We start from the raw sequence: 93436 nt of genomic DNA on the forward strand, positions 1-93436 counted from the left end.
CCCCCCGAAACAACGAAATCGTTCTTCCACGACGCCAGCCACAAGCCTTGGCCCGGGTGTCAGCCCGGGCCGCGCCCGACCCTCCCCCCGGGAGGGCGCTTTTGGTGACTTCTCGTATCACACTGACAACATTGATATTTGTTAGGGAGGCGCTCCGAATGCGCGTCTCAATGCGCCCTCCCAGGCTCGGGCGCGGCCCTTCGTTCGAAAACGTAACGCAGAGCGCAGAAGAACGATTTACCTCCGGCGGCAGCCGCTTCCGGGTTTGTCAGCAATCTGAGGGCGCTCCTGCCAGAGCGCCCCTGAACCGCTTGTCAGGCCACGTCGAACTGCAGGGGCTTGATCTGTTTGAACATGCCCGTCGCGCGCAGTTTCTGAATGACCGGCTCGGGCACGACTTCATCCACATAGAGCAGCGCAATGGCTTCGCCCTTTGCGGCAGAACGTCCCAATGTGAAGTTGGCGATGTTCACATTGTTTTCGCCCATGGTCTGGCCCAGCGTCCCGATGATGCCAGGCACGTCCTCGTTCGTGGTATAAAGCATATGCTCGCCGATCTCGGCGTCGATGTTGATGCCCTTGATCTGGATAAAGCGCGGCTTGCCGTCGGAAAAGACAGTGCCCGCGATGGATCGCTCGCGTTTTTCAGTGACCACGGTGACCTTGACATAGCCGTCAAAGACCCCCGATTTGTCCTGATTGGTGGTGCTGATCTGGATGCCCTTTTCGCGTGCGACGACCGGGGCGGAAACCATGTTCACGTCCGGGTTGGCGCGTTTCATGATGCCGGCAACCACACCGCAGTTCAGCGCGTCGAGGTTCATCTTGCCGACCGAGCCGTCGTAAAGAATGTTGATCGCCTTGATCGGTTCATCTGTCATCTGACCGATGAAGGCCCCCAGATGTCCGGCCAGCTTGACCCATGGGCCCATGACCTTGGCTTCCTCGGCGGTGACCGATGGCATGTTCAGCGCGTTGCTGACGGCACCTGTCAGCAGGTAATCCGCCATCTGCTCGGCCACCTGCAGCGCGACGTTTTCCTGTGCCTCTGTCGTGGCGGCACCGAGGTGCGGGGTGCAGACCACGTTGGGCAGGTTGAACAGCGGGTTCTCGGTGGCCGGTTCGACCTTGAAGACGTCAAATGCCGCACCCGCCACATGGCCGGATTTCAGCATTTCGGCCAGCGCCTCTTCGTCCACCAGACCGCCACGGGCGCAATTGATGATGCGCACGCCTTTCTTGGTTTTCTCCAGGTTCTCGCGGCTGAGGATATTGGCGGTCTGATCGGTGTAAGGGACGTGCAGGGTGATGAAATCGGCACGTTTCAGCAGTTCGTCGAGGTCGACCTTTTCGACGCCCATCTTCTTGGCCTTCTCGTCGCCGAGGAAGGGATCGTAGGCGACGACTTTCATCTTGAGGCCGCGCGCACGGTCGCAGACGATGCCGCCGATATTGCCCGCGCCGATCACGCCCAGCGTCTTGCCGGTCAGTTCGACACCCATGAACTTCGACTTCTCCCATTTGCCGGCATGGGTGGAGGCCGAGGCTTCTGGGATCTGGCGGGCCACGGCGAACATCATCGCAATGGCGTGTTCGGCGGTGGTGATCATGTTGCCGAAGGGCGTGTTCATGACGATCACGCCTTTCTTGGAGGCTTCTTCCTTGTCGATGTTGTCGGTGCCAATCCCGGCGCGGCCGATGACCTTGAGGTTCGGCGCATTGGCGAGGATCTTTTCGGTGACCTTGGTCGCGGAGCGGATGGCAAGGCCATCATAATTGCCGATGATCTCGGCCAGCTTGTCCTTGTCCTTGCCCAGGTCGGGCTGAAAATCCACGTCGATGCCGCGGTCCTTGAAGATTTGAACGGCGGCGTCGCTGAGCTTGTCGGAGATGAGTACTTTGGGGGCCATTGCTGTGGTCCTTTGTGGGATGGGGGAAGGTGCGCAGTGAATGCGCACCCTACGGGTCATGCGTTGGGGGTGCCTTTATGGCGCACCGATCATGTGTTGATTTCGGCCTCGAAGGCCCAGGTGAGCCAGGGCAGCATCGCCTCGATGTCGGCGGTTTCGACGGTACCGCCACACCAGATGCGCAGACCGGCGGGGGCATCGCGGTAGGCGCCGATGTCCAGCGCCACGCCCTCGTCTGCCAGCCTCTTGGCGACAGCCTTGGCAAAGGCGGCACCGTCGGTGATGCGGTCATCGGTGAACTTCAGGCAGACCGATGTGTTGGAACGCGTGGCCGGGTCTTCGGCCAGGTTCGCGATCCAGTCGTTCGCCTCGCAGAAATCAAAGATCGCCTGCGCGTTGGCGTCGGCCCGCGCGATCAGGCCCTTCAGCCCGCCCACGGATTTGGCCCAGTCCAGCGCCAGCAGGTAATCCTCGACGCAGAGCATGGAGGGCGTGTTGATCGTCTCGCCCTTGAAGATGCCTTCGTTCAGCTTGCCGCCTTTTGTCAGGCGGAAAATCTTTGGCAGGGGCCAGGCGGGTGTGTAGCTTTCCAGCCGTTCCACCGCGCGGGGGCTGAGGATCAGCATGCCGTGGGCCGCTTCACCGCCCAGCACCTTCTGCCAGGAGAAGGTGGTCACATCCAGCTTGTCCCAGGGCAGGTCCTGCGCAAAGGCGGCCGAGGTCGCGTCGCAGAGCGTCAGGCCCGCACGATCCGCCGGGATCGCATCGCCGTTCGGCATCCGCACACCGGAGGTGGTGCCGTTCCAGGTAAAGCAGACATCGTTGTCGTAGTTGAGCGTTGCCATGTCGACGATCTGGCCATAGTCGGCCTCGTGTACCGTCGCTTCGATCTTGAGCTGTTTGACCACATCGGTGACCCAGCCCGCGCCGAAGGATTCCCAGGCGACCATTTCGGCAGGGCGTTCGCCCAGCAGGGACCACATGGCCATCTCGAAAGCCCCGGTGTCAGAGGCAGGTACGATGCCGATGCGGTAATCCGCCGGCACACCGAGGACCTCGCGGGTCGTCTCGATTGCCGCAAGCAGTTTGGCCTTGCCAGGAGCGGCACGGTGGCTGCGCCCCAGGGGAGCGGATGCCAGCTTGTTCAGATCGAATGTGGGGATTTTGGCACAGGGGCCGGAAGAAAAACGCGGATTAGCCGGCCGCGTTGCCGGTGCAGTAATAGCCATTGATGCTACCCTCTCAGATAAGCGCCCTTCGTTGGGGAAGGGTGTCCCAAGGCTGCGTTTAAGCGGTTGGTCAGGCTGGCGCAATCTGAAAAACGTGTCTAGAACGCCGCCTTGTCGCACATTTGCGACCTGAATGACGCGGATCGGAAACTTCGGATGTACACAGTTGTCTTGCTGACCTCACCCCAAGCGCGGACTCTTGAGCCCGCATTGGTCGAAAACCTGCGCAATGCCTGGGGCGGCGGCGAAGCAGTCTGGCTGGCGCCGGACGAGGTGGCGGAATTCGGGATCGCGCAGCAGCCTGACAATTTCGAGGCCGTCTGGGAGGAGTGTCAGAAGATGGGCGTCGATCTGGTTGTCGTGCCGACCGCGAATCGCCGCAAACGGATGTTGCTGGCCGATATGGACAGCACGATGATCCAGCAGGAATGTATCGACGAACTGGCCGATGAGGCCGGTGTGGGGGCAAGGGTCAAGGACATCACGGCGCGTGCGATGAATGGCGAGTTGGATTTTGACGGCGCATTGCGCGAGCGGGTCGGTCTGTTGAAAGGGTTACCGGAATCGGTGATCGGCAAGGTGCTGGCGGAACGGATTACCCTGATGCCGGGCGGTCCGGTGCTGCTGGCGACGATGAAGGCGCAGGGCGGCCATGCGGCTCTGGTCTCCGGCGGCTTTACGGCCTTTACGGCAAAGGTCGCCGCTCTGCTGGGATTTGACGAGCATCGGGCCAATACCCTGCTGGTCGACAAGGGTATGTTGAGCGGTGAGGTGGGGATGCCGATCCTGGGTAAACAGGCAAAGGTCGATGCGCTGGAGCAGATCACGGCGCGGCTGGGTATCGCCGAGGCGGATGTGATCGCTGTCGGGGACGGGGCGAATGATCTGGGCATGTTGAAGCGTGCGGGCCTTGGTGTGGCGCTGCACGCAAAGCCTGCCGTAGCCGCGCAATGTAATGTGCGGGTGAATTTCGGTGATTTGACCGCCTTGCTTTATGTGCAGGGCTATGCGCAATCGGATTTCGCCGCCTGACGGCGGCGATCCGGTGGGGGCGCTGCCCCCGTCCTTCGGACTCCCCCGGGAATATTTTTTGCCAAAAAGAATCAGAGGAGTTCGGCAGCAGGTTTCAGCACACCTGTCACGATCTCTCGTCTGTTGGTAATCGGGGCGTTCATGCGTTTCAGCGTGGCGGGATGGTTCGGATCAAGGGCGCCGAGTTTGACCAGAATCGCGGCGATGGCGCATTCTGCGGCACGCGTGGTGCCGCAGGCCGCCTTGAGGGCGATGCCCAGCTTCTGCTCGGGCAGGATGGCGATGAAGAAGCCTTCGGCGCCGGTTTTCAGGGCGACCTTGCCGTCCATCGCGCGCATCAGCTCGGTGCAGGCCCGACCCTCGCCCGCGACAAGCTCCGGGTGCAGGCGCATCGCCTGATGCAGGCGGGTTTCGGCGGCGCCATCGGGCGCGGCGGCGAAACGGGCCATGGCGCGTGCCATGCCGTGCAGCGTGCAGGCGTGGTTCGGGGCCGAGCAGCCATCAATGCCGTAGCCGGGTGAAGTCTCTTCTGTGACGTCTTCGAAGGCGTCCAGGCAGGCCTTTTGCACCGGATGCGCCGGATCGACATATTCCGAATTGCCGCCAAGATGCCTGTTCAGTGTCAGGAAACCCGCGTGTTTGCCCGAGCAGTTGTTGTGAACCTGGCAGGGGGCCTCATCTGCCCGGATCAGGTGGTTGCGGGCATCGCGGTCATCGGGTTCCTGCGGACCGCAGCGCAATGCGGCATCGTCCAGACCAAGGGTATCGAGCCATGAGTTGACCCTGTCGGTATGGATCGCGGCGCCGTTGTGCGAGGCGCAGGCCAGCGCAAGCTGTTCGGTGGAAAGCCTCATCCTGTCGGCGGCGCCGGAGGTGACCAGCGGCAGGGCCTGGATCATCTTGGACGACGAACGGGGGAGGATCACGGCACTCGGATCACCCCATGATTGCGCGATCTGGCCGGTGTCGTCGCAGACCACCGCATGGCCTGAATGGACGCTTTCCAGAATGGGACCACGCCAGATTTCGGCAAAGGGGCTTGGCTGGGTCATGAATTCCTCCGATTCGTGCGCGAAAACCTGCCAATCAGGGTTTCGTCTGTCGCCTGTTTCGCGTTATTATGCTTGTTGTCGAAAAGATAACAGGCACTTGCAGGAGAGCGGCCAAACAACGCCGCCATCAAGGCTTGCGATTGAGTTGAGGTCAAGGACAGCTGGAGGCTGGACAGATGCGAATTATTAAGAATTTAGGGGTTGTGGCAGGGTTGGCCGCTTTTGCGGCGTCAGGCGCTGCCGCACAGGATCAGAGCACGAACCGCGTCGCTGCCAAGACGGACTGGAGTGTCTTCGTCGAGGACAACCCGACCGAATGCTGGGGCGTGTCCACACCAAAGGAAACCGTGAATTCGCGCGATGGCCGGGTTGTCGCGGTGAACCGCGGTCAGACCTTGTTGATGGTGTTCTACCGGCCCTCTGCCGGCGCCAAGGGGCAGGTTGCCTTTACCGGTGGCTACCCCTTCAAGTCGGGATCGACCGTAAACATGGATATTTCCGGCAATACGTTTGAGCTGTTCACCGAGGGTGAATGGGCGTGGCCGGCAACCACCGAAGATGATGCCAAGATCATCACGGCGATGAAACGCGGTGCCGATGCGGTGCTCAGCGGTCAGTCAGGTCGGGGGACGAACACCAAGGACACGTTCTCCTTGCTGGGATTCACGGCAGCGGTGGAAGACGCGGCCAAGCGCTGCGGTGGCTGAACATTGGTGCGTGGTGCGTTCAGACGATGCGCACCATTAATACCATCGCCGCCAGAGCGCAGCCGATTCCGGCGAATTCCCTGAATTCCAGGGTTTCGCCGAACCGCAGCACACCCAGGGCGCAGAGCGCGATCAGCGTGATCATGGAAAACCCGACTCCGGCTTGCGAAAGTGTGATGTGCTGCAGGGCAAAGTACCAAAGCAGGGCCGAGCCCGCGTAAAGCGCGCAGCCGATGATGACCAGTGGCGATCCGGCTGACTGGCCTTCGACAACGGCGGTTTTGATCAGGTAGTCGCCGAAGATGACAATCAGGGCCGTACCGGATGTCAGGGCGAGGCCGTAGAATATCGACATACATCTATCCTTCAGAAAAAATGGTTCATGCCCCTGCAGGGTGGCTTGAAATGAAGCCAGGGGTGCGAAAGTCTGAATGGATTGAGGTTGGGCCGGATGCAAAGACCGCGCAAGTGGGGATAACCATACCCCGGAGCCTGCGGTTCAAGACCCTTTTGCAATTCGCGGCACATTCTATATAGAGACGCATCCACCCAAGGAGAGTCGCCCCATGACCGCCACCGCGCCAATTACCCAGGACGTCCATACCATTCCGCGCAAGATGCCGGAGGGTCCTGTGAACCTTGTCGGGATGACCCGCGACAAGATGCGGGAGGCTCTGATTGCCAACGGCACGCCGGAAAAGCAGGCTAAGATGCGGGTCGGCCAGATCTGGCAGTGGATCTACCAGTGGGGCGTGCGTGATTTCGATGCGATGACCAATCTGGCCAAGGCCTACCGGGCCGAGCTGGCTGAGAAATTCGTGATCGAGGTGCCGGAGGTCGTGACCAGGCAGGTCAGCAGCGACGGCACGCGCAAGTATCTTGTCCGCATTGCCGGCGGTCATGAGGTCGAGGTGGTTTATATCCCGGAAGAGGGGCGCGGCACGCTTTGCGTATCGTCACAGGTAGGGTGCACGCTGACCTGTTCGTTCTGCCACACAGGCACGCAAAAGCTGGTGCGCAACCTGACGGCGGCAGAGATCATCGGCCAGGTCATGGTGGCGCGGGACGATCTGGGCGAATGGCCGGTCCCGGGCGCGGTCAAGGATGAGACGCGGCTTTTGTCGAACATCGTGCTGATGGGCATGGGTGAACCGCTGTATAATTTCGAGAACGTGCGCGACGCGATGAAAATCGCGATGGACGCCGAAGGCATCCAGCTGTCGCGCCGTCGGATCACGCTGTCCACATCGGGCGTGGTGCCGGAGATCTGGCGCACCGCGCAGGAGATTGGCTGCCAGCTTGCCGTATCCTTCCATGCCACCACGGATGAGGTGCGTGACAAGCTGGTGCCGATCAACAAGCGCTGGAACATCGAGGAGTTGCTGGACGCCCTGCGCAGCTATCCCAAGGTCAGCAATTCAGAGCGGATCACCTTCGAATATGTCATGCTGCACGGCGTCAACGACAGCGACGAAGACGCGCGGCGGCTGGTCAAGCTGATTGACGGCATTCCGGCCAAGATCAACCTGATCCCGTTCAACGAATGGCCCGGTGCGCCATACAAGCGGTCCAGCAACAACCGCATCCGCGCCTTTGCCGATATCATCTACAAGGCCGGCTATGCCTCTCCGATCCGCACCCCGCGGGGCGAGGATATCATGGCGGCCTGCGGGCAGCTGAAATCGGCCACGGAACGCGCGCGCAAGTCGCGCAGGCAGATCGAGGCGGACGCGGGGATCAGTTGATCTGCCATCCGGCAAAGAGGTGCTGATGCTGCTCCCGAGGCAATGGAATCAGGCGATTTGAGATCAATTTTGGTCCGGGGGTCAGGCGGCCTCCGGGCTTTATGTATCTGAATTAAAGCAATAAATTACAGATTTATGACATCACGGGTCGTTCGGTGCGTCCTGAAATGACCTTTGTTCCGACGCATTCCCGAGCAATTGTTGCCATGGGCGGCGTCAAGATTGTTTCCTGTAGAAACCCAATCAGGAGACAGAAAATGTCTGTCATGATCAACAAGGACCCTTTTATCACCGCTCAGGTCATGGACCTCGTGCTGCGGGAACGCGCCGTGGCGCTTTCCAGTCGCGAATGGAAACACCGGCTGGCCGGATATGGCTATGCGATCAAGTCGACGGATCACGGTGAAATCGTGGAAACGCTGCCACATCATGTGGAAGTTGGTGTGCTGCCCGACCAGGCGCGCGCCTGACCGGACCGATTGCGCCGGCGGGCGAGGCGCACGGCTGTTGACGCCCGGACGATCAACCAGGCGCAGAACGATCAACAGCAGGTGCTTACCGGCCGGGAATTTCCTTGCGCGCAGGTGACACTTTCCAGTTTTCGATCAGGTCCATCGCTTCGGCCGCTGTTTCGACAAATCGGAACAGGTCCAGGTCCTCGACCGAGATGGTGCCGGCATCTGCCAGCGCGTCCCAGTTGATGATCTTTTCCCAGAATGCCTGCCCAAACAGCAGAAACGGAACCGGCTCCATCCGGCCCGTCTGGATCAGGGTCAGCGCCTCGAACATTTCGTCCATGGTGCCAAAGCCACCGGGAAAGACGCAGATCGCCTTGGCCCGCATCAGGAAGTGCATCTTGCGGATGGCGAAGTAGTGAAAATTAAAGCATAATTCCGGTGTGACATAGGCATTGGGTGCCTGCTCGAACGGCAACACGATGTTCAGCCCGACAGAGCGCCCGCCGGCGTCCATCGCGCCGCGGTTGCCAGCCTCCATCACGCCCGGCCCGCCGCCGGTGACGATCACACCCTCGCGTCCGTTGCTCTGCATGGATTTCAGGGTCATCAGGCGGGCAAATTCGCGGGTTTCATCGTAAAAGCGGGACAGATCCGCCAGGGTCTCGGTCCGGGCGGTGTGTTTTTCTGCCGGTTCCGGAATGCGTGCGCCGCCAAAAAGGACGATGGTGCTTTCCACCCCTTCGGCATCCAGCATCAACTGGGGTTTCAGCAGTTCCAGTTGCAGCCGCACGGGGCGAAGTTCGTCGCGACACATGAAATCATCGTCGGAAAACGCCAGACGATACGCCGGGGCCCGCGTCTGTGCCGTGTCGGGTGCGGATTCCGCCGCCCTGCGATCACTGGATGCATGGCGCAGGGGGTGGCGGCGGTCATCGTCTTTCATCAGTCTCTCCGGATTAGATGGCAGGTCAGGGTGGCGTGGTTGGGCCGAACTTGCAATGGGGTATCGGTCATGCAGGAACCGCCCTGCGGCCGACATCTTTACGGAAGTTGCGTGACATCCGGTCCGCAGGTATAGCGCGTCAAAGACTTTCTTCAGCAGGAGTGCGCCCAATGTCCAATTCCCAACTTGAAACCGCGATCGAAAAAGCGTGGGACACCCGTGATCAAATCAATTCATCGACCACTGGCGAAACCCGTGACGCGATCGAGGAGACGCTGAATGCATTGGATTCAGGCAAACTGCGGGTTGCGGAAAAGCAGGAAGACGGCAATTGGCACGTGAACCAATGGGCCAAGAAGGCCGTGCTGCTGGGCTTCCGGATCAAGGATATGGAATATCACGATGGCGGCCCGCAGGGTGCCGGGTGGTGGGACAAGGTCGACAGCAAGTTCAAGGGCTGGGGCGACGCGGAATGGAAAGAGGCCGGTTTCCGTGCCGTGCCCAACTGCGTGGTGCGCCGCTCTGCCTATATCGCGCCGGGCGCGGTGCTGATGCCGTCTTTTGTGAACATCGGTGCCTATGTGGACAGCGGCGCAATGGTGGACACATGGGTCACTGTCGGCTCCTGCGCGCAGATCGGCAAGAACGTGCATCTGTCCGGCGGCGTTGGCATCGGCGGCGTGTTGGAGCCGATGCAGGCGGGCCCGACCATCATCGAGGACAATTGCTTTATCGGGGCGCGTTCGGAAGTGGTCGAAGGCTGCATCGTGCGGGAAGGTTCCGTTCTGGGCATGGGCGTTTTCATCGGCCAGTCGACCAAGATCGTGGACCGCGAAACCGGCGAGATCATGTATGGCGAAGTGCCCGCGGGGTCGGTCGTTGTGGCGGGTACGATGCCGTCCAAGAACAATGTCAGCCTGTATTGCGCAGTCATCGTGAAACGCGTGGACGAACGGACGCGGTCGAAAACCTCGATCAACGAGCTTCTTCGTTCCTGACCGGGAACCATTTCCCGACCTGCGGGTTTCTGTCCGATATCTCAGGGAAGGACGGATACCATGACAGGTTTGGGCTGGATCGCGGCAATTATCGTTGGCGGCATCGCCGGATGGCTGGCGGAGAAATTCATGAAGGGTGATCACGGGCTGTTGCTCAACATCTTCATGGGAATCGTCGGGGCGATGCTGCTCAACGCGATTCTGTTGTTCATATTCGGTTTCACCCTTGGCGGATGGATCGGCCAGCTTGTTGTCGGCTTTATCGGTGCGTGCCTGTTGATCGCGGCCATCCGCGCAATGCGGGGGCGCAGCTGACCTGGACCTTGGCGCGTGGGGCATCCGCAGCGGCTTGACAAACCCCCTGCCGCGCCGCCAATTGCGCGCATGGCGAAAAAAGGTCCAAGCAGACAGCAAGTTTACACCCTTTTGGTCGAGATTGGCCGCAAGGAAGGCGACGGCCTGCCCGAAAAGGCGACTGGCGCCGCGCTGATGTGCTTTGCTTCCGGCATCGACGAGGCCGAAGCGGTGCGCGAAACTGTTGCGATTCTCAAGCAGGCGGATACCAATCCGCTTGATGTCACGGGCTACGGCACATTGGCCGAGCGTGAGGCCGAAGGCCACGAGATCGACGAGGAGGAGCGCGCGCTGATGGCCCGCGCGCTGGAAGAAAACGCGGTCATCGTCGCGCAGATGACGCCCTTCTTTGATTGACCCTCTGAGCGGCCATCGGGCCTGCGGGATGTCAGCTTTCTGACTTCAGGCCGCGCGCTGGCGGGCCAGGTGAATCGCATCATACCATTGCAAGACGTGATGCGCAGGCTTGCCGTGTTCCGGCAGGCTGTTGCGATCAAGCCCGTGCAGCAGGCTGCCGTGCAGATGTTGCCCGTTCCGGCGAATACGCCCGATATAGAGACTTTCGAGCGCTGTGCCGGCAGCAAGAAGCGTTTCGTGGCTGGGCAAGAGCAATTGGGTATAGCTGATGGTCGGGCCGCAGGGCTCTGCCATCGCGGCAAAGCCGTTGACCAGATGCCGCGCGGGCACCAGAACGGCCTCTTGGCCGAACAGGTATTCCACTTCCGGGCCGTCGATGATCAGCCGCTGGTCCGGTGACACGACGATATCCTGCTGCAATCCGAAATAGGGCGCGCGCAGGCGCACGGGATGATAGCTGCCCCGCGCGGGAACGGTCCGGCTGATGGTTTGCAGGACAGGGACCACCCCGGCATTGCGGGTCATCACGGTGTCGCCCCGCTGCAAGGTCTCGGCGGGCCTGTAGCCCCATGGCGTGGCCAGCGGTGTCCCCGGCAGAAGACTGGGCATCGGTCCGATCGGTTCGATCTGATCGGACAGGGCGGCAAAAATCATGTCCGGTGCAAAGGTGTGGTCGCCGCTGCCCAGCATCAGCTGACGCACGTCTTCCAGGGACAGGGGGTGCGGATTTTCGACATAGACGCTGGTCAGGGTCGTGACTTCGGGCTGTTCCAGCGTCATCCGGCCCCATTTGGCGCAGCTGTCCCAGGAATAGGTGATCCGGACCACATCTGTCCGGCCCGCATCCTTGCGCTGGATCGCGGCGTGGTTGATGGATTTGCCCTGGACCTGCACCATGGCGATGCCGCCGCCCGGTATCGCCTGAAACGTCAGGCTGCGCTGCCAGGGAAAGGTTGTCTTGTACCCGAACAGCAGTTGCGGACGCCCATCCGCGGAAAGCCGGGTTTCAAACATGATCGAACCACGCGTCAACAGTGTGCGCGGATCGTCCTCAACCTGTGGCTGGTCATTCTTGTCGCTGCCCAGGCCCCGGACAGAGAGCCGCCGCCCATCGTGATCGCAAAGCGCCAGCCAGGTCATGTCACGCCGCCTTCGCGGCGCGCAGCAGGCCCGCTTCAAACCGTTTCAGGGTGCGTCGTGCCGCGGGTGAATAGCCTGCACCGGTCTCCGGGTCGATTTCCGGGAACAGGGCGCAGATCTCATTCACGATCTCCTGCTCAAAACTTTGCTTGGTCTGGGGCCCGGGCAGGAAGCTTTCGGTTTCCAGCCCTTCGGAAAAGACGACCTGATGGCGGTCGAAGAGCAGATGAACATAGGTGACATCGCCACCCGTGCGTCGGGTGACAGACCTGTCATTCACAAGGTCGCGCGCCGCGATCAGCACTTCGGCCTCGCCGAACAGAAGCTCTGCCAGATTGTCCCGGATCAGCACCCGGTGCAGCGGCGACACCAGCAGATCACGGTGCTTGCCAAAGGTGTTCGCACGGATGTGGATCGGGGCGAACTCTCCGGTGGCGGGAACGGTGCGGGTGCCGCTCCAGCGCAGTGGCTGCGGTCCGTCATCCTGGGTCAGCACCATGTCGCCGGGTTGCAGGTGTTCGGCCGGCCGTTCCCCATCGGGGGTCGCGATCAGGGTGCCAGCGACGAAACAGGGCACGCCCGTCGCGTTGACGAAGCCGACGTCGGTGTTGATGCCGTTGTCGATCGTATAGGTGAAGTTGAAGTTCTCGACGTCACCGTCACCCGTGACCGTAAATGTCCCGTTTGCATTCAGGCGCACCGTCTGGCCGGTCGGCAGCGTAATCGTGTCGCCCGCATTGACCGCCACGCCGTTGATATGCGTGATGGTCAGCGTGCCGCCACCTTCGTTGATATCATTGCCAAGGACGTCGATTTCACGTTCGCCGTCCGGAAACAGATCCACGTTGTCGGACATCGCGATGAGGTCGGTCTGAACCGAGTTGCCGGCGATCAGCAAATTGGAATCGTAGTTGCTGTCCGAGACGTCCGCGATGGCGATGCGCAGCGAATTCACGACACCGGGGTTCACGAACATGGTCAGGGTCAATGTGATCGTGAACCCGTCCATCTCCGTGTTGAACTGGTCGTTCTGGTTGTTCACGTACATGTTGATGTTATTGGCGGTATTGACGTTGCCGGGGTCCACGTCGCCATTGCCCACGTCCATCGGCACAAGTGTGCCGTTGACCCAGACGCCGACAAAATCCTGATAGATCGAATTCTCGAACTCGGGATATTCCTCCGAGGAAAAGACGAACTGCATGGTCATCACGCTGCTGTCGGGAATGAAATCCACATCCAGCGTTGCCGCGTCATAGGTCCGCGCCCCTGCCACATCGTTGTAGGGGCGGTAGTTGTTCGTTCCCGATGTATTGGTGGAGGTATTGGTGCTTTGGTTCGACTGACCGTTGGAATTGGTGAAATCCTGCGCATTGCCCGTCGACAGGATCACGCCGGTATCGCCCGGGGTCACACCGGGGGCAGTTGCGTCGCCACCCGAATAGATGCCGGCGCTGTCGTTGTCGCCGTAATAGGTCGCGCCGACGACGGTTACGCCGTCGCCAAATATCGTTTCGGCCATATCCGTGGCGCTGGTGCCTTCTCGGACCGTTTCGATGGGAAGTTCTGATGCTGCTACCACGTCTCTGCCTCTTACCCTTGGTTCGAGGCGACATTGGTCAGCGGCGCACGGATCAAGCCCGTGCTTTTCACTTGCCGAAGTGCAAGGATGGCCCTGTTTTCAGGTGTCCGGTCTTGCGTTTACTGCTGATGCCCTGCCTCGGGTCATATTATTGCCACAACCTTAACACCATCCGGACAAAACTGTTAAGCATTTCGTGAAATCCCCCCCTTGGCACCGCGCTTTTTTGGTCACAAAAGGTCAATGCCGACCAATACACCTTAACCAAGGAGCCCGATATGCCCGCGATTGACCCTGTAGAGCTTACGGCAAGGCTGGTGCGCTGCGCCTCTGTCACCCCTGCAAACGAAGGGGCGCTGGAGATTGTCGAGGAGGTTCTGTCGCAGGCCGGTTTCAATTGTGTCCGGGTGGACCGGAGGGGCATCTGCAACCTTTTTGCCCGCTGGGGGGCCAGGGGCAACGGCAAGGCATTCGGCTTTAACGGGCATACGGATGTGGTGCCCGTGGGCAATCCCGATGACTGGTCGATGCCGCCCTTCGGCGCCGAGATCAAGGATGGGGTGATGTATGGCCGTGGCACCACGGATATGAAATCCGGCGTTGCGGCATTTGTCGCCGCTGCCGTCGATTTCGTGCGTGACACACCGCCGGATGGGTCTGTTGTCCTGACCATCACGGGGGACGAGGAGGGCGATGGCGTGGACGGCACGGCGGCGCTGCTGGACTACATGGCGGAAAATGGCGAACGTATGGATGCCTGCCTGGTGGGAGAGCCGACCTGCCCCGAGAAGATGGGCGATATGATCAAGATCGGCCGCCGCGGGTCGATGTCCGCTTGGTTCAAGGTGATCGGGACGCAGGGGCATTCGGCCTATCCACATCGCGCCAACAACCCGCTGCCTGCCATGGTGCGGCTGATGGACCGGCTTGCCAGTCATGAGCTGGACCGGGGGACGGATCACTTCGACCCCTCCACGCTGGCCGTGGTGACCGTGGACACCGGCAACCCCGCCAGCAACGTGATCCCGCGCAGCTGCTCGGCCGCTGTGAACATCCGGTTTAATGACACACATTCCGGCGCCAGCCTGACCGCATGGCTGGAGCAGGAAGTGGCACAGATCCGAGATGCCTTTGGTGTCGAGGTCGAGATGAGCATCAAGATCTCGGGCGAAAGTTTCATCACGCCGCCGGGCGCGCTTTCGGCGCTGGTGGCAACCTCGGTTGCTGCTGAAACGGGGGTGACGCCTGAACTCTCCACCACCGGTGGCACATCCGATGCCCGTTTCGTCAAGGCGCATTGCCCGGTTGTGGAATTCGGGCTGGTGGGCCAGTCCATGCACCAGGTGGACGAACATGTCGTGGTTGAGCAGATACATCAGCTCAAGGCGATTTATGGGCGCATTCTGCGCGACTATTTTGCATGACCGTGACGATTGAAACCACCGATGACCTGGCAAGCTGCCTGCGTCTGCGGCGGGTTGTCTTTATCGAGGAACAAGGCGTCAGCGAGGCGGATGAACTCGACGGGCTGGACAATTCCTGCCTGCATCTTCTGGCGCGGGACGGGGCCACACCGGTGGGGACCGCCCGGGTTCTGTTCGACGGTGAAGTCGCCAAGATTGGCAGGGTTTGCGTGCTGAGATCCCATCGGGGCACCGGGCTGGGCGCGGGTCTGATCCGTGCGGCGCTTGCGGCGGCAGAAGGGCGCGCGCGCAAGGCCAGGCTGGGCGCGCAGGTACATGCCCTGGGATTCTACGAGGCGCTTGGGTTCACGGCGGTCGGACCGGTCTTTGACGATGCGGGCATTCCCCATCGCGACATGGTGCGGGATCTTTGAACCGAACGCTGATCATCATGCTGAAAGAGCCGCATCCCGGACGGGTCAAAACCCGCCTTGGCCGCGACATCGGCATGACGGCAGCAGCATGGTGGTTCCGGCATCAGGCAGGTCGCCTGCTGCAAAGGCTGGACGATCCGCGCTGGCAGATCGTGCTGGCCGTTTCACCGGATGCCGAAGGGTTGCGCAGCCGCGTCTGGCCCGCCGGCCTGCCCCGGCTGGCGCAGGGACGCGGTGATTTGGGGGAGCGGATGGCGCGGATGCTGCGCCAGGTGCAGCACGGGCCCGCCTGCCTGATTGGCGCGGATATTCCAGCTGTGAACCGGGCGCATGTTGCCAGGGCATTCAGGCGGCTGGGCGATCATGATGCGGTCTTTGGCCCCGCCCCGGACGGGGGTTTCTGGCTGATCGGTCTGAAACACCCGCGCCGTCAGCCCCCCGGATTTTTTCGCAACGTGCGCTGGTCCACGTCCACGGCGCTGGCCGACAGCCGGGCAACGCTGCCGGACCACCGGATCGCGACATGCGATACCCTGAGCGACGTGGACAACGCTGACGATTTGAACATGACGTTGGCAGGGCCGCGTGCTAGCTGAGGGGGATGAGCAACATTCCGACCAAAGCCGAGATCCTTGACTGGATCGAACAGAACCCCACCCTGACCGCCAAGCGTGACATCGCCAAGGCGTTCGGAATCAAGGGGGCCGCGCGCATCGACCTCAAGCGTCAGCTCAAGGAGCTGGAGGCAGAAGGGCATCTGGAAAAGCGCAAGCGCAGCTATCAGGATCCTGACCGCCTGCCGCCGGTGTCGGTTCTGGTCATCAGCCACGCGGACAAGGATGGCGATCTGTTTGCCAAGCCGATGGAATGGCAGGGCGAGGGGGTGGAACCCGTTGTTCTGGTGATCCCACGCGCATCCGACCCCGCGCTGGGCGAAGGCGATCGCATCCTGGCACGGCTGACCGTCGTGAAGGAGGAAGGTCACAATTACGAAGCCCGCCTGATCCGGCGGATCGGCACCAATCCCAAACGGGTCATGGGCATTTTCCGCAAGCGCAGCGAAGGCGGACGGATCGTGCCGATCGACAAGGGGGCCGACCGCGAATGGGTGGTGGCCGAGGGAGCGACCCATGGTGCCAGGGACGGCGAGCTGGTCGAGGCGGAACAGGCCGGGCCAAAGGGCCGTATGGGTCTGCCCAGGGCGCGCATTGTCGAACGGCTGGGCGACCCTTCGGCACCCAGGGCGGTGTCGCTGATTGCCATCCATCAGCACGGCATTCCGGATCACTTTCCCGACGATGTGATTGCCGAAGCGGATGCAAAGAAACCTGCCGGGCTGAAAGGCCGCGAGGACCTGCGCGATCTGCCGCTGATCACCATCGACCCCTCAGACGCGCGCGACCATGACGATGCCTGCTATGCCCATGCCGACCAGGACCCGAAGAACGAAGGCGGTCATGTGCTTTGGGTCGCGATTGCCGATGTTGCCCATTACGTCACCCCCGGCTCTGCCCTGGATCGCGAGGCGCGCAAGCGGGGAAATTCCACCTATTTCCCGGATCGCGTCGTGCCGATGTTGCCTGACCGCCTGTCAGGCGATCTGTGTTCGCTGCACGAAGGCGTGCCGCGCGCCTGTATCGCAGTGCGCATGGTGCTGGATGCCAGGGGCAACAAGCTGAAGCATTCGTTTCATCGCGGGCTCATGCGCTCGCCGGCCTCATTGCATTACGAAGAAGTGCAGGACGCCATTGACGGCAATCCGAATGACAAGACCGGGCCGTTGCTGGATCCGGTGCTGAAACCGCTTTACGCGGCCTATGGCGCGCTGAAGCTGGCAAGAGCCGAGCGCCAGCCGCTTGACCTGGATTTGCCAGAGCGGCGGATCGAGCTGGCGGAGGACGGCAAGGTCAAGTCAGTGAACTTCAAGGACCGGCTGGATGCTCACCGGTTGATCGAGGAATTCATGGTGCTGGCGAATGTCGCTGCCGCCGAAACGCTGGCGGCAAAGAAGATACCGCTGCTTTACCGTATCCACGAGGAACCCTCGCAGGAGAAACTGGACGCCTTGCGCGAGACCGCAGCTGCTGCCGGGTACACGCTGGCCAAGGGGCAGGTGCTGCAGACCGCACATCTGAACCGGTTGCTGAACGATGCGGCGGGCTCCGATGATGCGGAACTGATCAATCTCAGCACCCTGCGTGCGATGACCCAGGCCTATTACGGGCCGGAACACATCGGGCATTTTGGCCTGGCGCTGCGATCCTATGCGCATTTCACCTCGCCGATCCGGCGCTATGCCGATCTGATCGTGCACCGCGCGCTGGTCACTGCGCATGGCTGGGGCAAGGACGGGCTGACGCCCGAGGATATGGAGATGCTGGATCAGACCGGCGCGCATATTTCCGATACGGAACGCAGATCCATGACGGCGGAGCGGGACACGACAGACCGCTATCTGGCGTCCTATCTGTCTGAACGTGTGGGCAGCGAATTTACCGGCCGGATCAGCGGCATCGCCCGGTTCGGGGCCTTTGTGAAGCTGGATGAGACCGGGGCGGATGGATTGCTGCCCATGCGTGCGCTGGGCCGCGAGTATTTCCACTATGACCGCGAGGCGCAGACCCTGATGGGGTCGGACACCGGCAGGTTGATCAGCATCGGTCAACGCGTCACCGTCCGCCTGGCAGAGGCTGTGCCGGTCACCGGCGGCATTGCGTTGGAACTGCTTGAAATCGACGATCAGAAAGTCCCGCAGGGGCGGCAATCCCCGGCAGGGCGCCATCCCCGCCGGAGCGCGACCAAGGCCAAGCGCAAGAAGAACAAGATCAAGCGCAAAGTGGCTCGGACACGGCGGTCGAAGTGACATCGTACACCTGCGGCATGTCCAGCATGTTCTGGCAAAGGTCGATGTAGCGGCAAAGCATCCGGTCCCCGGCAATGCGCATCTTTGCCAGCCCGTTGCCCGGCGTGGCCCGCAATCCGGCCAGCATCGGTGCCACCGAAGCATCGGCGGCAGTGGGCCTGTCGCCGAACAGGAAAGGCCCCTGCCAGAGCCGCGTCGTGATCGCCTGCAGGTCCGGTTCCAGCCTTTCGAGCCGCTCCTGCGCGGAGAGGCGGCCAAGCCCCTGGGTTTTCATCCCCGTCAACAGGTTCTTGCGCAACTTACCGGTGATGAAGCCGCGCAGGGGTTTGGGGATCTGGGCAAAATAAGTGTCCCGGATCACCGGCCAGACCTCATCGTCGCCCCACCGGGCCAGCACGTTGTGAAAATAGATATGCTCCTCGGCCATGCGGATGAAGGCGCGCGAGGCGGCCTTTTCCATCTCGGATAACCCACCGTCAAAATCCGCCCCACGCGATTCCAGAAAGGCGCGGATATTGTCGCTGTCCGCGATTACCTGCCCATCGACCCGAATGGCAGGGAGTTTCTGTTTGGGCATGTTGCGCGGATCGGTGCTGTCTTCCCGTTGCCAGTCCTCGCCGGACATGTTCAGCAGCCAGATTGCCTTGACGCAAAAGGGGCTGGCGGCAATCTGCCCGAATGACGGGGCAAAGGTGATGAGAGTGATCATGTCGTGCTCCTGTTTTCCTGCCTCGTGATAACGGGTATTGCTGTCAATTCCTGTCAGGATGGGGTATGCCCTGCACATGACCCGAACCCATCGCCTTTTCCAGATGATGACAACGCTGCGACGGCTGCCCGCGCCGGTCCGGGCGCAGCAGCTTGCGGATGAAATGGATGTGTCGCTGCGGACCGTCTATCGCGATATTGATGCGCTTCGTGGGCTGGGCGCGGTGATCGACGGGGAGGCCGGATTTGGCTACACCCTGATCGAAGATGCCGCCATGCCGCCGCTGGCCTTCGAAGACGACGAATTGGAGGCTCTTGTGCTGGGTCTGCGCAATGTGTCCGTAATTGGTGATCCGGCCCTTGCTGGCGCTGCCAGAACCGCGCTGGCCAAATTGACCGCACGAGTCCCGCCTCGACAGGCGCGCCGGTTGCAACATGCAATTCTGGATGCCCGCCGGTTTGATCCACCGGCCCCGCCGCGTATCGACGTGGCCGTGTTGCGCGCTGCCACATGGGATGAGGAAACCATCGCCTTTTCATACGTGGATGCCAAAGGGGCCGCATCTGTTCGTCAGGTCGATCCCTTGGGCATCGTATACATGCAGCAAACAAACATGCTGCTGGCCTGGTGCCACCTGCGGCGCGATTTCCGGGCGTTCCGGCTGGACCGGATGGATGACCTGGTCCGCACCGGCAAGAGCTTTCGACCCCGCCGCGTTCCGATGTTGCGCGACTATACCGCGCGCCTGCGTGAAGCGAACCGCGCACAGCCCGAAGGTCAGGATTGAACACCTGGCCACAAGCCCTTTTTCGCGGGGCCAAAGACGGGTAGGTTTGGCCAAAGTCCTTTTCAAAGAGACATGCAAATGCACAGGCGAGTTTTCGTTTTCTGCCTATTGATGGTTTTCGGCACGGCCAGCGGGGCACAGGCACCGGATGCATCCGCCCGCCCGCCGGAGCGTGTTGTCGAGGTTCAGGCGGCGCCGGAGGGCGGCTCCACAGCCGGGTTGCGGGCGTGGGTAGCGGCGTTTCGACCGCGCGCGCTGGAGCAGGGCATTGATGGTGCGGTTTATGACCGGGCGCTCAAGGATGTGACCTATGACCCGGAGGTTGTGCGCCGCGACCGCAACCAGGCGGAATTCACCAAGACGATATGGGATTATCTGGACACCGCAGTGTCCGACCTGCGCGTCGCCAACGGCAGGGCCGCTCTGGCGAAATGGGACAAGGCACTGACCCAGATCGAAGAAACCTATGATGTGGACAAGGAGATCATCGTCGCAATCTGGGGGTTGGAGAGCGCCTATGGCACGTTCCGGGGCGGCGATTCCGTGCTGAATTCCATGGCCACGCTTGCCTATGATGCACGGCGGGCCGAATTTTTTGAAGATCAGCTGCTGGCCGCCCTCAAGATCCTGCAAAGCGGCGATACCACAAAAGCGAAACTCAGCGGGTCATGGGCCGGTGCGATGGGGCATACGCAGTTCATGCCGACCTCGTTTCAGGACCATGCGGTCGACCACGATGCCGATGGCAAGCGGGACATCTGGGGCGATGATCCGGTGGACGCGCTGGCCTCGACGGCGGCCTACCTCAAGCATCACGGATGGACCCGGGGTCAGCCCTGGGGCGTCGAGGTCAAAATTCCCGAAGGATTCGATTATGAACTGGCGCGCCGGTCCCTGCGCAAGATGCCAAGCGAATGGGCAACACTGGGTGTGACCCTGCCCAGCGGGACGGCGGTAAAGGATTATGGTCTGGCGTCTGTCCTGCTGCCCGGCGGGGCGGAAGGCGCGGCTTTCCTGATCTTTGGCAATTTTGCCGCATTGGAAAATTACAATACCGCGGATGCCTATGTCGTCGCGGTTGGTCACCTCGCCGACCGGATCAAAGGTGGTCCGGCATTTGAACACGGCTGGCCCCGGCACCTGCGGGTTCTGACCTTTGACGAGAGAATCGAGTTGCAGAAAAGACTGACCAGCGCGGGCTACGACACGGAAAAGATAGATGCCAAGATGGGGCCTCTTACCGTGGATGCCATTCGCCGGTTTCAGGTGGATCGGGGAATTGTGCCCGACGGCTATCCATCGCTGAGCGTTCTGGACCGCTTGCGGGCATTGTAAGGATGGCAGTTGGTTCGCGCCCCATGGAGCGCGCGCCAACTGCCACCCCGCGTGATCTCAGGACTGAATCTTGAGCATGTCTTTGTCCTTGAGGTCCTTGTAGGTCGCATCCAGCGCCAGCTTGGCGCGCGCGGCAAAAACGTCGATCTCTTCCGGTGTGATCACCAGCGGCGGCGAGATGATCATCCGGTCGCCCACATGGCGCATCACCAGATTGTTGGCAAAGCAGTGCTCGCGGCACATGTAGCCCACGGTGCCGCCATCGCTTGCGAATTTCGCGCGGCTTTCCTTGTGCGGCGTCAGCGGCAGGGATGCCATCATGCCTGAAACGTTCACGGTGCCGACCAGCGGATGCTCGCCCAGCTTTTCAAGCGCAGCGTGCAAGGCCGGCATCGCGGTGTTGCGGATGTGGCCAAGCAGGTCTTCCTCTTCCATGATTCGCAGGTTTTCCAACGCGACGGCGGCGCAGACCGGGTGCCCGGAATACGTATAGCCATGGTTGAATTCACATGCGTTCATCACGGCTGCGATCTCGTCCGAAACGATGGAGCCGCCGATGGGGGCGTAGCCAGAGCTGAGCCCCTTGGCGATGGTCATGATGTCGGGGCTGATCCCGACGGTTTGCGAGCCAAACCAGTTCCCGGTCCTGCCGAACCCGCAGATCACCTCGTCCGCGATGAGCAGGACATCGTATTTTCTGCAGATACGCTCGATTTCCGGCCAATAGGTGCTGGGCGGGATAACAACGCCGCCAGCGCCCTGGATCGGTTCACCGATGAAGGCCGCGACCTTCTCCGCCCCGAGTTCGAGGATTTTTTCCTCAAGCTCCTGCGCGCGGGCAAGGCCGAATGCCTCCGGGGTCTGGTCGCCGCCTTCTGACCACCAGTCGGGCTGTCCGATGTGGTGGATGCCGGGAATCGGCATGCCGCCCTGTTCGTGAATATAGGTCATGCCACCCAGGCTGCCGGACCCGACCGAAGAGCCGTGGTAGGCATTCTTGCGGCTGATGATGTGGCTTTTTTCCGGCTGGCCCTTCTGCGCCCAGTAGGTCCGCACCATCCGCAGGTTTGTGTCGTTCGCCTCTGATCCTGATCCGGCGAAGAAGACGTGGTTCAGGTTGCCTGGTGCGAGTTCGGCAAGTTTGCTGGCCAGGGCAATCGCGGGCACATGCGAGGTCTGGAAGAAGGTGTTGTAGTAGGGCAGCTCGTTCATCTGGCGCGCGGCAACCTGGCCCATTTCCGGCCGGCCATAGCCGAGGTTCACACACCACAGGCCGGCCATGGCATCCAGGATCTCATTGCCGTCGCTGTCCGTCAGATAGACGCCGCTGGCCCGCGTAATGATCCGCGCGCCTTTTGCAGCCAGTTCGTCATTGGTTGTGAAAGGGTGCATGTGATGCGCTGCGTCCAACGCCTGAAGCTCGGCAGTTGGCAGATGATTGGTGATGGTTGACATGGCATGACCCTTTCGGACAGGCGTTTCGGAATGGGACGCAGAATATGATCAAATTCTGCGGTGTCAATCGAATCAGGGGTAAGTTCAGGCTTCGGCCAGCACGACCCTGATCTGGTGCATCCCCTGATCGACGTCTTCCGCCATGGCTTTCGCAGCGGCTTCGGTGTTGCCATCGGCCAGCGCCATGATCAGGTCCGAATGCTTGTCTGGCAGGCTGGAAGTGCCGAATCGCCCGCAGACGACACGAAGGGAGGGGCCGAATCGGAGCCACAGACGGTCCACGGTGGCCGTCATGATAGGGGCTGCCGCCGCAGAGTAGACTTGTGAATGAAACCTGTAGTTATGCGTGAGGTAACCGCCCACATCGCCCACGTCTATCGCGGCATTCAAATCCGAATCGCAGGATCTCAGCCGGTCCAGGCACTCAGGGGTCATGCGCTGCGCCGCCCGCCGTGTCAGTTCCGGTTCCAGCGTTCTGCGCATGAAATGCAGTTGATCCAGGCAATCCGCCGTCAGGCCGGGGACCGTAACGCGGCGGTTTCCTTGATGGATCAGCGCCCCTTCCGCGATCAGGCGACGCAGTGCTTCGCGCACCGGCGTCATGCCGGCACCGAGCGTTTCAATCAAACCCTGGATTGTCACGGCCTGCCCGGGAACGAGGTCGCCGAACAGAATCATTACACGCAACTGCTCGTAAACCTGCTGATGTGCAGGGATTTTTGCCGCATCGTCGGCTCGAAACGGATTTCCGTGCGCGAACATCTCAGTTTTCATTCTCAGCGCCTTTTTTTTGTCCAGCGTCAGCACCTTGCACCAAGATGCAGTGCATGAAAGCATATCTTATATTGCCCGATGAGGCAAAACTTGATCAAATTCAATAGAAGCCGGGACCAACCCGGTATCAGATGGGAGAGCCAAATGAAGAAATCTATCATTGGCGGCATTGCTGCCGCCGCCGTCATGGCAACAAGTGCCTTTGCCGAGGAGGTCCGGGTTTATAACTGGTCCGACTATATTGACGAGAGCCTGCTGGAGAAATTCAGAGCCGAGACCGGGATCGACCTGATCTACGACGTGTTCGACAGCAACGAAGTGCTGGAGACAAAAATGCTGGCTGGCGGGTCCGGGTATGATGTGGTTGTGCCGTCGGGTACTTTCCTGCAGCGGCAGATCACTGCGGGCGCGTTCCAGAAACTGGACATGGCCAAGCTGCCCAACAACGGCAACCTTTGGGATGTGATCGAAGACCGGCTGAAAAAATACGACCCCGAGAACGAATATGCCATCAACTACATGTGGGGCACCACCGGCATCGGCGTGAACGTGAACAAGGTCAAGGAAGTGCTGGGCGATGATGCGCCGGTGGATTCCCTCGCCTTGGTCTTCGATCCGGCGAATATGGAAAAGCTGGCCACCTGTGGCGTGCATTTCCTTGACGCCCCGGCAGAGATGATCCCGGCGGCGCTGGCGTATCTGGGCGAAGACCCTGACGCGCAGGACGTCGAGACCATCGAAAAGGCAGAGCCTGTGCTGACGGCAATCGCGCCTTACGTGCAGAAATTCCACAGTTCGGAATACATCAACGCGCTGGCCAACGGCGACATCTGTGTCGCTTTCGGCTGGTCCGGTGACATCCTGCAGGCGCGCGACCGTGCCGCAGAGGCCGACAATGGCGTCGAAATCGCCTACAACGCACCCTCTGAAGGGGCGCTGATGTGGTTCGACAACATGGCAATTCCGGTCGATGCGCCAAACCCGGATGCCGCACATAAGTTCATCAATTTCATCCTTGATGCGCAAAACATGGCCGCGGCATCGAACTATGTCTACTACGCCAACGGCAACAAGGCGTCTCAGGAGTTCCTGGAGGAAGACGTGATTGGCGATCCGGCGATCTATCCCAATGAGACGACGCTGGAAAAACTCTACACCACGTCGCCCTATGGGCCGAAGGTGCAGCGGACGGTGACCCGTATGTGGACCAAGATCAAGTCAGGTACCTGACCCGATCCTGCGGCGAGGCCTGATGGCCTCGCCCTTTTTTCATCGCCTGTGGCACCCCAAGGATGAACTAAATTGACCCAAACTGTATTTGCCCCCTGGGATGATCCCAATCAAAAGCCGTTGATCCGGTTCCAGAACGTGACCAAGCGATTTGGCGAATTCGTCGCGATTGACGACCTGACGCTGGATATCTTCGAGAAAGAGTTCTTTGCCCTTCTTGGACCTTCCGGATGCGGCAAGACGACGATGATGCGCATGCTTGCGGGGTTCGAAACCGTTAGCGAAGGCCGCATCGAATTGTCCGGCAAGGACATCGGCCATGTGCCGCCCAACAAACGCGCCGTGAACATGATGTTCCAGTCCTACGCGCTTTTTCCGCATCTGTCGGTTTGGGACAATATCGCCTTTGGCCTGCGCCGTGATCGCAAGAGCAAGTCAGAGATTGATGCGCGGGTCGATGAAATGCTGAAGCTGACGCGTCTGGAAAAGTTCGGCCGCCGCAAACCGCATCAGATTTCCGGCGGCCAGCGGCAGCGCGTGGCGCTGGCGCGGTCCCTGGCCAAGGCGCCGAAACTGCTGCTGCTGGATGAACCCTTGGGCGCGCTGGACAAGAAGCTGCGACAGGATACCCAGTTCGAACTGATGGATATTCAGGAAAGCACCGGGACCACCTTTGTGATCGTGACCCACGATCAGGAAGAAGCGATGACCGTCGCATCCCGCGTCGCGGTCATGGACGAGGGGCGGATCATCCAGGTCGCGACCCCTGCCAATATCTATGAATACCCCAATTCGGTCTATGTGGCGGATTTCATCGGTGACGTGAACATCATCGACGCAACAGCGACGCCGACGGGTGAAAATACCTATGCCCTGAACTGGATCGACGGTCAGCCGCCGATCACCGCCGAAACCAAGACCACCTTCAGCGCGGGCCAGCAGGCGCATCTGGCAATCCGGCCGGAGAAGATCCGCATTTCGACGGAAAGGCCCGATGATGCAGCCAATGCGCTGCAGGGAAAGGTGCTGGATATCGCCTATCTGGGCAACCTCAGCACCTATCACGTGCAACTGCCCGGTGGTCAGGTGATCAAGGCGCAGACAGCAAACACCCGCCGCATCGCGCGTCGTGACATCACCTGGGAAGACCCGGTTTGGATTTCATGGAGCGCCACCGCCGGCGTTCTGTTGGAGCATTGAACATGCGCCGCTTTGCCCTGATCGCTGTTCCCTACGTTTGGTTGCTGGCGCTCTTCCTCGTTCCGTTCATCATCGTCTTCAAGATTTCGCTGTCGGACCTCGCGCTTTCGATCCCGCCCTATACCCCCACCATGCGGGACGGGATCGGCGATATGTTCGCCGCTTTCGATTTCGAGAATTTCGTCTTTCTGACGGAAGATGATCTGTACTGGAAAGCCTACCTCAGCTCCCTGCGTATCGCGCTCATCTCAACCTTCATGACCTTGCTGGTGGGCTATCCCATTGCCTATGGCATGGCGAAGGCACCCGACGAATGGCGGGCGACACTGATGATGCTGGTGATCCTGCCGTTCTGGACCTCTTTCCTGATCAGGGTCTACGCCTGGATGGGGATCCTCAGCAACGAAGGTCTGCTGAACCAGTTCCTGCTCTGGCTTGGGTTGATCAATGAACCGCTGGTGATCCTGAATACAAATTTGGCCGTCTATATCGGTATCATCTACACCTATCTTCCCTTCATGATCCTGCCGATCTATGCGGCGCTCGACCGGTTGGACGAGTCCCTGAACGAGGCGGCAGAGGATCTGGGGTGCTCGCGGATGCAGGCATTCTGGCTGGTGACGATTCCACTGTCGAAAAACGGGATCATCGCGGGATCGTTTCTGGTGTTCATCCCGGCGCTGGGTGAATTCGTGATCCCGTCGCTGTTGGGCGGATCCGGCACGCTGATGATCGGCAAGATCTTGTGGGAAGAGTTCTTCAACAACCGGGACTGGCCGGTCGCCTCTGCTGTAGCGGTTGTCCTGCTGTTGATCCTTGTCATCCCCATCGTGCTGTTTCAACGCAACCAGCAGAAACAGGCGGAGGCAGAGCAATGAAGCGGATGTCGTGGTTCAATGTCACCGCGCTGACCCTGGGGTTCGCGTTTCTGTACCTGCCGATGATCATCCTCGTGATCTACAGCTTCAATGCCTCCAAGCTGGTGACGGTCTGGGCGGGGTTTTCAACCCGGTGGTATGGCGAGCTTGTCCAGAACGAGGCATTTCTGGATGCGGCATGGGTCACCATCAAGGTTGCCGTAATGTCCTCGACCCTTGCCACCGTGCTTGGCACCATGGCCGCCTATGTGCTGGTACGTGGCGGGCGCTTTCTGGGGCGCACCCTGTTCTCCGGCATGATCTATGCACCGCTGGTCATGCCCGAGGTCATCACCGGCCTGTCGCTGTTGCTGTTGTTCATCGGCATCGGGCTTGACCGCGGGGTTCTGACCATCGTGCTGGCGCATACGACGTTTTCGATGTGCTATGTCTCTGTTGTGGTCTCCTCACGGTTGGTCACCTTCGACCGGTCGCTGGAGGAAGCGGCGCTTGATCTGGGCTGCTCCGGCTGGGATGCCTTTCGTCTGGTCACCCTGCCGATCATCGCACCTGCCGTGATCTCTGGATGGTTGCTGGCCTTTACCCTGTCGCTTGATGACCTGGTTATTGCATCCTTCACCTCCGGGCCCTCTGCCACGACGCTGCCGATCAAGATCTTCTCGGCCGTGCGGCTTGGCGTTTCGCCCGAGATCAATGCCCTGTCCACAATCATGATCGCGATCGTTACGGTCGGCGTGATCACGGCGTCGCTTGTCACCAAACGCAATGCCACCCGGGCCGAGGCCGATACCCGTGCGGCGGAACGCGCCCAGGCATGAAACGCATCTACGGCGACTTCGCCTATTCCGATGCGCCAAGGCAGGGGTGTTGGTGGGATCAAACCTGCGACATCCCTGACCGACCGGCGCTGTCCGGCGAACACCGCTGCGACGTTGCGATTGTCGGCGGCGGCTTCACCGGCATCTCCGCAGCTTTGCATCTGGCCGAATCCGGCGTCAGCGCCACGGTACTGGAAGGCCGCTATGTCGGCTGGGGGGCCTCGGGGCGGAACGGCGGATTCTGCTGCCTTGGCGGGGGCATGCTGGACAACGCGGCGCTGGACAAACGCTTTCGCCGGGAGGGCCGCGTGGCCTGGCGCGAAACGGAAATGGCCGCGATCCATCTGGTCGAGGGGCTGTTGGAGCGGCACGCGATAGATGTGGACCGCCATTCCAATGGTGAAACGCAATTGGCGCATCGGCCCAAAGACTTTGACGCGATGCAGGATGACGTCGCGTATTACGCAGAGAGTTATGGCGTGGAGGCGCGCCTGACCCGGCCAGAGGATCTTGCGGCCGAAGGCATGAATGCGGGTTTCCACGGGGCCATCACCGTGCCCATCGGTTTCGGCATGAACCCGCGCAAATACATCACGGGCCTGGCCGCCGCCGCCGAAGCAGCGGGTGCGCATATCCATCACGACACGCCGGTCACCACAATTACGCGGCAAGGGTCCGGTTTTGCCCTGCAGACACCGGCAGGCAGGGTGCTTGCCGATCGTGTGATCATCGGCACAAACGGGTATTCTTCCGAAGATTTGCCGGACTGGTTGGCGGCACGCTACATGCCGACCCAATCCAGTGTCATCGTCACCCGCCCCCTCACGCAGAGCGAGCTGGACGCCCAGGGCTGGACCAGCGGGCAGGCTTCTTATGACACCCGCCACCTGCTGCATTATTTCCGCCTGATGCCGGACAACCGAATGCTGTTTGGCGTGCGCGGCGGCCTGTTGGCCAACGCCGGATCGGAAAAGCGGGCGCTGCAACGGGCGCGGGAGGATTTCGACCGCATGTTCCCGGCGTGGCGTGACGTGGAAACACCTTTCAACTGGTCGGGCATGGTATGTATCGCCCGGGACAGGATGCCCTTTGTTGGCCAGGTGCCCGATGAGCCGGGATTGTTTGCGAGCCTTTGCTATCACGGAAATGGCGTGGCGATGGCAAGCTATTCGGGGGCGGTGCTGGCCGACGTGGTTCAGGACAAGGTGCCGCAACACCCCTATCCCGAAGCCATGCAGCGCCCGCTGGCAAAGTTCGAACTGGGCAGGTTCCGCCGCGCCATCATGCCCTTCGCCTACCTCGGTTTCAGCCTCTCCGACTTGTAGTTCCGGCTGATGACCCGCCTGCGCTTGAACCCGTCGCAGGGCCGCTGCCGGCCGGTTCCCGCAGACCGCTGACAGCGCTGGCCAGAACGGCGGCGCCCCCTTCCAGGATCAGGACGGTCTGGCCGTCCTGCACACGCGCCTCCGTGATCCGGCCATATGTCGCGACCGGGTCGGTCAGGACCACTTCACCATCTGCGCGGCTTTCGATTTCGAAACTGTAAAGGCCCTGGGCGAATGGCGTGCCATCCTCCGCGACACCGGCCCATTCGACCGGTTCCGCCGAAACCGGAATTGACATACGCTGCACCTCCGTCCCGGTTTCATCATAAACGACAAGAAACACTTCGTCAGAGATGGCGGCGGGGTTGGGATTGATCGTGATCGGGCTGCCGTCGAAATAGGCAGGCGCGGTGTTGAGCGCTTCCATCCCGATCCACCCTGCCATTTGCGCCATGCCGCCGGAGCCGAGTTGAGCGGTCAGCGCAGTCAGAAGATCGTTGGACAGCACCTGCTGCTCTACCATCGAGAATTGCGCAAGCTGGGCGGCATATTCGGACGAATCTATCGGTTCCAGAGGGTCCTGAAACCGGGCCTGGGCGGTCAGCATCTTCAGAAACGTCTCGAAATCGGAGGACAGGACGGCGTTGGACCCGGTCGGGCCACCAGTGCCAGCGCCGACGGTGTGACCTGCAACATTTGATGTGGGTAAGATCATTGTTCTTCTCCTGTCACAATCTGATGTCGATGCCGGATTCGGGCGTGGCCGAAAGGACGATTTCAGCAGGGCTTTCCGTGCCTGCTTCGGCCTGCGTTTCGGTTGCGTGTGACGGGCGTGCCATCGCCCCGTCCTCTTGTCGGGTATCACCACCCGCAAAGGTGAAGCTGATATCCGCATAGCCGAGCTGCCGGAACTCCTGTGCCAGTTCCGTGATATGCCGTCGCATCAGTTCGATCGTATCCGGACGCTCTGCCGTGATCTGGACCGCCATCCCGGCCTCCGTTGTGGAAAGGGCCAGGCGCAGGCGGCCCAGCTCTTCCGGATTGAGCGCGATATCAACCGGGCCTTGCCCGGCATTTTGCAATGCGTCGGCCAGTTGCCGCGCCACCTGAACCGGTAAATCGGCGCGATGCGGCGCCGCGGTTTGAGGGGCAGAGGTTGTCTGCATCACATCCATGCGCGGGCCGCCGTGCCCTTCGGGAACCAGCGGGCGGTTTGGCTCCGACGCAGGCTGGGTTGTGTCGGTCTTTGTGGCCTCCGGACCGGATGCAGCCAAAGGTGCGGCCATCGCAGCCCTTGTGGGGCTTGCGGCCCTGGGCATTTGCGGGAGGGCGACATCGCGTCCTGTGTGAATTTGTTCCGTTGGGCGGTCAGGGGTTAAGGCACGGGGCGCGGCGCGGTGCGTCACGGAGATGAGAAATTCCGGATCGCTGCCTGGCACCGCAGCATCGCGTGCAGAGCCAGAAACAGGCACAGCAACCCGCGCATTGAGGGAGGAACGATCCACTGTCTGCGGAAGCAATCTGGACGGGTTCGTTTCCCGCTTGTCGTCGAACACCCGATCACTGCGCCGCAGGCCAATCTCCCCGGCGGTGGCAGGCAATCCATCTGGCAGCTTGCTGCTGGCGGCAGGACCAGAGGCAGGAGGTGCAACAGGTGCGGAAACATCGGTTGGGCGGCTCACATGGGTGAGCGGCCGGTCAATGATCTGGCGAGTCGCCGTCACAGGCTCTGTCCCGTTTGTTGCCTGATGCAACCCCGTTTCAATGTTGCGCACAGGCACGGGTTGTCGCGGCGTTTCGCGTTCTTGTACGGCCCCTGAAACCACATCACCTGCAGATGGCCGCTGTTGTGGCAACCTCATGTCAGTCGCCGCAGGCAAGTCGCCCTGCGGTTTCATGGGGCTCCCGCTGTCGTCCGTCATGGTGCGCGCGGCATTGCGAACCACCGGGATAACCGGTTGATCCAACTGTTGTTTGGCAGTGACTATCTGACGGTCTCCGGGGGCGGGTTGAGGTCTTGCTGGCGGGTGCTGGAAGGACATAGAGGACAGCGTTGCAGATCTGCCTGTTTCTGCGTCTCGCCAAATCATTTGGCCGGTCACCGCACGTTCCAGAGAGGTCTCGCGGCCTGCGCCAACCGCAGGATTCTGCAGTTCTGTTGTTATCGCGTGACGGTTGAGCTTCTCCTTCCCGGACTGCGGCAGCAGTCCGTTCGCTTCAACTTGCTGCCTGTCGCTTCGCGTTGGCTGAGGCCGTGCGTCTGGAATCGCATGACGGTCGAAGCTCTCCTTTCCGGACTTGGACGACGGTCCGCGCGCATCGGCTTGCGCCCTGCCGTTCCACGTTGCACGAGGCCGTTCGGCTGGGGTGATGACCGAGCCTTCGCCCGTGGCGAGGGCTGCGGATTTCGGCGGGTTTGTCCCCATTGCATGTTGCCGGGCCGTTTCGCCAACCAGCGCAGTTGCGGGCGCCCGAGCGTCTGGACCTTCATGCGCAATGTCAGGAAGGCTTTCCTCCGGTTGCTGCCGGAGCACAGAATGGTCCTGTCGCGGCGCGAGGATGCGCTGTAATTGCGGGTTCGCTTCGGGTGAGGTGCGGTTGTGAAACGCGGAAACCTCGTCACCTGTCGAATCATCAACCGCCATTTGATCACTGGCAATTTCCGGAATGCGCTCCGCTTGCGGCTTCGGCATTGGCGCACCGGTAGCGGCCGGGCGTGACGCGCCTTCAGATAGGTGTGGGCTGGATATCTCCTCCGCGTCGTCGTGCGGGCCGCCCATGAAAGAGGCATCAAGATCTTCCGGTTCTGCGCCCCCTGCATGCTTGGCGGGTCGCTGCCCTGTGCCTGTCATGCCAGTCTCGGGCTCCTGCGCCGGGGCGCTTCCAGGGAATGGTTCAGCCGATTTATCATAGGCGAGACCAAAGTCAGGCATGCCGGTGGCAATCGCCGGGCCATCACGCGCTGTGGCGGGTCGAACCAAGCTACCCGTCTTTCGGGCCTCGCCCGCCGATGGGGCGGTGATATTGGGAAGTGAAATGTTCAACAGCGCCTCCGGGAGTTCTTCTCCGACGGGGGGTGTATGCGGCAAAATCCTTACCGGTTGTTTACCGGTTCAGGCGCATCCTTCCAAAAATAGAACGCAATTTAAGGATCAGGTCGATGCAAATTACGCCTCCCTCGCGGCACATTTCCTCCTCCGATGGCGCGGACCTGCGGCTGCGGCAGGCGGCGGAGCAGCTAGAAGCGACATTTCTTGCAGAAATGCTGAAATCTGCGGGGCTTGGACAATCCCGGGATCAGTACGGTGGTGGCGCGGGGGAGGATCAATTTTCCTCATTCCTGGTGCAAGAGCAAGCTGCGGCAATGGTCCGTGCCGGTGGCATCGGGCTGAGCGAATCTCTCTATGAAGCACTCAAGGAGAAAGAAGATGACCGATGAAACCGTGAAACATCAGATCGACGCCCTCAACGACCTGCTGGATTCCGAGCGTGATGCCTTGCTGAAAGGGGACCTGGAGCGGCTGGCGGAGATGCTTGCACCGAAAGATACACTGATCGGCGCGATCAACAGCGTGCCGCAGGATGATCTGCAGGGGCTTCGGGAACTCGACAACAAGGTAAAGCGAAACCAGCTGCTTCTTGGTGGCGCGCTTGACGGTATCCGCGCAGTCGCGGACCGAATGGCCCAGCTTCGCCAGGTCAGAAGCAGTCTGGACACCTACAGCGCGGATGGCAAAAAGCGCAGCATCGACCTGCGGGACAAAACCACATTGGAACGGCGTGCGTGAAGTCCATGCCGATCCACGGCAGCTCCGGCAAAATCGGCTAAAAACCGCGATAGTCCCGCCTCTGGCATTCAGCAAACCTTAAGCCTCGAATGGGCATGTAGGCCATGCATCCGAAATCGGGTGGCGCATCGTTTTCCACAGAACGCATGCACAGGTCAGAACACCGCCAACGTATCCCCATGGGGGGTGACACTCCACGGGCGCAAAGCGTCCATGATTGAAGGAACTAGCTTATGTCGAGCATTCTTACCAACAACGGTGCAATGGTTGCGCTGCAAACACTGAAGTCCATCAACAAGGACCTTACCCAGACGCAGAACGCGATCTCAACCGGCAAGGACATCGGATCCGCCAAGGACAATTCCACGGTCTGGATCACCTTGGCATTGGAGGAATAGGCCCGTTGCGTCTGGATCATCGCGGTCAGTTCACCCGCCACATCGGTGGAGGATTCCTCAAGCGCGAAGGCAAGAATGTCGCCGGTCGGCCCGTCGCTGGCATCCCACAGGAAGAAAGAGCCGCTGTCGACCGACGGCTGGTAGGTCTGGCTGTCCAGGGCGACCATGCCATTGGGATTTGGCAGATCGACCAGCGGCACCTGGTAGATGGTCCGTGTTATGCCGGTATCGAAATAGGCATGGACATAGCCATTGGCGTCAACCTCGACGCTGGTCATGTTCCCGACGGGCGATCCGTCCTTGGAAATGGATACGGGCGCAAAAGCATCCGACAGCTGCGTTATGCCATCGCTTTCCCCGATCTGGCCAATGTCGATTTCGATCGGGCCGCCAGCGACATCGACGATCAACTGCCCGGTTGCAGGGTCATAAGGGCCGCCGCTTACCGTCGTGACCGAAGCAAGCGTACCGCCTGCGGTCCTGTCATCGGCGAAGGTCAGGATGTACTCGCCGATCACCGTTCCTGCCGGATCGGTCGCGGAATCCGTCATGGTTATGGTCCATTCGTTCGACGACCCTGTGGCGGGCACGGTCGGCGTGAACGTGACATTGATGTTTTCCGATGTGCCGAGGTTGTCGTAATATTCCACCGACAGGTTGTGCACGTCACCGGATGCCCCTGCGTCGGTGTCGGTGGCGGGCAGGTTGACGCCCAGCGTCATGCTTGTCGTCGGTTCGCCCGAGAACTGGTTGACGTTGATCTGCACAGGCTCCAGGCCATCCGCCGTGTCGCGCGGAAAGCTGGGGATCGTGCCGTCGGGCAGCGCCGGCCAGCCCAGCAGCACGAGGCCCGAATTGGACCGCAGGTATCCTTCTGAATCGGTTCTGAAGGATCCGGTGGTGGTCAGCATCATGTTGCTGGCGCCGTTGCCCACCTCAACCTCTGTCGCCTGGGTCACGGGCAGAAATCCCCGCCCGCGAACAGCAAGATCCGTGGCGTTCGAGGTTGACACCAGCGGGCCGCGCTGATCGATCAGCCGCTGGGTGTTCGCGCGGACACCGCCGGCGGAATAGGCCCCGCCGCGCGACGAGATCACCAGGGATTCGAATTCGGTGCTGACCCGTTTGTATCCATAGGTCGAAGAGTTCGCGATATTGTCCGAGATGGAAGCAAGACGGGTCGCATTCGCCTGCAGCCCCGCCACCCCTGCGTTGAGCGAAGATGAAATTGTCATAGACACGCCTTTCTGCTGTATCATTCCGTCAGAGTCAGGCTCACTTCTATGCAGGGTCACCTTAACGCTGCGCTAACAGATAAAATCTGTCCTATTCCTCCTGTCCTCAGTTGCGTGGCACGTTTCGCAACAGGATGATCTCCAGCCGGTTGTTCCGCCGTGCCATCGGGTCGGTCACGACAGGTGCCCGGTCGGCATGTCCCGTGACCCGGCGGATGCGTTCGGCGGGCACGCCGCTGTGTTCCAGCAGTTTCCGCATTTCAGTGGCGCGCCGCGCCGACAGGTCCCAGACCGGGCTTTCTGCCAGGACGATGGGGTTGGCGCGGACATGCGCGCCGACCGCAATCCTGTTCGTGACCGCCGTGACGGTTCCGGCGATCATTGCCGAGAGGTCTTTCAGGATCTGTGTCGGGGCGGCCGTCTTTTCGTCAAACAGCGGGACATCCTCAAGATCAAACAACTCGATGACCAGTCCTTCGTCGGTGATCCGGGTCACGATGTGCCGCCTGGCATTTTCCATCACCAGGCTTTCGCCCCCCATGCCCTGCAATTGTGCGTCGAGATCGCGAAAGCGCTGCTCTTCGCTCTCGGCGGCTTCGCCGTTATCGGCCTTGTCGCTGGCCCCGCTTGCCTTGTCATCGCGGGCGGCATGTTTTGCGGTTGATCCGGTGCCTTCCTTGGGCAGCGTCATCTCGGAAAAGATGCTTTCGCCGCCAAAGGCCCCGTTGCCGCCGCCGGACACGCGGTTGACCGGGATCGTCGGCGAAAAGTAATCCGCGATTCCCTTGCGTTGTTGTTCCGTTGTTGCATTCAGCAGCCACATCAACATGAAGAAGGCCATCATCGCGGTAACAAAATCCGCATAGGCGACTTTCCAGGCCCCACCATGGTGCCCGCCGCCGCCGACGACCTTCTTGCGTTTGATGATGATTGGCTGCGCATTTGCCTGCGCACTCATCTCCACCACCTCTTTTTCACCCGGGATCAGGGATAAGGGATGAGGTTTACTGCACGCTTAACAGGTCAATTTGTCGGGAAATTCAGGGCTGCAAAGGATCGGCGGATCAGGGCAGACGCCGCCGTGCCGCGAGCCGCAGCTGTTTCTGCCGCTCGCGGAAACGCGCCTTGTCGTCCTCTGTCGTCCGGTCGAAACAATGATGGCAGCTCACGCCTTCTTCGTATTCGGGGCGGTCGCGGTCCTCCGGCAGGATCGGTTGACGGCAGCCGTGGCAGAGCATGTGCGGCCCTTTGCGCAGCCCGTGACCGACGCTGACCCGTGCATCGAAGACAAAGCAGTCACCCTGCCAGGTACTCTCCTGCGCAGGGACGTCTTCAAGGTATTTCAGAATGCCGCCCTTGAGGTGAAAGACCTCTTCGACGCCTTGCCCCAGCAGGTAGTTTGTCGATTTCTCGCACCGGATGCCGCCGGTACAGAACATCGCGATCTTCTTGTTGTGGAACCGATCCTTGTTGGCTTCCCACCAGGCGGGAAACTCGCCAAAGCTGGCGGTCTTGGGGTCAATTGCCCCGTCGAATGTGCCGATGGCGACCTCGTAATCGTTCCTTGTGTCGATCACGGCCACTTCCGGATCGCGGATCAGGTCGTTCCAGTCCTGGGGCTCGACATAATGTCCGACCCGCGCCTGCGGGTCCACGTCAGGCTGACCCATGGTCACGATCTCGCGTTTGATCCGCACCTTCATGCGGGGGAAGGGCGGTGTTTCGGAATGCGCTTCCTTCCACTCCAGATCGCTGCAACCCGGCAGGGCGCGAAGATGGGCAATTACCGCCTCGATGCCCCCGCGCGGCCCCGCGATGGTGCCATTCACACCCTCATGCGCCAGCAGCAGCGTCCCCTTGACACCCTGCGCGACACAAAGCTCCAGCAGCGCGGGTTTCAGCGCGGCGGGGTCGTCGAACCGGGTAAAGTGGTACAGGGCGGCGATTGTGTGCATGGGGCGGAAATAGGCCCTTGGGGGGCTGTTGTGCAAGGGGGTGCTGGGGTAAAACCCGGTATCCAATCAGAAACGGAGTGACCGCGATGCATGCCCTGATCGTAATCGACGTACAGAAGGATTTTTGCCCGGGCGGCGCGCTTGCGGTGCCCGAGGGTGATCTGATCGTGCCGGGCATTACCGATCTGATGGCAGAATTCGATGCGGTTGTTCTGACCCAGGACTGGCACCCGGCGGGGCATTCCTCCTTTGCCAGCGCGCACGAGGGGCGCGCGCCCTACGACATGATGGAAATGCCCTATGGTCCGCAGGTCCTCTGGCCCGACCACTGCATTCAGGGCAGCCTGGGGGCGCAGTTCCACGAAGGCCTTGCCCAGGACCGTGCAGACCTGATCATCCGCAAGGGCTATAACCCGGCAATCGACAGCTATTCCGCGTTTTTCGAGAATGACCACAGCACACCCACCGGGCTGGAAGGCTATCTGCGCACCCGCGGCATCGACAGGCTGACCATGGTGGGGTTGGCGCTGGATTTCTGCGTCAACTTTTCGGCTGTTGATGCGGCGAAACTGGGCTTTGCAGTGACGGTGCGGCAGGATCTGTGCCGCGCGATTGATCTGAATGGTTCGCTGGAGGCCGCGCGGGCCGGAATGACCGCGAGCGGCGTGCAACTGGCCTGAACCTAATTCAGCGGGCTTTCTGTCTGTGCCAGATCAAGCAGACCCAGCGCTTCCAGCCCGCCCAGTGTCGAATCGACTGCCACGGTGGCCAGGACAATGCCCATGACCCGGCTGATCACGCTTGACCCGGTGGTGCCGATCAGGCGGCCAATCCGTGAGGCCAGCAGCAAAAGCACCAGTGTCAGCAGCAGCACGAGCACCAGCAACCCGCCGGTGATCGCCTGATCGACCACGGGATTGGTATGATTGTCGGTCAGGATCACAATCGCCAGCATGGCACCGGGCGAGGCGATCGAGGGCATCGCCAGAGGAAAGACCGCACCTGCCAGGTGATCGCGTTCGGCGCTTGCGACCTCCTTTTCGGGTTTGCTGTCGCCAAAGATCATGGTCATGGCAAAGAGGAACAGGACCATCCCGCCCGCGACCTGGAACGATCCCAGCCGCAGCCCCAGGGATTCCAGCAGGAACTGGCCGCCAATGAGAAACGCCAGCAACACGGCCCCGGCCACAAGCACCGCCCGCAGGGCGAAACTGCGGTGCAACTGCTTGGGAACATGGGCAGTCGCATAGAGGAATATCGGAATGCTTCCGATGGGGTCGATGACCACCACCAGCGTAATGAATTCACGGATCAGGTTCTGCCAGTCCATCGGGGCGGCTATCTTTCGGGGCTGAATGCTGGGCGTTGCCCTACATTATCTGGATTGAACGGCGGGTGAAACGCCAAAGCGATCCGTCAGGGCTAAAGGCCTTCGAAGATTGGCTTTCCCTTGGCAAAGATGCCCCGGACAAGGCGCAGTTTGCCTGCAATCTGCGCCCGGTCCCTGAACTGGTCGTTGGACACCACGGGCATGTTGTTTTCCCTGGCGTATTTCAGCAGGAAAGCATCCGCTTCCGTCCCGGCGGGGCAGACCATCACCCGGTTCTGCGGCAGGCCCAGTGCCTTGGCAAAATCCTTTTCCGTCAGGCTCTTGTCCTTCAGGTGATGCCGTGATGAGGCATCAAGAAAGACAACCGGTGCATATTTGCGTTTCAGCAGGGCGCTGACGACCAGCCGCAGGCTGGCCAGTTCCGCCACCTCGCCATCCCAGTAGAGGACATTGGTGCCGTCGATCACGATGTCCTTGCGGTCACTGGCGGCGACAGTTTCGCTGGGCGGGGCGGCAGGTGCGGGCGGGCGGCCCAGCCGCGACAGGGCAACGGCACCCAGCACCAGCACGGCGGCACCGCCCCAGCCCCATGCATTTGCCGCAATGAACGGATAGGACAGCGACAAAAGCGCCGCCAGCGCGGCTGTGCCCAGCAAGGTCTGCCAAAGCGCTGTGGCCAGGCAGCGGACATAGCCAAAGGCGGCCAGCGCCAGGATAACGGGGGTCAGGATCTGCAATGGTGTGAGGCTTGCAAGCACATCCATGGTTCAATCCTAACCTTTAGCCTTGCCCCTGTCCTGCAGTCTTTGCCACAAGGGTGCGGAAGTTCTGAGGAATAACTGATGGTCGATATCGCAACCCGCGTCTGGAATCACAAGTGGAAGATCGACCCGATCGTCCGGTCCCTGATCGACATGGATTTCTACAAGCTGTTGATGTGTCAATCCATTTTCCGCAACAAACCGGATACCGAGGTCACGTTCTCGCTGATCAACCGGTCTGACCACGTGCCTCTGGCCAAGCTGATCGACGAGGGCGAGCTGCGCGAGCAGCTGGACCATATCCGCTCGCTCAGCCTCAGCCGGGGCGAAAGCACCTGGCTGCGGGGCAATACCTTTTACGGCAAGCGTCAGATGTTCCGGCCCGATTTCATGGAATGGTTCGAGGGGCTGCGCCTGCCGCCCTACCACCTAGAGCGGCGTGGCGACCAATATGAGCTGACCTTCGAAGGCAAATGGCACGAGGTCATGCTGTGGGAAATTCCCGCGCTGGCGGTGCTGATGGAACTGCGGGGCCGGGCGGTGCTGGACACGATGGGCCGCTTCGAACTGCAGGTGCTCTATGCCCGCGCGATGACCCGTGTCTGGGAAAAGATCGCTGTCCTGCGCGAGATCCCTGACCTCTCCGTGGCCGATTTCGGCACCCGCAGGCGGCACAGCTACCTCTGGCAGGACTGGTGCGTACAGGCCATGCAGGAAGGCCTGGGCAAGGCCTTTACCGGGACCTCGAACTGCAAGATCGCGATGAGCCGCGAGCTGGAGGCGATCGGGACAAATGCGCATGAGTTGCCAATGGTTTACGCTGCATTGGCCGAAGATGACGCGGCGCTGGCGCAGGCCCCCTACGAGGTGTTGTCGGACTGGCACGAGGAGCATGACGGGAACCTGCGGATCATCCTGCCGGACACCTATGGCACCAAGGGTTTCCTCGACAATGCGCCGGACTGGCTTGCCGGCTGGACAGGCATTCGCGTGGACAGCGGCGACCCGGTCAAGGCCGCGCAGATTGCCATCGACTGGTGGAAGTCGCGGGGTGAGGATCCGACCCAGAAGCGGGTGATCTTCAGCGATGGTCTGGATGTGGACAAGATACGGGAACTGCACGGAAAATTCGCCGGAAAGGTGAATGTCTCCTTCGGTTGGGGCACATTGCTGACCAATGATTTCAGGGGCCTGGTGAAAGATGATGCGCTGGCCCCTTTCTCGCTGGTGTGCAAGGCCGTGGCGGCCAATGGCAGGCCGACGGTGAAGCTGTCGGACAATCCCAACAAGGCGATGGGTCCGGCCGAAGAGATCGAGCGCTACAAGCGGGTGTTCGGGGTTGGCGCGCAGGACCGTCAGGAGGTTGTGGTCTAGAACGCGCGCAACGGCCCCGGCCGATGGGGGCAAAGCACGGGTGTCTACTTTGGCGTGGTCACCTCGCGCCCTGCCGCGTTCATCTGCCGTTCCCGCCAGATGATCAGCAATCCGCCACCTGCCAGCAGCAGCGCGCCGGGGAACAGCTCGGACCAGGGCGCTTCGCCGTAGAACAGCCAGCCCAGGACAAAGGCCAGCGGGATGCCGAAATAGCCGAACGGTGCAAGGTTGCTCTGTTCAGTCATGCGGTAGGCCGTCACCAGCACCAGCACGGCAAATCCGCCGAGCCCGCCCATCGCCACAATCCACAGCAGGTCCGTGCTGTCCTGCATTGGCGTGAAACCGCCCGTGGCCAGCGTCAGCACCAGCGCACCCAGGGTCGCGACGCCGGTGGAATACAGGTTGATCAGGGCTGTTGGCGGGCCGTCGTCCATCATCCGGGCGGTAACGGCGGTCAGCGCATAACAAAGCGCCGCGCCCAGCGGCAGCAGGGCCGCCAGCGAAAAGCTGTCCCGGCCCGGGCCCACGATCATCACCACCCCGGCAAAGCCGACCAGCACCGCGGCCCAGCGCACCAGCCCGACCTTTTCGCCCAGCAGGGGCACGGCGAGTGCGGTGACAAAGACTGCGTTGGAATAGGAGATGGTGGAGGCGGTGGCAAAGGTCAGGATGCCCAGCGACAGGTAAAAGAAATATTGCGCGAAGGTCAGGATCAGCCCGCGCAGCAGGGCCAGTTTCCATTGCCGCATGTGCAGGCTGCGTCCTTTGGCGTGCCAGTCCCGGGAAGTCCAGAGGACCAGAAGTGCCGGGATCAGCCCCACCAGGTTGCGGTAGGCAGAAAGTTCGGCGGCCCCGTAGCTGCCGGAGAGGTGTTTGATGATCAGCCCCATGCCATCGAACAACAGGATCGCAAACAGCGAATAGAGAATCGCGAGGGTGGTTCGGCTCACGCGGCGAAGGCTCCTGTCAGAGGGGGAGGGTTGTCCGCCTGTTATGGGCCGCAGGGCAGAGCAGGGCCAGAGGAAATTGAAACGTTATGGTCGGACGCGGGCAGGCCACCACCCGATCCGGGGCCGGAGTACCGGGGATTGCGCACCGGGGCCGGCATTTCCAGACAGCGCAAGGCGTTGCTGCGGGCAAGCGCATTCGGCGCATGAGTTGTCGTGAATGAGCCTTGCCTTGGCTGGGCCGAAGTGCAACATTGGGCTTGCTTGGTGTTCCCGTAAGCGCCCCTTTGGGTGTGGAACCGAACAGGGAATTCCGTAAGGGCCGCACAGCCTGAAACGGAAGCCGCCCCCGCGACTGTAAGCGGAGAGTCTGTGCCCAACGTGCCACTTGACCATTCGGTCGGGGAAGGCGGGCAAAGGCATCGACCCGTGAGCCAGGAGACCTGCCAGGCGTGAGAAACTTGAAACAGGTCGTCGGGTGTGACGGCAAGGAGAAGACCATGACTACAATGACTGCCAAGTCGCAGACCGCCAGCCGCTTTGTTCCCGCGATCTTTGCCGCCGTTCTGGGCCTTGCCCTGATCACGCTGACCGGGCACGTTCAGGCCGCCGCGTTGCATGATGCCGCGCATGATGTGCGCCATGCCACAGGTTTCCCCTGCCACTGACCCCTATGGGCCATCGGGATCAGGTCTGAGCCGCGTCAAAGCAGGCGGTGACCCCGTTCCCCCTGGTGAACAACGCAGCGCGTTCCGGTCAAAGACCTTTATCAGCTTGAGGCGCTGCCGATTTTCGGCGGCGTGTTTGCGTTGATTGGTATCGGTGCCGGCGCGTTGCCATGAAAGCAAGAGGATCTCGTTATGACTTCACGGTTTTTGGTTTCCGCCCTTTTTGCAGGGGCTTTGGCGGGTGCGATCATCGGCCTGCTGCAACTGGTATTTGTGCAGCCTGTGCTGCTGCATGCGGAGCTTTATGAAAGCGGGGAACTGGTCCATTTCGGCGCAGAGGCGGTCAGCGCCCATCCCGCCTTGCCCGGTTTCGACCTGATGCGCGACGGGTTGAGCGTGATTTTCACCATGCTGACCTATACCGGTTATGCGCTGATCCTGGTTGCGGCCATGAGCTTTGGCGAGGACCGCGGTGCGCGGATCGACGGGCGTTGGGGTATCCTGTGGGGCGTGGCCGGTTTCGTGGCCTTTCATCTGGCCCCCGGATTTACCCTTGCCCCGGAAGTGCCCGGTGTGGCTGCCGCCGATGTGGCTCTGCGGCAGGTCTGGTGGTTTGCGACGGCGATTGCGGCCTGTGTGGCGCTCTGGCTGCTGGCCTTTGGCCAGAACTGGGCGGCCTGGAGTGCGGCGGCGCTGTTGCTGGCCGCACCGCATCTGATCGGCGCGCCGGAGCCCGAGACCTTTACCGGTCCTGTCCCGACCGAGATCGGCGCGCTGTTCGCGGCGCGTGCGCTCGGCGTCGGTCTGGCGGCCTGGGTGTTGCTCGGGTGCTTTGCGGGCTATTTCTGGCAGCGCGAAGGGGAGCATGCCGCCCAGGCGGCGTGAGGGTGTGATGGGCAGAACGCTTGCGCTTTTCGTCATCGGCCTTGTCTTCGGAGGCGGTCTCGGCTTTGCCTTTGCGGCGGGCAACGGGATCACCTTTGACGGGCATGATCATGGGGATGCGGCCCAGCATGGCGGGATGGATCACGGGGGCATGACTGTCGGCGGGATGGATCATGCCAAGATGCACGAGACGCCGATTGCGGTCCCGGCGGATGCCGCGCCCGAGGTTCAGATCATGATCAGCCCGGACCCGATGGCGGGCTATAACCTGCATGTCATGGTCGAGAATTTCGAGTTTTCGCCGCAGAACGCCAGCCTGCCCCATCAACCGGGGCAGGGCCATGCGCATGTCTATGCGAACGGCGTCAAGCTGGCCCGGATCTATGGCCCCTGGATGCATCTGGATGGCCTGCCCAAAGGCCAGGTGGAGATCGAGGTAACGTTGAACAGCAACGATCATCATCCGCTGGAGGTGGAGGGCACGCCGGTAACGGCCCGGGCCGTGGTGGAGGTGGAATGACCGCAACGCTTTATGTCTGCACCACCTGCCGCGCGGGTGAGGTGCTGGAAGAGGATGCCCCCCGGCCCGGCGCGCTGCTGCACAGCGCATTGACCGAAGCGGGGGCACCTGACGCGGTCGAGATCGTCGGGGTGGCCTGTCTGTCCGCCTGTTCGCAGGGGGCAGCGGTGGCGCTGTCGGAGCCGGGCAAATGGACCTATGTCTATGGCCGTCTGACCCCGGCGGATGCCCCCGATATCCTGTCCGGTGCCGCCGCCTATGCCGCTAGTGCCGACGGGCTGGTGCCCTGGCGTGAGCGCCCCGTGATTTTCCGCAAGCAGAGCCTTGCGCGTGTTCCCCCCTTTACCCTGCCTTTGGAGGCTGCCGAATGAATGACCTGAGCAAAATTCCCGTGACCGTGATCACCGGGTTTCTGGGCGCTGGCAAAACCACGCTGATCCGCCATCTGATGACCAATTCGGGCGGGCGGCGGCTGGCTGTTCTGGTGAACGAATTCGGGACCGTGGGGGTGGATGGCGACATCCTGAAATCCTGTGCAATCCCCGATTGCCCGGCAGAGAACATCGTGGAACTGGCCAATGGCTGCATCTGCTGCACGGTGGCGGATGATTTCATCCCCACCATCGAGGCGCTGATGGCGCTGCCCACGCGACCCGATCACATCCTGATCGAAACCTCCGGTCTGGCGCTGCCGAAGCCGCTGCTCAAGGCTTTCGACTGGCCCGCGATCCGTTCGAAGATCACGGTGGACGGGGTGATTGCCCTGGCCGATGCCGAAGCTGTGGCTGCGGGTCGTTTCGCCCCTGACGAGGCGGCGGTGGATGCGCAGAGGCTGGCCGATGACAGCCTGGATCACGAGACCCCGCTGTCCGAGGTATTCGAGGATCAGATTGCCTGTGCGGATATCATCCTGATGTCCAAGGCCGATCTGGCCGGTGAGGAAGGGCTCGCCACGGCGCGCCGGATCATCGAGGCGGAAAGCCCCCGCCCGATCCGCATCCTGCCGATGACCGAAGGGGTGATCGACCCCAAGGTGGTGCTGGGCCTGAATGCCGCAGCCGAGGACGATCTGGCGGCCCGCCCGTCGCATCATGACGGGGCGGATGACCACGAGCATGATGATTTCGAGACCATTGTGGTGCCCATGCCCGAGGTCGAGGATGTGAACGCGCTGGTCGCGGCCATCGAAAGGCTGGCAACCGAACAGCACATCCTGCGGGTCAAGGGCTATGTTGCGGTGGCGGGCAAACCGATGCGCCTGCTGGTGCAGGCGGTGGGCGCACGGGTGCGGCAGCAGTTCGACCGCCCCTGGGGCGCGGATGCGCGGCAGGGCCACCTGGTGGTGATCGCGGAGCACGACCACATCGACACCGCTGCCATCCGGGGTGTTCTGGGGGCCTGACACCATGCACGTCGTCTTTCGCGAAAGCCACGGGCTGGAGGACAGCGAAACCCCGTTTGATCCGGGCCAGACGCCTGCGGATCTGGTGGTGCTTTCGTTCTCCGACAGTGACCTCGGCGCCTTCGCGGCGGGCTGGCACCGGGGTGGCGGGCCTGAAGGCAAGCTGCCCACGCTGCGGCTGTGCAATCTTGTGGCGCTGCGGCACCCGGCGTCGGTGGACAATTATGTCGAACAGACGCTGACCGGGGCCAGGGGCATCCTGATCCGGCTGATCGGGGGCGAGAACTACTGGCCCTATGGCATCATGCAGGTGCAGGATTTCGCCCGGCGCAACGACATCGCGCTGGCGGTGCTGCCCGCAGACGGGCGCGAGGACCCGACGCTGGACAGCTATTCGACGCTGCCGGTGTCGACCCTGCGGCGGTTGTCGCATCTCTGCGACGCGGGGGGTGCCGTGGCGGCGCAGGCGGCGCTGGCGCAGCTCGCGCTGGCCGCTGGGTTCTATGCGGGCCCGGTGCCAGGGAGCAAGACGGTGCCGGACTGCGGGATCTATGATCCGGAACAGGGCGTCATCCCCTTTGCCGATGTCACCGGCGATGTGGTCGCTGTCACCTTCTACCGCAGCTACCTGACTGCCGCCGACACCGCGCCGGTGGATGCGCTGATCATGGCGCTGCGTGACCGGGGGTTTACGGCTGTGGGTCTTTTCGTGCCCTCGCTGAAGTCCGAGACCGGGCGCGCCTTTCTGGATCAGACGCTGGCGCGGCTGGGCCCATGTGCCATCGTCAACGCCACGGCATTCTCCGGACGGGGGGAGGACGGCACAACGCCGCTGGATGGCCCCGGCTGCCCGGTGTTTCAGGTTGCGCTGTCGACGGCCCGTCAGAAGGAATGGGCCGAGGCCGAGCGGGGGTTGTCGCCTGCGGACCTTGCCATGCATGTGGTGCTGCCAGAGGTGGACGGGCGCATCTTTGCCGGGGTTGTCAGCTTCAAGGCGCCGGAAAAGAAGGACCCGCACCTGCAATTCTCGCGCTTTGCCCACCGGGCAAATGCCGAACGGATCCATGCGGTGGTGGACCGGGTGGCGGGCTGGCACCGGCTGGCGCGGACACCGGCAAGGGACCGCAAGCTGGCGCTGGTCTTGTCCACCTATCCGGGCCGTGAAGATCAGATCGCCCATGCGGTCGGGCTCGATGCCCTGGCCTCGACCGAGGATATGCTGCTGACCCTGGCCGATGCGGGCTATGGCGTGGAACCTGCCATCGGCTTTGGCAAGTCATTGAACCAGAACACGATTTCCTGGCCTGTCGATGGTGACATGTCATATTTGACATGTCTTCCCGACACGCTCTTGAAGGATCTGAACACCGCATGGGGGCCGGTGGAAGATGACCCGCTCTACCGGGACGGAGCGTTTCATTTTCCCGCGCAGCGCTGCGGAAACGCGCTGGTCGCGCTGCAGCCCGAGCGGGGCAGCATTGCGGCCCGCGATACGGATTATCACGATCTCGCCCGCATCCCGCGCCACTCCTACGTGGCCTTCTACCTCTGGCTGCGCGCCCAGGGCATCGATGCGCTGGTGCATATCGGCGCCCATGGCACGCTGGAATGGCTGCCGGGCAAGGCGGTGGCGCTGTCGGGGGACTGCTGGCCCGAAGTCCTGACCGGGCCGATGCCGGTGATCTACCCGTTCATCGTCAACGATCCCGGCGAGGCTGCGCAGGCCAAGCGGCGCATCGGGGCGGTGACCCTCGGCCACCTGCCGCCACCGATGAAGGAGAGCGAAACGCCGCAGGCGTTGTTGCAGCTTGAGCGACTGCTGGACGAATATTCCACCGCTGACGGGCTGGACCCGGCGCGCCGCGACCGGCTGATCGACACCATCCGGTCAGAGGCACGGGCCGCAGGGGTGGAGGATGATCTGGGCATGGACGATGCCACCAGCGCGGCGGAGGCCATCACCCGGATCGACCGTTTCGTCTGTGACATCAAGGAAAGCCAATATGGGGACGGGCTGCACATCTTTGGTGCCGGTGACGGCGAAAACGCAGGCCTTCTGGCCGCGCTTGACGGGCGGCGTGTTGCGGCCGGCCCCTCCGGTTCGCCCTATCGGGGGCGGTCCGACGTATTGCCCACGGGGCGCAACCTCTATGCCGTGGACCCGCGCAGCGTGCCGACCCGCGCGGCCTATGCGCAAGGCGTCAAACTGGCCGAAGAACTGATCCGCCGCCATCTGCAGGACCAGGGCGATTATCCGCGCGGGCTGGTTGTCGACCTCTGGGGCTCCGCCACCATGCGCACCGCCGGAGAAGAGCTTGCCATGGCGATGCATCTGGCCGGGTTGGCCCCGAAGTGGGACGAAGGGTCAGAGCGGGTATCAGGTTTCGAGGTGCTGCCGCTGACCCTGCTGAACCGGCCCCGCATTGACGTGACCCTGCGTGTCTCTGGCCTGTTCCGGGATGTCTTTCCGGGCCTGTCGCAGCTGTTCGAGGCTGGGGCCGCCGCCCTGGCCGAGCGCGAAGAAGCGCCCGACATGAACCCCTATCTGACCCGCACGCCGCGTGTCTTTGGCCCCAAGCCGGGGTTGTATGGCATGAACATGGAAGCCGCGATGCTGGATTATTCCGACGAGGGGCGCGCGGCAGCGGGGGAAGCCTGGCTGAAAGCCTCCGAATGGTCCATCGACGCAAAGGGCGTGTCGCATCAGGACCGCGCTGCTCTGGAGGCGCGGTTGCAGGGAGCCGACAGTTTCGCCCATGTGCAGGACCTCACCGAAAGCGATCTGCTGCTGGCGTCGGATTATGCCAGCCACGAGGGTGGATTTGCCGCCGCCATGGCACATCTGGGGGCGGTGCAGCCTGCGATGTACCATGTTGACAGCACCGTCATCGGCGCCCCCCGCGCCCGCACCATGGCCGAGGAGATTGCCCGCGTGGTGCGTGCCCGTGCCGCGAATCCGGACTGGGCCAGCGGCATGATGCGCCATGGTTTCAGGGGTGCGGCAGAGGTCGCCGCAACGCTGGACAATCTGGCCGCCTTCGCGCATCTCACGCGGGCCGTGCCTGCGCATCTTTTCGACCTATATTTCGATGCGACGATGGGCCGGGAGGATTTGATGGAGTTTATGGAACGCGAAAACCCCAAGGCATTGGCAGAAATGCGCGCCCGTTTTGTGGCGCTGCGCGATGCGGGCCTTTGGGTCACACGGCGCAATTCGATTTCTGCCCAGATGGACGCAGCCGAATGACCGCGCCTGTGGTCAAGGGATATTGCCCAGGCGCGCTGCGCCCGATGATGTCGGGCGACGGTCTGGTGGTGCGGGTGCGCCCTTTCAACGGACGTCTGCGCCGGGCACAGGCCGATGGCATCGCGACGCTGGCCGCCGCCCATGGCAACGGGCTGATCGACCTGTCGAGCCGGGGCAACCTGCAGATCCGGGGCGTGCGGGAGGACAGGCTTGCGGCGCTGATCACCGGTCTGGGGGCGATGTCGCTGGTGGATGCGGATGCCGAGATCGAAAGCCGGCGCAATGTGCTGGTCACCCCCTTCTGGCAGACGGGCGAGGAAACAGAGGGCTTTGCCGCCGCGTTGACCGAGGCGCTGGCGCAGCCGGATGCGCCGCGGATTCCGGGCAAGTTCGGTTTTGCCGTGGATACGGGCCGCGCGCCGGTGTTGCAGACCGCTTCGGCAGATATCCGGCTGGAACGGGACGCGGGTGGTGGTCTGATCCTTGTTGCGGATGGGTTCGACAAGGGCAAGCCCGTCGCTTCCGGGACAGTCGTGGCAGAGGCCATGGCGCTGGCGCGGTGGTTCGTCGAGATGCGGGGCGATCATAGCCGCATGGCCGCGCTGCTGGCCGGGGGTGTCGCGCTGCCCGGCGGGTTCATCGTACCGCGTCAGCGTCAGGATTACCTGCCACGACCCGGTTATACCCCGCTGGGGGCGATGGTCGGCCTTGCCTTTGGCCAACTGGAGGTCAAGACATTGGCAAGTCTTGCCAAGCAGGGGGGCCTGCGGATGACCCCCTGGCGGATGTTGCTGGTGGAAAGCGCGCGCAAGCTGCCCAAGGTGCGCGGTGTGATCACCGACCCAGATGATCCGCTGCTGCGTGTGGTCGCCTGCACCGGCGCGCCGCGTTGTGCGCAGGGGCTGGCAAAGACCCGCTCCGTCGCGCGCAGCCTAGCACCCCATGTTCCCCCCGGCAGCCTGCTGCATATGTCGGGCTGTGCCAAGGGCTGTGCCCACGCCCGGCCCGCGCCGCTGACGGTGACGGCCACCCGCGATGGTTTCGACCTGATCCGTCAGGGACGCGCCGGCGATGCGCCGGAGGCGACCTCCCTCACTCCCGAAGACATTATCAAGGCGATCTGAATGCCCCACAGCTACATCACCGATGGCGCGGAGATTTACCGCCAGTCCTTTGCCACGATCCGGTCGGAGGCGGCGCTGGCGCGTTTCACGCCCGAGGAAGAGATCGTCGCGGTGCGCATGATCCATGCCGCCGGGATGGTCGGGCTGGAAGAACATCTGCGCTTTTCCCCCGGTATGGCAATTGCCGCCCGCGCGGCGCTGGAGGATGGCGCGCCGATCCTCTGTGATGCCTATATGGTCAGCGAGGGGATCACCCGCAAACGTCTGCCGCGCGAAAACGAGGTGATCTGCACCCTGCGCGACCCGCGTGTGCCGGAGATGGCCGCCGCGATGGCCAACACCCGCTCTGCCGCCGCGCTCGAACTCTGGCGGCCGCAGCTGGCCGGGGCGCTGGTGGCCATCGGCAATGCGCCCACGGCGCTGTTTCACCTGCTGAACATGCTTGAAGACCCCGCTTGCCCGCGCCCGGCTGCGATCATCGGGTGCCCTGTCGGCTTTATCGGTGCGGCGGAAAGCAAGGATGCCCTGATGGCCGACCTGCCGGTGCCGTCGATGATCGTGCAGGGGCGGCTGGGCGGCTCGGCGATCACTGTCGCGGCGGTGAATGCGCTCGCCAGCAGGGTGGAATAGGCATGGGCAGGATCATCTGCGCGGGCCTCGGCCCCGGCGACCCCGAATTGATGAGCGTGAAGTCGGATCGGGTGATCCGGGGCGCCCGCCATGTCGCCTATTTCCGCAAGAAGGGTCGCGCCGGACAGGCCCGGACCATCGTCCGCGACATGCTGCGCGATGATGTGGTCGAATATCCGATGGAATATCCCGTCACCACCGAGCTGCGCTTTGACAGTGCGGAATATCGCGACCTCATGGTCGATTTCTACGCCGAATGGGCCGACCGGCTGGCCGAACTGGCGCGCGATCACGAGGTGGTCGTGCTCTGTGAGGGCGACCCATTCTTCTACGGCTCCTTCATGCATCTGCACACGCGGCTTCAGGGCCGGGCAGAGGTCGAGGTTCTGCCGGCGATCCCCGGCATGGTGGGCTGCTGGAACGCGCTGGACATGCCCTTTACCTGGGGGGATGATGTGATGTCCGTCCTGATGGGCACCTTGCCTGATGCGGACCTTGTGGCGCATATGGAGCGCGCCGATGCGCTGGTGATCATGAAAACCGGGCGCAACATGCCGCGGGTGCGCGCGGCCCTTGTCGCCACCCGACGGCTTGAGGATGCCTGGCTGGTGGAAAAAGGGACCATGGCGGGTCAGCGTGTTGTGCGGCTGGCTGATGTGGATGACGATGATTGTCCCTATTTCGCGATTGTGCTGGTGCATGGACAGGGCCGCAGGCCGGAAGCCGGGGTGCCGACATGACAGGCTGGGTTGCCATCGCGGGCCTTGGGCCGGGCCGGGATGATCTGGTCACACCGGAAGTGACGGCAATGCTGGCCGAGGCTACCGACGTGATCGGTTATATACCTTACGTGAAGCGCGTGGCGCCCCGTGACGGGTTGACCCTGCATCCAACCGACAACCGGGTCGAGATCGACCGCGCCACCCATGCCCTGACGCTTGCCGCCGAGGGCCGTCGCGTGGCGGTGGTGTCGGGCGGTGATCCGGGGGTCTTTGCCATGGCCTCTGCTGTCTTCGAGGCGCTGGAAGGCAAGCCGCAGTTCGCGGATGCCGACATTCGGGTGCTGCCCGGCATCACCGCGATGCTTGCCGCCGCTGCCCGCGCGGGTGCGCCCTTGGGGCATGATTTCTGTGCCATCAACCTCAGCGACAACCTCAAGCCCTGGTCGGTGATCGAACGCCGCCTGCGGCTGGCCGCGCAGGCCGATTTTGCCATGGCCTTCTACAACCCGCGTTCCAGGTCGCGCCCCCACCAGTTTGGCGATGCCCTGGCGATCCTGCGCGAGGAATGCGCACCGCAACGGCTGGTGACCTTTGCCCGCGCGATCAGCCGCCCGGACGAGGCGCTGAACACCGTGACACTGGCCGAGGCGACGGCAGAGATGGCGGATATGCAGACCGTGGTGCTGCTGGGAAATTCGCAGACGCGGGTTGTCGGGCGCTACGTCTATACGCCGCGTTCGACCACATGAGTCAGCCAGGACATCACCTGCGCCACGTCATGCGCGATGGTGTTGCCGGGCAGGGCGGGCCTCTGGGCCATGATTACGGGCAGGCCCAGGGCGCGGGCCGCGTCAATCTTGGCGCGTGCGCCGCTGCCGCCGGCATTCTTGCAGACCACATGGGTGATCGCATGATCGCGCAGCAGCGCGGTGTCTGTCGCCAGCGCGAAGGGGCCACGCGCCAGGATCACGGCGGTATCCGGCAGCGGCAGCGGTGCCTCGGGCGCATCGACAAGGCGCAGCAGGTAATGGTGCTGCGGCCGCGCCGCAAAAAGGCCGATCTGCTGCTTGCCAATCGCCAGAAATACGCGGGACGGTTTGTGCGGCAGCGCGGCGGGCAGGTCTTCGACTGTCGCGACCTGCTGCCAGTCATCGCCTGGCCCGGCCTGCCAGGGCGGACGTTCCAGCCGGATCAGCGGTGTCTGCGTCGCGGTGCAGGCGGCATGGGCATTGCGGCTCATTCCTGCGGCAAAAGGATGGGTGGCGTCGATCACATGGGTGATGCCCGCGTCGCGCAGGTATCGCGTCAGCCCCGGCACACCGCCGAAACCGCCCGTGCGCTGCGGCAGCGGTTGCGCGGCCGGGGATTGCGTGCGTCCGGCATAGGAGAACGTGGCGTTCATCCCGGCCTCGGCCAGTTGTCTGGCCATCTGGCTGGCCTCGGTTGTGCCGCCCAGCAAAAGGATGTGCATGATGGGTGACCCGTGGCTCAGCATCGTTGGAATGCCGCACGATAGCGCAGCGCAGCTGCCCCCCGCAAGTCAGGCTGCGATCGACGCCGCCGAGGTGATCTTTGGCGGGCCCCGGCATCTTGATCTGGTAAACGCAGGGGGCAGGGGAGCGCCCTGGCCGGTGCCGTTTTCGGTTGGGCCGGTGCTGGCGGCAAAGGGGCGGCGGGTTGTCGTGCTGGCCTCTGGCGATCCGTTCTGGTTCGGGGCGGGCGGCAGCCTGTCGGCGCATCTGGATCCTGGCGAATGGTGCGTGCTGCCCGCGCCCTCGACGTTTTCATGGGTGGCAGGCGCGCTGGGCTGGCGGTTGGAGGATGTGACCTGCCACGGCCTGCATGCCGCGCCACTTGCGCAATTGCGCGCGGTGCTGACACCCGAGGCGCGGTTCATCTGCCTGTTGCGTGACGGTGCCGCCCCTGCCGAACTGGCGCAATGGCTGACCCAAGAAGGCGCGGGGCAGGCCCGGATCCATGTCTGCGAACGTATGGGCGGCGCGGAGCAGCGGGTGCGGGAAACCACCGCGCAAGCCTATGACCTGACTGATGTTGCGGCCCCCGTGGCTGTCGCGGTGGCGCTGCCCGCCGGGGTGGGCCTGCCGCGCAGTTCCGGCCTGCCGGATGATCTTTTTGCCCATGACGGCCAGATCACCAAGCGGCCCGTTCGGGCCCTGACCCTGTCCGCACTGGCCCCGCGTCCGGGAGAGGTTCTGTGGGATATCGGTGCCGGGTCCGGCTCCATCTCGGTCGAATGGTGCCTGGCCGGGGGGCTGGCGATTGCCTTCGAACAGCATGAGGCGCGGGCCGATAATATCATCCGCAACGCCAGTCAGTTCGGCCTTTCCCATCGCCTGACGGTGCATCACGGGGATGTGCGCGCGCTGATCGCGGACCGCCCGGCGCCGGATGCGGTGTTCGTAGGGGGTGGCGGCAGTGACGCATTGTTCGGGGCGCTGTTCGACATTTTGCCCAGGGGCACGCGGCTGGTCGCAAATGGCGTCACGCTGGAGACCGAGGCGCGGTTCGCCCGTTTGCATGGTGAAAGGGGTGGCAGCCTGCTGCGGATCGAGCTGGCGGAAGCGGCACCGCTGGGCCGTCTGCGCGGCTGGCAGGCCGCGCGCCCGGTGGTGCAATGGAGCGTGGTCCTGTGAGGGTTGTCGGCATCGGGTTTCGCGCGGCAGCCGATCTGGCCAGCCTTCAGGATGCGTTGCAGCAGGTTCTGGACGCGGCAGGGGGCGGCGGCATTGACGCGGTGGTGACCGAAGCCGCCAAGGCGCGGGAGAAAGTGTTTCGCGAGTTCGCGCAGGTGCTGGGTCTGCCCGGTCTGGGCATTACGGCGCAGGACCTGGGACAGATGATCACCCCGACGCAATCGGAACGGATGCAGGACCGGTTCGGCACCGGATCGCTGGCAGAGGCCGCGGCGCTGGCCGCAGCAGGGCCACAGGCGCGGCTGGTTGCGCAACGGGTCGTGTCGGGCGATGGTATGGCCACGGCGGCCCTTGCTGAAAGTTGAGAAGGAAAACATGACAGTTCATTTCATCGGCGCAGGCCCCGGCGCGCCTGACCTGATCACATTGCGGGGACGTGACCTGATCGCGGCCTGTCCCGTGTGCCTCTATGCCGGGTCGCTGGTGCCCGAGGCCTTGCTGGCGCACTGCCCGGATGGCGCGCGGATCGTGAACACCGCGCGGATGTCGCTGGACGAGATCGTTGCGGAAATTGCAGCTGCCCATGCGGCGGGCCATGACGTTGCGCGGCTGCATTCCGGCGACCTGTCGGTCTGGTCCGCGATGGGCGAGCAGCTGCGCCGGTTGCAGGCGCTGGATATTCCCTATGACGTGACACCGGGCGTACCCTCCTTTGCCGCCGCCGCTGCGGCGCTGAACGCGGAGCTGACCCTGCCGGGTGTCGTGCAGTCGGTGGTGCTGACGCGCACTTCGGGCCGTGCGACCGCGATGCCGGAGGGCGAAGCGCTGGAGAACTTTGCGCGCACCGGCGCGACGCTTGCGATCCACCTGTCGGTTCATGTGCTGGAAAAGGTGGTGGCCGACCTGACACCGCATTATGGCGCGGAATGTCCGGTAGCCGTGGTCTGGCGGGCAAGCTGGCCGGATCAGCGGGTGGTCAAGGCCACCCTTGCCACCCTGCAGACCGCCATCGGCGAAGAGATGGAGCGCACGGCGCTGATCCTCGTGGGCCATGCGATCGGGGCAGAGGATTTCGGCGAGAGCAGGCTTTACGCCGGCGATTACGACCGTCGGTTCCGACCGGTCGGCACCGATCCGCGTTTTCCGGAGACGGCGGAATGATCCCGCCCGGGCTGATGATCTCTGCCCCCTCCTCGGGGACGGGCAAGACCACGCTGATGCTGGGGCTGCTGGCGGCATTCCGGGCGCAGGGGCTGAAGGTGCAACCGTTCAAGAGCGGGCCGGACTACATTGATCCCGCGTTCCATACGGCGGCGTCTGGTTTGGCCTCCTATAACCTTGACAGCTGGTCGATGGACCGCGCCGTGATTGACGGGCTGGTGGGCAACGCCACCGGGGCGGACCTGATCCTGGCGGAAGGGTCGATGGGGCTGTTCGATGGCGTGGCCGTTCCCGGGGCCTGTGGCAACGGGGCCAGCGCCGACATTGCGGCGCATATGGGCTGGCCCGTGGTGCTGGTGCTGGATGTCTCCGGAGCGGCGCAATCCGTTGCGGCCACTGCACGCGGGTTTCGCGACATGCGGCCGGATGTGACCCTGGCAGGCGTGGTGCTGAACCGTGTCGCCTCGCCCCGGCATGATACGCTGGTGCGCGCAGGCATGGAACAGGTGGGCATTCGGGTGCTGGGCTCCCTGCCCCGGCAGAACGGGGTCGAACTGCCCGAAAGGCATCTGGGGCTGGTACAGGCAGGCGAGCAGGAAAACCTGCCGCAGATCCTGGCCGATGCCGCTGCATTCATCTCTGAACATGTTGATCTGACGGCCCTGCGCGCAGCGGCGGCAGGCACATTGTCGAAGGCGCCACCACCGGCAAAGATCGTCCCGCCGGGACAGAGAATTGCATTGGCGCAGGACAATGCATTCGCCTTTGTCTATCCGCATCTGCTGGCCGGATGGCACGCCGCCGGAGCAGAAGTGATGCCCTTTTCGCCGCTGGCGGATGAAGCACCGGACAGCGGTGCCGATGTCTGCTGGTTGCCGGGCGGATATCCCGAATTGCACGCGGGCAAGCTGGCCGGGGCAGAGAGATTTCGCGCAGGCCTGATCGAGTTTGCGCAGACCAGGCCGGTCCATGGCGAATGCGGTGGCTATATGGCCATGGGGGCCGGGCTGGTGGACAAGGACGGCATTCGCCACCGTATGGTTGGGTTGCTGGGGCTGGAAACATCCTTTGCCAAGCGGAAGATGCACCTCGGCTACCGAAAGGCCGAGCTGAACGCGGCCATTCCCGGCCAGACCATACGGGGGCGTCTGCGCGGGCATGAGTTTCACTATGCCACCATCCTCGAAGAGCCCGACGCGCCATTGGCCCGGATCACCGACAGCAACGATCTGGAGGTGCCGGAAACCGGATCGGTGCGCCGGTTCGAGGGGGGCGGCGTTGCGACAGGTACGTTCTTTCACATGATCGGTGACGGCTGATGAGCGGTTTTGTTTCTTTTGTCTCTTCCGGCCCCGGTGATCCGGAGCTGCTGACCGTCAAGGCGGTGGACCGGCTGCAAAAGGCCGAGGTGGTATTGTTCGACGACCTCAGTTCGGGGCCGATTCTGGAACATGCCCATGCAGATGCCGATCTGATCGGCGTGGGCAAACGCGCCGGACGGGCCTCGCCCAAGCAGGATCATGTCAGCCGGGTTCTGGTGGACCACGCCGCCGCGGGCATGCGTGTCGTGCGGCTCAAATCCGGCGACAGTGGCATGTTTGGCCGGCTGGAGGAGGAAATCACCGCCCTGCGTGCTGCCGACATCCCGTTCGAGATCATACCCGGTGTCACCTCGGCTTCTGCCGGGGCTGCGGTTGCGGGCATCCCGCTGACCCGGCGGCTGACGGCGCGGCGGGTGCAGTTCATCACCGGTGCGGATGTGACCGGCGACCTGCCGCCCGATGTGAACATGGCGGCCCTGGCCGATCCGCTGGCCACGACGGTGATCTACATGGGCAAGCGGACCTTTCCGGGTCTGGCGGTGCGCCTGCTGGACCATGGGCTGTCCCCCGATACCCCTGCCCTGCTGGCCGAGGCGGTGTCGACGCCAGCGGAAAAGCTGCAGTGGTTCACCATCGCGACACTTGCGGCCTATCTGGAGACAACCACCAGCACCACACCGGCGCTGATCTATTACGGCGCGCTGGCGGAGCCGGGGTTGTGACGGTGTTTGTCTGCGGTTCCTGTCCGGAAGGCACGGGTTTTGTCGAGATGATGCGCCGTGGCCTGCCGGAAGAGGAGGTGAAGCAGATCGACTGCATGTCCGGCTGCACCCGGCCGCAGACCGTTGCCTTTCGGGTGACGGGCAAGGTGGCCTATCTGTTTGGCGACATCACGTCGGATGATCTGGGGGATCTGCAACGGTTTGCGGCACTATATGCGGCATCATCCGATGGCACTTTTGCAGATGCGCGGGTGCTGGGCGGGTTGCGGATGAAAGCCATCGCGCGGATTCCGGGATGAGCGCGGTGCAACTGACCCTGATCGGTATCGGCACGGGCAACCCCGAGCATCTGACGTTGCAGGCCATCCGGGCGATCAACGCGCAGGACCTGATCCTGATCCCGCGCAAGGGACCGGGCAAGGATGACCTTGCAGAGCTGCGCCGCGCCATCTGCGACGAGGTTTTGGAAAACGAGGCCACGCGTCTCGTGGAATTCGACTTGCCGGCCCGCAACGCGGCAACAGCGGATTACCGGCGTCGGGTGGATGACTGGCATGACGCGATTGCCGAGGCCTGGCGCGGAGCGATGGCAGAGCAACCGGAGGCGGCACGGGTGGCGCTGCTGGTCTGGGGCGATCCGTCGCTTTACGACAGCACCCTGCGGATTGCCGCGCGGCTGGACCCGCCACCGCAGGTCGAGGTGATCCCCGGCATCACGTCATTGCAGGCGCTGACAGCGGCCCATGCCATTCCGGTCAACGAGATCGGGGCGCCCTTTGTCGTGACAACGGGACGGCGCTTGCGGGATGCGGGCTGGCCTGACGGGATCGACACGCTGGTGGTGATGCTGGACGGCACCTGCGCCTTTGCCGATATCGACTCCGGAGGGGTGCATATCTGGTGGGGCGGATACGTCGGCATGCCGGAGCAGATCGTTTGCGAAGGCCCGCTGGCCGACGTCGCGGAGCGGATCGTTCAGATGCGGGCCGAGGCGCGGGCGCGGCATGGATGGATCATGGATATCTACATCCTGCGCAGGGATCATGGCACCTGACGAAATACCTGAAGCATCATGCATCACCTTTAATCCAATGGGTCGACCTTGCCCCGCATGGCCTTGACCTCTCCCCGGACCTTTTTCGATTTCAGGCGGCGCTTCTTTGATCCCAGCGTCGGGCGTGTGGGGATGCGGCGCTTGGGCGGGGTCAGGGCCTTTTTGATCAGCTCGGCCAGACGGTCGCGGGCAATATCCCTGTTCCGGGCCTGACTGCGGGTTTCATCGCATTGCAGGATCAGCGCGCCCTCGTTCGTCCAGCGGCGCCCGGCAAGACGGCGCAGGCGCGCTTTCACGGGGCCGGTCAGGGAGGGCGAAGTTGCCGCCTCGAAACGCAGTTCGACGGCGGTTGCCACCTTGTTGACGTTCTGGCCGCCCGGACCAGAGGCGCGCACGAAATTCTCCGTGAGCTCCCAGTCCTGAATGGCGATGGTATCGGTGATCCTCAGCATTTTCGTATCTTTGCATCTGGCGCGGGCGAATTGAACATGAAAAGGGCCGCCCCGGTCGGAGCGGCCCAATTGTCGGTTTGGCGAATGGTTTCAGGAGGTGGGTCGGTTAGACCGTCTGTCCACTCGGGATTTCAGCTGCCAGGGGCTGCCCTAGCAGGAGGTCCTCCAAGCTGTTCCGACACCTCGCTCCAATACCTTTCTTGACACTGGATCACCTCCTTTACATTTGTTGAACTCAACCTCAGGTTTGCACAGGTTTTTCAAAACGCAAAGAGATTTTTTGCAGCAGGCGTGATCCTGCGCTGCGGCTGCACTGCGCGTGATTCATTTTTAGGCATGGGGGAGGTTATCCCCCATGTCCGCTGAGTATTTCCGGCATGAAGAAGCCTGTTCAGGCCGTCCGGGTCAGCCGGGCGGTGATGATCCGGAACGGGATCAGCGCGATCAGCGCGATGGAGAGTTTTACCGACCAATCCGCGATGGCGAGCGAAACCCAGAGCGGGGCCATGGGGCCAACGCCAAGAAGCGGCAGCGTTTCCGCCGCCCAGGAGACATCGGTGGCCGGGTGGATAAAGCTGAGGCTGCCCGCGAAGGCGATGGAAAAGAACAGCGCGGTGTCGATGCTGCTGCCGACCAGCGTGCTGACCAGCGGCGCGCGCCACCATTTGCCGCCACGCAGCGCGGCGAAGACCGAGACGTCGATCAGCTGTGCCACAAGGAATGCGACGCCGGAACCGGCGGCGATACGCAGCGTGACCAGCGGGCCGAATTCACCCATGATCTGCGTGCCGATCAGCGAGCAGACAAGGCCCACCACGAAACCCACCATGACGACGCGGCGGGCGGCGGAGGCACCATAGACGCGGTTCATGATGTCGGTGACCAGAAAGGCCAGCGGATAGGTGAAGGCGCCCCATGTCAGCCATTGGCCGAACAGGAACTGGACCAGGATATTGGAGGCCACGACGATGGCGGCCATGGCAAGGATGCCGGGGAGAAATGTGCGTGTCATGTTTGAACCGTTTTTTGCAAGGGTGCGGCGACTTGGCCCGTGGAGCATCCCCGGGCAGGGCGGCTTTAGTGGCATAGCGGCGTGCTTGCAAGTTATTTGGTCAGAACGAATTCGACGATCTGGGTCCGCTGGATGCGCAGGAAGTTGTCGTCGGAGATCATCGTGATCCGTGTGTTTCCCGCCGGATCGCGCCAGAGGCTCAGGGATTCCAGGTTGTCGAACCGTCCGGGCAGGGTGGTGAGCAGCGTGGTTTCACCCAGGCCAGGGGCTGCAAGGTTGAAGCGGCGGATACGGGTGCGGAAGCCCAGCGGCGTCACGGTGCGTTCGGCCAGATAGAGCAGACCATCCGCGTCGAAATCCGCGCCGACCGGCAGGAAGGGGCCGCGCCGGGGGATATGCCCGGTCACGCGCCAGCGCTTGCCGTCAAAGCGGTAGATGGGGAAACCATCGCGTTCTGGACCTCTGTTTTCCGGAATGGCGAAGAGGCTTCCATCGGGGTGGACTGCCAGCGCTTCGAGCCCGTTGTTGCGGGGAAAGCCTGCGAAATCCGGGTGATCGGGCAGGCGGCCCGCGGCCCCGGTTTGAAGGTTCACGCGTCCGACCCGGTGATCATGTTCAAAGGAGACATAGGCGGCGCCATCCGCCGAAATCGCCAGACCTTCGGAATCGGCGGCGTTGTTGCGCAGCGGCTTACCGCTGAGGTACGCCAGCGGTTTGCGGCTGAGGGTCTGGATGGCGGTAATCTGTCCCGCGCGGCGGATCAGCCTGACACGGACCAGGCTGGACCGGTCCGTCACCAGATAGGCGGTGTTGCCATCCGCGCCGATCTCCATCCCGGAAAAGCCGCCGAACCAGGGGTCCGGCAGGGACCAAAGGACATTGGACGTCAGGCGCAGCCCCTCGGCCTGTGCGAGGGATGCACAGGCCAGGGCCGCCGCGATGGACAGGATCAGTTTTCGAGGACGGATTTGCATTGTGCCGGCAGGTCGGCCAGCACCAGCTCGCGCCGCTTTTTCGGGGGCGGTGCGTCCGGGTCGGCCTTCTTGGGCGGTGGCGGGTTCAGGATGTTCTGCTGCCACTGCACCGCATCGGCACAGCCGTCACCGGCTGGCGGTGGCGTCTGGTTGACACAGCCGCGCGCGCCCTTGGGACAGGCGAGGCGGACGTGAAAATGATAATGGTGGCCGTACCAGGGGCGGATCTTGCGCAGATAGCCCCGGTCACCCTTTTCATCGGCGCACATCTGCACCTTGGCACCGGGGAAGACAAAGATCCGTTCGACGCGGGGATCCTTGGCGGCGGCCTTGATGATATTGTGGTGGGCCTGTGTCCAGGAACTGTTCACATAGGCCCCTTCCGCACGTCGCAGGGAGACGGAAGAGATGCTTTCGCGCTGTTGGCGGCTGAGGCCCAGCGATTTGGGCGGCAGCATCCAGATGTCGGCATCCAGGCCGATCTGGTGGCTGCGGTGGCCGGTCAGCATCGGGCCGCCGCGCGGCTGGCTCATGTCACCGATATAGAGCCCGGCCCAGCCCGGCTGCGTCGCGGCATAGGCGGAGAGTTTCTTGACCATGTCGATGGTTTCGGGGTGCGCCCAGTTGCGGTTGCGCGACAGGCGCATGGCCTGCCAGGTCGGCCCGGTTTCGGGCAGTTCCACGCCGCCGGCCAGGCATCCCTTGGCATAGCTGCCGTAAGCAGCGGGCGATTGCGTGGAGGCAAAGCTCTTTGCGCCGAAAAGCCGTTTCGCCTCGACATTGGACAGGGCGCCGCCGGAGGAGCCGATGGTCGGCAGCGCTTCGCGGTTGCCGCTGATGTCGCGCGATCCGCCACCGCACGAGGCGAGGGCAAAGGCAATGGCGGCAGTTCCGAGGATGCGGGTCAGGATCATTTCGAGAAATCTCCGTTTGGCTTGACCCATGCTAACAGGATCAGCCCGATGATGAACAGCCCCACCACGGGGGTAATGCCCAGCCGCTGGCTGTCGGTCACATCGCTCATCACCGCAATCAGCATTGGCGCAAGAAAGGAGGTGGCCTTGCCCGACAGCGCATAGAGGCCGAAGCTCTCGGTCATGCGGTCGGGGTTACCCTGACGGGTCAGCATGTTGCGTGATGACGCCTGCAACGCACCGCCCGCCGCGCCGATCAGCGCACCGGCGAGATAGAAGGTGATGTCGGGCAGCGCGGATCCGGCACCCACGTCGATGCCCATCACGGATGTCGGGGTGAGCGAGATGATCAGGATGGCGGTCAGGATCAGCGTCACACAGCAGAAGATGATGACCGGCATCGGCCCCACGCGCCGGTCCACGCGTCCGCCGATCCAGCAGAATATCGCGCCCGAGATGGCGGCGAGAATGCCGAAGATGCCGATGTCGATAATGCTCCAGTTCAAGACCCCCAGCGCGTAGATGCCGCCGAAGGTGTACATGCCGTTCAGCGCATCGCGGTAGAACATGGAGGAACCGAGGTAGGCCATCAGCGACGGATGGCGCGGCAGGTTGCGCAGGGTGCGCGCGAGGTCCGACAGCCCCTTGCCCAGTTCATAACGCACCGGGTTCGGTTTCGGGATATCGCGCGTATAGAGGAAGAAGGGGATCATGAAGAGCACATACCAGATGGCTGTCAGCGGTCCGACGATACGGGTGTCGGCCTTTGTCGCGGTGTCGAGGCCAAAGAGCGGTGCCATGCCCGCCATCGTCTTGCCGCTGTCGCCTGCCTGGAACAGGGCGATCATCAGCATCAGCGCCACCACCCCGCCGACATAGCCGAATGCCCAGCCGGAGCCGGAAATACGCCCGCGTTCACCGGGGTCCTGGTCAAGCTCTGGCAGGTAGGAATTGGTGAAGATCGTGGCAAACTCCATCCCGATCAGGCCGATGCCGAAAAAGAACAGGGCCCAGAGGATCGAGAAATCCTGCGGTGCCGTCCACCACAGGCCGGCCGAGCCGATCACGTAAAGTGCCGAAAAGAGCCAGATCCAGGGCATGCGCTTGCCCGAACTATCCGCAACCGCACCCAGGACCGGGGCCAGCAGGGCGATCAGGATGCCTGTCGCGGTCAGACCGTAACCCCAATAGGCCTGGGCCTGCGCCTTTGCCACATCCAGCGCCATGCCGTCCGCGACAAGGGCGGCTGTCGCGGTCTGCGCGAAATAGGGGCCGAAGATGAAGGTCAGCATCAGCGTATTGTAGGGTTGGCTGGCCCAGTCGAAGAAATACCAGCCCCAAATGCGTTTACGCGCTGTGATCGTCGCCATGTAGCCCCCCGTTTCCGTTGCGGAAGGGTAGAGCAGGAAGGCGCATCTTTCGCAAGAATTGCTTTTGGCCGGGCCGGCTTTGCGGAGTTGCGGATCCGGTGTGCGGCTGATCAGCCGCGCCCGGAAAACCGGCTATGGATGGGCTGGCACGACATCGGGCATCGGGGGCCAGGGGCGCAGTGCCTCGGTCTTGCACCATTCGCTGATCCAATGGGGCATTTCGGGGGAAACCGCTTCCTGCCCCATCGCCTCCAGCACCCGTTGCGGGGGGATGATGCCGTTACTGTCCGTCACGGCAGCCCGGTAGAGAACATGGCTTGCACATTCGCCGTTGGTTTTCCACATGCTCTGTTCAAGGTAGATGAACTTGTCGTCCCAGCATACGGCGCGGCTGCGCATTTCGAACTTTTCGAAGCCGTGGATGCGCCGCCGGAAACGGGTCGACGATCCGGCCATTGTCAGGCCCCAGCGCTCGCGCCGCAAAACGTCGATCAGCCCGCCCCGCTGCGCCATGGCGATGCGTCCGATGTCATAAAGCGACAGGGCGCGGCCGTTGTTCAGTTCCAGCCAGAAGTCCAGATCGTGCGGCCAGCACATATGCCGGCTGATGTGGGCCTCGGTCAGGGTTGCAAGGGGCGGCTGGCGCCGCGCTTTCAACACATGCCAGATGACGCGGACAAATGGGAACATGGGCAGACTCCTTTGCCCGACAGGTGCAACTATGCAGGCAAGGGTCAACCATGAACCTTGCGGCACTCTTGTGTATTTGTGCTTCTGTGCTTACCTCTGCCGCAATCGCAAGAAAGGGCCGCCCATGACGTCGTTGTTCCAGATCCTGATGTTGCTGCTGAACATCGTCTATTTCATCGTCATCGCGCATGTGATCATGTCGTGGCTGATCAATTTCCAGGTGCTGAACCTGCGGCAGCCGCTGGTGGCGCAGATTTGGGACGGCCTCAACCGGCTGCTGGAACCGGTCTATTCCCGTGTGCGGCAGATCATTCCCCCAATGGGCGGGCTCGACCTTGCCCCGCTGGTCGTGCTGATCGCGGTTGCGGTGCTTCGCATCGTCCTGGTGAACAATGCGCCGATGTTCTACTGAACCGCATTTTAGCTGACTGCCAGGCCTATAGCGCCCGACCTTAAACCTGTGACAAGAATACCCTGCCACGCCTGCGGCGTTCTCGGGACATTCGTGTCACGATGATTCAGATAAAAGATCGGGCGCTTTAAACGGGGTTGTTCCCCCCGGGCCGCTGTGGGATTCTGCGTGGCATAACAGTTTATCCAACAGGGTTTTTCATGACCGCCACCGCATCGGGCGCGACCGCGCTGCTACGTGACGTATTCGGCTTTGATGCCTTTCGCCCCGGCCAGCAGGAGATCGTCGAGGCGGTGACAGCGGGTGAGAACGTGCTGGCGATCATGCCCACGGGTGGCGGGAAATCCCTGTGTTTCCAGATGCCTGCCCTGCTGCGCAACGGGGTGACGGTGGTCATCTCGCCGCTGATCGCGCTGATGCGCGATCAGGTTCGCGCCTTGCAGGAGGCGGGTGTGGGCGCAGGCGCCCTGACCAGCGGTAACACCCCCGAAGAGACCGATGCCGTCTGGGAGGGGCTGGAGGCCGGAACGCTGCGGCTGCTTTACATGGCGCCCGAGCGGTTGGCGGCCGGATCGGTGACCGGCATGTTGCGCCGGGTCGGTGTCAACCTGATTGCGGTGGATGAAGCGCATTGCGTCAGCCAATGGGGCCATGACTTTCGCCCCGACTACCTGCGCATCGGAGAGCTGCGCCGCGCGCTGGATGTGCCACTGGCGGCCTTCACCGCCACGGCAGATGCCGAGACTCAGACAGAGATCGTGCAAAAGCTGTTTGACGGGCAGGCGCCGCGCGCCTTCCTGCGGGGGTTTGACCGTCCCAACATCCACCTGGCCTTTGCCGCCAAGAACAAGCCGCGTGACCAGATCCTGAACTTTGCCGCGGCCCGGCCCGGTCAATCCGGCATCGTCTATTGCGGCACGCGGGCCAAGACCGAAGGCATTGCAAGGGCGCTGCGTGAGGCGGGGCAGAAAGCGATCCATTATCACGGCGGGATGGAGGCCGAGGACCGGCGCATCGCGGAGCGACAGTTCCAGCAGGAAGATGGGTTGATCGTCTGCGCCACGGTGGCCTTTGGCATGGGCGTGGACAAGCCGGATATCCGCTGGGTGGCCCATGCCGACCTGCCCAAGTCGATCGAGGCCTATTACCAGGAAATCGGTCGTGCGGGCCGCGACGGCGCCCCGGCGGAAACGCTGACCCTGTTCGGCCCCGATGACATCCGCCTGCGCCGCTCCCAGATCGACGAGGGGCTGGCCCCGCCTGAGCGCCGTGCGGCGGACCATGCGCGGCTGAACGCTCTTCTGGGCCTGGCCGAGGCGCTGACCTGCCGGCGCAAACAGTTGCTGGCCTATTTTGATGAACATGACGTGACCTGCGGGCGCTGCGACCTTTGCGACACGCCGGCGGAGGTCTTTGACGGCACCACGGCGGTGCGCAAGGCCCTGTCCGCGATCCTGCGCACCGAAGAATGGTTCGGCGCGGGCCATCTGATCGACATTCTGCTCGGGGTCGAGACCGACAAGGTAAAGGCACGCGGCCACGACGGTCTGCCGACATTCGGCGTGGGCGGGGAATATGACCGCCGCCAGTGGCAGGCCGTGTTCCGGCAGATGATGGGCCACGACCTGATCCGACCCGACCCGGAACGCCACGGCGCATTGCGCATGACAGATGCCGCCCTGCCGATCCTGCGCGGCGAAGCGGAGATCAGCCTGCGCCGCGACACGATCAAGGCTGCCGGCGGGTCACGCCGCCCGGCGGTCAAGGCGATGGTCAGCGAAGAGGATGCACCTCTGCTCTCTGCGCTCAAGGCCAAGCGGCGCGCGCTGGCTGAAGCGGCCAAGGTGCCTGCCTATATCATCTTTACCGACCGCACCTTGATCGAAATGGCCGAGACGCGCCCCCGCGACCTGGACGGGATGGCGCGCATCGGTGGGGTCGGGGCCAAGAAGCTGGAGAACTACGGCGCGGATTTCCTGCGCGTCATCAACGGCGAGGCCGAAGCGATGCACCCCACCCGGCGCAAGCTGGCGGGCCGCTCGGCGGGATCGGTCTATGACCGGTTGCTGGCAGTGCAGGCGGATCTGGCGCGCGGCGAAGAGGGCACGGAGAAACCATTAAGCTGCTCCGCGTCCCTGCTGGCCAAGGTGGCGCAGATGCACAATGCGGATGACGCGGCGCTGGAGCGTTTGCTGGGCGAACGCCGCGCCGAACGGTTCGGCGCGGCGTTCCTGGATATTCTTTCGGAACGGTAGAGCGGTTTCAGGCGGCCGAGGTTTCGGCTGCCAGCGCCTCTTCGTGTTTTTGCAGGGCCGCAGCTGATGGTCGTGCCTGACACCGCTCGATCCATTGCCGCACGGCAGGGATATCCGGGGCCATCTGCGGTGCAAAGGTGAAGGCCGAGACCATGATAAGATCGGCTGCGGTAAAGCGGTCGCCCAACAGGAAAGGTCGGTCCGCCAGCGCTTCTGCCAGCCGTTGACCCATCTCGGTCAGGCCACGGAACGTTGCGAAGTAGGCGGGATGATCGATTTCGGCGAATTTGCCCACCAGAACCGGTTCGACGACATTGCCGTAGTAGGCCAGCCAGCTGAGGTATTCGCCGCGCCGGGGGTCGCCGATGGGAATGCCCATCGGACTGTCGAAAAGATCGGTGAGATAGAGCATGATTGCATTGCTTTCACGGATCGCCGTGCCGTCGTGAACCAGAAGCGGAACCTTGCCCTCGGGGTGCGGATTGGCCGGGTCCGGCGCGCCGATGTTGCCCTGGCGGATCAGCCCGACGACACGAACCTCGACCTGATCGAGCACTTCCATTTCCATCAGCAGGCGGATGATGCGGGACGAGCGGGTATTGGGGCCGTGGTAGAGGGTCAGCATGGATTTGTCCTTTCACATTGCGGGATGTGAACATCCTAGCCGAGGGTAGCGACAATTTCTGTCAGCAGGCACGGGCCTGAGCGGGGTGCGGTCAAAAGTGCATCTGGCATTCTGGACCTTTCCGGGCCTGCGCGGTAGGTCGGTGGCACATCAAGGGGAGTGGGCCGATGCTGGTGGTGATTTCGCCTGCCAAGAGACTGGACTGGGACGCGCGCGAAGTGGCGACGACACAGCCCGATTTTCAGGAGGATGCCGTGCGGCTGGCCAGGACCGCGCGCAACCTGACACTGGGCAAGCTGAAGGGCCTCATGGACCTGTCGGACGACCTCGCGCGGCTGAACCGGGACCGGTTCCAGGCCTTCGAAGAGGCCCCGGCAGCGGATGTCACGCGCCCTGCGGCGCTGGCCTTTGCCGGCGATACCTATCAGGGGCTTGAGGCAGGCAGCCTTGATGCGGAGGAAATGATCTGGGCGCAGGACCATTTGCGCATCCTGTCCGGGCTATACGGTGTGCTGCGCCCGCTGGATGCCATCCAGCCTTACCGTCTGGAAATGGGCAGCAGGCTGAAGACGCGGCGTGGGACCAACCTTTATGACTATTGGCGCGATACGCTGTCAAAGGCGTTGAACGCCCAGGCACAGGCCATCGGCAGCGAGGTGCTGATCAATTGCGCCAGCCAGGAATACTTTGGCGCGGTTGCGCCCAGCGCTCTGAAACTGCGGGTGATCACACCGCAATTCATGGAAGACAAGGGCGACGGCAAAGGGCCGAAGATCGTCAGCTTCTTCGCCAAGAAGGCGCGCGGTGCGATGGCCCGTTTCATTATTCAGAACCGGTTGACCGACCCCGAGGCGATCCGCGATTTCGACACCGGCGGCTATGTCTGGCAGCGCGGCGCATCGACGCCTGAAAAGCCGGTATTCCTGCGGCCCTACCCGGCGGCCTGATCGCTTTCTGCGGGCAAGGGCGGGATCATGCCCGGCCCATGCGCCGCCCTGATCCGGCCCAGGATGTCGGGTTTGCGCAGGGGTTTGGTCAGATAGTGATCCAGCCCGGCGGCCAGAATGCCGTGGTCGTCGCCGTCCATTGCATGTGCGGTCAGGGCCACAATCGGCACATGCCCGCCGGTCTCCTTTTCCAACCGGCGGATCGCACGGGTGGCTTCTTTCCCGTCCATACCGGGCATGGAAATGTCCATGAAAATCAGGTCTGGCGCGGTCTCCTGGAACAGTTTCACCGCTTCCTCGCCGTTGTTGGCAAATGTCAGTTCAACCTCCAGCGTCTTGATCATCTTGCTGAAAACAAGCTGATTGGTCCTGTTGTCTTCCGCCGCGAGAATGCGCATCGGCCGCAGTTCTGCAGGGCCGGGGCCCTCCGCCCCGCTGCCAAGCGCGGCCAGCCGGGCAAAGAGGGTCGCGCGTGGCACCGGTTTTTGCAGCACGTCCTGAATCAACGTGTTTGCCGGATCCTGTTCCGCAAGGTCGGGATTGGAGCTGAGCAGGAGGATCGGCGCATCATGGCCGCCGTCACGCAGGGCGCGGGCCAGTTCCATGCCGTCCATGCCGGGCATGTTGTGATCGGTCAGGATCACGTCAATCTGCGACGATATCGCCGCCAGCGCCTGAGCGCCGTCTGAACAGGCGGTGACCGTGGCACCCAACTGCCTGAGTTGCCGTTCCAGAATGGTGCGATTGGTGCCGATGTCGTCCACGATCATCACATGGCCGATCCCGGCAGGCAGGGCCGCAAGGTCGGGCAGAGCGACCGCACCGGTCGCCATGGGCAGTTCAAAGCCGAAACAGGCACCATGTCCCTCTTCGGAGGTGACCCATATGCTGCCGCCCATCAGCTCGACCAGACGCTGGCAGATGGCAAGACCCAGGCCGGTGCCGTCGAATTGCCGGTTGCGTTCGTTTTCGACCTGATTGAACTCCCCGAAGATATGCGCGAGCTGATCCCCCGGTATCCCGATGCCGGTATCCTCGACGGTGATATGCACCCGGTTTTGCAGGCCTTCCGAATCGGGGACGCCCGTGACACGGATCATCACATGCCCCCGGGCGGTGAATTTCACCGCATTTCCGATCAGGTTCGTCATCACCTGCCGGATGCGCCCGGGGTCACCGACCATCTGGGTCGGCATGAAGATGTCATAATCCAGCATCAGGTTCAGACCCTTTTCGCGGGCCAGGGGCTGCAACAGCATCATGACCTCGTGAATGGCACGCTCCAGGTCGAAGGGTTCGGGATGGATATCAAGCTTCATCGCCTCGATCTTGGAATAATCCAGCACGTCGTTGATGATCACCAGCAGCGCCTCACCCGAATTCTTGATGGTCTGGACGTATAGCCGCTGTTCCTCTGTCAGGTCGGTCTCTGTCAGGACATCGGCCATGCCGACAACGCCGTTCATCGGTGTCCTGATCTCATGGCTCATGTTGGCGAGGAAAGAAGACTTGGTCCGGGTCGCGCTTTCGGCCCTGGCGCGGGCTTCTTCCAGTTGTTGTTCGTAATTCACGGTCGCTGTGATGTTGAGACCAAGGGTCACCATGTCACCGCCGGAGCCGCGTTGATCGACCAGCTTGATGTATTGATCGTTCCACAGCCGGATGACCTTGGGCGCCGGTGCCGGATCCTGCAGCCGCAAGGTCATCATCTGACGCCATTCCTTTGGCGAGAGCCCTTCGGTGTTCACAATCCCTTCGTCCGTGAGCAATTGCAGGATGGTGACGTAGTTGATCCCCGGCGCCACGACCTCCAGCCCGTCGAAGATCGACAGATAGGCCTGGTTCGCCATGATCATCTGATTGTCGGCATCGAACAGCGCGAAGCCGTCGCTGATCGTTTCGATGGACTGCCAGAGCCGTCGTTCCGTCAGCGCGATTTTCCGGTTGGCGGCGGAAAGATCCGATTTGACGCGCAGGTTCTCGCCGCGAATGGTCTCGACTTCGGCCCGCGTCTCGACGATTTCTTCTGACAATTGCTGGGCGTGCAGGCCAAGTTTGCGGTTGGCGGCAAAAAGCTCCGCCTGTTTGAGTTCCAGCATCCGTTCCGCCGCAAGGCGGTTTCGCCGTTCCTCCGTCAGTTTGCTGGCAAAGTCCATCCATGCTCCGAAAGGCTTCTGCCCGGGTTTCCCGCACTTTCGCCGGACATGGTGAACATCTTGCTAATGGATGGCGAAGCCTTGCCGGGAATCGGATGCCATGCGACCATGGCCGCATTTAGAACCGGAGTTTGTCATGTCGATTTTCCGCATCCTGCGTCTGCCTCTTTTGCTGCTTTTCCTGCTGACCGGGCCGCTCTGGGCGCAAACTGCGGTGCCCGAGCATCGTTTCCTGTTTTCACGCGACGTGGATTTTTACGGCGCGGACCTGACCAACCTTTTTGATACCACGCAGGACGCCTGCCAGCGTGCCTGTTCCGCGCAGGATGCCTGCGTCGCCTTTACCTTCAACGCGCGGTCGAATGCCTGTTTCCCGAAATCCGGCATATCCGACCGGCAGCCCTACGAGGGGGCCATGTCGGCGCGCAAGGTGGCGACCGATCCGGCGGTTTTGGCCATCGCAGCGGCGCGCGCGGCAGATCTGTCGTTCCTGGACAGCAGAGACCTGGTAGATGCACGGGCGCTGGTCGCAAGCAATGCGCGGCGGTATTCCTTTGGGCCGGAAACGGCGGATGACCTGATTGCCGCAATGACCGGCGCGCAACAGGCAGGCAATACGGAAAATGCGCTGGCATGGGCGGGCAAGGCGGTTGCGGCGACCGATCGGGCCGACCTGTGGGCGCGCATGGCGCGGCTGTCGCTGGTGCGGGCGCAGCAGCTGCGCAACAGCGAGCGGGCAGAGCGCAACCGGGTTGCGCTGCGGGCGGCGACCAACGCCTATCTGCGCGCGGATAATGTGGCGGTTCAGGTCGATGCCCTGTCGGCGATGGCACTGGCGCTTGAGGAGAACCGCCGCGGGCGTGACATGATCCCGGCGCTGCGGCTGGCGCTGTCGCTGTCGCCACGGGAGGAGCTGGAAACCGCACTGGACGATGCGATCGGAAAATACGGTTTTCGCATCACGGAGCACCGGGTGGACAACAATGCCGCCGCCCCGCGCATCTGTGCCGAATTCTCGGAAAAGCTGGTGCAGGTGGGGCAGGATTATGAACCCTTCGTCCAGGTCGAGCAGCGCGGTCTGGTTGTGCAGGCTGACGAAAGCCAGCTGTGCATCGACGGTGTGGAACACGGAACGCGCTATGACGTGACCTTTCGCAAGGGTCTGCCGGCGCAAAGCGGTGAGACATTGCACAAGGATGTGCGCCTCGGGCTTTACATACGTGACCGCGATCCGCAGGTGCGGTTTCCGGGCCGTGCCTACGTGCTGCCACGCGCGGCGGATGCCGCCTTGCCGGTCGAGACGGTCAATGTCACCGATCTGGATCTCGTGTTGCTGCGTGTCAGCGACCGCAATCTGGTCCGCACGATCCGGGAAAGCTATTTTGGCCGTCCGCTCAGCTATTATGAGCAGGAGCAGTTTTCCAGCGATCTTGCCCAGGAGGTCTGGCGCGGCAAGGGCGAGACCCGGAACGAGCTGAATATGGACATGACAACGCGGCTGCCGATGGGCGATGTGCTGGCTGACAAGCCTGCGGGTATCTATGCGCTCAGCGCCGCGGTGCCCGGGCAGGACCCCTATGACCATCCGGCGGCAACCCAGTGGTTCGTGCTCTCCGATCTGGGGCTGTCGACCTGGTCCGGTGTCGACGGGCTGCATGTGGCTGTGCGGCGTCTGGCCGATGCCACGCCGCGCGCGGGCATCCGGGTAAGCCTGATTTCCCGCGCCAACGCGGTGCTGGGGGAGGTGACCACCGATGCGGAGGGTTTTGCCAGTTTTGCCGCCGGTCTGACGCGCGGGTCCGGTGCCGCAGCACCGGCGCTGCTGGTGGCAGAGGATGGCACGGCGGATATCGCCTTCCTGCCGCTGACCGATCCGGCCTTCGATCTGTCCGACCGTGGGGTGGAGGGCAATCCGCCCGCGCCGCCCATCGACACGTTCCTGACGACGGACCGGGGCGCGTATCGCGTGGGCGAGACGATCTATGCCACTGCCCTGACCCGTGACGGGCAGGCCGCTGCGCTGACGGACCTGCCGGTGACAGCGATCCTCAGGCGGCCCGACGGCGTCGAATATTTCCGCCACCTCAGCCAGAATGCCAAGGTCGGCGGCCATGTCTTTGCCCTGCCGCTGGGCGGGGATGTGCCGCGCGGTGCCTGGCGCATCGACGTGCTGTCGGATGTGGATGCCCCGCCACTGGCCAGCCAGACCGTGCTGGTGGAGGATTTCCTGCCAGAGCGCCTCGATTTCGAGATGACCCTGCCCGACGCCCCCCTGACGCTGGCCAGCCGCCCGCCCCTGCGGGTGGATGTGCGCTATCTGTTCGGTGCACCGGGGGCCGACCTGCCGGTGCGTGGCGACCTGCGCCTGCGGGCAACGCGGTCCCTGCCGGGATGGGCGCGTTACAGCTTTGGTCCGCATGATGCGGCCTTTGGCACCCGCACCTCTGCGCTGGACGACACGGTGACCGATGCGGCAGGCACAGCAACGCTGGCGTTGAAATTCCCCACCCTTGATGAGGACCCCGGGCTGCCGCTGGAGGCCGCGATCATCCTGCAGGTCTCCGAAGGGTCCGGCCGCCCGGTCGAACGCCGCCTGACCCAACCGGTCACGCCGCAGGCCACGATGATCGGGATCAAACCGGCCTTCGAGGGGACCCTGCCAGAGGGTGGCGATGCCGGATTTGACCTGATCGCGGTGACACCCCAGGGGGACACTGCCCCGATGCAGGTCCGCTGGACCCTGAACAAGGTCGAGACGCGCTATCAATGGTATCAGCAATACGGCAGCTGGGAATGGGAGCCGACCGTGCGCCGCATCCGCGCCGCGACCGGCGAGGCAGCGCTGGGGGCCGAACCCGCGCGGATCAGCGCGCCGACGCAATGGGGCGAATATGAGCTGCTCGTGGAACGCATTGGCACGCCCTATGCGGTGTCCTCGGTGCAGTTCTATTCGGGCTGGTACGGGGGCGATGGCGAGACCGACACGCCGGACCGGCTGGAAATGTCGCTCAATGCCGATGTCTTTGCGGTGGGCGATCCGGTGCAGGTGCGGCTGATGGCCGATGGCGATGGTGTCGCGATCCTGACGGTGCTGTCCAACCGGGTGATCGAGCGCAAGGTTGTCGCCGTGACCAGGGGCGAGAACGTGCTGCCCCTGACCGTGACGGAGGATTGGGGCAGCGGGGCCTATGTGACCGCTTCGGTGCTGCGGGGCATGGATGTGGGCGCGGGCCTGAACCCGGCGCGCAGTCTTGGGCTGGTTCATGCCGCGGTGGAGCCGGGGCAAAAGCAGCTGCAGGTCAGCTTTGATACCCCCGCGGTAGTGGACGGTCAGGCAGGCACCATGCGTGCCGCCGTTTTGGTCGAAGGCGTGCAACCGGGAGAGACGGCATATGTCACCCTTGCGGCTGTGGATCAGGGCATTCTGAACCTCACCCGGTTCGAAGCGCCGGACGTGAACGGCCATTACTTTGGCCAACGGCGGCTGGGCGTCGAGATGCGCGATGTCTATGGCCGTCTCATCGACGGGATGAACGGCGCGCTGGGGGCGGTCCGCTCGGGCGGGGATGCATCCGGCGGGTCGCAGGTGCAATCGCCGCCGCCGACCGAGGAACTGATGGCTTTCTTCGCCGGTCCGGTGGCCGTGGGCCCCGATGGCCGGGCCGAGGTCGAGATCATCAAGCCCTCCTTCAACGGCACGATCAAGCTGATGGCGGTTGCCTGGTCCGGCAGCGCCGTGGGGGATGCCGACACGGATGTGATCGCGCGTGATCCGGTTGTGGTCACCGCCTCCCTGCCGCGGTTCCTGGCCCCGGGTGACGACAGCCGCCTGCTGCTGGAATTCGTCCATGCCGAAGGCCCCGCAGGTGACATGCCGCTAAGCGTGGTGGCCGATGCCGCCGTGGCCCTGGGGGATGTGCCGCAGCGGGTCAGTCTGGACCGGGACGGCACCCTGCGTCTGGAGATACCGGTGACCGGGCGCGAGATTGGCGACCCGTTGATTACCGTCAGTCTGCAGACCCCCGATGGCACCACCCTGCGCAAGGTGCTGACCATGCCGGTGCGTGACAACGATCCTGAAACTGCCATCACCCGCAAATTCGCGCTGGGCGTGGGCGAGACCTTTACTTTCGACAACAACGTCTTTGCCGGCATGCGCCCCGGCACGGGCGAGGCGACCCTGACGGCCGGACCACTGGCGCGTTTCGACGTGCCGGGGCTGCTGCGGCAGCTGGATCGCTATCCCTACGGCTGTACCGAACAGGTGACATCGGCGGCGATGCCGCTGCTGTACCTGTCATCCATGGCCGAAGCCGCCGGACTGGGCGAGCCGGAGCGCATTCGCGCCAAGATCGACGCTGCAATTGCGCGCGTGCTGACCCGGCAGTCCAGCAACGGGGCCTTCGGCCTCTGGAATGCCTCCTCGGGGGAATTTTGGCTGGACGCCTATGTGACGGATTTCCTGTCCCGGGCCCGGGGTGAAGGTTACGAGGTGCCCGATACCGCCTTTGGTATCGCCATGGACAACCTGCGCAACCGCATCGCCTATGCCCCGGATTTCGACAACGGGGGCGAAGACGTCGCCTATGCCTTGCTGGTGCTTGCCCGCGAGGGGGCGGCGAACATGGGTGATCTGCGATATTATGCTGACACAAAGGCCGATGATTTCGGCACACCGCTGGCTGCCGCCCAGATTGGCGCGGCGCTGGCCGCCTATGGCGATCCGGTGCGCGCCGATGCGATGTTCCGGCGTGCGGGGGTGCTGTTGCTGCGCGACAGGGACCAGCGGCGCATCTATCGTGCCGACTTCGGCACCAGCCTGCGGGACACCGCCGCCGTGCTCAAGCTGAGCGCGGAGGCGGGCAGCAATGCGGTTGAGCCTGCCACGCTGATCTCCTGGGTGCGTAATGAGGACAAGCGCCTGTCGACGCAGGAGGCCGCGCAGGTGGTGATGGCGGCCCATGCGCTTGCTTCACCCGATGCGGTGCCATCACTGCGCGTGGACGGTGAGGAGGCGCGTGGGCCGGTGATCAAACGGCTGAGCGACCGGCAATCGGGCCTGTCGGTGATCGAAAACATCAGCGCCACGCCCATCGACATCACCATGACGGCCTATGGCGTGCCGCAGGTGCCGCCGGCGGCGGATGGCTACGGCTATGCGATTGATCGAAGCTATTTCACCCCCGAAGGTGCGCCGGTCAGCGGGCCGGTTGCCTCGGGTGACCGGCTGGTGGTGGTGATCACGGTGACACCTTTCGAGAACGTGGGGGCGCGTCTGATCGTGGACGATCCGCTGCCCGCAGGCTTTGAGATCGACAATCCGAACCTGTTGCGCGGGGGCGAGGTCAGCAGCCTAGACTGGTTGCAGACGGCGGAGGCGGAGAATGCCGAATTCCGCAGTGACCGCTTTATCGCAGCGGTGAATCACAGCAGCGCGGAGCCGTTCCGCCTTGCCTATATGGTGCGCGCGGTGACGCCGGGTGCCTATCACCATCCTGCCGCCACGGTCGAGGACATGTACCGCCCCGAATACCGCGCCAACACCGATACCGGCGAGGTGACGGTTACGCCATGATCCGGCGCTATGGTCTTTTCGCCCTGGTGGTTGCGCTAGGGCTGGCCGCCGGTCTGCGTGACGGGTTCGACCGATGGGTGGCGGCGACGGTGCTGCCGCCGGTGCTGGTTGAAACCTCGGTCGAGGTGCATGACCGTCACGGCGCGCTGATGCGGGTGTTCCCGGTGGAAAACGGTCGTGTCCGCCTGGCATTGCGCCTTGATCAGGTCGATGCCGGTTACCTGGACATGCTGGTCACCTATGAGGACAAGCGGTTTTACCGACACGCCGGTGTCGACCCCGTTGCGCTGCTGCGTGCGGCGGCGCAGGCCCTTTGGCAGCAGGAAATCCGGTCCGGCGGCTCCACCCTGACGATGCAGGTCGCGCGGTTGCTGGAGAACTCGGGGACCGGGCGCTGGCCGGGCAAGATGCGTCAGGTCCGCGTGGCGCTGGCGCTTGAGCGGCGGCTGACAAAGGCGCAGATACTGGAGCTTTACCTGAACCACGCGCCCTATGGCGGCCCGCTGGAAGGGCTGCGGGCCGGAACCCTCGCCTGGTTCGGCAAGGCGCCCGCGCGACTGACCCAGGCCGAAGCGGCGCTGATGGTGGCGCTGCCGCAATCGCCGGAAACCCGCCGCCCCGACCGCCACCCGGCGGAGGCCCGCGCCGCACGGGATCGTGTGCTGACGCGCCTCGATGCACCGGAGCAGGATTTGAAGGCGGCAATCCCCACGGCGATGAAACCCATGGTCCGGCTGGCCCCGCATCTGGCGGATGCGGCCCGGCGGGAAGACCCGCTGGCCCCGCGCCATGACCTGACACTGGATGCCGGGATGCAGCGGCAGGTAGAGGCGCTGGCGCGGCGGGCGGTCAAGGGCCAGCCGCGTGGCGTTTCGGCGGCCATCGTCGTTGCCGATCATCGCAGCGGAGACATCCTCGCTTCTGTCGGGTCACCGGCCTATGCGGCCGAGGATGGGGCGCTGGGCTTTGTCGATATGACGCGGGCCGTCCGGTCACCCGGATCCACCCTGAAACCCTTCATCTACGGGCTGGCCTTTGATCAGGGGCTGGCGCATCCCGACACGCTGATCGACGATTCACCGGTGGCTTTCGGCAGCTATGCGCCGCAGAACTTCGATGGCCAGTACCGCGGCGAACTGACGGTGCGCGAGGCGCTGCAACTGTCCCTGAACATCCCGCCCGTCCTGCTGACGCAGGAACTGGGCCCGGCCCGGCTGATGGCCAGCCTGAGACAAGGCGGCGCCCGGCCGCAGCTGTCGGGCAAGCCGGGTCTGGCGGTGGCGCTGGGCGGCGTGGGGCTGACGCTGAATGACATGGTGCAGCTTTATGCGGGCCTTGCCTCCGGCGGGAGGGCGCAGCCGCTGGTCTGGCGCAAAGGCACCGAAAAGCAGCCCGAGCGGCGCATGATGTCGCGGGCGGCGGCCTGGCAGGTAGGTCATATCCTTGCCGGTATCACCCCGCCGCCCGGCACGGCGGCGCGCCCGGGGCAGATCGCCTACAAGACCGGGACGTCATATGGGCACCGCGATGCCTGGGCCATCGGGTTTGACGGCGCCCATGTGGTCGGCGTCTGGCTTGGCAGGCCGGATGGCACCCCGGTGCCCGGTGCATTCGGCGGCGACCTTGCCGCGCCCCTCCTGTTCGAGACCTTTGGCCGTCTGGCCGCAACGCGCAGCCCGCTGCCGGTGCCACCGCCCGAAACCCTGATCCTCAGCACGGCCTCCCTGCCCAAGCCCTTGCAGCGGTTCCGGCCCCGTGACGCGGCATTTACCGGCGATGCCCGCGCACCCATGGTCACATTCCCGCCCGACGGCGCGGTCCTGCGGCAAAGCGGCGATGGCATTCCGCTGAAATGGCGGGCCGGTGTCCTGCCGATGACGGTGCTGGTGAACGGCGCGCCGGTGTTGACCGGTGTGCGCCGCCGCGATGCGATGCTGTCGACGCTGGGGCCGGGGTTTTCGCGCATTCAGGTGATTGACGCGACCGGCCGGGGAGCGGCGGTCGAGATCAGGCTGGACTGACCCGTACCGCTTGGCCAAATCGTGCCACAGCCATTTGCCCGCCATTGCTGGCCGCAGGTGCTTGCGCTAGGACTGGCGGTGATGAAACGACTGCTGGCCACCTTGTTTTTCTGCGTATCGGCCTCCGGGCTGACGGCACATCCACATATCTTTGTGGATACCGGCCTTGCTTTTCATTTTGACCCGGAGGGACGTCTGACCGAGGTCGAAGTGACCTGGGCCTACGATGAATTCTATTCCTTGCTGGTCACCGAGGATATGGAGCTGGATGCGGACTTCGACGGCAAGCTGACGGAGGCGGAACAGGCCGCACTGACCGGATTCGACATGCAATGGATCGAAGGTTTCAACGGAGATCTGGAGATCATGCAGGGTACGAAACCGCTGCACCTGTCCGGGCCCCGGAATTATACGGCCAGACTGACGCATGGCCGCGTGGTCACGACCCATTTCCGCAGTATCGAAGGCGCATCGGCAGAAGGCGCGGCCTTTGAGGTGAAACCCTACGACCGGACCTATTACACCGCCTATGACGTGACTTTGCCCGTCACCATCGAGGGGACCGAAAATTGCCGCAGCCGGGTCAAGATGCCGGATCTGAACAAGGGGCTTATGGCGGTCCGCGACGAGCTGGCCGCGCTGGATGCGGAAACCGACCCGGATGAGGCCGGACTTCCCAACATCGGGGCCGATCTGGCGTCGACGGTGATTGTCACATGCGGCGCATCCTGACCCTTGCCGCGGTCGCGGTTCTGGTGCTGCTTGCGGCGTTCTGGGCGATTGGCGGCTTTGACCAGATCGCACTTTGGGCTGCGGGATTGCAACGCTCCTTTCAAAACACCATCGCCGGTGCCCTGCGCGCGGCGCGGGCGGGGGATGAGGGCGCGGTGCTGACCTTGCTGGGGGCCTGTTTCGCCTATGGGCTTGCCCATGCGGCGGGGCCGGGCCACGGCAAGGTGCTGATCGGCGGCTATGGGATGGGCAGCAACGTGCCGATGCTGCGCCTCTCGGTGATCGCGGGGCTTGCGTCACTGGGGCAGGCCGTGGCGGCTGTCGTGCTGGTCTATACCGGTGTTCTGGCCCTTGATCTCGGGCGCGAGGCCCTGGTTGGCGTGACCGAAGACATCATGGCCCCCGCCAGCTATGCGGCCATCACCGCCATCGGCCTGTGGCTGTTCCTGCGCGGTTCACGCAAGGTATTTGCCCGGCCATCGGGCACCTCTCACCACCACGATCATAGCGCAGGCCATGATCACGGTGTCTGTCATGAATGTGGCCATGCCCATGGTCCGACACTGGAACAGGTTCAGCAGGTGCATTCGCTGCGCGCCGCCATCGGTCTGATTGCCGGGATCGCGATCAGGCCCTGCACCGGGGCCCTGTTTGTTCTGGTGATCACCTGGCAGATGGGTATCGGCGGCCTGGGCATCGGCGGGGCCTTTGCGATGGCGCTGGGTACGGCGGTTGTCACCATTGCTGTCGGGCTGACGGCGGGTGGCCTGCGTGGCGGTCTGCTGGCAGGCATCAGCGGCTCTGCCCGCCTCGCTAAGACCGCTGCGGCGCTTGAGGTGATGGCAGGGCTGACCGTGACTGTCCTGGCCGGGGGGCTGTTGGTCCGCGCGTTGTAGCGGCAGCCGCTTTGACACGGGCCGGTCAGCTCAGCGCCGCCCCTCGCGCAGCCAAGCCCCGGTGATCAGCAGCACCGACAGCACCAGAACCAGCCAGCCCGGCAGCAGCGGCGTTTGCGTGACATCGCGGGTCTCGAAGGCATCGCGCGGGGTCAGGCCCAGCCATCCCCGTCCTGCGGCGGGCCGTCCCTGCCTTACGTCGCGCAGTTTGGGCAACCCGTCCTCCAGCCGTGCCACACCGCCACGCATGCTGTCCACCAGCGGGCGCATGACTTCATCGCTGGCAATGGTTTCGACAAATTCGCGAGGCGCGGCGGGGCCAAGGCCGATGACAGCGTTCTGATCGCCGTTCGCCAGCCGGTAGAGCCCGATCTCCGGCCCCTGAAAGACGGTTTCGAAAATGCCGGGGGAGACCTCCTCCAGGGTGAGCTCGACAGTGCTGCCGTCCGGTGCGGTGACCGTGACCGGGGGTACTGTTTCCTCCAGCGTGCGGCGGCGGATGCGCATGGTCTGGCCTTCGGCGGTGGCGGTCAGCGCCTCTTCCTCCAGTTCGGGTTCCTTCATCATCCAGTGCGCCAGCCGCCGCAGCAGTTCCAATTGCGGCCCACCGCCCTCGTAGCCCCGGCTCCACAGCCAGGCGTGATCCGAGGCCAGCAGGGCCACGCGGCCCTCCTCGACCCGGTTCAGCACCAGCAGCGGGCGGTCGTCGACGCCCTGCATCACCACATTGCCCTTTGGCTGGGTCAGGTCGATCTGGCGTAGCCAGCGTCCCCAGTCGCCGGAAGACGGCAGATCGGCTGTCACCGGGTGCCGTTTGCCGATCTCGGTGACCTTGGGCAGATAGGGTTCCTCGATCACCCGCGCCGTGGTTGGCGTGGCAGGCAGCACCGTCCCGAGAGGCGAGCGGTAGAGGCTGTCGGCGGTGGCAAAGTCCGGGCCTGCGGCGACCAGCACGGCACCGCCCTTGCGGATATAGTTCGCGACATTCTCCAGGTAGAGCGAAGGCAGGATGCCCCGGCGCTTGTAGCGGTCGAAGATGATCAGGTCGAAGTCCTCGATCTTTTCCATGAACAATTCGCGGGTCGGAAAGGCGATCAGCGACAGTTCGTTGACCGGCACGCCGTCCTGCTTTTCGGGGGGTCTGAGAATGGTGAAATGCACCAGGTCGACGGAACTGTCCGATTTCAGCAGGTTGCGCCAGGTGCGCCCGCCGGGATGGGGCTCGCCCGACACCAGCAGCACACGCAAACGGTCGCGGACACCGTTCATCTGGATCAGCGCGGTGTTGTTGCGGTCGGTCAGTTCGCCATCTGCTTCCGGCAGGGTGAACTGGATCACGTTGCGCCCGCCGTGGGGCAGGGTCACCGGCAGCTCCAGATCCTCGCCCACCGGGACGCGGAAGCTTTGCGGCGGGTCCCCGTCGATGGAGATGTCGAGTTGCACCAAAGGTTCATCTGCAGGGGCGGCGCCAAGGTCGCCGATGCGCAGCGTCAGGGTGACCGGTTCGCCGATGATGGCAAAGGCGGGGGCGTTGCGGACGGTCAGGCGGCGGTCCCAGTCGGCCTCTTCACCGCTCATCAGCAGGTGCAGGGGCGCGGGCAGGTCAACGGGCAGATCGGCATCATGGATGCGCCCGTCGGATATCGCAAGAATGCCCGCGATGCGCGCGCGCGGTTCTTCCGCCATGGCGTTTGACAGGGTGGTCATCAGTTCGGTGCCTGCGTCACCCTCCCCATCGGGAATGGCAATGCGGCGCAGTTCCGTGTTCGGTCGGGCGGTGATCTGCGCCGCGAGGGCCTCTGCCGCCGCATCGGATTGCGCGGTGCGCGTGCCCAGCGTCTGGCTGGCGCTCTCATCCTCCACCAGAAAGACGATGTCGGTCAGCGGCGCGCGGTCTTCCTGCTGGTAGGACGGGTTTGCCAGCCCTCCGAGCACCACCAGCGCCGCGCCGGCCCGCAGGCCCCAGCCATTGAGCCCCCGCAGGATCGCAAGGATGATCGAAAGCGCGGCGATGATGGCCACCACCAGCAGCAGCGCCATGGGCACAAGGGGATCAAAGACGACAGTTGCGGTCATTGGCCAAGCCGATCCAGCAGGGCAGGCACATGGACCTGGTCCGACTTATAATTCCCGGTCAGTACATGCATGATCAGGTTCACGCCAAACCGGTTGGCAAGCTCCCTTTGCCGTTCACCGGCATATCCCCGCCCGATCGGCAGCAGCGGCGCACCGTCGCTGCGCACCGCCCAGGCCGCAGCCCAGTCGTTGCCGCCGATCACCACCGGCGTGACACCGTCGTTGAGATTGCGGAACGGCATCCCCTCGATCTGCTCTGCATCGGGCGGTGAAGCCTCTACCCAGACATCGCGGCTGTTGTAGCGGCCCGGAAAGTCCTGCAGCAGGTAGAATGTGCGTGTCAGCACGTGATCGGCGGGCAGCGGTTCCAGCGGCGGAATGTCCAGCAGCGCGGCAAGGTCCTGCAGCTTGCGGCCATTCTGGCTGGTGCCGCTCAGCCCCGCGATATCCGCGTCCCGCGTGTCGAACAGGATCATGCCGCCGGACCGCAGATAGGTGTTCAGCCTGGAATAGGCTTCGGCGGAGGGGCGCGGTTGATTGGGCGTGATCGGCCAGTACAGGATCGGAAAGAACGCCAGTTCGTCGGTTTCCAGGTTGACCGCCGTGGGCGGTGCCGGTTCGACCGATGTGCGAAAGAACAAGACGTCGGAAAGCCCCTGCAGACCGGCGGCGGCGATTTCATCCACCTCCGCGTCGCCGGTGATCACATGGGCCAGCGACACCTCGACCGTGGCGGCAAGGGCAAATGCATCCGCCTCGGCTGATTGCGCATCCGCCGGGCCGTGTGGCAGGCAGATCGCAAGCACCAATGCGCCGATCACTGTTGTGCCACGGCGGCCCAGCAGGCGCCCGGACAGGGCCAGCGATGCCACCACATCCGCCAGCAGCAACAGGATGGCGAGGCTCAGCAACCAGCCTGCCACCGGTTGTTCCGGCGGGACGGCAAGGCCACGCAGGGGCACGTCGGCGGGCCAGCTGGCCGGGATCAGCCTGCTGTCGGCGGTGAACACGTTACGGGCCAGCCTGCGGTCTGCATTGGCGTAGATGCCCGGGCGCAGGGCCGGCCCGGCAGGGGCGCTGGCCAGATCGGCCCCGTCCACACCCGGCAACGTGCCCGCATCGGACAGGGTGCCATAGCCGTCCATGATCCGCAGCGGCGTCCAGGTGGTCCCGCTGAGATCGCCCGCATCGGGCTGTGCCGCAGCGGAGGACACCGCGAGCCGTTCCATCATCTGGACGAAGAGACCCGACAACGGCAGGGTGGACCATTCTGCCGTGGCAGTGACATGGAACAGCACGATCTGCCCCTGGCCCACGGTCTTGCGGGTGACCAGCGGCGTGCCGTCGCTGAGCGAGGCGATGACCCGGTCGGCAAGGGTCGGATCGGGTTGCGCGACGACCTGGGCGGTAACTGTCACGTCGTCCGGCACCGGCAGGCCAAAGAAGGGCGATGTATCGCGGAACGGGGCCAGCGATTTGGGCTCGCCCCAGCTCATCGCGCCGCCCACGCTGCGCCCGCCTGCCCGCAGGCGCACCGGCATCAGCGGGTCTTCGTCGATGCGGCTGACATCGCTTGCCGCGATGCGGGGGCCGGCAAAACGGACAAGCATGCCGCCGTTCTCGATCCATTCGGTCAGGGGCGCCGCCTCGGCCTCCGACAGGGTGGCGATATCGGCCAGCACGATCACATCGGGGTTGGCGGGCAGCACATCGGCGATCGACCCGTCGATCAGGTCGGCGGTGGGGGCAAGCGCCTGTTCGATGTAATGCAGGGGTGACAGAAGCTGCAGCGCCTCGCGGTCGCCACGCCCGCCGATCAGCGCCACCTCGCGCCGCCGCAGGGCATCGTCCACCAGCGTCACCGCACCGGCGGAGCGTTGTCCCGCGATCACAAACCCGGTGATACGTCCCCGCATCTCGGCAGGCAGGGAAAGCTCGGCCGTGCCCAGGGTCTCGCCCTCGGCAAATGACCCGTTTGCCGTTGCAAGGATGCGCGCGTTCCCGGCGGGGTCGCGCCCCTCTGCCTGGATGGTGACCTCGCGGGCGGGACCGGGCGCGGCACGGACAACCTGAAGATTGATCACGCTGTCGGCATAGGTGGCGGGGCTGATGGCAAGCACATTTGCCGCGGTCTGGTAGACCTCCACGTCGCCTTGCGCCTGAAGCGTCTCCAGCATCTCTTCCCGGCCTTCATAATCCAGCGCGTCGCTGAACCAGAGCGTATCGAACGCCGCCATCTGATCGACGATTGCCGTGGCCCGCGCAACATCGGCGGAGGAGGGTTGCCATGGCGCGGGGGTGAACCCCGCCAGTCGGCTGCGCCATACATCGGCAGCCTGGAACAGCGGTTCCTCCGGGCGGGTCAGCGCCAGCACAGCCACCGTGCGATTGGCCCGTGCGGCACGGGCAAGCTGCGCTTCGACAGCCTGCATCTGTTCGGCCCAGCGGGTTGCCCCCGCCCATGTGCCATCCAGCACGATCAGCAGCGGACCGTTGCCCTGCGCCTGATCCTCCTGCGGGTTCAGCACCGGACCGGCAAGGCCCAGAATGATCGCCGCAACCGCCAGCATCCGCAGCAGCAGCAGCCACCAGGGTGTGCGGTCAGAGACGCTTTCGTCGTCCTTGAGACCCAGCAGCAGCGCCACACCCGGAAAGCGCCGCCGGATCGGCGCAGGCGGCACCGCGCGCAGGATCAGCCAGAGGATCGGCAGGGCCGCCAGAGCGATCAGCAGCCAGGGTGCCGTGAAACCGATGCCGCCCAATACCGTCATGCCGCCACCCCCGCACGCGCATCCAGCGCCGCATAAAGCCACAGCAGCGCCGCTTGCGCGGAGGCATCCGTGTGATGCAACCCATAGCGCCAGCCGGTCACCGCACAGAGCGATTGCAGCTCTGCCTTGCGGGTGGCGAGCCGCTCCAGATAGCGGTCGCGCAGGTCGTTCGCCTTGAGCGTCTCATGCCTGAGGGTTCCGCCCACGCTTTCGAAAATCGTGCGTCCCCGGAAGGGAAATGCCTCTTCGGAGGGATCAAGCACATGGTACAACACGCCGCGAACGCCCCGGTCCGCCGCCTTGGTCAGGGCCAGTTTCACGCCGCTCATGTCGCCCATGAAATCCGAGATAAAGACCGCCCGCGCATGGGGGATCATCGCCCGGTGCTCCGGCGGGCTGTAATCGGCTTTGTCATCCTGGCAGAACACCTCGGCCAGCCGCAGCAACTGCGGGTTGCCGCAACGCGGCGGCAGGCGGGTGCCGGTCAGGCCGACCCGTTCGCCGCCCCGCAGCAGCAGGATCGCCAGCGCCAGGCCCAGCAGGCGGACGCGGTCGGATTTCTGCGGCAACCTGGAATCGCTGGAAAACCGCATGGATGCACCCTGGTCGAGCCAGAGCATCACCGACTGGGCAATTTGCCATTCCCGTTCGCGCACGAATTCATGATCGCCCATGGCGCTGCGGCGGTGGTCGATCATGCGGCGGCTGTCGCCAATCTGGGCCGGACGGTACTGCCAGAAATCATCGCCGACGCCCGCGCGCCTGCGGCCATGCGCACCCAGCAGCACGGCTCCCGCCAGATGTTCGGCACGCGCCAGCAGGGCGGGCAGGCGGGCTGCCTCCTCCTCCCCCTCGGTGCGAAGGGTCGCGGGGGTGTAACCGCCAGGGGCAATGGGGTCGGTCACGCCGCCGCCTTGGTCCCGGAAAGGCTGGCGGCTGTTTCCTCGATCAGGTCCTGAAGGCTGTCACCCCGCGCCCGCGCGGCAAAGTTCAGCGCCATCCGGTGGCTCAGCACCGGGCGCGCCATGTCGATCACATCTTCGGCGGAGGGAGCCAGACGCCCCTGCAACAAGGCGCGCGCCCGCACCGCCAGCATCAGCGATTGCGCCGCGCGCGGGCCGGGGCCCCAGGCAACGGATTCGCGCACACGGGCGCTGGCACCTTCCTCTTCCGGGCGGAAGGCGCGGACCAGATCGAGGATCATCTCGACCACCGATTCCCCGACAGGCATGCGCCGCAGCAGACGTTGCGCCGCCAGAAGCTCGCCCGTGGTAAAGACCTGGCTGGACTGCTCCTCCGTCTCGCCGGTGGTGGCCAGCAGGATATCGCGTTCCGTATCGCGGTCCGGATAGGCCACGTCGATCTGGACAAGAAAACGGTCCAGCTGCGCCTCTGGCAGGGGATAGGTGCCTTCCTGCTCGATCGGGTTCTGGGTGGCCAGAACGTGGAACGGCACACCCAGCGCACGGCTTTGCCCCGCGACTGTCACGGTCTTTTCCTGCATCGCCTGCAGCAGGGCAGACTGGGTGCGCGGGCTGGCGCGGTTGATCTCGTCCGCCATCAGCAACTGGCAGAACACCGGCCCCTCGATGAAGCGGAACCGGCGCGAGCCGTCCTCGGCGGTGTCCAGCACCTCGGAACCAAGGATGTCGGCGGGCATCAGGTCGGGGGTGAACTGAACCCGGTTGCCATCAAGGCCCATCACCGTGCTTAGGGTTTCCACCAGACGTGTCTTGCCCAGACCCGGCAGGCCGATCAACAGCCCGTGGCCGCCGCACAAAAGCGCGGTGAGCGTCAGTTCGACAACCCGCTCCTGCCCGATGAAACGGCGGGTGATCGACTGCTTCGCCTCGGCCAGCTTGACGCCCAGCGTCTCGATCTCGGCGACCATGTCTTCTGCATCACTCATGACAAACGCGTCCCTTGGGTTATATCCGTTGGTTGTACTGTATCTCTCAAACCGGGAATGGCAAAAGCAATGAGTGGACAAAAAAGCGTTACCCCCTCGGCGGAAAGCCTCGCAGCCTCTGTAAACGCCGCAAAATCACGCGGATTGCCGCCGCTGGAAAAATGGAACCCGCCGTTCAGCGGGGACATCGACATGCAGATCCGGCGGGACGGGACCTGGTTTTACGAAGGAACGCCGATTGCGCGGCCCGGACTGGTCAAACTTTTTGCATCGATTCTGTGGCGGGAGGGGGAGGATTACTTCCTGGTCACGCCGGTGGAGAAAGTGGGCATCACGGTCGAGGATGCGCCCTTCATCGCGGTGGATTTCGAGGTGGAAGGGCAGGGGCGCGACCAGACCTTACGCTTTGTCACCAATGTGGAGGACTGCGCCGTCGCGGGCGCGGATCACCCGATCCGGGTGGCGCGGGTTGATGACACGGGGGAGCCCGCCCCCTATATCCTGATCCGCCGCAACCTGGAGGCGCTGATCGACCGCAAGAGCTTTTACCGCATGGTCGAGATCGGGGAGCATCACGAGGGCTGGTTCGGCCTGTGGTCTGGCGGCAGCTTCTTCGGCATGATCCCCTCGGACGAGCTGCCGCAGGGCGCGTGACCCCGCCGGAACAGCGGCGGCAGCGTTGATTTCAAGGGATTATCCGGCCGGCTTGAGGCAGGCGGGCATCGCGGTTATGTCAGCGGGGGTGACCACCCCGCCGGCCCCGTGACCGAGACCCAGAACCGGATGAAAAGCCCATGATCCCCGCCCGCTATGCCCCGATCCTCTTTGGCCTGATCCTGTCGGGGCTGATGTCCTGCATGGTCTCGGGCATCGCCACCCTGCGGGCGACGGGGCTGGGCGCGGGGGTCTTTGCGCTGTGGATGGGGGCCTGGACGACAAGCTGGGCCATCGCCTTTCCCGCGGTCCTGCTGGTCGCCCCGCTGACCCGCCGCCTGGTGTCCAAACTGGTCCGCCAGGACTGAACAAGGTTAACATCGTTATTTTGAAGGACGAACCGGCGCACAACCTGTGCACTGGCCGTACACGGGAGGGTGTTGCGTTAAGGGGTGGTTAATGGGGAAGTGAAAAAGGGTAGCGAGGGGGTGTTTTCTGCGCTAAGCGCGGATGACCGTTATCCGCAAGAAGCGGGACGTGGCGGTGTCTGATCATGCGTGGCCCGATGTTTTCGGCCCGGAGCGGGCATGTGTCCCTTGCGTGGCAAATGGCCGGAACACGGCCAACGTGTCGTGAGGCGCAAGCCGGGTATCGCCCGACCTGGAGGGCGTTCCAAACAAATGTGAGCTGTGTAGCGTCGCAACCCGCAGACAGGGTTATGGCTTGGCAGAGCGTGCAAAATCGCCCTCCTGGGGGAGGTCGGGCGATGCCCGGCTTGCGCCGGGCGAGGCATTTGCGGGTAGGCGCCGCGCCGACGGCAACAAAGTCCCCATATCAGACTTCTATGCAAATCACAGCAAACTTCCGCATCCCGCCCTTCGCATCAGCGCGTCGTCGGATGCTCCGGTGAGTACAAACGTCTGACAAGTCCTGCGACCTGTCATGCGTTGCGCCAAGCAGGGACGCCTGCTCAAATGCCTAACTCACCATCCTCACGAGGCCGACACCCCCTAATGCGCCTCCGCCCAGTTGCTGCCCTGCCCGGCGTCCACTGTCAGTTTCACGTCCAGTTTCACCACCGGGTCGTTGGCGTTTTCCATGACCTCCCGGGCGGTGGTGATCAGAGCGTCTTCGGCCCCCTTGTCCACCTCGAACAGCAATTCGTCATGGACCTGCAGCAGCATGGTTGCGGGCAGGTCGGCGATGGCCTCGGGCATGCGGATCATGGCGCGGCGGATGACGTCGGCGGCGGTGCCCTGGATCGGCGCGTTGATCGCGGCGCGGGCGGCAAAGCCCGCGCGGGGGCCTTTGCTGGCGATCTCCGGCGTGTGGATCTTGCGGCCGAACAGGGTCTGGACATAGCCGTGCTCTTTGGCAAAGGCCTTGGTGTCGTCCATATAGGTGCGGATGCCGGGGAAGCGTTCGAAATAGCGGTCGATGAAGCCCTGCGCCTCGGCCCGCGGGATGCGCAGGTTGCGGGCGAGGCCGAAGCCGGAGATGCCGTAGATCACCCCGAAGTTGATCGCCTTGGCCTGGCGGCGGATGTCGGGGGTCATCTCCTCCAGCGGCACGTTGAACATTTCCGACGCGGTGAGCGCGTGGATGTCGATGCCCTCGGCAAAGGCCTGTTTGAGTTCGGGAATATCGGCGATATGGGCCAGGATGCGCAGTTCGATCTGTGAATAGTCGAGGGCGACCAGCGTCTTGCCCTCTTCGGCGACAAAGGCCTCGCGGATGCGGCGGCCCTCTTCGGAGCGGATCGGGATGTTCTGCAGGTTCGGATCTGTGGAGGCCAGCCGCCCGGTGGAGGCCCCGGCAATGGAATAGGAGGTATGGACGCGCCCGGTGTCAGGATTGATGTGGTCCTGCAGGGCGTCGGTATAGGTGGATTTCAGTTTCGACAATTGCCGCCAGTCGAGGATGCGGCGGGGGAAGTCGTGTTCGGTGGCCAGGTCTTCGAGGATGTCGGCGCCGGTGGAATATTTGCCGTTAGCGCCTTTCTTGCCGCCCTCCAGGCCCATGTCCTCGAACAGCACTTCGCCCACCTGCGCGGGGGAGCCGACGTTGAACTTGCGGCCAGCCAGTTCGTAGATTTCATCCTCCAGCCCGGCCATTTTCTGGGCAAAGGCGTTGGACATGCGCGAGAGCGTGTCGCGGTCGACCTTGATGCCGGAGCGTTCCATGGCGGCGAGGACCGGGACCAGGGGGCGTTCGAGGGTTTCATAGACCTTAGTCACCTGCGCGGCGTGCAGTTGTGGTTTCAACAGTTGCCACAGGCGCAGGGTGATGTCGGCGTCTTCGGCGGCGTATTTTACCGCGTCCTCCAGCGGGACCTTGTCGAAGGTCACGGCGGATTTGCCGGAGCCAAGCAGCGGTTTGATCGGGATCGGCGTGTGGTTCAGGTAGCGTTCCGACAGCGTGTCCATGCCATGTCCGTGCAGGCCCGCGTGCTGGGCGTAGGACATCAGCATGGTGTCGTCTATCGGGGCCACGGTGATGCCGATCTGGGCAAAGATCTTGGCGTCGTATTTCATGTTCTGCCCGATCTTGAGGATGCTCGGATCCTCCAGCACGGGTTTGAGCATGTCGAGGCAGGTGTTCAGGGCCATCTGTCCCTCTGCCAGGTCGTCGGAGCCGAAGAGGTCATTGCCCCGGTTCGCCTTGTGGATCAGCGGGATGTAGCAGGCCTTGCCGGGTTCGACCGCCAGAGAGATGCCGACAAGCTCGGCGGTCATTTCGTTCAGCCCGGTGGTTTCGGTGTCGATGGCCACATGGCCGGCCTCGTAGATCGCGTCGATCCACCTTTGCAGCGCTTCCGCATCGCCGACCTGTTCGTATTTGTCGGCGTCAAAGGGGATGTCATCCATCTGCGGTGTGTCGGGCAGGGTGGGGGTGTCCTCGATGGCGGGCATTTCCGCGCCCATTTTCTCGGCCACGCGCTTGGTCAGGGTGCGGAATTCCATTTCGGCCAGAAAGCCGATCAGGGTTTCCGCGTCCGGTTCGCGGACTTCGAGGTCGTCCAGGGTGAAATCCAGCGGTGTGTTCTCGTCCAGCTGGACCAGTTTGCGGCTGAGCCGGATCTGGTCGGCGTGGTCGATCAGGGTCTGGCGGCGCTTGGGTTGCTTGATCTCTTCCGCGCGTTCCAGCAGGGCATCCAGATCGCCGTATTCATTGATCAGCAGGGCTGCCGTCTTGATCCCGATGCCGGGGGCGCCGGGCACGTTGTCGACGCTGTCACCTGCCAGCGCCTGCACATCCACCACGCGGTCGGGGTAGACGCCGAATTTCTCGAACACGCCCTCGCGGTCGATGCGGTTGTTCTTCATCGCGTCCAGCATTTCGACGCCTTCCCCGACAAGCTGCATCAGGTCCTTGTCGGAGCTGATGATGGTGCAACGCCCGCCTGCCTTGCGGGCCTGCACCGCAAGGGTCGCGATGATGTCGTCGGCCTCGTATCCTTCCAGCTCCTTGCAGGCGATGTTGAAGGCCTCTGTCGCCTTGCGGGTCAGGGGGATCTGGGGGCGCAGGTCTTCCGGCATCGCCTCGCGGTTCGCCTTGTAGAGGTCATACATGTCGTTGCGGAAGGTGTGGCTGCCCTTGTCAAAGATGACGGCGACATGAGTCGGTGCGTCGGGGCCCGTGTTGTCCTCGACCATCTTGTAGATCATGTTGCAAAAACCCGAGACCGCGCCGATGGGCAGCCCGTCGGATTTGCGCGTCAGCGGTGGCAGCGCGTGATAGGCGCGAAAGATGAAGGCCGAGCCGTCGATCAGATGCAGGTGGTGGCCTTTGCCAAATGTGCCGGACATGGATGTGCTCCCCTTCTTGCGCATGGCGTTACTACCGCGCGCGGCGGGCTGCGGCCAGTGGGTATCTGACGCAGGGGTGGAGAGAGCATGTGCGGCGGCATGTCCCTTGCCAGGTCACGGCGGAAAAATGTGAAGGGTGCTGAAAGGGGCGCAGCAGTGCCAAAGCTGTTCGAGGATACAGATTTTCTGAAGCCGGTCAGCGATCCGTGGCAAGCAAAACTGACCCGGATGCCAGACAATTCTGGCCCAAACCGGCCCTTCGACGCGGGCTGCGCGAGGGGCCGCTTTGCGGGACATTGCTGCCGTCTGTCACTGGCACCCAGGCCCGGAACAAGCCGAAGGCGCCGGGCCATCGCCTGCCCGCCCCTCGGGTAGGCGATTTGGTGAGGCTAGTTGTTCCCTCGTTAGGATTCATCACGGTTGAGAAATAAAGTGGCATGAACCAAGGTCAGCATCGCCCACCCCGGGCAGGCGCTGGCCCGGCTGACGCCTCATGTAACTCCGGGCTCTTTCCGGACCTTCGCTGCATTTTTCACGAACGCCCGCTTCGCCCCTGCCCATCCTTCGGACGCAGCGCCGCGCGCCGGGTCAGGGATGTGACGCAAAAGCCGGTTTTACCTGGCCGCTGACCTGAACGGGCCGAAGCGGTGCTTCCCGGCGGCCTGCCGCGCCCTGTGCGCAAGGGGGTTGGCCGTTGATTTCGGGGCAGGTGCCGGGCATCTGCGTGCAATCTGCCTGACGTTCGATACTTGCAGCGCTGTCCTTGCCCGACTATTCCGGTTCACAATGTCTTTGAGGGAGCCATCAGATGTCCAGCAACCAGCGCTTTGACAAATCCAAACTGCCCAGCCGCCATGTGACCGAAGGGCCCGCGCGCGCGCCGCACCGGTCCTACTACTATGCGATGGGCATGACAGACGAAGAGATTCACCAGCCGCTGGTCGGCGTTGCCACCTGCTGGAACGAAGCCGCACCCTGCAACATCGCGCTGAACCGGCAGGCGCAGGCGGTCAAGCTGGGCGTCAAGGCCGAGCAGGGCACGCCACGCGAATTCACCACCATCACCGTGACCGACGGTATCGCGATGGGGCACGAGGGGATGCGGTCCTCTCTGGCCAGCCGCGAGGCCATTGCCGACACCGTGGAACTGACCATGCGCGGCCATTGCTATGACGCCATCGTGGGTCTGGCGGGCTGCGACAAATCCCTGCCCGGGATGATGATGGCGATGATCCGGCTGAACGTGCCTTCGGTGTTCCTTTATGGCGGGTCGATCCTGCCGGGCAAGGCCCCGCGCGGCGCTGATGTCCCGCAGAGCTTTGCGGACCGGGACCTGACCGTGCAGGACATGTTCGAGGCGGTTGGCAATTTCCAGAACGGCACCATGACCGAGGCCGAGCTTGAGATCCTTGAACGGGTTGCCTGCCCCTCTGCCGGGGCCTGTGGCGGGCAGTTCACCGCCAACACCATGGCCTGCGTGTCAGAGGCGATCGGCCTTGCGCTGCCCAACTCCTCGGGCATGCCCGCGCCTTACGAATCCCGCGATGAATATGGCAAGGCATCGGGCGCTGCGGTGATGCACCTGATCGAAAAGAACATCCGCGCCCGTGACATCTGTACCCGTGAGGCGTTCGAGAACGCGGCGCGGATCGTCGCCTGCACCGGCGGGTCCACCAACGCGGGTCTGCACCTGCCGGCGATGGCCCATGAGGCGGGCATCGACTTTTTCCTTGAAGATGTCTGCGATATTTTCCGCGACACCCCCTATTTCGTCGATATGAAGCCGGGCGGGGCATATGTCGCCAAGGACCTTTACGAGGCGGGCGGCGTGCCGGTCGTGATGAACGAGCTGCGCAAGGCCGGGCTGATCCATCTCGATTGCATGACCGCCACCGGCTATTCCATGGGCGAAGTGCTGGACCAGGTCACGCGTGAGGCGGACGGCAAGGTGATCCATTCCGTTGCCAACCCGATCAGCAAGACCGGCGGGGTCGTGGGCCTGAAGGGCAACCTCGCGCCCGAGGGTGCCATCGTGAAGATCGCCGGGATGAGCGAAGACGATATCGTCTTTACCGGCCCCGCACTGGTGTTCGAATGCGAACAGGATGCATTCGAGGCGGTGCAGAACCGTTCCTATTCCGAAGGCGACGTCTTTGTGATCCGCAACGAGGGCCCTGCGGGCGGTCCGGGCATGCGTGAAATGCTGGCGACCACGGCGGCGCTTTCCGGTCAGGGCATGGGCAAGAAGGTTGCCTTGATCACCGATGGCCGTTTTTCCGGCGCGACACGCGGGTTCTGCGTGGGCCACGTCGGACCGGAGGCGGCGCACGGCGGGCCGATCGCATTGCTGAAGAACGGCGATATGATCACGCTCAATGCCATCGAGGGGTCGATCACCGTCGATCTGACCGACGAGGAGCTGGCCAAGCGCAAATCCGAATGGAAAGGCGCGCGGCCCACGAACTATGCCTCTGGCGCGCTGTGGAAATATGCGCAACTGGTCGGGCCGACCTATCTGGGCGCCGTCACCCATCCGGGTGCCAAGGCGGAAACCCATGATTACATGGATCTTTAAGGCACCACTGGCCGCGATCTCGCTGATTGCCCTGTCTGCCTGCGAAGGCGGACAGGGTGCGGGTTTTTTCGCAGGCACCCTGGGGTCGGAACCCAAACCCCTGTCGCGGGCGGATATGGCCGGGGGGGCTGTCACGCTTGTGGCGCCTTCCGGGTTCTGCATCGACAGTGCGAGCCTGAAGCAGCGTTTTGCCCTGATGGCGCGGTGCGACCGGCTGGGCGCACCTGCCGCCGCTGCGGCGGCTCCGCTGGGCGTGATGACGGTCAGCCTGTCCAAGGTGGCCCCCGGCACGACCCTGCCCGATCCGAATGTCACCGGTGCGGCATTGGGCCTGACCGAGGTTTCCGCCCCCACGGGTGACGAAAATACCCAGATCTTTCGGGCCAACGGGCCGGCCCCCACCGACGAGCTGGACGGCAGGCACTGGCGCGCGACCGCCCTGGTGAACGGACAGTTCATGGGCGTGGCGCTTTACGGGCCCAGGGGCGATGCGGAAGTGCAAGAAGAGGGCCGCAGCATCATCGAAGCGATGCTCAACCGGACACGCAGCGTGAACTGAGCGGGATTGTTTCCCAATCGGCAACAGTCGACTTTATCCATCCCCGACCCTGGCCTATTCATTTGAATGAAACCTCCGGTCTGGATAGGATACGGAAAACAAAAGGCTTCTTGCAGATGTCCAAACTCGGCTTCAGTTTTCTGGATGGGAAAGTGTTCTCGCGCAATATCCGGCGCTGGGCGCGCGCTGCGCGCCTGGCCGATACGGCCGAACTGCCGCTGCTGCGCCGTCAGCGGAACCGGGCAAGGATGCTCAAATCCCACCTCGACAAGCTGATCCACACCGCTGATGAGCGGCTGGCCCTGCCCATGATCGGTTCCACCAGCTTTCCCAAGCCGCATAACGCGGACTGGGCGTGGCGGCCTGAACTCTGGCGCGGGCCCTTGCCCACCCCCGGGATCAGTTCCGTACAGACCAAGAGCCTGCTGGGCAACGAGGTGACGCTGTTTCACGATTGCGAATATTCCGAACTGACCCTGCGCCAGCTGCGCAACCTGCGCGAAGAGGACCTGGCTCCCTATGGGTTGCGGCTGGATGTTTTCAAATTCGATGGTTCCTTCCTGTCGCTGGTCATCGACCTGCCGGAGGCGGGGGTGACTGGCCTGAAGCGAACCCACCTGCTGCGCATGGATGCCATCGTGGAGCTTGAGAAACCGCTGGAGATCTTTGCGCGGCTCAACATCCGCCACGGGCCGAACACCGAACAGATCGTTCGCGAATTGCCGCTGGACGAGGAAAACCACCGCGTCGAATTCGACCTGGCCTATTCCAACCTGAATGAAAAGCGGGTGGACCGGGCCTGGATCGACGTCATCTTTGAAGGGCCGCAGATGAACCAGGTGATCCTGCGTGACCTCACCTTCTCGCGCCGCCCCCGCGCCCATTTGTAAGGAGGATAGCGATGTCCACGTTGGAACTGACCAAGACGAAGATGAAGCAAGGGGTCTGGCAGGGGGTGATCACCGGTGCGGGCGATGACATGCCGAAAATCAAGGTCACCCATCAGAATCAACCTGTCGAAGGGGTGGAACTGGTGCACAACGAGAAGGCGGACCATTGGCTGCTGTCCGTCATCATCCCGCCAGAGGCGATAGCGGACGGGGTGCAGACCCTGTTGATCCAGGACGCCGCAACCCAAACAGAGCTGGGTCATATCACGGTGATGGCCGGTGAAATCCTGGGCGACGACATTCGGGCTGAAATGGATCTGCTGCGGGCAGAGCTGGACATGCTGAAACGGGCGTTCCGGCGTCACTGCGTTGAAACCGCCTGACCCCGGACGAGACCCGGCACCGGACATGAAAAGGCCCGCCATCTCTGGCGGGCCTGAGGCTGCTGAAAAAGCACATTCCTGCACCCGCCCCCCCCCCGAAACAACGAAATCGTTCTTCCACGACGCCAGCCACAAGCCTTGGCCCGGGTGTCAGCCCGGGCC

84 protein-coding genes and 1 riboswitch are annotated in these 93436 nt (G+C 63.4%); of the genes, 52 read left to right on the forward strand and 32 right to left on the reverse strand.

The genetic code is table 11. The features are described 5' to 3' along the window. Positions 1–314 precede the first annotated feature (314 nt). Positions 315–1910: a phosphoglycerate dehydrogenase gene (gene serA, locus O4H53_RS20495; protein WP_269366793.1), complete on the reverse strand. Its 1596-nt coding sequence runs from the start codon at positions 1908–1910 to the stop codon at positions 315–317. A gap of 89 nt (positions 1911–1999) precedes the next feature. After that, positions 2000–3139 carry a phosphoserine transaminase gene (locus O4H53_RS20500; protein ID WP_269366794.1) on the reverse strand — a complete coding sequence of 380 codons (1140 nt, stop codon included), beginning with the start codon at positions 3137–3139 and terminating at the stop codon, positions 2000–2002. Between the two features lie 156 nt (positions 3140–3295). Here O4H53_RS20500 and serB point away from each other — a divergent pair, with 156 nt between their 5' ends. Next, on the forward strand, positions 3296–4171 hold the full coding sequence (gene serB / locus O4H53_RS20505; protein WP_269366796.1) for a phosphoserine phosphatase SerB: 876 nt from the start codon (positions 3296–3298) through the stop codon (positions 4169–4171). 71 nt (positions 4172–4242) lie between these two features. Here the strand turns inward: serB and O4H53_RS20510 are convergent, their stop codons facing one another. Then, positions 4243–5223 (reverse strand): asparaginase, encoded by a 981-nt coding sequence (locus tag O4H53_RS20510; protein WP_269366797.1) that lies wholly within the window; start codon positions 5221–5223, stop codon positions 4243–4245. 176 nt (positions 5224–5399) lie between these two features. Here O4H53_RS20510 and O4H53_RS20515 point away from each other — a divergent pair, with 176 nt between their 5' ends. Further along, entirely contained in the window at positions 5400–5930 is a 531-nt protein-coding gene (locus tag O4H53_RS20515; protein ID WP_269366798.1) for an invasion associated locus B family protein, read from the forward strand. A gap of 19 nt (positions 5931–5949) precedes the next feature. Here the strand turns inward: O4H53_RS20515 and O4H53_RS20520 are convergent, their stop codons facing one another. Then, positions 5950–6285, reverse strand: a complete 336-nt coding sequence (locus tag O4H53_RS20520) for an EamA family transporter (RefSeq protein ID WP_269366799.1) — start codon at positions 6283–6285, stop codon at positions 5950–5952. 211 nt (positions 6286–6496) lie between these two features. Here O4H53_RS20520 and rlmN point away from each other — a divergent pair, with 211 nt between their 5' ends. After that, positions 6497–7675: a 23S rRNA (adenine(2503)-C(2))-methyltransferase RlmN gene (rlmN, locus tag O4H53_RS20525; RefSeq protein ID WP_269366801.1), complete on the forward strand. Its 1179-nt coding sequence runs from the start codon at positions 6497–6499 to the stop codon at positions 7673–7675. Between the two features lie 257 nt (positions 7676–7932). Beyond that, positions 7933–8145 (forward strand): hypothetical protein, encoded by a 213-nt coding sequence (locus O4H53_RS20530; RefSeq protein WP_114274130.1) that lies wholly within the window; start codon positions 7933–7935, stop codon positions 8143–8145. Between the two features lie 85 nt (positions 8146–8230). Here O4H53_RS20530 and O4H53_RS20535 read toward each other — a convergent pair whose 3' ends face one another. Beyond that, positions 8231–9076, reverse strand: a complete 846-nt coding sequence (locus O4H53_RS20535) for a TIGR00730 family Rossman fold protein (RefSeq protein ID WP_269366802.1) — start codon at positions 9074–9076, stop codon at positions 8231–8233. 170 nt (positions 9077–9246) lie between these two features. Between O4H53_RS20535 and dapD the strand changes: the two genes are divergently transcribed. The 3 genes from dapD to O4H53_RS20550 all read left to right on the forward strand — a co-directional run bounded on the left by dapD (position 9247) and on the right by O4H53_RS20550 (position 10785). Then, complete coding sequence (gene dapD, locus O4H53_RS20540) at positions 9247–10074, forward strand: 2,3,4,5-tetrahydropyridine-2,6-dicarboxylate N-succinyltransferase (protein WP_269366803.1); 828 nt, start codon at positions 9247–9249, stop codon at positions 10072–10074. Positions 10075–10134: 60 nt separating this feature from the next. Beyond that, positions 10135–10389: a GlsB/YeaQ/YmgE family stress response membrane protein gene (locus O4H53_RS20545; RefSeq protein ID WP_269366805.1), complete on the forward strand. Its 255-nt coding sequence runs from the start codon at positions 10135–10137 to the stop codon at positions 10387–10389. A gap of 69 nt (positions 10390–10458) precedes the next feature. Continuing rightward, complete coding sequence (locus O4H53_RS20550; RefSeq protein WP_114274447.1) at positions 10459–10785, forward strand: hypothetical protein; 327 nt, start codon at positions 10459–10461, stop codon at positions 10783–10785. A gap of 45 nt (positions 10786–10830) precedes the next feature. On the opposite strand, the gene O4H53_RS20555 is transcribed toward O4H53_RS20550, so the two are convergent. Next, positions 10831–11925, reverse strand: a complete 1095-nt coding sequence (locus O4H53_RS20555; RefSeq protein WP_269366808.1) for a Hint domain-containing protein — start codon at positions 11923–11925, stop codon at positions 10831–10833. Between the two features lies 1 nt (position 11926). After that, positions 11927–13507, reverse strand: coding sequence for a Hint domain-containing protein (locus tag O4H53_RS20560; protein ID WP_443069623.1), 1581 nt, complete (start codon positions 13505–13507; stop codon positions 11927–11929). 278 nt (positions 13508–13785) lie between these two features. Here O4H53_RS20560 and dapE point away from each other — a divergent pair, with 278 nt between their 5' ends. The 4 genes from dapE to rnr are packed head-to-tail and all read left to right on the forward strand — an operon-like array spanning position 13786 to position 18207. Beyond that, positions 13786–14931, forward strand: coding sequence for a succinyl-diaminopimelate desuccinylase (dapE, locus tag O4H53_RS20565; RefSeq protein WP_269366810.1), 1146 nt, complete (start codon positions 13786–13788; stop codon positions 14929–14931). Then, positions 14928–15344 carry a GNAT family N-acetyltransferase gene (locus O4H53_RS20570; protein WP_269366812.1) on the forward strand — a complete coding sequence of 139 codons (417 nt, stop codon included), beginning with the start codon at positions 14928–14930 and terminating at the stop codon, positions 15342–15344. Before dapE ends, O4H53_RS20570 begins: the two co-directional genes overlap by 4 nt. After that, complete coding sequence (locus O4H53_RS20575; protein WP_269366814.1) at positions 15341–15940, forward strand: TIGR04282 family arsenosugar biosynthesis glycosyltransferase; 600 nt, start codon at positions 15341–15343, stop codon at positions 15938–15940. The genes O4H53_RS20570 and O4H53_RS20575 overlap by 4 nt, the downstream gene beginning before the upstream one ends. A 5-nt stretch (positions 15941–15945) precedes the next feature. Next, entirely contained in the window at positions 15946–18207 is a 2262-nt protein-coding gene (rnr, locus tag O4H53_RS20580; protein ID WP_269366816.1) for a ribonuclease R, read from the forward strand. On the opposite strand, the gene O4H53_RS20585 is transcribed toward rnr, so the two are convergent. After that, positions 18170–18916: a glutathione S-transferase family protein gene (locus O4H53_RS20585; RefSeq protein ID WP_269366818.1), complete on the reverse strand. Its 747-nt coding sequence runs from the start codon at positions 18914–18916 to the stop codon at positions 18170–18172. The genes rnr and O4H53_RS20585 overlap by 38 nt on opposite strands. A 76-nt stretch (positions 18917–18992) precedes the next feature. On the opposite strand from O4H53_RS20585, the gene O4H53_RS20590 reads away from it, so the two are divergent. Together O4H53_RS20590 and O4H53_RS20595 are read left to right on the forward strand one after the other, a co-directional pair. Next, positions 18993–19703: a helix-turn-helix transcriptional regulator gene (locus O4H53_RS20590; RefSeq protein ID WP_269366819.1), complete on the forward strand. Its 711-nt coding sequence runs from the start codon at positions 18993–18995 to the stop codon at positions 19701–19703. Positions 19704–19814: 111 nt separating this feature from the next. Then, a complete protein-coding gene (locus O4H53_RS20595; RefSeq protein WP_269366821.1) occupies positions 19815–21038 on the forward strand; it encodes a lytic murein transglycosylase in 1224 nt (407 codons plus the stop codon). Between the two features lie 57 nt (positions 21039–21095). Here O4H53_RS20595 and O4H53_RS20600 read toward each other — a convergent pair whose 3' ends face one another. Together O4H53_RS20600 and O4H53_RS20605 are read right to left on the reverse strand one after the other, a co-directional pair. Beyond that, positions 21096–22493 carry an aspartate aminotransferase family protein gene (locus O4H53_RS20600; protein ID WP_269366823.1) on the reverse strand — a complete coding sequence of 466 codons (1398 nt, stop codon included), beginning with the start codon at positions 22491–22493 and terminating at the stop codon, positions 21096–21098. A gap of 84 nt (positions 22494–22577) precedes the next feature. Continuing rightward, positions 22578–23267, reverse strand: a complete 690-nt coding sequence (locus O4H53_RS20605; protein ID WP_269366825.1) for a GntR family transcriptional regulator — start codon at positions 23265–23267, stop codon at positions 22578–22580. A 144-nt stretch (positions 23268–23411) separates the two neighbouring features. Between O4H53_RS20605 and O4H53_RS20610 the strand changes: the two genes are divergently transcribed. The 5 genes from O4H53_RS20610 (at position 23412) to O4H53_RS20630 (ending at position 28718) form a co-directional block, all read left to right on the forward strand. Beyond that, entirely contained in the window at positions 23412–24497 is a 1086-nt protein-coding gene (locus O4H53_RS20610; RefSeq protein WP_269366827.1) for a polyamine ABC transporter substrate-binding protein, read from the forward strand. Positions 24498–24569: 72 nt separating this feature from the next. Beyond that, positions 24570–25697, forward strand: a complete 1128-nt coding sequence (locus O4H53_RS20615; RefSeq protein ID WP_269366829.1) for an ABC transporter ATP-binding protein — start codon at positions 24570–24572, stop codon at positions 25695–25697. Between the two features lie 2 nt (positions 25698–25699). Then, positions 25700–26575, forward strand: coding sequence for an ABC transporter permease subunit (locus O4H53_RS20620; RefSeq protein ID WP_269366831.1), 876 nt, complete (start codon positions 25700–25702; stop codon positions 26573–26575). Continuing rightward, positions 26572–27393 carry an ABC transporter permease gene (locus O4H53_RS20625; RefSeq protein ID WP_269366833.1) on the forward strand — a complete coding sequence of 274 codons (822 nt, stop codon included), beginning with the start codon at positions 26572–26574 and terminating at the stop codon, positions 27391–27393. The genes O4H53_RS20620 and O4H53_RS20625 overlap by 4 nt, the downstream gene beginning before the upstream one ends. Further along, positions 27390–28718, forward strand: a complete 1329-nt coding sequence (locus tag O4H53_RS20630) for an NAD(P)/FAD-dependent oxidoreductase (protein WP_269366835.1) — start codon at positions 27390–27392, stop codon at positions 28716–28718. Before O4H53_RS20625 ends, O4H53_RS20630 begins: the two co-directional genes overlap by 4 nt. Here the strand turns inward: O4H53_RS20630 and O4H53_RS20635 are convergent. Together O4H53_RS20635 and O4H53_RS20640 are read right to left on the reverse strand one after the other, a co-directional pair. Continuing rightward, on the reverse strand, positions 28699–29433 hold the full coding sequence (locus O4H53_RS20635) for a flagellar hook capping FlgD N-terminal domain-containing protein (protein WP_269366836.1): 735 nt from the start codon (positions 29431–29433) through the stop codon (positions 28699–28701). The two genes, O4H53_RS20630 and O4H53_RS20635, sit on opposite strands and share 20 nt — an antisense overlap. A gap of 13 nt (positions 29434–29446) precedes the next feature. After that, a complete protein-coding gene (locus tag O4H53_RS20640; RefSeq protein WP_269366837.1) occupies positions 29447–31762 on the reverse strand; it encodes a flagellar hook-length control protein FliK in 2316 nt (771 codons plus the stop codon). A 116-nt stretch (positions 31763–31878) separates the two neighbouring features. Here O4H53_RS20640 and O4H53_RS20645 point away from each other — a divergent pair, with 116 nt between their 5' ends. After that, on the forward strand, positions 31879–32157 hold the full coding sequence (locus O4H53_RS20645) for a rod-binding protein (protein ID WP_269366838.1): 279 nt from the start codon (positions 31879–31881) through the stop codon (positions 32155–32157). Next, a complete protein-coding gene (locus O4H53_RS20650) occupies positions 32147–32506 on the forward strand; it encodes a flagellar biosynthesis protein FlgN (RefSeq protein WP_269366839.1) in 360 nt (119 codons plus the stop codon). The genes O4H53_RS20645 and O4H53_RS20650 overlap by 11 nt, the downstream gene beginning before the upstream one ends. A 226-nt stretch (positions 32507–32732) precedes the next feature. Here O4H53_RS20650 and O4H53_RS20660 read toward each other — a convergent pair whose 3' ends face one another. The 3 genes from O4H53_RS20660 to trhO all read right to left on the reverse strand — a co-directional run bounded on the left by O4H53_RS20660 (position 32733) and on the right by trhO (position 36094). Next, positions 32733–34139 carry a flagellar hook protein FlgE gene (locus O4H53_RS20660; protein ID WP_443069624.1) on the reverse strand — a complete coding sequence of 469 codons (1407 nt, stop codon included), beginning with the start codon at positions 34137–34139 and terminating at the stop codon, positions 32733–32735. A gap of 106 nt (positions 34140–34245) precedes the next feature. Next, positions 34246–35097, reverse strand: a complete 852-nt coding sequence (locus O4H53_RS20665) for a flagellar motor protein MotB (RefSeq protein ID WP_269366841.1) — start codon at positions 35095–35097, stop codon at positions 34246–34248. Between the two features lie 106 nt (positions 35098–35203). Beyond that, complete coding sequence (gene trhO, locus O4H53_RS20670; RefSeq protein WP_269366843.1) at positions 35204–36094, reverse strand: oxygen-dependent tRNA uridine(34) hydroxylase TrhO; 891 nt, start codon at positions 36092–36094, stop codon at positions 35204–35206. An 86-nt stretch (positions 36095–36180) separates the two neighbouring features. Between trhO and pncA the strand changes: the two genes are divergently transcribed. After that, positions 36181–36774, forward strand: a complete 594-nt coding sequence (gene pncA / locus O4H53_RS20675) for a bifunctional nicotinamidase/pyrazinamidase (protein ID WP_269366844.1) — start codon at positions 36181–36183, stop codon at positions 36772–36774. Between the two features lie 2 nt (positions 36775–36776). Here pncA and O4H53_RS20680 read toward each other — a convergent pair whose 3' ends face one another. Both O4H53_RS20680 and O4H53_RS20685 read right to left on the reverse strand, forming a co-directional pair. Beyond that, entirely contained in the window at positions 36777–37424 is a 648-nt protein-coding gene (locus O4H53_RS20680; RefSeq protein ID WP_114274234.1) for a MarC family protein, read from the reverse strand. Between the two features lie 92 nt (positions 37425–37516). Next, entirely contained in the window at positions 37517–38188 is a 672-nt protein-coding gene (locus O4H53_RS20685; RefSeq protein WP_269366847.1) for an NYN domain-containing protein, read from the reverse strand. Between the two features lie 78 nt (positions 38189–38266). Here O4H53_RS20685 and pncB point away from each other — a divergent pair, with 78 nt between their 5' ends. Then, the gene (gene pncB, locus O4H53_RS20690; RefSeq protein WP_114274236.1) at positions 38267–39559 is read left to right on the forward strand and encodes a nicotinate phosphoribosyltransferase; all 1293 of its coding nucleotides are present in this window, start codon (positions 38267–38269) and stop codon (positions 39557–39559) included. Positions 39560–39603: 44 nt separating this feature from the next. Here pncB and O4H53_RS20695 read toward each other — a convergent pair whose 3' ends face one another. Next, complete coding sequence (locus O4H53_RS20695; RefSeq protein ID WP_269366850.1) at positions 39604–40509, reverse strand: DMT family transporter; 906 nt, start codon at positions 40507–40509, stop codon at positions 39604–39606. 245 nt (positions 40510–40754) lie between these two features. Beyond that, positions 40755–40971: riboswitch (cobalamin riboswitch) on the forward strand. A 44-nt stretch (positions 40972–41015) separates the two neighbouring features. Here O4H53_RS20695 and O4H53_RS20700 point away from each other — a divergent pair. The 10 genes from O4H53_RS20700 (at position 41016) to cobJ (ending at position 50453) form a co-directional block, all read left to right on the forward strand. Continuing rightward, positions 41016–41174, forward strand: a complete 159-nt coding sequence (locus tag O4H53_RS20700) for a CbtB domain-containing protein (RefSeq protein WP_443069626.1) — start codon at positions 41016–41018, stop codon at positions 41172–41174. 192 nt (positions 41175–41366) lie between these two features. Then, entirely contained in the window at positions 41367–42059 is a 693-nt protein-coding gene (locus O4H53_RS20705) for a CbtA family protein (RefSeq protein WP_269366853.1), read from the forward strand. Between the two features lie 7 nt (positions 42060–42066). Further along, a complete protein-coding gene (locus tag O4H53_RS20710) occupies positions 42067–42579 on the forward strand; it encodes a hypothetical protein (RefSeq protein WP_269366855.1) in 513 nt (170 codons plus the stop codon). Further along, positions 42576–42950, forward strand: coding sequence for a DUF1636 domain-containing protein (locus tag O4H53_RS20715; RefSeq protein WP_269366857.1), 375 nt, complete (start codon positions 42576–42578; stop codon positions 42948–42950). The genes O4H53_RS20710 and O4H53_RS20715 overlap by 4 nt, the downstream gene beginning before the upstream one ends. Then, positions 42947–43981, forward strand: coding sequence for a cobalamin biosynthesis protein CobW (gene cobW, locus O4H53_RS20720; protein WP_114274240.1), 1035 nt, complete (start codon positions 42947–42949; stop codon positions 43979–43981). The genes O4H53_RS20715 and cobW overlap by 4 nt, the downstream gene beginning before the upstream one ends. A 4-nt stretch (positions 43982–43985) precedes the next feature. Then, positions 43986–47228, forward strand: a complete 3243-nt coding sequence (gene cobN / locus O4H53_RS20725) for a cobaltochelatase subunit CobN (protein WP_269366860.1) — start codon at positions 43986–43988, stop codon at positions 47226–47228. Further along, entirely contained in the window at positions 47225–48352 is a 1128-nt protein-coding gene (gene cobG / locus O4H53_RS20730; protein ID WP_269366861.1) for a precorrin-3B synthase, read from the forward strand. The genes cobN and cobG overlap by 4 nt, the downstream gene beginning before the upstream one ends. After that, a complete protein-coding gene (locus O4H53_RS20735) occupies positions 48353–48982 on the forward strand; it encodes a precorrin-8X methylmutase (RefSeq protein WP_269366863.1) in 630 nt (209 codons plus the stop codon). 2 nt (positions 48983–48984) lie between these two features. After that, positions 48985–49722 (forward strand): precorrin-2 C(20)-methyltransferase, encoded by a 738-nt coding sequence (locus tag O4H53_RS20740; RefSeq protein ID WP_269366864.1) that lies wholly within the window; start codon positions 48985–48987, stop codon positions 49720–49722. Next, a complete protein-coding gene (gene cobJ, locus O4H53_RS20745; RefSeq protein WP_269366866.1) occupies positions 49719–50453 on the forward strand; it encodes a precorrin-3B C(17)-methyltransferase in 735 nt (244 codons plus the stop codon). Before O4H53_RS20740 ends, cobJ begins: the two co-directional genes overlap by 4 nt. Here the strand turns inward: cobJ and O4H53_RS20750 are convergent. Then, positions 50429–51175 carry a cobalt-precorrin-6A reductase gene (locus O4H53_RS20750; protein ID WP_269366868.1) on the reverse strand — a complete coding sequence of 249 codons (747 nt, stop codon included), beginning with the start codon at positions 51173–51175 and terminating at the stop codon, positions 50429–50431. The two genes, cobJ and O4H53_RS20750, sit on opposite strands and share 25 nt — an antisense overlap. A 1-nt stretch (position 51176) precedes the next feature. On the opposite strand from O4H53_RS20750, the gene cbiE reads away from it, so the two are divergent. Genes cbiE through cobF form a run of 7 tightly spaced genes read left to right on the forward strand, consistent with a single transcriptional unit; the run spans position 51177 to position 56617 of the window. After that, on the forward strand, positions 51177–52358 hold the full coding sequence (cbiE, locus tag O4H53_RS20755) for a precorrin-6y C5,15-methyltransferase (decarboxylating) subunit CbiE (RefSeq protein ID WP_269366871.1): 1182 nt from the start codon (positions 51177–51179) through the stop codon (positions 52356–52358). Then, positions 52355–52723, forward strand: a complete 369-nt coding sequence (locus tag O4H53_RS20760; RefSeq protein ID WP_269366873.1) for a cobalamin biosynthesis protein — start codon at positions 52355–52357, stop codon at positions 52721–52723. Before cbiE ends, O4H53_RS20760 begins: the two co-directional genes overlap by 4 nt. 10 nt (positions 52724–52733) lie before the next feature. Further along, positions 52734–53519, forward strand: a complete 786-nt coding sequence (gene cobM / locus O4H53_RS20765; RefSeq protein ID WP_269366876.1) for a precorrin-4 C(11)-methyltransferase — start codon at positions 52734–52736, stop codon at positions 53517–53519. Next, on the forward strand, positions 53516–54838 hold the full coding sequence (locus O4H53_RS20770) for a cobyrinate a,c-diamide synthase (protein WP_269366878.1): 1323 nt from the start codon (positions 53516–53518) through the stop codon (positions 54836–54838). The genes cobM and O4H53_RS20770 overlap by 4 nt, the downstream gene beginning before the upstream one ends. Then, positions 54838–55563, forward strand: coding sequence for a uroporphyrinogen-III C-methyltransferase (cobA, locus tag O4H53_RS20775; protein WP_269366879.1), 726 nt, complete (start codon positions 54838–54840; stop codon positions 55561–55563). The genes O4H53_RS20770 and cobA overlap by 1 nt, the downstream gene beginning before the upstream one ends. Further along, positions 55560–55862 carry a DUF1636 family protein gene (locus O4H53_RS20780; protein WP_269366881.1) on the forward strand — a complete coding sequence of 101 codons (303 nt, stop codon included), beginning with the start codon at positions 55560–55562 and terminating at the stop codon, positions 55860–55862. Before cobA ends, O4H53_RS20780 begins: the two co-directional genes overlap by 4 nt. Next, entirely contained in the window at positions 55859–56617 is a 759-nt protein-coding gene (gene cobF, locus O4H53_RS20785) for a precorrin-6A synthase (deacetylating) (protein WP_269366883.1), read from the forward strand. The genes O4H53_RS20780 and cobF overlap by 4 nt, the downstream gene beginning before the upstream one ends. Before the next feature lie 29 nt (positions 56618–56646). Here cobF and arfB read toward each other — a convergent pair whose 3' ends face one another. The 6 genes from arfB to O4H53_RS20815 all read right to left on the reverse strand — a co-directional run bounded on the left by arfB (position 56647) and on the right by O4H53_RS20815 (position 62029). Beyond that, complete coding sequence (gene arfB / locus O4H53_RS20790) at positions 56647–57069, reverse strand: alternative ribosome rescue aminoacyl-tRNA hydrolase ArfB (protein WP_269366885.1); 423 nt, start codon at positions 57067–57069, stop codon at positions 56647–56649. A gap of 391 nt (positions 57070–57460) precedes the next feature. Continuing rightward, entirely contained in the window at positions 57461–58081 is a 621-nt protein-coding gene (locus tag O4H53_RS20795) for a queuosine precursor transporter (protein WP_269366887.1), read from the reverse strand. Between the two features lie 92 nt (positions 58082–58173). Then, complete coding sequence (locus O4H53_RS20800) at positions 58174–59055, reverse strand: esterase-like activity of phytase family protein (RefSeq protein WP_269366889.1); 882 nt, start codon at positions 59053–59055, stop codon at positions 58174–58176. Continuing rightward, positions 59031–59969: a penicillin-insensitive murein endopeptidase gene (gene mepA, locus O4H53_RS20805; RefSeq protein WP_269366891.1), complete on the reverse strand. Its 939-nt coding sequence runs from the start codon at positions 59967–59969 to the stop codon at positions 59031–59033. Before mepA ends, O4H53_RS20800 begins: the two co-directional genes overlap by 25 nt. After that, positions 59966–61339, reverse strand: coding sequence for an MFS transporter (locus tag O4H53_RS20810; protein WP_269366893.1), 1374 nt, complete (start codon positions 61337–61339; stop codon positions 59966–59968). Before O4H53_RS20810 ends, mepA begins: the two co-directional genes overlap by 4 nt. Before the next feature lie 132 nt (positions 61340–61471). Further along, entirely contained in the window at positions 61472–62029 is a 558-nt protein-coding gene (locus O4H53_RS20815) for an acyl-CoA thioesterase (RefSeq protein WP_269366895.1), read from the reverse strand. 124 nt (positions 62030–62153) lie between these two features. Between O4H53_RS20815 and O4H53_RS20820 the strand changes: the two genes are divergently transcribed. After that, positions 62154–62441, forward strand: coding sequence for a YggT family protein (locus O4H53_RS20820; RefSeq protein ID WP_269366897.1), 288 nt, complete (start codon positions 62154–62156; stop codon positions 62439–62441). A 200-nt stretch (positions 62442–62641) separates the two neighbouring features. After that, complete coding sequence (recQ, locus tag O4H53_RS20825; RefSeq protein WP_269366899.1) at positions 62642–64696, forward strand: DNA helicase RecQ; 2055 nt, start codon at positions 62642–62644, stop codon at positions 64694–64696. Between the two features lie 7 nt (positions 64697–64703). On the opposite strand, the gene O4H53_RS20830 is transcribed toward recQ, so the two are convergent. Further along, positions 64704–65321, reverse strand: a complete 618-nt coding sequence (locus tag O4H53_RS20830; RefSeq protein ID WP_269366901.1) for a glutathione S-transferase family protein — start codon at positions 65319–65321, stop codon at positions 64704–64706. A 167-nt stretch (positions 65322–65488) separates the two neighbouring features. Here O4H53_RS20830 and yaaA point away from each other — a divergent pair, with 167 nt between their 5' ends. Continuing rightward, positions 65489–66268, forward strand: a complete 780-nt coding sequence (gene yaaA, locus O4H53_RS20835; RefSeq protein ID WP_269366903.1) for a peroxide stress protein YaaA — start codon at positions 65489–65491, stop codon at positions 66266–66268. Here yaaA and O4H53_RS20840 read toward each other — a convergent pair. After that, the gene (locus O4H53_RS20840; RefSeq protein ID WP_269366905.1) at positions 66253–68424 is read right to left on the reverse strand and encodes a response regulator; all 2172 of its coding nucleotides are present in this window, start codon (positions 68422–68424) and stop codon (positions 66253–66255) included. The genes yaaA and O4H53_RS20840 overlap by 16 nt on opposite strands. 136 nt (positions 68425–68560) lie before the next feature. Here O4H53_RS20840 and O4H53_RS20845 point away from each other — a divergent pair, with 136 nt between their 5' ends. From O4H53_RS20845 to O4H53_RS20860, 4 genes are all read left to right on the forward strand, one after another. Beyond that, positions 68561–73999, forward strand: coding sequence for an alpha-2-macroglobulin family protein (locus O4H53_RS20845; protein ID WP_269366907.1), 5439 nt, complete (start codon positions 68561–68563; stop codon positions 73997–73999). Further along, complete coding sequence (gene pbpC, locus O4H53_RS20850) at positions 73996–76020, forward strand: penicillin-binding protein 1C (RefSeq protein ID WP_269366910.1); 2025 nt, start codon at positions 73996–73998, stop codon at positions 76018–76020. Before O4H53_RS20845 ends, pbpC begins: the two co-directional genes overlap by 4 nt. An 81-nt stretch (positions 76021–76101) precedes the next feature. Continuing rightward, the gene (locus O4H53_RS20855) at positions 76102–76752 is read left to right on the forward strand and encodes a DUF1007 family protein (RefSeq protein ID WP_269366912.1); all 651 of its coding nucleotides are present in this window, start codon (positions 76102–76104) and stop codon (positions 76750–76752) included. Then, entirely contained in the window at positions 76737–77648 is a 912-nt protein-coding gene (locus O4H53_RS20860; protein WP_269366914.1) for a nickel/cobalt transporter, read from the forward strand. The genes O4H53_RS20855 and O4H53_RS20860 overlap by 16 nt, the downstream gene beginning before the upstream one ends. Before the next feature lie 30 nt (positions 77649–77678). Here the strand turns inward: O4H53_RS20860 and O4H53_RS20865 are convergent, their stop codons facing one another. From O4H53_RS20865 to O4H53_RS20880, 4 genes are read right to left on the reverse strand one after another with little or no spacing between them, the layout of a single operon-like run. Further along, entirely contained in the window at positions 77679–79724 is a 2046-nt protein-coding gene (locus O4H53_RS20865) for a hypothetical protein (protein WP_269366916.1), read from the reverse strand. Continuing rightward, positions 79721–82495: a DUF4159 domain-containing protein gene (locus tag O4H53_RS20870; protein ID WP_269366918.1), complete on the reverse strand. Its 2775-nt coding sequence runs from the start codon at positions 82493–82495 to the stop codon at positions 79721–79723. Before O4H53_RS20870 ends, O4H53_RS20865 begins: the two co-directional genes overlap by 4 nt. Continuing rightward, entirely contained in the window at positions 82492–83400 is a 909-nt protein-coding gene (locus O4H53_RS20875; RefSeq protein ID WP_443069625.1) for a DUF58 domain-containing protein, read from the reverse strand. Before O4H53_RS20875 ends, O4H53_RS20870 begins: the two co-directional genes overlap by 4 nt. Continuing rightward, a complete protein-coding gene (locus O4H53_RS20880) occupies positions 83397–84404 on the reverse strand; it encodes an AAA family ATPase (RefSeq protein ID WP_269366920.1) in 1008 nt (335 codons plus the stop codon). The genes O4H53_RS20875 and O4H53_RS20880 overlap by 4 nt, the downstream gene beginning before the upstream one ends. A gap of 69 nt (positions 84405–84473) precedes the next feature. Between O4H53_RS20880 and O4H53_RS20885 the strand changes: the two genes are divergently transcribed. Both O4H53_RS20885 and O4H53_RS20890 read left to right on the forward strand, forming a co-directional pair. Beyond that, on the forward strand, positions 84474–85058 hold the full coding sequence (locus tag O4H53_RS20885) for a DUF1285 domain-containing protein (protein ID WP_269366921.1): 585 nt from the start codon (positions 84474–84476) through the stop codon (positions 85056–85058). A gap of 140 nt (positions 85059–85198) precedes the next feature. Next, the gene (locus tag O4H53_RS20890) at positions 85199–85426 is read left to right on the forward strand and encodes a DUF2798 domain-containing protein (RefSeq protein ID WP_269366922.1); all 228 of its coding nucleotides are present in this window, start codon (positions 85199–85201) and stop codon (positions 85424–85426) included. Positions 85427–86068: 642 nt separating this feature from the next. On the opposite strand, the gene polA is transcribed toward O4H53_RS20890, so the two are convergent. After that, the gene (gene polA / locus O4H53_RS20895; RefSeq protein WP_269366923.1) at positions 86069–88867 is read right to left on the reverse strand and encodes a DNA polymerase I; all 2799 of its coding nucleotides are present in this window, start codon (positions 88865–88867) and stop codon (positions 86069–86071) included. An 808-nt stretch (positions 88868–89675) separates the two neighbouring features. On the opposite strand from polA, the gene ilvD reads away from it, so the two are divergent. The 4 genes from ilvD (at position 89676) to O4H53_RS20915 (ending at position 93274) form a co-directional block, all read left to right on the forward strand. Then, complete coding sequence (gene ilvD, locus O4H53_RS20900; protein WP_114274274.1) at positions 89676–91442, forward strand: dihydroxy-acid dehydratase; 1767 nt, start codon at positions 89676–89678, stop codon at positions 91440–91442. Beyond that, a complete protein-coding gene (locus tag O4H53_RS20905) occupies positions 91423–92001 on the forward strand; it encodes a hypothetical protein (RefSeq protein WP_269366924.1) in 579 nt (192 codons plus the stop codon). Before ilvD ends, O4H53_RS20905 begins: the two co-directional genes overlap by 20 nt. 116 nt (positions 92002–92117) lie before the next feature. After that, entirely contained in the window at positions 92118–92891 is a 774-nt protein-coding gene (locus O4H53_RS20910) for a DUF6478 family protein (protein ID WP_269366925.1), read from the forward strand. An 11-nt stretch (positions 92892–92902) separates the two neighbouring features. Then, entirely contained in the window at positions 92903–93274 is a 372-nt protein-coding gene (locus O4H53_RS20915) for a hypothetical protein (RefSeq protein ID WP_269366926.1), read from the forward strand. Positions 93275–93436: the final 162 nt, after the last annotated feature.

Source organism: Sulfitobacter sp. G21635-S1 (assembly GCF_027213915.1).
Taxonomy (GTDB): domain Bacteria; phylum Pseudomonadota; class Alphaproteobacteria; order Rhodobacterales; family Rhodobacteraceae; genus Sulfitobacter.

Excerpts from the sequence above, each read along its gene's own strand:
- rnr (WP_269366816.1), top strand. The coding sequence starts at position 15,946 with ATGAGCAACATTCCGACCAAAGCCGAGATCCTTGACTGGATCGAACAG.
- pncA (WP_269366844.1), top strand. The coding sequence starts at position 36,181 with ATGCATGCCCTGATCGTAATCGACGTACAGAAGGATTTTTGCCCGGGC.
- polA (WP_269366923.1), bottom strand. The coding sequence starts at position 88,867 with ATGTCCGGCACATTTGGCAAAGGCCACCACCTGCATCTGATCGACGGC.
- O4H53_RS20595 (WP_269366821.1), top strand. The coding sequence starts at position 19,815 with ATGGTTTTCGGCACGGCCAGCGGGGCACAGGCACCGGATGCATCCGCC.
- O4H53_RS20590 (WP_269366819.1), top strand. The coding sequence starts at position 18,993 with ATGACCCGAACCCATCGCCTTTTCCAGATGATGACAACGCTGCGACGG.
- O4H53_RS20620 (WP_269366831.1), top strand. The coding sequence starts at position 25,700 with ATGCGCCGCTTTGCCCTGATCGCTGTTCCCTACGTTTGGTTGCTGGCG.
- O4H53_RS20710 (WP_269366855.1), top strand. The coding sequence starts at position 42,067 with ATGGGCAGAACGCTTGCGCTTTTCGTCATCGGCCTTGTCTTCGGAGGC.
- O4H53_RS20500 (WP_269366794.1), bottom strand. The coding sequence starts at position 3,139 with ATGGCTATTACTGCACCGGCAACGCGGCCGGCTAATCCGCGTTTTTCT.
- O4H53_RS20915 (WP_269366926.1), top strand. The coding sequence starts at position 92,903 with ATGTCCACGTTGGAACTGACCAAGACGAAGATGAAGCAAGGGGTCTGG.
- O4H53_RS20880 (WP_269366920.1), bottom strand. The coding sequence starts at position 84,404 with ATGAGTGATGCAGAAGACATGGTCGCCGAGATCGAGACGCTGGGCGTC.
- O4H53_RS20555 (WP_269366808.1), bottom strand. The coding sequence starts at position 11,925 with ATGACCTGGCTGGCGCTTTGCGATCACGATGGGCGGCGGCTCTCTGTC.
- O4H53_RS20890 (WP_269366922.1), top strand. The coding sequence starts at position 85,199 with ATGATCCCCGCCCGCTATGCCCCGATCCTCTTTGGCCTGATCCTGTCG.
- cobW (WP_114274240.1), top strand. The coding sequence starts at position 42,947 with ATGAATGACCTGAGCAAAATTCCCGTGACCGTGATCACCGGGTTTCTG.
- O4H53_RS20705 (WP_269366853.1), top strand. The coding sequence starts at position 41,367 with ATGACTTCACGGTTTTTGGTTTCCGCCCTTTTTGCAGGGGCTTTGGCG.
- O4H53_RS20740 (WP_269366864.1), top strand. The coding sequence starts at position 48,985 with ATGGGCAGGATCATCTGCGCGGGCCTCGGCCCCGGCGACCCCGAATTG.
- O4H53_RS20635 (WP_269366836.1), bottom strand. The coding sequence starts at position 29,433 with ATGATCTTACCCACATCAAATGTTGCAGGTCACACCGTCGGCGCTGGC.
- O4H53_RS20795 (WP_269366887.1), bottom strand. The coding sequence starts at position 58,081 with ATGACACGCACATTTCTCCCCGGCATCCTTGCCATGGCCGCCATCGTC.
- O4H53_RS20840 (WP_269366905.1), bottom strand. The coding sequence starts at position 68,424 with ATGGACTTTGCCAGCAAACTGACGGAGGAACGGCGAAACCGCCTTGCG.
- yaaA (WP_269366903.1), top strand. The coding sequence starts at position 65,489 with ATGCTGGTGGTGATTTCGCCTGCCAAGAGACTGGACTGGGACGCGCGC.
- mepA (WP_269366891.1), bottom strand. The coding sequence starts at position 59,969 with ATGATCCTGACCCGCATCCTCGGAACTGCCGCCATTGCCTTTGCCCTC.
- recQ (WP_269366899.1), top strand. The coding sequence starts at position 62,642 with ATGACCGCCACCGCATCGGGCGCGACCGCGCTGCTACGTGACGTATTC.
- trhO (WP_269366843.1), bottom strand. The coding sequence starts at position 36,094 with ATGCACACAATCGCCGCCCTGTACCACTTTACCCGGTTCGACGACCCC.
- O4H53_RS20735 (WP_269366863.1), top strand. The coding sequence starts at position 48,353 with ATGCCCCACAGCTACATCACCGATGGCGCGGAGATTTACCGCCAGTCC.
- serA (WP_269366793.1), bottom strand. The coding sequence starts at position 1,910 with ATGGCCCCCAAAGTACTCATCTCCGACAAGCTCAGCGACGCCGCCGTT.
- cbiE (WP_269366871.1), top strand. The coding sequence starts at position 51,177 with ATGGGTGACCCGTGGCTCAGCATCGTTGGAATGCCGCACGATAGCGCA.
- O4H53_RS20625 (WP_269366833.1), top strand. The coding sequence starts at position 26,572 with ATGAAGCGGATGTCGTGGTTCAATGTCACCGCGCTGACCCTGGGGTTC.
- O4H53_RS20845 (WP_269366907.1), top strand. The coding sequence starts at position 68,561 with ATGTCGATTTTCCGCATCCTGCGTCTGCCTCTTTTGCTGCTTTTCCTG.
- O4H53_RS20750 (WP_269366868.1), bottom strand. The coding sequence starts at position 51,175 with ATGCACATCCTTTTGCTGGGCGGCACAACCGAGGCCAGCCAGATGGCC.
- O4H53_RS20570 (WP_269366812.1), top strand. The coding sequence starts at position 14,928 with ATGACCGTGACGATTGAAACCACCGATGACCTGGCAAGCTGCCTGCGT.
- cobJ (WP_269366866.1), top strand. The coding sequence starts at position 49,719 with ATGACAGGCTGGGTTGCCATCGCGGGCCTTGGGCCGGGCCGGGATGAT.
- O4H53_RS20515 (WP_269366798.1), top strand. The coding sequence starts at position 5,400 with ATGCGAATTATTAAGAATTTAGGGGTTGTGGCAGGGTTGGCCGCTTTT.
- O4H53_RS20645 (WP_269366838.1), top strand. The coding sequence starts at position 31,879 with ATGCAAATTACGCCTCCCTCGCGGCACATTTCCTCCTCCGATGGCGCG.
- O4H53_RS20910 (WP_269366925.1), top strand. The coding sequence starts at position 92,118 with ATGTCCAAACTCGGCTTCAGTTTTCTGGATGGGAAAGTGTTCTCGCGC.
- O4H53_RS20860 (WP_269366914.1), top strand. The coding sequence starts at position 76,737 with ATGCGGCGCATCCTGACCCTTGCCGCGGTCGCGGTTCTGGTGCTGCTT.
- dapE (WP_269366810.1), top strand. The coding sequence starts at position 13,786 with ATGCCCGCGATTGACCCTGTAGAGCTTACGGCAAGGCTGGTGCGCTGC.
- O4H53_RS20830 (WP_269366901.1), bottom strand. The coding sequence starts at position 65,321 with ATGCTGACCCTCTACCACGGCCCCAATACCCGCTCGTCCCGCATCATC.
- O4H53_RS20585 (WP_269366818.1), bottom strand. The coding sequence starts at position 18,916 with ATGATCACTCTCATCACCTTTGCCCCGTCATTCGGGCAGATTGCCGCC.
- O4H53_RS20600 (WP_269366823.1), bottom strand. The coding sequence starts at position 22,493 with ATGTCAACCATCACCAATCATCTGCCAACTGCCGAGCTTCAGGCGTTG.
- O4H53_RS20665 (WP_269366841.1), bottom strand. The coding sequence starts at position 35,097 with ATGAGTGCGCAGGCAAATGCGCAGCCAATCATCATCAAACGCAAGAAG.
- O4H53_RS20630 (WP_269366835.1), top strand. The coding sequence starts at position 27,390 with ATGAAACGCATCTACGGCGACTTCGCCTATTCCGATGCGCCAAGGCAG.
- O4H53_RS20510 (WP_269366797.1), bottom strand. The coding sequence starts at position 5,223 with ATGACCCAGCCAAGCCCCTTTGCCGAAATCTGGCGTGGTCCCATTCTG.
- pncB (WP_114274236.1), top strand. The coding sequence starts at position 38,267 with ATGGTCGATATCGCAACCCGCGTCTGGAATCACAAGTGGAAGATCGAC.
- cobF (WP_269366883.1), top strand. The coding sequence starts at position 55,859 with ATGAGCGCGGTGCAACTGACCCTGATCGGTATCGGCACGGGCAACCCC.
- O4H53_RS20660 (WP_443069624.1), bottom strand. The coding sequence starts at position 34,139 with ATGACAATTTCATCTTCGCTCAACGCAGGGGTGGCGGGGCTGCAGGCG.
- O4H53_RS20770 (WP_269366878.1), top strand. The coding sequence starts at position 53,516 with ATGATCCCGCCCGGGCTGATGATCTCTGCCCCCTCCTCGGGGACGGGC.
- O4H53_RS20885 (WP_269366921.1), top strand. The coding sequence starts at position 84,474 with ATGAGTGGACAAAAAAGCGTTACCCCCTCGGCGGAAAGCCTCGCAGCC.
- O4H53_RS20610 (WP_269366827.1), top strand. The coding sequence starts at position 23,412 with ATGAAGAAATCTATCATTGGCGGCATTGCTGCCGCCGCCGTCATGGCA.
- O4H53_RS20855 (WP_269366912.1), top strand. The coding sequence starts at position 76,102 with ATGAAACGACTGCTGGCCACCTTGTTTTTCTGCGTATCGGCCTCCGGG.
- cobM (WP_269366876.1), top strand. The coding sequence starts at position 52,734 with ATGACAGTTCATTTCATCGGCGCAGGCCCCGGCGCGCCTGACCTGATC.
- serB (WP_269366796.1), top strand. The coding sequence starts at position 3,296 with ATGTACACAGTTGTCTTGCTGACCTCACCCCAAGCGCGGACTCTTGAG.
- ilvD (WP_114274274.1), top strand. The coding sequence starts at position 89,676 with ATGTCCAGCAACCAGCGCTTTGACAAATCCAAACTGCCCAGCCGCCAT.
- O4H53_RS20605 (WP_269366825.1), bottom strand. The coding sequence starts at position 23,267 with ATGAAAACTGAGATGTTCGCGCACGGAAATCCGTTTCGAGCCGACGAT.
- O4H53_RS20810 (WP_269366893.1), bottom strand. The coding sequence starts at position 61,339 with ATGGCGACGATCACAGCGCGTAAACGCATTTGGGGCTGGTATTTCTTC.
- O4H53_RS20535 (WP_269366802.1), bottom strand. The coding sequence starts at position 9,076 with ATGAAAGACGATGACCGCCGCCACCCCCTGCGCCATGCATCCAGTGAT.
- O4H53_RS20820 (WP_269366897.1), top strand. The coding sequence starts at position 62,154 with ATGACGTCGTTGTTCCAGATCCTGATGTTGCTGCTGAACATCGTCTAT.
- O4H53_RS20905 (WP_269366924.1), top strand. The coding sequence starts at position 91,423 with ATGATTACATGGATCTTTAAGGCACCACTGGCCGCGATCTCGCTGATT.
- O4H53_RS20545 (WP_269366805.1), top strand. The coding sequence starts at position 10,135 with ATGACAGGTTTGGGCTGGATCGCGGCAATTATCGTTGGCGGCATCGCC.
- O4H53_RS20870 (WP_269366918.1), bottom strand. The coding sequence starts at position 82,495 with ATGACGGTATTGGGCGGCATCGGTTTCACGGCACCCTGGCTGCTGATC.
- dapD (WP_269366803.1), top strand. The coding sequence starts at position 9,247 with ATGTCCAATTCCCAACTTGAAACCGCGATCGAAAAAGCGTGGGACACC.
- cobA (WP_269366879.1), top strand. The coding sequence starts at position 54,838 with ATGAGCGGTTTTGTTTCTTTTGTCTCTTCCGGCCCCGGTGATCCGGAG.
- O4H53_RS20715 (WP_269366857.1), top strand. The coding sequence starts at position 42,576 with ATGACCGCAACGCTTTATGTCTGCACCACCTGCCGCGCGGGTGAGGTG.
- pbpC (WP_269366910.1), top strand. The coding sequence starts at position 73,996 with ATGATCCGGCGCTATGGTCTTTTCGCCCTGGTGGTTGCGCTAGGGCTG.
- cobN (WP_269366860.1), top strand. The coding sequence starts at position 43,986 with ATGCACGTCGTCTTTCGCGAAAGCCACGGGCTGGAGGACAGCGAAACC.
- O4H53_RS20530 (WP_114274130.1), top strand. The coding sequence starts at position 7,933 with ATGTCTGTCATGATCAACAAGGACCCTTTTATCACCGCTCAGGTCATG.
- O4H53_RS20680 (WP_114274234.1), bottom strand. The coding sequence starts at position 37,424 with ATGGACTGGCAGAACCTGATCCGTGAATTCATTACGCTGGTGGTGGTC.
- O4H53_RS20685 (WP_269366847.1), bottom strand. The coding sequence starts at position 38,188 with ATGGATGTGCTTGCAAGCCTCACACCATTGCAGATCCTGACCCCCGTT.
- O4H53_RS20700 (WP_443069626.1), top strand. The coding sequence starts at position 41,016 with ATGACTGCCAAGTCGCAGACCGCCAGCCGCTTTGTTCCCGCGATCTTT.
- O4H53_RS20865 (WP_269366916.1), bottom strand. The coding sequence starts at position 79,724 with ATGACCGCAACTGTCGTCTTTGATCCCCTTGTGCCCATGGCGCTGCTG.
- cobG (WP_269366861.1), top strand. The coding sequence starts at position 47,225 with ATGACCGCGCCTGTGGTCAAGGGATATTGCCCAGGCGCGCTGCGCCCG.
- O4H53_RS20550 (WP_114274447.1), top strand. The coding sequence starts at position 10,459 with ATGGCGAAAAAAGGTCCAAGCAGACAGCAAGTTTACACCCTTTTGGTC.
- O4H53_RS20650 (WP_269366839.1), top strand. The coding sequence starts at position 32,147 with ATGACCGATGAAACCGTGAAACATCAGATCGACGCCCTCAACGACCTG.
- O4H53_RS20800 (WP_269366889.1), bottom strand. The coding sequence starts at position 59,055 with ATGCAAATCCGTCCTCGAAAACTGATCCTGTCCATCGCGGCGGCCCTG.
- rlmN (WP_269366801.1), top strand. The coding sequence starts at position 6,497 with ATGACCGCCACCGCGCCAATTACCCAGGACGTCCATACCATTCCGCGC.
- arfB (WP_269366885.1), bottom strand. The coding sequence starts at position 57,069 with ATGCTGAGGATCACCGATACCATCGCCATTCAGGACTGGGAGCTCACG.
- O4H53_RS20520 (WP_269366799.1), bottom strand. The coding sequence starts at position 6,285 with ATGTCGATATTCTACGGCCTCGCCCTGACATCCGGTACGGCCCTGATT.
- O4H53_RS20815 (WP_269366895.1), bottom strand. The coding sequence starts at position 62,029 with ATGTTCCCATTTGTCCGCGTCATCTGGCATGTGTTGAAAGCGCGGCGC.